101 protein-coding genes, 2 tRNA genes, 3 rRNA genes, 1 other RNA gene and 2 pseudogenes (1 of these 109 running past the window's edge) are annotated in these 115,343 nt (G+C 56.3%); 31 read left to right on the top strand and 78 right to left on the bottom strand.

What is annotated here, in order from left to right; all coding sequences use genetic code 11:
* Both GRX64_RS15210 and GRX64_RS15205 read left to right on the top strand, forming a co-directional pair.
* Positions 1–23: the final stretch of an imelysin family protein gene (locus GRX64_RS15210; protein WP_166268593.1), read on the top strand. Its footprint begins 1,012 nt before the window's first position; only the last 23 of its 1,035 coding nucleotides appear in the window; the start codon falls outside the window, past its left edge; its stop codon occupies positions 21–23.
* 13 nt (positions 24–36) lie between these two features.
* On the top strand, positions 37–1,131 hold the full coding sequence (locus GRX64_RS15205; RefSeq protein ID WP_166268592.1) for a DUF1513 domain-containing protein: 1,095 nt from the start codon (positions 37–39) through the stop codon (positions 1,129–1,131).
* 838 nt (positions 1,132–1,969) lie between these two features.
* Here the strand turns inward: GRX64_RS15205 and GRX64_RS15200 are convergent.
* The 4 genes from GRX64_RS15200 to mpl form a co-directional block, all read right to left on the bottom strand.
* Complete coding sequence (locus GRX64_RS15200; RefSeq protein ID WP_166268591.1) at positions 1,970–3,784, bottom strand: hypothetical protein; 1,815 nt, start codon at positions 3,782–3,784, stop codon at positions 1,970–1,972.
* A 146-nt stretch (positions 3,785–3,930) separates the two neighbouring features.
* The gene (locus GRX64_RS15195) at positions 3,931–5,070 is read right to left on the bottom strand and encodes an acyl-CoA dehydrogenase family protein (RefSeq protein ID WP_166268590.1); all 1,140 of its coding nucleotides are present in this window, start codon (positions 5,068–5,070) and stop codon (positions 3,931–3,933) included.
* A gap of 115 nt (positions 5,071–5,185) precedes the next feature.
* Positions 5,186–5,842, bottom strand: coding sequence for a flavin prenyltransferase UbiX (locus GRX64_RS15190; protein ID WP_427901667.1), 657 nt, complete (start codon positions 5,840–5,842; stop codon positions 5,186–5,188).
* Positions 5,835–7,220: a UDP-N-acetylmuramate:L-alanyl-gamma-D-glutamyl-meso-diaminopimelate ligase gene (gene mpl, locus GRX64_RS15185; RefSeq protein ID WP_166268589.1), complete on the bottom strand. Its 1,386-nt coding sequence runs from the start codon at positions 7,218–7,220 to the stop codon at positions 5,835–5,837. The genes GRX64_RS15190 and mpl overlap by 8 nt, the downstream gene beginning before the upstream one ends.
* 154 nt (positions 7,221–7,374) lie before the next feature.
* Between mpl and GRX64_RS15180 the strand changes: the two genes are divergently transcribed.
* Positions 7,375–8,637, top strand: coding sequence for a 6-phosphofructokinase (locus GRX64_RS15180; RefSeq protein ID WP_166268588.1), 1,263 nt, complete (start codon positions 7,375–7,377; stop codon positions 8,635–8,637).
* Positions 8,638–8,746: 109 nt separating this feature from the next.
* On the opposite strand, the gene GRX64_RS15175 is transcribed toward GRX64_RS15180, so the two are convergent.
* On the bottom strand, positions 8,747–9,001 hold the full coding sequence (locus GRX64_RS15175) for a GrxA family glutaredoxin (protein ID WP_166268587.1): 255 nt from the start codon (positions 8,999–9,001) through the stop codon (positions 8,747–8,749).
* Positions 9,002–9,159: 158 nt separating this feature from the next.
* Positions 9,160–11,286 (bottom strand): methyl-accepting chemotaxis protein, encoded by a 2,127-nt coding sequence (locus tag GRX64_RS15170; RefSeq protein WP_166268586.1) that lies wholly within the window; start codon positions 11,284–11,286, stop codon positions 9,160–9,162.
* A gap of 90 nt (positions 11,287–11,376) precedes the next feature.
* Between GRX64_RS15170 and GRX64_RS15165 the strand changes: the two genes are divergently transcribed.
* A complete protein-coding gene (locus GRX64_RS15165) occupies positions 11,377–11,811 on the top strand; it encodes a YqaA family protein (RefSeq protein WP_166268585.1) in 435 nt (144 codons plus the stop codon).
* Between the two features lie 11 nt (positions 11,812–11,822).
* Here the strand turns inward: GRX64_RS15165 and GRX64_RS15160 are convergent, their stop codons facing one another.
* The 12 genes from GRX64_RS15160 to GRX64_RS15105 all read right to left on the bottom strand — a co-directional run bounded on the left by GRX64_RS15160 (position 11,823) and on the right by GRX64_RS15105 (position 24,075).
* Complete coding sequence (locus GRX64_RS15160) at positions 11,823–13,241, bottom strand: ABC1 kinase family protein (protein WP_166268584.1); 1,419 nt, start codon at positions 13,239–13,241, stop codon at positions 11,823–11,825.
* Between the two features lie 629 nt (positions 13,242–13,870).
* Positions 13,871–14,536 carry a lipoyl(octanoyl) transferase LipB gene (gene lipB / locus GRX64_RS15155; RefSeq protein WP_166268583.1) on the bottom strand — a complete coding sequence of 222 codons (666 nt, stop codon included), beginning with the start codon at positions 14,534–14,536 and terminating at the stop codon, positions 13,871–13,873.
* A gap of 5 nt (positions 14,537–14,541) precedes the next feature.
* Positions 14,542–14,811: an HP0495 family protein gene (locus GRX64_RS15150; protein WP_166268602.1), complete on the bottom strand. Its 270-nt coding sequence runs from the start codon at positions 14,809–14,811 to the stop codon at positions 14,542–14,544.
* Positions 14,812–14,841: 30 nt separating this feature from the next.
* Positions 14,842–16,002 (bottom strand): D-alanyl-D-alanine carboxypeptidase family protein, encoded by a 1,161-nt coding sequence (locus tag GRX64_RS15145; RefSeq protein ID WP_166268582.1) that lies wholly within the window; start codon positions 16,000–16,002, stop codon positions 14,842–14,844.
* A gap of 74 nt (positions 16,003–16,076) precedes the next feature.
* Positions 16,077–16,901, bottom strand: coding sequence for a septal ring lytic transglycosylase RlpA family protein (locus GRX64_RS15140; protein ID WP_166268601.1), 825 nt, complete (start codon positions 16,899–16,901; stop codon positions 16,077–16,079).
* A 73-nt stretch (positions 16,902–16,974) separates the two neighbouring features.
* Positions 16,975–17,994, bottom strand: coding sequence for a lytic murein transglycosylase B (gene mltB, locus GRX64_RS15135; RefSeq protein ID WP_166268581.1), 1,020 nt, complete (start codon positions 17,992–17,994; stop codon positions 16,975–16,977).
* 186 nt (positions 17,995–18,180) lie between these two features.
* Positions 18,181–19,323, bottom strand: coding sequence for a rod shape-determining protein RodA (gene rodA, locus GRX64_RS15130; RefSeq protein WP_166268580.1), 1,143 nt, complete (start codon positions 19,321–19,323; stop codon positions 18,181–18,183).
* Positions 19,323–21,215: a penicillin-binding protein 2 gene (gene mrdA, locus GRX64_RS15125; RefSeq protein ID WP_166268579.1), complete on the bottom strand. Its 1,893-nt coding sequence runs from the start codon at positions 21,213–21,215 to the stop codon at positions 19,323–19,325. The genes rodA and mrdA overlap by 1 nt, the downstream gene beginning before the upstream one ends.
* 9 nt (positions 21,216–21,224) lie before the next feature.
* Positions 21,225–21,695 carry a 23S rRNA (pseudouridine(1915)-N(3))-methyltransferase RlmH gene (gene rlmH, locus GRX64_RS15120; RefSeq protein WP_166268578.1) on the bottom strand — a complete coding sequence of 157 codons (471 nt, stop codon included), beginning with the start codon at positions 21,693–21,695 and terminating at the stop codon, positions 21,225–21,227.
* A gap of 2 nt (positions 21,696–21,697) precedes the next feature.
* On the bottom strand, positions 21,698–22,048 hold the full coding sequence (gene rsfS / locus GRX64_RS15115) for a ribosome silencing factor (protein ID WP_166268577.1): 351 nt from the start codon (positions 22,046–22,048) through the stop codon (positions 21,698–21,700).
* A 128-nt stretch (positions 22,049–22,176) separates the two neighbouring features.
* Positions 22,177–22,812 (bottom strand): nicotinate-nucleotide adenylyltransferase, encoded by a 636-nt coding sequence (nadD, locus tag GRX64_RS15110; RefSeq protein WP_166268576.1) that lies wholly within the window; start codon positions 22,810–22,812, stop codon positions 22,177–22,179.
* A gap of 6 nt (positions 22,813–22,818) precedes the next feature.
* The gene (locus GRX64_RS15105; protein ID WP_166268575.1) at positions 22,819–24,075 is read right to left on the bottom strand and encodes a glutamate-5-semialdehyde dehydrogenase; all 1,257 of its coding nucleotides are present in this window, start codon (positions 24,073–24,075) and stop codon (positions 22,819–22,821) included.
* Between the two features lie 174 nt (positions 24,076–24,249).
* Between GRX64_RS15105 and GRX64_RS15100 the strand changes: the two genes are divergently transcribed.
* The 3 genes from GRX64_RS15100 to GRX64_RS15090 are packed head-to-tail and all read left to right on the top strand — an operon-like array spanning position 24,250 to position 27,702.
* Positions 24,250–25,260: a GGDEF domain-containing protein gene (locus GRX64_RS15100; RefSeq protein ID WP_166268574.1), complete on the top strand. Its 1,011-nt coding sequence runs from the start codon at positions 24,250–24,252 to the stop codon at positions 25,258–25,260.
* Entirely contained in the window at positions 25,253–26,245 is a 993-nt protein-coding gene (locus GRX64_RS15095) for a GGDEF domain-containing protein (protein ID WP_166268573.1), read from the top strand. The genes GRX64_RS15100 and GRX64_RS15095 overlap by 8 nt, the downstream gene beginning before the upstream one ends.
* A gap of 2 nt (positions 26,246–26,247) precedes the next feature.
* Complete coding sequence (locus GRX64_RS15090; protein WP_166268572.1) at positions 26,248–27,702, top strand: bifunctional DedA family/phosphatase PAP2 family protein; 1,455 nt, start codon at positions 26,248–26,250, stop codon at positions 27,700–27,702.
* Between the two features lie 29 nt (positions 27,703–27,731).
* On the opposite strand, the gene GRX64_RS15085 is transcribed toward GRX64_RS15090, so the two are convergent.
* A complete protein-coding gene (locus tag GRX64_RS15085) occupies positions 27,732–28,304 on the bottom strand; it encodes an LON peptidase substrate-binding domain-containing protein (protein ID WP_166268600.1) in 573 nt (190 codons plus the stop codon).
* 34 nt (positions 28,305–28,338) lie between these two features.
* Complete coding sequence (locus tag GRX64_RS15080) at positions 28,339–29,595, bottom strand: HDOD domain-containing protein (protein WP_166268571.1); 1,257 nt, start codon at positions 29,593–29,595, stop codon at positions 28,339–28,341.
* A 183-nt stretch (positions 29,596–29,778) separates the two neighbouring features.
* Here GRX64_RS15080 and ilvD point away from each other — a divergent pair, with 183 nt between their 5' ends.
* Positions 29,779–31,614, top strand: coding sequence for a dihydroxy-acid dehydratase (gene ilvD / locus GRX64_RS15075; protein WP_166268570.1), 1,836 nt, complete (start codon positions 29,779–29,781; stop codon positions 31,612–31,614).
* Positions 31,615–31,686: 72 nt separating this feature from the next.
* On the opposite strand, the gene GRX64_RS15070 is transcribed toward ilvD, so the two are convergent.
* Together GRX64_RS15070 and GRX64_RS15065 are read right to left on the bottom strand one after the other, a co-directional pair.
* Complete coding sequence (locus tag GRX64_RS15070) at positions 31,687–32,097, bottom strand: peptidoglycan-binding domain-containing protein (protein WP_166268569.1); 411 nt, start codon at positions 32,095–32,097, stop codon at positions 31,687–31,689.
* A gap of 97 nt (positions 32,098–32,194) precedes the next feature.
* Positions 32,195–33,301: an AI-2E family transporter gene (locus GRX64_RS15065; RefSeq protein ID WP_166268568.1), complete on the bottom strand. Its 1,107-nt coding sequence runs from the start codon at positions 33,299–33,301 to the stop codon at positions 32,195–32,197.
* A 153-nt stretch (positions 33,302–33,454) separates the two neighbouring features.
* On the opposite strand from GRX64_RS15065, the gene GRX64_RS15060 reads away from it, so the two are divergent.
* From GRX64_RS15060 to GRX64_RS15050, 3 genes are all read left to right on the top strand, one after another.
* Complete coding sequence (locus tag GRX64_RS15060) at positions 33,455–33,814, top strand: hypothetical protein (RefSeq protein ID WP_166268567.1); 360 nt, start codon at positions 33,455–33,457, stop codon at positions 33,812–33,814.
* Between the two features lie 80 nt (positions 33,815–33,894).
* Positions 33,895–34,143, top strand: a complete 249-nt coding sequence (locus GRX64_RS15055; protein WP_166268566.1) for a hypothetical protein — start codon at positions 33,895–33,897, stop codon at positions 34,141–34,143.
* Between the two features lie 120 nt (positions 34,144–34,263).
* Positions 34,264–35,163: a haloalkane dehalogenase gene (locus GRX64_RS15050; protein ID WP_166268565.1), complete on the top strand. Its 900-nt coding sequence runs from the start codon at positions 34,264–34,266 to the stop codon at positions 35,161–35,163.
* A gap of 36 nt (positions 35,164–35,199) precedes the next feature.
* On the opposite strand, the gene GRX64_RS15045 is transcribed toward GRX64_RS15050, so the two are convergent.
* A complete protein-coding gene (locus GRX64_RS15045) occupies positions 35,200–35,793 on the bottom strand; it encodes a phenylacetic acid degradation protein PaaY (protein WP_166268564.1) in 594 nt (197 codons plus the stop codon).
* Between the two features lie 385 nt (positions 35,794–36,178).
* Here GRX64_RS15045 and paaG point away from each other — a divergent pair, with 385 nt between their 5' ends.
* The 9 genes from paaG to paaZ all read left to right on the top strand — a co-directional run bounded on the left by paaG (position 36,179) and on the right by paaZ (position 45,013).
* On the top strand, positions 36,179–36,970 hold the full coding sequence (gene paaG, locus GRX64_RS15040) for a 2-(1,2-epoxy-1,2-dihydrophenyl)acetyl-CoA isomerase PaaG (RefSeq protein WP_166268563.1): 792 nt from the start codon (positions 36,179–36,181) through the stop codon (positions 36,968–36,970).
* A 31-nt stretch (positions 36,971–37,001) separates the two neighbouring features.
* Positions 37,002–37,448 (top strand): hydroxyphenylacetyl-CoA thioesterase PaaI, encoded by a 447-nt coding sequence (gene paaI / locus GRX64_RS15035; RefSeq protein ID WP_166268562.1) that lies wholly within the window; start codon positions 37,002–37,004, stop codon positions 37,446–37,448.
* A gap of 61 nt (positions 37,449–37,509) precedes the next feature.
* The gene (gene paaK, locus GRX64_RS15030) at positions 37,510–38,817 is read left to right on the top strand and encodes a phenylacetate--CoA ligase PaaK (protein WP_166268561.1); all 1,308 of its coding nucleotides are present in this window, start codon (positions 37,510–37,512) and stop codon (positions 38,815–38,817) included.
* A gap of 348 nt (positions 38,818–39,165) precedes the next feature.
* Positions 39,166–40,158 (top strand): 1,2-phenylacetyl-CoA epoxidase subunit PaaA, encoded by a 993-nt coding sequence (gene paaA / locus GRX64_RS15025; RefSeq protein ID WP_166268560.1) that lies wholly within the window; start codon positions 39,166–39,168, stop codon positions 40,156–40,158.
* Between the two features lie 17 nt (positions 40,159–40,175).
* Positions 40,176–40,457, top strand: coding sequence for a 1,2-phenylacetyl-CoA epoxidase subunit PaaB (gene paaB, locus GRX64_RS15020; protein WP_166268559.1), 282 nt, complete (start codon positions 40,176–40,178; stop codon positions 40,455–40,457).
* Between the two features lie 10 nt (positions 40,458–40,467).
* Positions 40,468–41,232 (top strand): 1,2-phenylacetyl-CoA epoxidase subunit PaaC, encoded by a 765-nt coding sequence (paaC, locus tag GRX64_RS15015; RefSeq protein WP_166268558.1) that lies wholly within the window; start codon positions 40,468–40,470, stop codon positions 41,230–41,232.
* On the top strand, positions 41,216–41,785 hold the full coding sequence (gene paaD / locus GRX64_RS15010) for a 1,2-phenylacetyl-CoA epoxidase subunit PaaD (protein WP_166268557.1): 570 nt from the start codon (positions 41,216–41,218) through the stop codon (positions 41,783–41,785). Before paaC ends, paaD begins: the two co-directional genes overlap by 17 nt.
* Positions 41,786–41,798: 13 nt before the next feature.
* A complete protein-coding gene (paaE, locus tag GRX64_RS15005; RefSeq protein WP_166268556.1) occupies positions 41,799–42,878 on the top strand; it encodes a 1,2-phenylacetyl-CoA epoxidase subunit PaaE in 1,080 nt (359 codons plus the stop codon).
* 89 nt (positions 42,879–42,967) lie between these two features.
* The gene (gene paaZ / locus GRX64_RS15000; protein WP_166268555.1) at positions 42,968–45,013 is read left to right on the top strand and encodes a phenylacetic acid degradation bifunctional protein PaaZ; all 2,046 of its coding nucleotides are present in this window, start codon (positions 42,968–42,970) and stop codon (positions 45,011–45,013) included.
* A 65-nt stretch (positions 45,014–45,078) separates the two neighbouring features.
* On the opposite strand, the gene GRX64_RS14995 is transcribed toward paaZ, so the two are convergent.
* Positions 45,079–45,558 (bottom strand): Lrp/AsnC family transcriptional regulator, encoded by a 480-nt coding sequence (locus tag GRX64_RS14995; RefSeq protein WP_166268554.1) that lies wholly within the window; start codon positions 45,556–45,558, stop codon positions 45,079–45,081.
* A gap of 156 nt (positions 45,559–45,714) precedes the next feature.
* On the opposite strand from GRX64_RS14995, the gene GRX64_RS14990 reads away from it, so the two are divergent.
* Complete coding sequence (locus tag GRX64_RS14990; protein WP_166268553.1) at positions 45,715–49,233, top strand: indolepyruvate ferredoxin oxidoreductase family protein; 3,519 nt, start codon at positions 45,715–45,717, stop codon at positions 49,231–49,233.
* 39 nt (positions 49,234–49,272) lie between these two features.
* Here the strand turns inward: GRX64_RS14990 and GRX64_RS19645 are convergent, their stop codons facing one another.
* The 6 genes and pseudogenes from GRX64_RS19645 to GRX64_RS14965 form a co-directional block, all read right to left on the bottom strand.
* Positions 49,273–49,977, bottom strand: coding sequence for an ABC transporter ATP-binding protein (locus GRX64_RS19645; RefSeq protein WP_235937708.1), 705 nt, complete (start codon positions 49,975–49,977; stop codon positions 49,273–49,275).
* A 210-nt stretch (positions 49,978–50,187) separates the two neighbouring features.
* Positions 50,188–50,616 (bottom strand): annotated as a pseudogene (locus GRX64_RS19640) (hemerythrin domain-containing protein); the annotation flags it as partial.
* A 38-nt stretch (positions 50,617–50,654) separates the two neighbouring features.
* Complete coding sequence (locus GRX64_RS14980; protein WP_166268551.1) at positions 50,655–51,413, bottom strand: ABC transporter ATP-binding protein; 759 nt, start codon at positions 51,411–51,413, stop codon at positions 50,655–50,657.
* On the bottom strand, positions 51,410–52,417 hold the full coding sequence (locus tag GRX64_RS14975) for a branched-chain amino acid ABC transporter permease (protein WP_166268550.1): 1,008 nt from the start codon (positions 52,415–52,417) through the stop codon (positions 51,410–51,412). The genes GRX64_RS14980 and GRX64_RS14975 overlap by 4 nt, the downstream gene beginning before the upstream one ends.
* Positions 52,417–53,292 carry a branched-chain amino acid ABC transporter permease gene (locus tag GRX64_RS14970; RefSeq protein ID WP_166268549.1) on the bottom strand — a complete coding sequence of 292 codons (876 nt, stop codon included), beginning with the start codon at positions 53,290–53,292 and terminating at the stop codon, positions 52,417–52,419. Before GRX64_RS14970 ends, GRX64_RS14975 begins: the two co-directional genes overlap by 1 nt.
* A gap of 79 nt (positions 53,293–53,371) precedes the next feature.
* Positions 53,372–54,529 (bottom strand): ABC transporter substrate-binding protein, encoded by a 1,158-nt coding sequence (locus GRX64_RS14965; protein ID WP_166268548.1) that lies wholly within the window; start codon positions 54,527–54,529, stop codon positions 53,372–53,374.
* A 396-nt stretch (positions 54,530–54,925) separates the two neighbouring features.
* Here GRX64_RS14965 and paaX point away from each other — a divergent pair, with 396 nt between their 5' ends.
* Positions 54,926–55,888 (top strand): phenylacetic acid degradation operon negative regulatory protein PaaX, encoded by a 963-nt coding sequence (gene paaX, locus GRX64_RS14960; protein ID WP_166268547.1) that lies wholly within the window; start codon positions 54,926–54,928, stop codon positions 55,886–55,888.
* A 28-nt stretch (positions 55,889–55,916) separates the two neighbouring features.
* Here paaX and GRX64_RS14955 read toward each other — a convergent pair whose 3' ends face one another.
* A complete protein-coding gene (locus tag GRX64_RS14955; protein WP_235937704.1) occupies positions 55,917–57,098 on the bottom strand; it encodes a YbfB/YjiJ family MFS transporter in 1,182 nt (393 codons plus the stop codon).
* 300 nt (positions 57,099–57,398) lie between these two features.
* On the opposite strand from GRX64_RS14955, the gene GRX64_RS14950 reads away from it, so the two are divergent.
* A complete protein-coding gene (locus GRX64_RS14950; protein ID WP_166268545.1) occupies positions 57,399–58,910 on the top strand; it encodes a DEAD/DEAH box helicase in 1,512 nt (503 codons plus the stop codon).
* Here the strand turns inward: GRX64_RS14950 and GRX64_RS14945 are convergent.
* From GRX64_RS14945 to GRX64_RS14930, 4 genes are read right to left on the bottom strand one after another with little or no spacing between them, the layout of a single operon-like run.
* Complete coding sequence (locus GRX64_RS14945; RefSeq protein WP_166268544.1) at positions 58,889–59,404, bottom strand: dihydrofolate reductase; 516 nt, start codon at positions 59,402–59,404, stop codon at positions 58,889–58,891. The genes GRX64_RS14950 and GRX64_RS14945 overlap by 22 nt on opposite strands.
* 46 nt (positions 59,405–59,450) lie before the next feature.
* Positions 59,451–60,290, bottom strand: a complete 840-nt coding sequence (locus GRX64_RS14940; protein WP_166268543.1) for a thymidylate synthase — start codon at positions 60,288–60,290, stop codon at positions 59,451–59,453.
* A complete protein-coding gene (gene lgt, locus GRX64_RS14935; RefSeq protein ID WP_166268542.1) occupies positions 60,274–61,074 on the bottom strand; it encodes a prolipoprotein diacylglyceryl transferase in 801 nt (266 codons plus the stop codon). Before lgt ends, GRX64_RS14940 begins: the two co-directional genes overlap by 17 nt.
* Before the next feature lie 15 nt (positions 61,075–61,089).
* Positions 61,090–61,884 carry a sulfite exporter TauE/SafE family protein gene (locus GRX64_RS14930; RefSeq protein WP_166268541.1) on the bottom strand — a complete coding sequence of 265 codons (795 nt, stop codon included), beginning with the start codon at positions 61,882–61,884 and terminating at the stop codon, positions 61,090–61,092.
* 142 nt (positions 61,885–62,026) lie between these two features.
* Here GRX64_RS14930 and GRX64_RS14925 point away from each other — a divergent pair, with 142 nt between their 5' ends.
* On the top strand, positions 62,027–62,806 hold the full coding sequence (locus GRX64_RS14925) for an NRDE family protein (RefSeq protein ID WP_166268540.1): 780 nt from the start codon (positions 62,027–62,029) through the stop codon (positions 62,804–62,806).
* A gap of 80 nt (positions 62,807–62,886) precedes the next feature.
* Here GRX64_RS14925 and GRX64_RS14920 read toward each other — a convergent pair whose 3' ends face one another.
* On the bottom strand, positions 62,887–63,465 hold the full coding sequence (locus GRX64_RS14920) for a PilZ domain-containing protein (protein ID WP_166268539.1): 579 nt from the start codon (positions 63,463–63,465) through the stop codon (positions 62,887–62,889).
* A 151-nt stretch (positions 63,466–63,616) separates the two neighbouring features.
* On the opposite strand from GRX64_RS14920, the gene GRX64_RS14915 reads away from it, so the two are divergent.
* The 3 genes from GRX64_RS14915 (at position 63,617) to dxs (ending at position 66,829) form a co-directional block, all read left to right on the top strand.
* Entirely contained in the window at positions 63,617–63,871 is a 255-nt protein-coding gene (locus GRX64_RS14915) for an exodeoxyribonuclease VII small subunit (protein WP_166268538.1), read from the top strand.
* Positions 63,871–64,770: a polyprenyl synthetase family protein gene (locus tag GRX64_RS14910; protein ID WP_166268537.1), complete on the top strand. Its 900-nt coding sequence runs from the start codon at positions 63,871–63,873 to the stop codon at positions 64,768–64,770. The genes GRX64_RS14915 and GRX64_RS14910 overlap by 1 nt, the downstream gene beginning before the upstream one ends.
* A 124-nt stretch (positions 64,771–64,894) precedes the next feature.
* Positions 64,895–66,829 (top strand): 1-deoxy-D-xylulose-5-phosphate synthase, encoded by a 1,935-nt coding sequence (gene dxs / locus GRX64_RS14905; RefSeq protein WP_166268536.1) that lies wholly within the window; start codon positions 64,895–64,897, stop codon positions 66,827–66,829.
* A gap of 54 nt (positions 66,830–66,883) precedes the next feature.
* Here dxs and ribA read toward each other — a convergent pair whose 3' ends face one another.
* From ribA to GRX64_RS14870, 7 genes are all read right to left on the bottom strand, one after another.
* Positions 66,884–67,498 carry a GTP cyclohydrolase II gene (gene ribA / locus GRX64_RS14900; protein ID WP_166268535.1) on the bottom strand — a complete coding sequence of 205 codons (615 nt, stop codon included), beginning with the start codon at positions 67,496–67,498 and terminating at the stop codon, positions 66,884–66,886.
* A 203-nt stretch (positions 67,499–67,701) separates the two neighbouring features.
* Positions 67,702–68,712: a GTP 3',8-cyclase MoaA gene (moaA, locus tag GRX64_RS14895; protein WP_166268534.1), complete on the bottom strand. Its 1,011-nt coding sequence runs from the start codon at positions 68,710–68,712 to the stop codon at positions 67,702–67,704.
* Complete coding sequence (gene moaC, locus GRX64_RS14890; protein WP_166268533.1) at positions 68,713–69,189, bottom strand: cyclic pyranopterin monophosphate synthase MoaC; 477 nt, start codon at positions 69,187–69,189, stop codon at positions 68,713–68,715.
* A gap of 47 nt (positions 69,190–69,236) precedes the next feature.
* On the bottom strand, positions 69,237–70,175 hold the full coding sequence (locus tag GRX64_RS14885) for a Nudix family hydrolase (RefSeq protein WP_166268532.1): 939 nt from the start codon (positions 70,173–70,175) through the stop codon (positions 69,237–69,239).
* Positions 70,176–70,179: 4 nt separating this feature from the next.
* Positions 70,180–71,394, bottom strand: coding sequence for a bifunctional glutamate N-acetyltransferase/amino-acid acetyltransferase ArgJ (argJ, locus tag GRX64_RS14880; protein WP_166268531.1), 1,215 nt, complete (start codon positions 71,392–71,394; stop codon positions 70,180–70,182).
* Positions 71,395–71,503: 109 nt separating this feature from the next.
* Positions 71,504–74,248 carry a preprotein translocase subunit SecA gene (gene secA / locus GRX64_RS14875; protein WP_166268530.1) on the bottom strand — a complete coding sequence of 915 codons (2,745 nt, stop codon included), beginning with the start codon at positions 74,246–74,248 and terminating at the stop codon, positions 71,504–71,506.
* Between the two features lie 217 nt (positions 74,249–74,465).
* A complete protein-coding gene (locus GRX64_RS14870; protein WP_166268529.1) occupies positions 74,466–75,404 on the bottom strand; it encodes a M23 family metallopeptidase in 939 nt (312 codons plus the stop codon).
* A 294-nt stretch (positions 75,405–75,698) separates the two neighbouring features.
* Here GRX64_RS14870 and GRX64_RS14865 point away from each other — a divergent pair, with 294 nt between their 5' ends.
* The gene (locus tag GRX64_RS14865; protein WP_166268528.1) at positions 75,699–76,145 is read left to right on the top strand and encodes a DciA family protein; all 447 of its coding nucleotides are present in this window, start codon (positions 75,699–75,701) and stop codon (positions 76,143–76,145) included.
* A gap of 11 nt (positions 76,146–76,156) precedes the next feature.
* Here the strand turns inward: GRX64_RS14865 and lpxC are convergent, their stop codons facing one another.
* The 18 genes and pseudogenes from lpxC to rsmI all read right to left on the bottom strand — a co-directional run bounded on the left by lpxC (position 76,157) and on the right by rsmI (position 95,896).
* Entirely contained in the window at positions 76,157–77,074 is a 918-nt protein-coding gene (gene lpxC / locus GRX64_RS14860) for a UDP-3-O-acyl-N-acetylglucosamine deacetylase (RefSeq protein ID WP_166268527.1), read from the bottom strand.
* 197 nt (positions 77,075–77,271) lie between these two features.
* Entirely contained in the window at positions 77,272–78,429 is a 1,158-nt protein-coding gene (gene ftsZ, locus GRX64_RS14855) for a cell division protein FtsZ (RefSeq protein WP_166268526.1), read from the bottom strand.
* Positions 78,430–78,634: 205 nt separating this feature from the next.
* A pseudogene (gene ftsA, locus GRX64_RS14850) lies at positions 78,635–79,772 on the bottom strand (cell division protein FtsA); the annotation flags it as partial.
* A 35-nt stretch (positions 79,773–79,807) separates the two neighbouring features.
* On the bottom strand, positions 79,808–80,647 hold the full coding sequence (locus GRX64_RS14845) for a cell division protein FtsQ/DivIB (RefSeq protein WP_166268524.1): 840 nt from the start codon (positions 80,645–80,647) through the stop codon (positions 79,808–79,810).
* The gene (locus GRX64_RS14840; RefSeq protein WP_166268523.1) at positions 80,640–81,605 is read right to left on the bottom strand and encodes a D-alanine--D-alanine ligase; all 966 of its coding nucleotides are present in this window, start codon (positions 81,603–81,605) and stop codon (positions 80,640–80,642) included. Before GRX64_RS14840 ends, GRX64_RS14845 begins: the two co-directional genes overlap by 8 nt.
* On the bottom strand, positions 81,598–83,043 hold the full coding sequence (murC, locus tag GRX64_RS14835) for a UDP-N-acetylmuramate--L-alanine ligase (RefSeq protein ID WP_166268522.1): 1,446 nt from the start codon (positions 83,041–83,043) through the stop codon (positions 81,598–81,600). The genes GRX64_RS14840 and murC overlap by 8 nt, the downstream gene beginning before the upstream one ends.
* Positions 83,036–84,118: an undecaprenyldiphospho-muramoylpentapeptide beta-N-acetylglucosaminyltransferase gene (gene murG / locus GRX64_RS14830; RefSeq protein ID WP_166268521.1), complete on the bottom strand. Its 1,083-nt coding sequence runs from the start codon at positions 84,116–84,118 to the stop codon at positions 83,036–83,038. The genes murC and murG overlap by 8 nt, the downstream gene beginning before the upstream one ends.
* The gene (ftsW, locus tag GRX64_RS14825) at positions 84,111–85,325 is read right to left on the bottom strand and encodes a putative lipid II flippase FtsW (protein WP_207308816.1); all 1,215 of its coding nucleotides are present in this window, start codon (positions 85,323–85,325) and stop codon (positions 84,111–84,113) included. The genes murG and ftsW overlap by 8 nt, the downstream gene beginning before the upstream one ends.
* Positions 85,322–86,662, bottom strand: coding sequence for a UDP-N-acetylmuramoyl-L-alanine--D-glutamate ligase (gene murD, locus GRX64_RS14820; protein WP_166268520.1), 1,341 nt, complete (start codon positions 86,660–86,662; stop codon positions 85,322–85,324). The genes ftsW and murD overlap by 4 nt, the downstream gene beginning before the upstream one ends.
* 16 nt (positions 86,663–86,678) lie before the next feature.
* Positions 86,679–87,764, bottom strand: coding sequence for a phospho-N-acetylmuramoyl-pentapeptide-transferase (gene mraY / locus GRX64_RS14815; RefSeq protein ID WP_166268519.1), 1,086 nt, complete (start codon positions 87,762–87,764; stop codon positions 86,679–86,681).
* Positions 87,764–89,143 (bottom strand): UDP-N-acetylmuramoyl-tripeptide--D-alanyl-D-alanine ligase, encoded by a 1,380-nt coding sequence (locus tag GRX64_RS14810; protein WP_166268518.1) that lies wholly within the window; start codon positions 89,141–89,143, stop codon positions 87,764–87,766. Before GRX64_RS14810 ends, mraY begins: the two co-directional genes overlap by 1 nt.
* Entirely contained in the window at positions 89,140–90,624 is a 1,485-nt protein-coding gene (locus GRX64_RS14805) for a UDP-N-acetylmuramoyl-L-alanyl-D-glutamate--2,6-diaminopimelate ligase (protein WP_166268517.1), read from the bottom strand. Before GRX64_RS14805 ends, GRX64_RS14810 begins: the two co-directional genes overlap by 4 nt.
* A 4-nt stretch (positions 90,625–90,628) precedes the next feature.
* On the bottom strand, positions 90,629–92,380 hold the full coding sequence (locus GRX64_RS14800) for a peptidoglycan D,D-transpeptidase FtsI family protein (protein WP_166268516.1): 1,752 nt from the start codon (positions 92,378–92,380) through the stop codon (positions 90,629–90,631).
* A 6-nt stretch (positions 92,381–92,386) separates the two neighbouring features.
* Entirely contained in the window at positions 92,387–92,809 is a 423-nt protein-coding gene (gene ftsL / locus GRX64_RS14795) for a cell division protein FtsL (protein ID WP_166268515.1), read from the bottom strand.
* Positions 92,806–93,801 (bottom strand): 16S rRNA (cytosine(1402)-N(4))-methyltransferase RsmH, encoded by a 996-nt coding sequence (gene rsmH, locus GRX64_RS14790; RefSeq protein WP_166268514.1) that lies wholly within the window; start codon positions 93,799–93,801, stop codon positions 92,806–92,808. The genes ftsL and rsmH overlap by 4 nt, the downstream gene beginning before the upstream one ends.
* Positions 93,798–94,259 carry a division/cell wall cluster transcriptional repressor MraZ gene (gene mraZ / locus GRX64_RS14785; protein ID WP_166268513.1) on the bottom strand — a complete coding sequence of 154 codons (462 nt, stop codon included), beginning with the start codon at positions 94,257–94,259 and terminating at the stop codon, positions 93,798–93,800. Before mraZ ends, rsmH begins: the two co-directional genes overlap by 4 nt.
* Positions 94,260–94,662: 403 nt before the next feature.
* Positions 94,663–95,012, bottom strand: an RNA gene (gene rnpB / locus GRX64_RS14780) — RNase P RNA component class A.
* Between the two features lie 44 nt (positions 95,013–95,056).
* On the bottom strand, positions 95,057–95,896 hold the full coding sequence (gene rsmI, locus GRX64_RS14775) for a 16S rRNA (cytidine(1402)-2'-O)-methyltransferase (RefSeq protein ID WP_166268598.1): 840 nt from the start codon (positions 95,894–95,896) through the stop codon (positions 95,057–95,059).
* A gap of 171 nt (positions 95,897–96,067) precedes the next feature.
* On the opposite strand from rsmI, the gene GRX64_RS14770 reads away from it, so the two are divergent.
* The 3 genes from GRX64_RS14770 to GRX64_RS14760 are packed head-to-tail and all read left to right on the top strand — an operon-like array spanning position 96,068 to position 98,942.
* Positions 96,068–97,963, top strand: coding sequence for a penicillin-binding protein activator (locus tag GRX64_RS14770; protein WP_166268512.1), 1,896 nt, complete (start codon positions 96,068–96,070; stop codon positions 97,961–97,963).
* Between the two features lie 14 nt (positions 97,964–97,977).
* The gene (locus GRX64_RS14765) at positions 97,978–98,355 is read left to right on the top strand and encodes a YraN family protein (protein WP_166268511.1); all 378 of its coding nucleotides are present in this window, start codon (positions 97,978–97,980) and stop codon (positions 98,353–98,355) included.
* The gene (locus tag GRX64_RS14760; protein WP_166268510.1) at positions 98,352–98,942 is read left to right on the top strand and encodes a D-sedoheptulose-7-phosphate isomerase; all 591 of its coding nucleotides are present in this window, start codon (positions 98,352–98,354) and stop codon (positions 98,940–98,942) included. The genes GRX64_RS14765 and GRX64_RS14760 overlap by 4 nt, the downstream gene beginning before the upstream one ends.
* Before the next feature lie 57 nt (positions 98,943–98,999).
* Here the strand turns inward: GRX64_RS14760 and GRX64_RS14755 are convergent, their stop codons facing one another.
* From GRX64_RS14755 to GRX64_RS14675, 17 genes are all read right to left on the bottom strand, one after another.
* Positions 99,000–99,410 carry a ClpXP protease specificity-enhancing factor gene (locus tag GRX64_RS14755; protein ID WP_166268509.1) on the bottom strand — a complete coding sequence of 137 codons (411 nt, stop codon included), beginning with the start codon at positions 99,408–99,410 and terminating at the stop codon, positions 99,000–99,002.
* Between the two features lie 55 nt (positions 99,411–99,465).
* Positions 99,466–100,095 (bottom strand): glutathione S-transferase N-terminal domain-containing protein, encoded by a 630-nt coding sequence (locus GRX64_RS14750; RefSeq protein WP_166268508.1) that lies wholly within the window; start codon positions 100,093–100,095, stop codon positions 99,466–99,468.
* A 109-nt stretch (positions 100,096–100,204) separates the two neighbouring features.
* A complete protein-coding gene (locus tag GRX64_RS14745) occupies positions 100,205–100,960 on the bottom strand; it encodes a cytochrome c1 (RefSeq protein WP_166268597.1) in 756 nt (251 codons plus the stop codon).
* Positions 100,960–102,192 (bottom strand): cytochrome b, encoded by a 1,233-nt coding sequence (locus GRX64_RS14740; protein WP_166268507.1) that lies wholly within the window; start codon positions 102,190–102,192, stop codon positions 100,960–100,962. The genes GRX64_RS14745 and GRX64_RS14740 overlap by 1 nt, the downstream gene beginning before the upstream one ends.
* Entirely contained in the window at positions 102,192–102,785 is a 594-nt protein-coding gene (gene petA, locus GRX64_RS14735) for a ubiquinol-cytochrome c reductase iron-sulfur subunit (RefSeq protein WP_166268506.1), read from the bottom strand. The genes GRX64_RS14740 and petA overlap by 1 nt, the downstream gene beginning before the upstream one ends.
* Positions 102,786–103,023: 238 nt before the next feature.
* Positions 103,024–103,416, bottom strand: a complete 393-nt coding sequence (rpsI, locus tag GRX64_RS14730) for a 30S ribosomal protein S9 (RefSeq protein WP_166268505.1) — start codon at positions 103,414–103,416, stop codon at positions 103,024–103,026.
* A gap of 12 nt (positions 103,417–103,428) precedes the next feature.
* A complete protein-coding gene (gene rplM, locus GRX64_RS14725; protein ID WP_166268504.1) occupies positions 103,429–103,857 on the bottom strand; it encodes a 50S ribosomal protein L13 in 429 nt (142 codons plus the stop codon).
* Positions 103,858–104,066: 209 nt separating this feature from the next.
* The gene (locus GRX64_RS14720) at positions 104,067–104,831 is read right to left on the bottom strand and encodes a TatD family hydrolase (protein ID WP_166268503.1); all 765 of its coding nucleotides are present in this window, start codon (positions 104,829–104,831) and stop codon (positions 104,067–104,069) included.
* Between the two features lie 13 nt (positions 104,832–104,844).
* Complete coding sequence (gene prfC / locus GRX64_RS14715) at positions 104,845–106,425, bottom strand: peptide chain release factor 3 (protein ID WP_166268502.1); 1,581 nt, start codon at positions 106,423–106,425, stop codon at positions 104,845–104,847.
* 70 nt (positions 106,426–106,495) lie between these two features.
* Positions 106,496–106,897: a ribosomal protein S18-alanine N-acetyltransferase gene (gene rimI, locus GRX64_RS14710; RefSeq protein WP_235937703.1), complete on the bottom strand. Its 402-nt coding sequence runs from the start codon at positions 106,895–106,897 to the stop codon at positions 106,496–106,498.
* 74 nt (positions 106,898–106,971) lie between these two features.
* Complete coding sequence (locus GRX64_RS14705; RefSeq protein ID WP_166268501.1) at positions 106,972–107,793, bottom strand: hypothetical protein; 822 nt, start codon at positions 107,791–107,793, stop codon at positions 106,972–106,974.
* Positions 107,794–107,850: 57 nt separating this feature from the next.
* Positions 107,851–109,401, bottom strand: coding sequence for a 2-isopropylmalate synthase (locus tag GRX64_RS14700; protein ID WP_166268500.1), 1,551 nt, complete (start codon positions 109,399–109,401; stop codon positions 107,851–107,853).
* A gap of 175 nt (positions 109,402–109,576) precedes the next feature.
* Positions 109,577–109,691: ribosomal RNA gene (rrf, locus tag GRX64_RS14695) — 5S ribosomal RNA — on the bottom strand.
* An 82-nt stretch (positions 109,692–109,773) separates the two neighbouring features.
* Positions 109,774–112,668, bottom strand: a 23S ribosomal RNA gene (locus tag GRX64_RS14690).
* A gap of 338 nt (positions 112,669–113,006) precedes the next feature.
* Positions 113,007–113,082: transfer RNA gene (locus GRX64_RS14685), tRNA-Ala, on the bottom strand.
* Positions 113,083–113,319: 237 nt separating this feature from the next.
* A tRNA-Ile gene (locus GRX64_RS14680) sits at positions 113,320–113,396 on the bottom strand.
* 108 nt (positions 113,397–113,504) lie between these two features.
* Positions 113,505–115,045 (bottom strand): 16S ribosomal RNA (locus GRX64_RS14675).
* Together the 16S, 23S and 5S rRNA genes with 2 tRNA genes alongside form the textbook arrangement of a ribosomal RNA operon.
* Positions 115,046–115,343: the final 298 nt, after the last annotated feature.

Below are 115,343 nucleotides of genomic sequence, written 5' to 3'. Positions count from 1 at the left end.
TCAACTCAAGCGATGGCGACTAAGGAGGCTGATCGTATGCGCTTGAATCGCAGGGCCCTTCTCAAAGCGTCCCTTGCCGGCGGTCTCGCCGTGGGCCTGACCGGCTGTTCTCTGCTTCCCAGAAAAGCCTCGGGCCAACCTGACAGCTATGTCGGCGCTGTTGGCTTACCCGACGGCAGTTTTGGAGTCAGCGCCTTCGACCGCAGCGGCAGCATCCTCTGGCAGACGCCGATCAAAACTCGCTGCCACAGTGGATGCAACCGGCCTGGCATGGGTGAAACCGTCTTCTTCGAGCGTCGCCCCGGATGGTCATTTTACGTGTTCGATACAACCTCCGGAATCGAAAAACACCGCGTAGACGCAAAAGCCGGCGAACACTTTGTCGGCCACGGTGTGTTCTCGACCGATGGCCGCTGGCTCTACGTCACCGCTAACCGTTACCAACAGAGCGATGGCATTATTGCGGTCTATGACGCCGAGTTGGATTACCAACGAACCGATACCTTTGATCTGAATGGCATCGGCCCCCATGAGCTGACCCTGCACCCGGACGGCGAAACCCTGGTAATCGGGCTTGGCGGCATCCTGACCCACCCGGATTACGACCGCATGAAACTAAATCTGGAGACCATGGATCCCGCCCTGCTACTGATGGATCGGCATGCCGGCAACATCGTTGGCCGTTTCAAGCCGCCCCATCATCAGCAAAGCGCCCGACATGTAAGCGTCAGCAACAGTGGACGCGTGTATGTGGCCCACCAGTACCAGGGGCCTCTTTATGAAACGCCGCCCCTGTTGGCGCGCCTTGAGAAGGGAACACTGCGCGAATACCGGTTTGACGAAGACACCCAGAAAGCCTTGGCCAACTATATTGCCAGCGTGGTTGCCCACCCGGAAAACGACCTCGTCGCTGCTGCCTCGCCTGTTGGTGGCACGGCCATTATCTTCAGGGGCAGTACCGGTGAACTGGTCAACCGCGTCTCCATCGCCGACTGCGCCGGCATCCAGGCCCTTGCCGGAGGCGACTTTCTGGTTTCCTCTGGGCGAGGCAAACTGGTTCAGCTGGGCGCGGCCACACCCGCCAGGGAACTTGCAGATCTCCCCGTTCAATGGGACCACCATCTGGTCTAATTGTCCCCAAATGGATCCATTGTAGCTTCGGCGGGTCGCAACTAAGCCGGTATTGCTCGTTATCGAGAACCTGGAACGGTTGCATCGAAGGCGAGAGACAAAAATGATTGTGCACCACTTTGGATAGCACTTTATAAGCTGATCGCTTCACAGGTGAGACGCAGAGGCAAAAGCTCGCCACTTGTAGAGGGTATCTGGCGAGATCTTCATGCAGTGCGAATGTCCACTTTTGTTTAACCGGGAGCGACTGGGCTATTCGGAAGTTAGGTGGGCTAACCGTAAGACGACAAAAAGGCCGACGTAAGTCGCATGATACGAACGTGCCGGTAAATCTGTGTGAGCCAACACAAAACAGAAGATAGCGGAAATTTTATGCTTCAAAATTTGGAAAGGTTATGGGTAAAACCACAAGTTCACACTCATATAATCACTGTCTCTGGCCAGCGGCCCAGCCTCTATGTCGTTTCACCCGTAACGCTTCCGATCGGGTAAAGATATTCTTCCAATGTCACCTCATTGCACGTCTGCTCAGCCCACCCAAATGCCTGCCTTGAACCCAAAGACTACTCATATCAGTGCGTTGCGAGTCGGCAAAGGCGCAAAGGCCCGAACAACATTAATGCCGTCCACCCTGGCCGGATCGCTGCGGGATCATGTCGATAAAACTCGAAAAGCCTGGCTGCAGAAGGACGAGGAGTTCGTTCAGCGCGCTAGCCTTCCTTTCGCTTTTGCCCGCAAATATCCCCGGGCAGTTATTCGCTGGAACGACAGTGAGTGTTTTTATCGCGCAGCCTCAGCCCAGGCCGACCTCTCCATACCATCCGATCCCGCCCTTACACTACTTGAGCTGGTCAGCCAGGTACCTCGACAGGGTTGAATAGCTGTAATCAACCACGGCATAGACTTCGGACTGGGAGATACGGGTCGCGTCATACCCGCACGGCGCCGTTCCGCTGTATCGCGACAATGTCGCGTTTGAAACCAGGTTGGGCTGGCCCTCGGCAATGTCATTGGGCGACGCGCCATAGACAAACTCCCACTCCAGACCTTGACCGTCCTGATCGATGGCCGGATCAAGCAACGGTCGTCGCAGCAGTTGCTGGTTCCCGTCACGGACATCCCAATCAAGCATGAGGCCGTCAAACCCGATTGGCTGAGGCGCGTAACCGCTGAAGGTAAAGGATTGCTGGCCAGCGATGATTCGACTTTTTAGCAAGTCTTCATCAGGAGTCGCTTCAAGACAGGCGACGATGGAATCGGTCAGCGCCACTGCCTCAATCTGTCCCTCCGTGTCGCTCAACGTGTACCCAAAAAATGTGTCGGTAGAATGGGTGTAGTTTGGCACCAGCGTGTGCTCGCCATCGGTAATGGACGCCACCCGCCCATCGACCATTTGCCACGAATAGATCCGTTCAGGCTCACCGCCCAATTCCGAAGCATCTGCGAGACCGCTTTGACAGCTAGTCCGGGTTTCAAACTCGGCCCGGCGAGCCCGCCAGTCGAAACTCAACCGCTCATCCACACCGGCCTCGTCATAGAACGACAAACTCACAGGCGATAAGGAAACCGCTGGCAATGCCTGGGTATCGGTTGCACTGATCCGGCCGTCCGCGTTGGCCAGCCGGGCGATTTCCTGCAACGACGGCACGACGCAGCCGTCGACCTCAATTTCCAGCAGTTGCCCGGCCGGGTTGTATTCAAAATTCAATGCCGCCGACAGCGTCAACCGGCTTGAGCTGGTCGGCAGGCCGTCTTCCGAAAACGCTTTAATGCTCTGCTTTCTCAAGACCTTGGGGTCTTCCAGGTCCAAAGGCACATCCGGCAATATCAGCGAAGCCACGTCCACATTGCCATAGCCGACTCCGGCTGCGGCGTCATCAACGACCGCGATGACAGCAGCGGCATTGCTGACATAGGACAACCGCATAATATTAATCGCCTCGCGGGACAGCACACGCTCGGTACCGTCACGGATTGCCTCGCTGGCAAAATCCGGGAACTGGGTCATCATGAAGCGCACCAAAGCGCGTGCATAGGCGTGGGCGCGCGCATCCCCCGCCAAGACATAGTCCCCATGCACGTTGATATTATTCAGTATCTGCGAAAACATCGCGCCCGCTCCGAACAGAAAAGCGCTCTGATTCAAGCCAATATCGGACAACGTCGTTAACGGCGTTACATATCGGACACCCGGGGGCGCCGACATGGCATAGGCATGGCTCAACAAGACATTGCCGGAGCGGGTCTCTTCTTCAGTCAGCCCTGGAATGGCGACGGCAACCAATGGGTAATCGGTCGGGTTCAGGTCGGCGGATTCCAGTGGATCACGAAGGAACTCAGAAGTATCGAGACTGAACCGGCCACCCACACCGGTCAGGGCGGTAGGTTCGCCGTTGAGCAACGTCACAGTGGTGCCGGACGCCAGCTCAACGTCCAAAGGACCCGGTGTGTATTGCAGGTCACCGTCCACATCCAGCCAGACTCGGGCGCTGACCAGATAACCATCAATGACCGTGCCCTCGTAGCGACCGGGAAGGTTATTGCTGACACTGCCAACATCTCGGCCATCGACTGCGTACTCAGTCGATTCACCACCGCAACCGGTCAGCGTTGTGATCAGGGCTGTAAACACTAAAACGAAAAGGCGAGTCATCGTAGCAACCGTTATCCTTATGAGTGGTTGTGACGACACTGTAGGGGATGAGCGCTTGTGGAACCTTGATAGGCTTGGCAATTTGTAAATTTAAGTAACCGGCCAGCACGTTTATTTGTGCTGGCCTCCGCTACCGTGGATTGATCTCAGAACGAACGCGCGACAATTTCTTTCATGATTTCATTGGTGCCCGCGTAGATCCGCTGAACACGTGAGTCAGCCCACGCCCGGGCGATGGGGTATTCCCACATGTAGCCATAGCCGCCGTGCAACTGGACACATTCATCCATCACTTTGCACTGCAGGTCGGTGGTCAATTGTTTCAGCATGGCGGCAGTGGGAATGTCGAGCTGCTTGTCCAGATGCAACTCCAGGCAGCGATCGGTAAACACCCGCGCGGCGGTAATTTCGGCTTTCATTTCCGCCATCTTGAACCGGGTATTCTGGAAAGCAATGACCGGCTTGCCAAACGCCTTGCGGTCTTTCACGTAAGTCAGTGTCCACTCCCACGCGGCTTCCGCTGCGGCGACGGCAGTCAAAGCCACCTGGAGGCGCTCGGCCGGCAGTTCCTGCATCAATTGGAAGAACCCCTGACCTTCCCGGCCACCGATCAGGTGCGTCTCCGGGATTTTAACGTCCTGAAAGAACAATTCCGAGGTGTCCTGAGCCTTCATCCCCACCTTGTTGAGGTTCTGGCCTTTTTCGAAGCCTTCCCACGCGCTTTCCACCAGAAACAGGCTGGTGCCTTTGGCGCCATTGCTGGGATCGGTTTTGGCCACCACAATCACCAGGTCGGCCATTTGGCCATTGGTAATGAAGGTTTTGGAGCCATTGAGGACGTAGTGGTCGCCCTGTTTCACCGCGTTGGATTTGACGCCTTGCAAATCAGAGCCGGCGCCCGGCTCTGTCATGGCGATGGCGCCAATCATTTCACCGGTGGCGAGTTTGGGCAGGTAGTGTTGCTTCTGCTCCTCGGAGCCATAATTGAGAATGTACGGGGCGACAATATCCGAGTGCAGCGTCCAGCCAATGCCCGATAAACCTGCTCTCGAGACTTCTTCCATGATGACGGCGCTGTACCTGAAATCCGCGCCAACGCCACCATACTCCTCGGGCATGGTCGGGCACAGAAACCCGAGTTCGCCTGCTTTTTGCCAGATTTCCCGGCTCACCTGTCCGTCTTTCTCCCACTGGGCGTGGTGTGGCGCCGCCTCCTGTTCCAGAAACTTCCGCACCGAATCCCGGAAACCTTCCAGATCGGCGTCAAACAGTGTGCGTGGAATCATGATGAACCTCTGTAATGACTGATTGTCGATGTCGTTTACAGAGTCTCGTTGGCTAGCGGTTTCTGCTCAATGGTGAAAAACATCAATCACAGTGACCAAAACCGCCGACATGCCATCAACGGGTTTTGCGGGCGACTCTCGCCTCACCCCAACGCGGCATCAGGTCCTGCGGCAAGCCCAGGTGATCCAGTAACCGCGCCACAATAAAATCGATCAGGTCTTCCACCCGTTCGGGGCGATGATAGAACCCGGGACTGGCTGGGATGATGGTGGCGCCCATTCGCGTCAGCCGCAGCATGTTGTCCAAATGGATTTCCGAGTATGGCGCCTCACGCGGGACGACGATGAGCGGCCGCCGCTCCTTCAGGGCCACGTCTCCGGCCCGCTCGATGAGGTTGTTACTGGCGCCACTGGCCAGTGCCGAGAGTGTCCCGGTGCTGCAGGGGCAAATGACCAGGGGCGCTTTCGCACCAGAGCCCGACGCCGGCGGAGCAAACCAGTCTTCGCGACCAAACACCAGAATCTGCCCGGGTTTTGCCTGATAGCGCTCGGTCAATGTGGCTTGCATGGCGGCCGGGGCCCCGGGCAGCTTCACATCGGTTTCGGTGGCGATCACCACCTGAGCGGCACGGCTGACCATGACGTGAACCCGGCAATCGGCGGCCACCAGACATTCCAGCAGTCGCAATCCGTACTGGGCGCCAGAGGCTCCGGTAATGGCCAAATTGATGGTCCGTTCGAACGGCTCTGACACTGCGTCGTGATCAGCCAATAGTAAGCTCCAGTTCGGCAATCAGTTTTTGATGGATACCGCCAAAACCACCGTTGCTCATGATCACAATGTGACAGGGCTGGGTCAATTCTTCCAGGGTCCGGGTTACCAGACGGTCAACAGAGGACTCCAACAGATTACGCTCGCGATCAGAATCGGATTGCCGCGCCAGCAATTGCGGCAGCCAGTCCAGCTTGTTCAGATTGGCCCAGATCACCAGGTCCGCCTGGCCAGCGCTGGGAAGCAAAGCGTCCTGATGAACCCCCTGCTGCATGGTGTTGGAGCGAGGCTCGATCAGAGCGATGATGGTTTCATTGCCCACCTTGTTGCGTAGCCCATCCAGGGTGGTGGCAATCGCGGTCGGGTGATGGGCGAAATCGTCATACACCTTCACCCCGGCAATATCGGCAAGCAGCTCCATCCTGCGTTTCACGCCCGAAAATCGGCATAACGCCGCCACCGCATGATCCGGCGTCACGCCAACATGACGGGCGGCGGCGATGGCCGCCAAGGCATTACGCACACTGTGCAGCCCGGTCTGGCCCCATTTAACCGTTGCCACCGGTTGCTCGTGGTGGATCACCACAAATTGGCTGCCGTCATCGCTCAACAGCTCCGCCCGCCAATCAGTCGCCTCCGATTCGCTGGCGATGGCCGTCGATTGCACCGGGCTCCAGCAACCCAGCTCGAGAGCGCGGTCCAAGTGCGGGTCTTTGGCCGGACGGATGATCAAGCCATTGGACGGCACGGTCCGAACCAAATGGTGGAACTGGCGCTCAATGGCTTCGACATTCTCAAAAATGTCGGCGTGATCGAATTCCAGGTTGTTGAGAATCAACGTGTTCGGTCGGTAGTGAACGAATTTCGAGCGTTTATCGAAGAACGCGCTGTCGTATTCGTCCGCCTCGATCACGAAGAAGTCGCTGGACCCCAGCCGTGCCGACACCGGAAAATCACTGGGCACGCCCCCCACCAGATAGCCGGGATCAAATCCGGCCTGGTCCAGAATCCAAAGCAACATGGATGTTGTGGTGGTTTTGCCATGGGTTCCCGCCACCGCCAACACCCAGCGTTTGCGGAGAATTTCGCGGGTTAACCACTCGGGGCCAGACATGTAATCAATCTTTCGGTTCAGCACCGCTTCCACTTCCGGGTTGCCCCGGGACATGGCGTTGCCGATCAGCACCAGGTCTGGCACCGGGTCAAGGTGCGCCGAGTCAAAGCCTTCCATCAGGGCGATGCCTTGAGACTCCAGCTGTGTGCTCATGGGTGGATACACGCCCTGGTCGGAGCCGGTGACCTGATGCCCGAGTTGGCGGGCGAGGACGGCCAAACTGCCCATGAAGGTGCCACAAATTCCCAGTATATGAATACGCATTCTTACTCTGTCCCGCTGTCTGTTGGTGCCAAGCGTCGGTTAAACAAGGAATCCCGTCAAGCCTATTTTTGGCTGCACCCGGGCCATGAAAAAGTCCAACAATTGACGTATCATGCCGGGCACGAGTTCAACCTGCAGGAGACGTCGACCAAAGATGGCCATCAAGAATGCGTTCTATGCCCAATCCGGCGGTGTGACCGCCGTTATCAATGCCAGTGCCGCCGGCGTGATCCAAACCGCACGCAAGCACCCGGACAAGATCGGCAAAGTCTACGCCGGTCGCAATGGCATCATCGGCGCTCTGCGAGAAGAATTGATAGATACCAGCAAGGAGTCCAATGAAACCATTGAGGCCCTGATGCACACCCCCGGCGGTGCTTTCGGGTCCTGTCGTCACAAACTCAAGAATTTCACTGAGAATAAGCGCGAATATGAACGCCTGATTGAAGTCTTCCAGGCGCACGACATTGGGTACTTTTTCTATAACGGTGGGGGGGACTCTCAGGACACCGCCTACAAAGTGTCGCAGTTGGCCGATCGCATGGGCTACCCCATTACCTGCATCGGGGTGCCCAAAACGGTCGACAATGATTTGCCATTCACCGACTGCTGCCCGGGCTTCGGGTCGGTCGCCAAATACGTGGCCACGTCGGTGCTTGAAGCCAGCCTGGACATTCGCTCGATGTGCGAGTCGTCAACCAAGGTGTTCATCATGGAGGTCATGGGACGTCATGCCGGCTGGATTGCGGCATCCGGCGGTCTGGCAGGGCAAAAGGAAGGCGATGCGCCACACATCATCCTGTTCCCGGAAATTCCGTTTGATCGCGACGCCTTCCTCAAACGAGTGGAACATTGCGTCACAGAGTATGGCTATTGCGTGGTGGTGGCGTCCGAGGGCGCACAATATGAAGACGGTCGCTTCCTCGCCGATGCAGGCAATAAAGATGCCTTTGGTCACACCCAGCTCGGCGGCGTTGCACCGGCGCTGGCCAACATGGTCAAGCAGGCGCTGGGTTACAAGTACCATTGGGCGGTCGCGGATTATCTGCAGCGCTCCGCCCGCCACATTGCCTCCGCCACCGATGTTGAGCAAGCCTACGCGGTCGGCAAAGCCGCCGTTGAGATGGCAATCGCAGGCAAACAGGCGGTCATGCCGATTATTGTGCGCGAACAGTCACGCCCCTACCGCTGGCACATTGGCGAGGCGCCGCTCAGTGAAGTGGCCAATCAGGAAAAGAAAATGCCGATTCACTTCATCAGCGATGACGGCTTTGGCATCACCCAGGATTGCCGGGATTACCTTGAGCCTCTCATTGCCGGCGAAAGTTTCCCACCGTTCGATAACGGGCTGCCAAGGGTAGCGCACCTGGAAGCGGTGTTGGCGGAGAAAAAACTGAAAACTCCGTTTCAGATCTGACCCGATCGCCGGACCAACCGGTGGTGCCGTTGTGTTAAGGCTCCGAAAACAAAAAAGGCGCTTCGAAAGAAGCGCCTTTTTTGCTGCATACCCTGTGCTTACCGCCTGTTTACCGTACGGAAGCTGGTGCATGCTGGTCGATGTAAGTCGAGAACTGATCAAATCCACCGATATGCTCTTGCCCGACAAATATCTGCGGTACCGTTGCCACCGGTTTGCCAATGGTTTTCTCCAGATCCGCCTTGCTGATGCCTTCTTCGACAATATCAATGTACCGGAACGGAATGTCTTTGATCTCGCACAGTTCCTTGGCTCGCGTACAAAAGCCACAGCTTGACCGACCGAAAATAGTGACGCGTTCCATAATGCTAGCCTCCGGGCCAATAACAATTCACGTGTATCACCGCCGTGACACCGCTTGAAATGAGTACCCGGCCGATGATGACAGAGCAGCACTTCGATTAAAACTTAATGGTTTGAATGGCTCCGATAGCCAAAGCTGATTGAAATGGGCGGCTTCGTTCAGGTTTTCAGGCGGCCCAGTTCCTGATCCAGCGTTTCAACCTGATTGTCAAGCGCCTGGCCGCTGTTGCGCACCCGTTCGGCCAGTCCTCGCAGATCGCTGGCGGCATCGCCGATGTTGGTAAGATTGCGGTTGATTTCCTCACTGACCGAACTTTGCTCTTCCGCCGCCGTGGCCACCTGAGTGACGTGCTCGACGATGACCGCGATGCGTTCAACGACGTCCGCCAGGGACAGATCCGCCTCCTTTGTACCCTCAACCGCAGTCGTGGCCCGGTCGACCCCATCCCGGATCACGGTGACGGTTTGACTCACTTCCTGCTGCAGGCCGTCGATCATCTGGCTGATTTCATCGGTGGACTCACGAGTCTTGGAGGCCAGCGTCCTGACTTCATCCGCAACGACGGCAAAGCCACGACCCTGATCCCCCGCCCTGGCCGCTTCAATCGCCGCGTTTAGGGCCAGCAAATTGGTCTGCTCGGCAATGCCGCGAATCACCTCAATAATGCGGTTGATGTCGTCACTGCGGCTGGCCACGTGGCCAATGGCCGCACTGGCGTTCTCCATGTCGCCGGCTAAGGCACTGACGCCGGTCACCGCCGTCGACAGTGTGTGTTGCGTTGCCCGAACACCGTCGCTGGCCTCCCGGGCATTGGCTGCTGCATCGCCCGCAAACGTTGCCACCTCACTGGCGGCCGCAGACATTTCGTTCATGGCGGTGACGACGCTGTCGATTTCCTGATTCTGACGCTCGGTGTTGGTCTCCGTTTCTTGCGCGATTATGCGAACGTCACTGGCCTGCTCCCGGACCCGGACATTCACTGACTTCAAATCATTGATCATGTCCCGGAGTCGAGACAGGAAGTCGTTAAAACCACCCGCCAGCGCAATGAGCTCGGCATGAGTATCAATCGATAATTCGTGGGTCAGGTCGCCCTCGGAACTGGCCAGACTTTGCATCCGGTCACGAATCAGGTCCAGCGGCCGGGTCACTGAGCGCACCAACACGATCAAACCAACAACGGCAATGATGGACACCACCATACCGACTAAAAGCTGACGCTCGGCCGTTGCTGCCACTTCATCTGACAGCAGTGCCGTGACTGCTTTCAAGTCCGCCAGGGCAACCGTCCGGGGCAACTCGATCAATAGCGACCATTCGGCGCCGGGGAGGTCAATTTCAATGGGGTAGGACACCGCCAACGTCTCACCCGTGTCGAAGGTCCGTGTCCCCCGGTGCAGTTCAGCAAACACATCCGCATACTCTGGGACCGCCTCTGACAGCGGTCGGCCCAAGGCTTCGGTGTAATGGCTGGAACCGGCGATCAGACCGTCCTGACTCAACAGTGTGATTCGGGATTGGCCGTCATACAGCTCATCGCTCACTGATTTGATGATTTTCTGGAAGGTGGACAGGTTGATGTCCACACCCACCACCCCCGCAAAGCTCTGATCATCCAGGATGGGCATGACCAGACTGGTCATCAGCTCGCGGTAGCCTTCCTCAATCTCATACTCGTAGGGCTCCATAATACACGGCGTTTTCGAGTCCATGGAGCACAGATACCACTCGGCCTCCCGGATACCAAATTCGTTCCGGGTATCCAGATATTTTTGCGCGGGGTCTTCTGTCCGATTGAACACCACTTCACCGCTGGGCGCCCGGTAATAATAGATTTCCAACGTCCCTTCGTCACTGCTGTGATCCTCAACACCCCCGGTGAAATAACGGTCCTGGCCGTCGTAGGCGTCAGGTTCAAACTGGGCGTATAACGAACTCAATGCCTGCTGCTCGGCCAGCACCGAGCCAATGGTTTCCTGCAAGTCCCGCCGACTGATACGTCCGGAACTACCGGACTGGATATTACGGAGAATGACGCCCCTGATAATTTCCGGGATTTTATACGCTGAATTGAACACACCACTGACCAGCTCACCGTATTGACCTGCCGTTGCATCCAGACGCTCAATCACAATAGTCTGTACCATCTCACGAGTTTCACCGGTCAAACGCCCTTCCATGTCGCTCAATGAAAGCTGGGCGGTGATTATCATGCTCAGACCCATCAGCGATAACAGTGCGACGACCAAGGCATAAAGTTTTACTTTAAGAGAGAGTTTTTTCATACGATGCACAGCCTGCTGGGTTGAGGAGCTCGAATTGATGGCAGTTTTCACACACCCTTACCCCCAGAAATGGCTTCCCGGGAGTTGTCATTGGCGTACTTAAGCCTTTTTCTGGCGGCCTTTGCGGCGGCAACCCTGTTGCCGGCCTATTCGGAGGTCTTGCTGGGAGGTCTCTTCACCCAGGGTTATGCCGTTGAATGGCTGTGGTTTTGGGCCACCCTCGGCAACACCCTGGGCTCGGTTGTTAATGGTGTTATCGGCCGACAAGTAGAACGCTTTAAGGAAAAACGGTGGTTTCCTGTCACGGACAAGCAACTGGCCTATGCTCAAAAACACTTTAACCGGTATGGCCAGTGGTCGCTGTTGATGGGCTGGCTGCCCGTCGGGGGCGATGCATTAACGCTGATCGGTGGCATTATGCGAGTGCCATGGCTCAACTTTGTCGTGCTTGTGGCCATTGGTAAAGGCGCCCGTTATGCCGTCGTGTTGTGGCTCGTGGCCGAGGCTTCAACAGCCACAATCTGAGTGGCACCAGATCATTCCGGCGCGGTAACCGGGGCTTTCTCGTACAGATAGTCCAGCAGCAGGTCTTCCCCATTGAACTCGGCATTCAATACGGCAATAAACGTGTAAACACCGATCAGCTTCCGGTTCAAAAACACGAACTCTTTCGGTGGAATGCGAAAGTACCGACTGATAGCGGACCGCGCGGCCTGGTGCGCAACCCGGGACGGTAGATCGCTCTGTTTCCAGCGGTACTGCCCATGGGCATTGACGGCGTTTGACGGCCACTGACCCGAGCTTTTAGCCAACGGTTCCAGCACCGACATACACACCTCACCAAAGCGCCTGAGAACTTCCTCCGGCCACTCACGGCTCATAAAGTTCAGTTCGATACCGCCTTCAATCACGGCTTCCAGCTCCCCTTCGTAGGACGCCCGAATCATCCGGATGACCGGCTCCAGGAAGCTCTCCGGGTACTTTTGCACGGCACCGAAATCCAGCAGTACGATCTGGTCGTGACCGTCCTCATCATCGCTCTCTTCCGCAATGCGAATCCGGTAATTGCCAAAGTTGGGGTCCGTCTGGATTTCGCCCCAGACAAACAACTCTCGGAAAAACAGCTCCAAGGCAGCGCGACCCAGCTCACTGCGCCGTTCTAAAGGCAAGTCATGGACCACCAACGAGCTCACCGAGTGGCCAGGCTCATACGTGGACGCAATGACATGCTCTGTGGAGTATTCTTCCAATACCCGCGGTACCACAAAGCGCGGATCGTCTTTGAGCATTTGCCGGAAGCGCTCGGTGGTGCGTGCTTCAAGGTGGTAATCCACTTCCCGGTGCATCATCACCCGAACCTCCTCCAGCCAGTCGCTGAATTCCGGACCGAACGACACCAGCCTGGCCACCCGAAGCAAGTGCGCAACGGCGTTCAGGTCGCTGTCGACGGCATCGGCCACACCGGGATACTGCACTTTCAGCACCAGTTCCAGGCCATCACTCCGACGCTGGGCCCGGTGCACCTGGCCCAGCGACGCCGCCCCGATGGGCTCAGGGTCAATACTCAACTCGGCGTAACGCCTGTCGCCAAGTTCCTCCATCAGCACCCGCTCAATCGCGGGCCATGCCAGCGAAGTGGTCTGATCCTCCAGCGTGTGCAACGCCTCAGTCACCTCATCGGGCAGGAAGTGCTCACCATAGAGTGCCATCACCTGACCAATCTTGACCACGCTGCCCTTGAGCTTACCCAGTTCATCCACCAGAAATTCAGCCTGGCTGGACAACATGGCGCGATGACGGGCCTCACGCTTGTCCTTGCTGCTGAACCAGTTGGTGGCCATGTGTGATGCCATGCGCGTACCGGCAAACAGACCCGCGCGCGTCAACGACAGACGGCGTTCGAAACTGCCAGTCTTGATTCGGGATACGGAATTTCCTGGTCGCTTGGAAGCCATTAACACCTATCCAGGTTCAGAAGACGGGGCCATCGCACACTTGGACCAACACCCCCATAAAATTGCAACCGCATCGGGTCTTCACCGGTGCCGCCAACGTACGTTCCATGGTCCAGTCTGTCGATGCCTCTGCCTCGACAGCATAACCTGACCTGATTATACGGGTACAGAGCGCTGCGTGGGTCACTGCGACGCCGCAATCTGGCGGGCGTTCGAGCCAATGACCTGATCCACCCAACACGCTTTCTTGCCTGCGGGACGGATCGTTCACATGGCGAAATGCGATGATGCCTTTAAACCGACCCTTCAGATGAGCGACGCAAGGCTGATGGCTATTTCGTGTTTCCAGGGCGGCACAATGGGGTGGCGAGGAATGCCTGACTATGTTGTCCGGGCGGACTCGGCAGAAGTCCATCTGATTGGCAATCGCGTAGACAAGACCATGCGGCCCAAGCGGTCGAATAGGAAGGTCACATTTTGTCAGCAACGATCAATAGTGGCACTGAAGCCGCTCAGGGTGTTGACCTCTTCGATCGCTTATTACAACGGGCGGATGAGACGCTCTATCCGGCCAAGGTAGGGGCGCATTGCCGTCTACGCGATGACCAACACCGGCTTCAGACAACCGACTATCGCACGGGCGACAGCTCTGCCTGGTGCAGCAGTTCCCGGTTTTCGGAGGCGTAGCCGAGGCGGCCGGCAAGCTCTGTGGCCAATGGCTGAATCAAATCGGCAACCGTGACGCCGGGTGTAAAATCGGTGACCTGACACATCGCCAGGCCGGCATAACCACAGGGGTTAATGCGGCTGAACGGCGTCATATCCATCGCAACATTGAGCGCCAATCCGTGAAAGGCGCAGCCACGACGCACTCTCAGACCCAACGATGCGATCTTGGCGTCATCAACGTAGACCCCCGGGGCATCCGGCCGTGGGGCCGCGGTAATGCCGTACTGCGCCAACACGCTGACCAGTGATTGCTCAATCAAATCAACCAGGGCTCGAATACCCGTTTTGGCACGACTCAGGTCAACCATCAAGTACACCACTAACTGACCTGGGCCGTGATAGGTCACCTGGCCGCCGCGATCAACCTGGACGACCGGGATCGTGCCCGGAGCCAGAATGTGTTCCGGCTTCCCGGCCTGGCCCTGGGTGTAAACCGGCGGGTGCTCCAGGAACCACAGTTCGTCGGGCGTGTCGCCGTTACGGGTAGCCGTTAGCTCCTTCATCGCCTGCCAGGTTTCCTCGTAAGGCTGCTGCGCCTCCAGCACCCGCATCAACAGCTTTGGCATCGTGATTAAAGCACCATGTGAACACGGCCGCTGGCTTTGAGCTCTTCAAACAGCGCTTTGAGTTGCGGCTCACCGGTCGCGACGATGGTGATCTGAACCGACGAAAAACGGCCCTTGCTGCTGTCATTGACGGAAATATTGGCGTCCGTGAGGCCAGGCGAATAGCGCTCAACGACTTCAACCACAAACTCAGTGAAGTCGGGCGCCGCATTCCCGATGACTTTAATGACGTAGTCACAGGGAAATTCAATTTTTGGCGGTGTTGACTCGTTCATCATACTCTCCCACAGAGTCGTCAATCAGGATCAGAACAGCTGGATGAAAAATAACTTAATCGCGTCCCACAGGCGCTTAAAGAAACCACCTTCTGGCACGCCCTTTAGTGCCAGCACAGGCTCGTCCACTATAGTCTCGCCGTCCAGCGTCACTTTCACGCGACCCAATTCCTGACCAATGTTGATGGGTGCCTTGATCACGTTGTCGACATCCACCACGGATTCCAGTGATGACTTGGAGCCACGCGGGATGGTGACAAACACATCGCCTTTAACACCGATATCCACCTGATCGAACTGTCCACCCCAGACCCGGCCTTCCAAAAGCTTCTGGCCTGCACTGAACAACCGCTCACTACTATAATACCGAAAACCGTAGTTCAGCATTTTCTGAACTTCCTGCGCCCGGGCATTAGGGCTGTCGGTGCCCATGACCACCGAAATAAACCGAGTGTCGTCGCGCTTGGCTGAGGCCACCAGGCAATAACCTGCTTCTTCGGTATGGCCCGTTTTCAGCCCATCCACCGTCGGATCTCGCCACAGCAGCGAGTTGCGGTTAGGCTGCCGAATGTCATTGTAAGTGAAATGCTTTTCGGCGTAGATCGGGTAGTTTTCTGGGTAATCCGTGATAATGGCGCGGGCCAGCAGCGCCAGGTCGTGAGCCGTAGAAAACTGTTCGGGCGAGGGCAGACCGGTGGCATTGACGAAGTGAGTTTCGTTCATGCCCAGTATCTGCGCTTGCTGATTCATGATGTCGGCGAAGGCGCCCTCACTGCCGGCAACAAATTCGGCCAACGCAACGGTGGCATCATTACCCGACTGAATAACCACGCCCCTTAAAAGGTCTTCCACCTTGACCTGGCTGCCTTCTTTGATGAACGTTCGCGATCCCCCTGTGCGCCACGCATTCACGCTGACTGGCACCATATCCGTCATGGAAATCCGCCCCTCGTCCAGCTCTCGCTCGACGATGTAGGCCGTCATCATCTTGGTCAGGCTGGCCGGGGGCAAACGCTCATGGCTGTTGCCTTCGATCAGAATCTTGCCACTGAGTGGGTCCATCAATATATAAGAGCTGGCGCCGATAGAGGGCGGTGATGGAATCAGTGCCGATTGCGCGCTGGCAAGCGTAGCCATGCACGAGAAAAGTACGATCGTGAGAAGGGATTTGAACATAGAAGTAGTTGCCATGGGTTTATTCATATTCAATGAGTGATATTCAACACCTAACCATCATACCGGGATGATGCATCCAATGAAGTACCTTAGCGGGTATCCGTCAGAACAATCGCCTGACCAAACCCTCTGCTTGCCAGTGCCTGCTGTTCCCGTCGCGCTTCCTCGGCCGACACAAACGGCCCGACCTGGACACGATGAAATGCGCCATCGGCGGTATCTATCCGGCGAACCCGGACGGACCGCTCGGTCTGCTGTTTCGCCTGCCGTGATAAGCCGTCAGCCGGGCTGCGCTGACTGAACGAGCCGAGTTGCACAAACAACGCCTGTCCCGATGCCATGCTTTGGTCCGACACCGCAATCGGCGCTTCGGCATTGGGGTATGGCGCGCCCGCGATCATCATGCTGCCATCCGGCCGGACGGTGATGGCGGCAACCTCAACTCGGGCTGTGCCGCTTGATTGATACCCCAGTTTCTTGGCCGCCGCGTAAGACAAATCGATCAGCCGATCACCATGAAATGGACCGCGATCGTTGACCCGCACCACTACGGAGCGTCCATTATCCAGATTCGTCACGCGGGCGAAACCCGGCAGCGGGAACGATTTGTGGGCCGCGGACATGGTGTACATGTCAAAGGTTTCACCGTTTGAGGTTTTGTGGCCGTGAAATTTCTCCCCGTACCAACTGGCGATGCCCCGCTCAACGTAGCCGTCCGCTGACGGCATGACCCAGTATTTCTTGCCCCACACCGTGTAGGGTGACTTATTGCCCGCCTTGCGGGGCGCTTCGTACCGTGGCCGGGCATCCTCCAGACCACTGATATCAAAGTCATTGGATGGCGCCCGATCCTGACTGATGGAATACCGGGACGGCGTATCCGGGGCGGACGCGCAACCGGCGAGAACGACCATCACCCCAATTGCTGTCCAGAGACCCAGTCTGCTCCTGGCGCTGAACGGAGGCGCGCTGTCGGCCCGGGATTGACTAAACATCATCGCCTCCGAGCGCACGCGAGAGCTGGAATACCGCCATGCCGTACAAATGGCTGTGGTTATACCGGGTAATCACATAAAAATTATGGTAGGTCAGCCACAGTTCGGCGCCGTTGGCGCCCATTAGTCTGAGAGCCCGGGCCCGGGCGCTGTCGTCAACCGCGGCGGTCACTGGCACGCCAGCTTGCCGATAGTCCGCCACCGTTTTTGTCGGCTTCAACCCACGCGTCAACAGTGGCGAGCCTTGCGGCAATCGCTGCGAATCCGCCACGGGTTCGGCCACTGCGTCGCCCCGGCGCCAGTCGTGTGCGCTGAAATAATGAGCAACGCTGCCAATGGCATCGACCGGATTGGTCAAAATATCGGCGACAGAATCGCCATCAAAATCGATCGCATAGTGTCGATAACTGCTCGATATGAACTGCCCGAATCCCATAGCACCGGCGTACGACCCCTTCACCGTCAGGGGATCAAAGCCCTGCTCCCGGGTCATGAGCAAAAACTCGCCTAACTCCCGGCGGAAAAAAGCGCTTCTGGGCGGGTAATCAAAGGCCAGAGTGGCCAGCGCGTCCAGTACCCGGTATTTACCGGTGAAGCGTCCATAACGGGTTTCCACGCCGATAATCGCGGCGATGATGTACCTTGACACGCCGTATTCCGCCTCAGCCCGATCGAATGCCTCGCGATACTGCGCCAAAAATGCCCGGCCGCCATCCACTTGTTCCGATCGAATGAACAGCCGACGGTAATCATGCCACTCCATGGTTTTTTCAGCGGGTTTGCTGATCGCGTTAATAATGACTTGCTTGCGCTCGGCCTGATTCAGCCACGTCTCAAGAACCTCAGCGCTGAAACCGTGCTGAGTCGCCATTTCACGAATGAAAGCCTGGCCATCTTCTCGGGCCGCATAACCGGCTTCAGTCTCATTACTGGCCTGAGCTCCGCCTTGCAAAATGACTAAAACAGCCGCCCCAAGCCATACTCGGCACCGGCTCGCAACCTGTGTCTTCATGAATACCCTTGTTTTACCAACAACCCGGTTCGCCGGTGCCGCACAACACCCAAAATACCAATCAACACGGACAATACCGTTGCCCATAACGACCGCCAACCCCCGCCTTTATAAGCCCGGAGACTAGCACGGGGGCTTAAGATTTCACCATGAGTTCATGGTGATTCTAACCAAAAGGTAACGCCATCAGGCGGTGATCATTCTTCGATGTGTGTGTATTGACATCAGCACACCAAAGGCCGCCATCAACGTTACGATGGATGTGCCCCCATAGCTGATCAATGGCAAAGGCACACCAACCACCGGCAATAAACCGCTCACCATGCCCACATTGACGAACACATACACAAAAAATGTCATGGTGAGCGCCCCGGCCAGCAAACGACTGAATGAATCCTGCGCATTGGCGGCGATATACAAACACCGCGTCAGTATCAAAAGGTACACCGACATCAGCGCCAGCATGCCAACAAACCCGAACTCTTCCGCCAGCACCGCGACAATGAAATCGGTATGGCTCTCCGGCAGAAATTCCAGGTGAGACTGTGTCCCCTGCATCCAGCCCTTGCCGCTCCAGCCGCCAGAGCCAATGGCGGTTTTCGATTGCATAATGTTCCAGCCGGCGCCCAGGGGATCACTTTCCGGATCCAGCAGCGTCAACACCCGCTGCTTCTGGTAATCCCGCATGCCAAAAAACCACATCAGGGGCGCGGCGATGGACACCAGGGCGAAAAAAGCACTAATGACCCGCCAACGGATGCCCGCAAAAAACACCACGAACAAGCCCGCGGAACCAACCAACAGCGAGGTGCCCAGATCCGGTTGTTTAATAATCAGACCCATGGGCAACAGCACCAGAATCAGCGCCACCCCGACTTTTGACAACCTTGGCGGCAGCATGTGGCGGGAGAGGTACCAGGCGACCATCATCGGCACCACAATCTTCATCAACTCAGAGGGCTGAAAGCGGGGCAACCCCGGCAATGCCAGCCAACGCTGGGCACCCTTGGCGCCTATGCCCACCAGCAAGACCGCCAATAGCGCAATCAAGCCAACGCCATACAGCCAAGGCGTCCATCGTCGGTAAACCGATGGGTCCAGCTGGGCAAAGACAAACATCACAAAAAAGGCCAGACCGATCCGAATGCCTTGCGCCTTAACCAACTCAATCCGTCCGTCGCCACCGCTAAACAGGACAAAAAGCCCGAATGCCACCAGACCCACCAGCAGCACCAGGAGAATAGGGTCGATATGCAGTGCTGACCAGAAGCTACGGGGTCCTGACAACGATTGGTGAGACAGTGGCCGTGAAAAGTCACGCAATGCCATTAGCGGTCCTCCTCATTGGTTTGCCCGACCACCATGGCTTCGCCTTCGTTTGGAAATTCCATTAACCAGGCATCGAATAACGCACGCGCCACTGGTGCGGCAGTGCCACTGCCGCTGCCGCCGTTTTCGACAATAACGGCGACCGCAATCTTGGGGTCTTCAATCGGCGCAAACCCTATAAACAACGCGTGATCGCGCAGCCGCTCACGAATTTCATCGGCGTCGTACTCTTCATCCTGAGCCAGACTGAACACCTGCGCGGTACCGGTTTTTCCGGCCATCTCATAGGGCGCCCCAAACGCCGCTCGGCGGGCAGTGCCTTTGGCACTGTGCATCACCGCTTTCATGGCATTCACGCCAAAATTCCAGTCATCCTGATTCTTCAGGATGATGTCGTCTTTGCTGGGTGGCGGCAGCCGGCCCTCGAGCGAGTGATCGCCCAATACATCGTTGAGCAACCGCGGCTGCTGCCATTGCCCACGGTTTGCCATCACCGTGGTTGCCGTTGCAAGCTGCAACGGCGTGGCCAGATTGAAGCCCTGGCCAATGCCCATATTGACGGAGTCCCCCGGGTACCAGGGCGCATTGCGTGCCGCACGCTTCCAGTCACTGGATGGCAGCAGTCCGGGTAAGGCACCGCTAATGTCCAGCGATGTTTCTTCGCCAAAACCGAATTGGGCCAAGTAATGGTGCATGGTGTCCACCCCCATTCGGACTGCCGCATCGTAAAAATAAATGTCACACGATTCCGCCACGGCAGCGGTCAGATCGACCCAGCCGTGGCCACCACGCTTCCAGTCCCGATAACGACGGCCACTGGGTTTCAGCTGAAAATAACCGGGGTCCCAGATCAACCGATCCCGCGTGGTCACACCGCTGTCCAGAGCCGCAATCGCCAGCATGGGCTTTATGGTGGATCCGGGCGGGTATTGCCCCCGTAACGCACGGTTAAACAACGGCTTATCCAGTGATCTATTGAGCTCCTGATAGGCCTGAACCCCAATGCCAGTCACAAACAAATTGGCATCAAATCCGGGCACACTCGCCAGCGCCAGCACGCCGCCGGTTTTCGGTTCGATCGCTACGATGGCCCCACGACGTTCCGCCAGCAGTTCAAAGGCCAGCTTTTGCAGACGAATGTCCAGGTGCAAACGAATATCCTCACCCGGTACCGGGCTTTCTCGCTCAAGCACCCGCAATGTCCGGCCCCGGGCATTGGTCTCCACATGTTGGTAGCCCACCTTGCCATGCAGAAGCTCTTCGTAGAAACGCTCAATACCCGACTTGCCTATGTAGTTGGTGCCGGCGTAGTTGACCGGATCAATGCGTTGAAGTTCATCACGATTGATCCGCCCCACGTAGCCAAGGGCATGAGAGGTTATTTCACCAAAAGGGTAATAGCGCACCAGCTCAGCATTGACTTCCACTCCGGGGAGTTCGTGTCGGTGCACCGCCATGCTGGCGATTTCGATCTCAGTGAGATCGTACCTTAAGGGAATTTCCTGGAAGGGTCGGCGTGGTTCCTGGAGGCGGCGCTGAAATCGCACGAGGTCCTCCTCCGATATCGCCAGGATGCGCTGTAAATCCGCCAATGTCTGATCAATGTCGCCGACGCGCTCAGGCACAATGGTGACACTGAACACCGGCCGGTTTTCCGCCAGCAACACATCGTTCCGGTCGTAAACCAATCCTCGCGGAGGTGCCACAGACTGAACCTGAACGCGATTTTTATCCGAAAGTGTTGTGTAGGTATCGTGTTGGATAATCTGCAGATGGTACATGCGGGCGATCAGTACACCCATCATTACCCACAATAAAAGAAGGGCAACCAGCGTCCGACGCTGGAAGATACGCCGTTCAGCGGCAGTGTCTTTGAACTCGCCCCACGGCATGTCGTGTTCCTAAGCGCGGTGGTATGGGTGATTCCGGGTAATGGACCAGGCCCGATAAAGCTGCTCTGCCAGCAGGATCCGCACCAGTGGGTGCGGAAGCGTCAGAGGTGACAACGACCATAACTGGTCGGCCTGGGCACGACACTCGGGTGCCAGACCGTCGGGGCCACCCACCATGAAACTGACATCGCGACCGTCCTGTTGCCAGTTTTCCAACTTCGCCGCCAGTTGCTCCGTTGACCAGGGCCGCCCGCCCACTTCAAGTGCAACCAACCGGTCACCCTTACCCGCAGCAGATAGAATGGCCTCGCCTTCGCGCTGCATTAACCGGGTAATGTCCGGATTCTTGCCTCGATGAGACAACGCAATTTCCGATAACTCCAACGGCAGCTCCGGTGGCATACGCCGGGCGTATTCGTTGTAGCCCCGGCTGACCCAGTCCGGCATTTTCTGACCGACGCAGATCAACCGTAACTTCATTGTTACTCGCTACCTGCGGCGCCTACATCCGGCGCATCCCGCCACAACCGCTCCAGATCGTAAAACTCTCGGGTCGCGGGCATCATCACGTGAACCACAATGTCGCCCAGGTCCACTAGAATCCAGTCACTGACATTGGCGCCTTCGATGTTGGCGGCGCGCACGCCATTCTCTTTGGCTTCGGTGACGACCGAGTCCGCAAGCGACCGGCAGTGACGATTGGAGGTGCCAGAGGCCAGGATCATGTAATCCGTTACGCTGGTTCTTTCACGGACATCAATAATACTGACGTCCTTCGCTTTCACGTCTTCCAGTGCGTGAACCACAACATCTTTTAATTGCTCTGCCTGCATAATCACCCTGTAACGAGGCCCGTAACAAATGTTACCACCCGACAAATAAGATTCAGGGGCGATTGTAACACTAAAACATTCACGCAGGGCAGGCCGAAATAAGCCCGACATCGAGAACCCGGGCAGCGTCAAGACCCAAGGTAAAGCCCCAGCGCCTGAATCTCCGCCCAGACCCTGTCAGGCAATAAATACCGGGGTGACCGACCGGCCTGTATGGCCTCGCGAATACCCGTTGCCGAAATCGCCAACAATGGCAAGTCCACCGTCAGGGTCAACCCTCCGGGTCGTGCATGGAGTTGTTCTGGCGAATCAGCCTGCCGGGCGAGAAGTAGTTCAGCCGGCAGGCCATCCGACGTCAGCTCGGCACCCGGGCGGTTGACCACTATGATGTGGGCTAGTTCAGGGATCACCTGCCAATCGTGCCAACGGTCGAATGCGGCAAACGCGTCGGTACCCACCACCATGGCGATAGGCTCGTCTGCGCCCAGCTCAGCCCGCAGCTGTCGCAGAGTATCCACCGTGTAGGACACGCCGTCGCGACCGAGCTCGCGGTCGTCCACCGTCAGACCCGGCTCGCCCTCAATGGCCAACCGCAGCAGTGCCAGTCGGTTATGACTGTCGGCGCCCGGCTGAGCCCTGTGGGGTGGGACATGACAAGGCACCAACACAACTTGCTCAATGTTCAGGCGCTCTTTCAGTTCAATCGCCAATCGCAGATGGCCATGGTGTACCGGATCAAACGTGCCGCCGTAGATCAGATGCATGACGTGTCAGGTCCGAACATGACCATCGCCAAAGACAACGTATTTCTGGGACGTCAACCCCTCCAGCCCAACCGGACCTCGAGCGTGGATTTTATCGGTCGAGATGCCAATCTCGGCACCAAGACCATACTCAAAACCATCTGCAAAACGGGTCGACGCGTTGACCATGACGGACGCAGAGTCAACCTCCGTAATGAACCGACGGGCGCGCGTATAGTTTTCCGTGATGATGGCATCGGTATGCTGGGAACTGTATGTATTGATATGGGCAATGGCGGCGTCGAGCCCGTCCACTACTCGAACGGCCAGAATCGGCGCCAAGTATTCCGTGCTCCAGTCTTCGTCTGATGCGACCGTGACGTCGGGCAGCACCGCTCTCGTGCGATCGCAGCCTCGCAGTTCGACCTCCATGCGACCAAACGCCTGCGCCAGCAAAGGCAAAATATCGTCCGCGATCTCGCTGTCGACCAGCAGGGTTTCCATCGTGTTACAGGTGCCGTATCGCTGCGTCTTGGCATTAACGGCCACGTTGATTGCCTTCTCCGGGTCTGCGTGGCTGTCGATATACACATGGCAAATACCATCCAGGTGTTTGATCACCGGCACCCGAGCCTCACGGCTGATCCGCTCAATCAACCCCTTGCCGCCCCTGGGCACGATCACATCAACGTACTCAGGCATGGTGATGAGCGCCCCCACGGCGGCCCGGTCAGTGGTTTTGACGACCTGCACCGCTGTTTCCGGCAAGCCTGCCTCTGCCAGGCCCTTGGCCAGACACGCGGCAATGGCCTGATTGGAATGAATCGACTCGGAGCCGCCTCGAAGGATCGTGGCATTGCCGGATTTCAGGCACAAACTGGCCGCCTCGACAGTGACGTTGGGCCGGGATTCGTAAATGATGCCAATGACCCCGAGTGGCACTCGCATTTTACCCACTTGAATGCCCGAGGGGCGGTAGGCCAGGTTGGTGATCTCGCCAATCGGGTCTCCCAGAGCTGCCACCTGACGCAACCCCTCAATCATGCTGTCAATCCGTGCAGGCGTCAGTTCAAGGCGATCCAGCATGGCGGCATCCAACCCGCTTGCACGGCCTTTCTCAAGGTCTTTGGCATTGGCCAATGCCAGCTCATGGCGGGCCTCGTCCAGTGCGGCCGCAGTCGCAAGCAACGCCCGATTACGGACGGCTGTCGTAGAACGCGCTACCAGCGTCGACGCCTGTCGTGCATGCTGGCCAACTTCAGTCATGTAACTCGCAATATCCATCCCAACACCTTTACTGAAACCATCGACATCAAAAATAAAGCGCCCACTTTACCTTTCCGCATTCAAGTACGCACCTCAAGTGTTTATTATACCGCTGCGGACAGCTCTCTCGTCACAGGCTACCTGATTTTCGGGTACCCTGTGTCAATACGGAATTTTATAAGGACGAACAGCATGGCCCAGATGGCCGACAAATTCTTGCTCAGCCGTTTCGCCAGGCTTGGTTGCCTGCTATTGCTGGGCCTGGCTGCCTATGCAGCGGTTATTTCCAGCTGGCTTTCTGTTTCAGCGGCGCTCACCGGCGCGGCATTGATCTGGACAACGCCGGCCAATAACCCCGATCACGCCCGACCGGTCTGGGTTAATATCAGTCGGGTGATGGCGGTGGCCCTGACCGGCTTTCTGATCACCAGCCTCTGGACCGGACCGGTGAGCCTGACGCACTGGCTCTATGTCGTTCCCCTGGTGGCTTTCGCACTCTTTCCGATAGCCTGGGCTGCGATGCTGATTGTCGCCTGCATGGTGGCGGTCATGGTCACCGCCTTAATGCCTGAGGCCGGACCCGGCCGCCATCAACTGGTCAGTTCGTTGCTACTCACCATTGCATTGACAGGGCTTTTGGTCTTCCTGCGAGAGTATAAAACCCGACAACTGGCCCCACTGCGCAGAACCGATGAACTGACCCAGGCTGCCAGCCGAGACTATTTGTCCGCGGACCTGCACAAAGAGATTCAGCGCAGCGAACGCGAAGGCACTGACATGGCCATCATTATGGTCGGTCTCGATACCCACCTGAGCGATTCCGACCCCGACGCCGATATTAAGGCAATTCTTCCACGTATCGGACGTTTCCTGCATTCTCAGCTCAGGGACTTTGACAGTTATTACCGGGTCGCCGACCTCCAGTTTCTTATTATTCTACCGGGTAACACCACCGCCGAATCGGCTGCCAAAGCAGAACAGATACGCAAGGGCCTTAAAGCCCTGCTGGTCTCACACGAATTGGACTTGACCGTGAGCGCCGGCATCGCTGGGCTGAATATCGGCGATGATGCCGACAGTCTGCAACAATCCGCTGCCAACGCCCTGCGACGAGCCCAGCAACAAGGGGGCAATCGGGTCCAGTCCTACAGTGCCTGGTCTGATCGCTCGGGGACTAAAACGGGGGAGCCACGCCTTGACTGAGACCCGACTCCGCACCTTTACCCACTTGGCCGGCTACGGCCTGGCGACGCTGTTTATTATTACCCTGGCTTCGCAAAATCTGCGCTACGGGTTTTATGAGCTCTTCTACCTTGCCGTTGGGCTCGCGCTTTTGACCACCATTGGGGGCGTTTACACCCTGATTTCAAGGCGCCAGCAATTACGGGCGCCGGGCCACGTGATTATCTTGGCGCTGGTGAATGCCGCTGTGGTGGCTGCCCTGTTTTCACTGGACCGTCCAGACATCAGTTACTGGTGCCTTCCGGCGCTATTGCTGAACATGCTGATTCTGCCCCTGCGCCAGGGTCTGGTGCTGTCGCTTTGCCTGTCGGCATCGCTGACCGTGTACTTGCTGTCCACGCTGCCGCTCGCCGAAGCCTTGCTCACCGTCATGGCGGCATTACTTATACTGAGCGCGGCATCTCTGTACATCTGGCATTACAACCACATGGCGCAGTCGGCGGAAGACCTCGCCATTACCGATCCGGTGACTGGCGCCCACAATGCACGTTTTCTCGATGAAACCCTGCAAAAAGAAATCAGTCGTGCCAATGTGACAGGGCATTCCCTGTCAGTGATCCTGCTCGGCATCGATTACGTCAGTGAAGCCGAGGACCTTCATGGTGAAGCCGGTATGCAGAACCTGTTCAAACAGGTCACTGAGCAGCTGTTTGACGTCATCCGCGCCGGCGACACGCTGTATGCCCTTGGCAACGGCGAGTTTTTCCTGATTCTGCCGTTTACACCGGAAGAAGGCGTGCGCGTGATTGCGGAACGGGTGCGCCGGACGTTGGGCGAACATCGCTGGCCCATTGTCAGCCGAATGACTGTCAGCCTGGGTTGTACGACCCGAGGTGCCAGTGACACCCGAAGCGACACCCTCCGGGGGCGCACACTGCACGCACTCAATGAAGCTCGCAAGCGCGGCCACGACACCATCTGGTACAGTCGTGGTGACGGCCGCTAACCATGATCTCGGACTGGTTGGAGACACTCACGGCCTGGCTTGCCGGCCACCCCGGCTGGCTTGCCGCCGCACTGCTGCTCACGGCCCTCACCGAATCGCTGGCAATTGCCGGCCTGATTGTACCGGGGGTGGCCATTCTGTTTGCGATGGCTGCACTGGCGGGCAAAACCGGCATGCCCGTGGTGGAGGCTTTGGTTTGGGCCGGCGCCGGCGCAGTATTGGGTGATGGCATCAGTTTCTGGCTGGGCCGGCACTTCAAGGGCCGACTGCACACCCTCTGGCCCCTCAGCCGCTACCAGGGTTTGCTGACCCGGGGCGAGCAGTTTTTTCGTCATCACGGTGGCAAAAGTGTCGTGATTGGCCGTTTCCTGGGTCCGGTCCGCCCAGTGGTTCCGCTGATCGCGGGTGCCTTTAACATGCCTTGGCGGCGTTTCCTGTTGTTCAATATTGTCTCCGCCATCGGCTGGGCGCCGGTCTATATCCTGCCGGGCTTTCTGGTCGGCAGTGCCCTCGCCTACCAGATATCCCTGCCACCCCACCTCTACGCTATACTGGGCTTCACAACCGCCGTGCTGGCCGCACTCTATTGGCTGATCTTCCGGCTCCAATGGGGCTTGGATAGCGGCAGTCGTACCTACGAAACTGTAAAGTCCTGGATGGCACAGTACGACAGTACCCATTGGTTCTGGCGTACTTTTTCCAGCACCCGCCCGGCCAGCGGTGGCGAATTTCCGCTCGGCTCGCTGAGCCTGGGCGTGGCCGCCGGGGTCCTGTTTCTGACCCTGGCGTCCGTCAGCCTGTCCACCCATTTGCATGAAGGCCTGGACCAGCAAGCCAAAGTCTTTTTTGTCGAGTTGCGCCACCCCCTGTTCGACCCCTTTGCCCTTGCAATGACGTCACTTGGCGACATCTGGCCACTGGTTGCGGGTGCGGCTCTTGCTATTGCTACATTCTTGTTCCGAGGCTATTACGCCGCAGCGCTCCATATTGCATTGGGACTGGCACTGACGGCGCTGATGGTGACCGGTCTTAAGGAAGGGTTTGCCATAGCCCGGCCAGATCTGGTTGCCATCAAACCGGCTTCCTGGTCCTTCCCCAGTGGCCACGCCACCGGCATAACCGTTTTTATGGCGCTGACCGCCAGTTTCGTTGCACGCGAGTTCCACAATCGCCTGCGGTGGCGGTTCTACCTGCTGTTCAGCCTGCCCGTATTGCTGGTGGCCATCAGCCGGATGTATCTGGGGGTGCACTGGCTCAGCGATGTCGTGGGTGGCATTCTGCTGGGACTGTCGATCAGCGGCTTTATTCGTGCCAGCTACAGTCGCTATGACCAGACCCCAATCCATCTGGACCTGGTTAGCCTACTGGCCATGCTGCTCTGGCTGGCATTGATGGTTGGCTACATTGTACTGCATTGGCCAGAGGCCGTAAGGATGTATGCGGCGCCGGTCACCTGAGGTTTAAGCATGCCCTTGTTCCAACTCCCTTATTCGAGGGCCTCCAGTAATGCGTGCAAGCGTTCAAGCCGTTCAAGGGGGTCTTGCAGTTCGACCAGCCGCTGTTTTTCCTGCTTATCCAACGGCAACAACTCTGTCAGGCGCCAGCCCACATCCCGGGCGTCCGAAAAGGACACGTTCATGTCGAGGTCATTGACCACTGGGTGCTTGAGCAACGCCTTAAGTACCACCGGCAATTCCGAAAATGCTTCTGGTATGGCCAACTCGGCTTCTTCCACCAGATACTCAGCATCGCCCATATTGAGGCCATCCGGCGCCCGCCAGGTTTTAACCACGGCCACCTTGGACTGCCCTTCCACGGTGATGCCCAGCATGCCATTTTCGAGCTGCTGAAAATCGATGATGCGAACGTAGGTGCCAATATCATAGAACGCCGCCGTGCTGTTGGTTTCCAGCCCATCCCGCAGAAGCACGACGACGAACCCACGGTCTTCCTTGAGGCAACGCGTCAGCATATCGATGTAACGCGGTTCGAACAGCTGCAGCGGGATACGCCCACGCGGTAAAACGATCGAGTTTAAAGGGAAAATCGGTACATGCATAAGAGGTTCAGCCACCTGGGATTTGACTCCGGAATCAGTGAATGGATAACAACCGATGAACTTCATCGACGCGCGCTCGGGCTTCCGTCAATAGCTTTAAACTTCTGGAGGCATTGAGCTCAAGGCCACCCAGACGCCGGTATGCAGGCACATCTTCGAAACGCGGCAGGTCAGCATTCTGACTGCCGCCGATCATCGCGTGAAGTTGCGCCACAATGACGATATCCACCAGTTGCGGCAGGTCCTGATTGCTTTCATGCATCCAGTCTTCGGCATGACGCGCAGCGCCCACAAACGTTGCCGGAAATCCCCACGTCTCCAGAATTGCGGCACCCACATCCGGGCGCAGCTCCGTAACGGCATGGTCGAGCAAGGCCGGATTCTGATGAAGATTGGCATGGTGCTCGGCATGAACGAGAACCGGAATAGCGCCAATATCATGAAGCAGTCCGGCGAGCAGCGCCTCCTCGGGATTTACTCGGGTGGCATTGTCCGCCAGCACCCAACACAGGGACGCGACATCCCGGGAATGCCGCCACAACTCATCCATCGATTTTTGCAACGCTGGCTGCTTGGATTTAAACACCTCGCGCATTGAAAAGACTGTTACCAACTGCCTCGTGGTGCGGGTACCCAACCTGACGACTGCCTCGCGGACATTACGAACATCATTAAAGCCTCGGTACAACGGGCTATTGCAGGCCCTGACCAACTTTGCCGCAATGGAGGGGTCGGCCGTCACCGCACTGGCTATCTCCTCGGCGGTGGTATCTTCCCGGTCCGCCGCCCGCCGCACCTTCCAGGCCACATCCGGCACACTGGGCAGCGACACCTGATTGGAGCGTAATTCCGCATAAAACTCCATCAATAGCCGATGCTCTTCCGAGTCATCGGGACGGTCGTCCACCATACCGTCGAGATCCGCCTCCAGCACCGGTGCGGACCGAAGCATCTGGTTGAGAATGTCCTGCTCAATCACTAAAAATTCGCAGGCTTCGACAGCAATAACGTCATACATACGGGGCTGCAAACGCGCAATCGCGTTGAGCGCCTTATCACTGTCGGCCACAATTCGGTTCGTCCGGCCGTCACCGGATTTCAGCTCCACGGCGCCGCCGACCAGATAATAGTCCAATCCATCTCTCACGCCGCGCTCAAGCACACGTTGGCCGGGGGAATGGCGTCGACGCTCGGCACGATTGGCCAGCAAAACGAGCTGATCGTCCGTCAGCCGGTTTAACGGCTGAAATAACTTCAGGCGTTTCAGCGGTAGGCTTTCCCGGCCAGTCATAGGCAATCTCCTCGTACCGAATTTTCGGCATTGTTGTCACACACCCAACCGCGCCGCGGCGACGGGATAGCGTTCATGATGCGCATCTAATTGTAACTGCGGTCCGGTAAAACAACCATGCGCAACAAGGTTTATCTGGTATCCTTTGGCGTTTGTTGGACTGCCCACAAGAGATTAAAAACCATGCCCCAGTATCGTTCGCGGACATCCACCGCCGGTCGAAACATGGCCGGAGCTCGCGCCCTTTGGCGCGCCACCGGCATGAAAGACGATGATTTTGGCAAGCCTATTATTGCCGTCTCCAACTCGTTTACCCAGTTTGTGCCCGGCCATGTCCACCTGAAGGATTTGGGCCAACTGGTCTGCCGCGAAATTGAGGCTGCCGGCGGTGTGGCCAAGGAATTCAACACCATTGCCGTGGACGATGGCATCGCCATGGGGCACGACGGCATGCTGTATTCGTTGCCGTCTCGTGAAATCATCGCTGACTCAGTGGAGTACATGGTCAACGCCCACTGCGCTGATGCGCTGGTCTGCATCTCCAACTGCGACAAAATTACTCCGGGCATGCTGATGGCTGCTTTGCGGCTGAACATCCCCGTTATTTTTGTGTCTGGCGGCCCCATGGAAGCTGGCAAAACCAAGCTGTCAGAGCACAAGCTGGACCTGGTAGACGCCATGGTGATTGCGGCCGACGCCTCGGCCAGCGCTGAGATGGTTGAAGAATACGAGCGCAGTGCCTGCCCCACCTGTGGTTCCTGCTCCGGCATGTTCACGGCGAATTCCATGAACTGCCTGACTGAGGCCATTGGCTTGTCGCTACCAGGCAATGGTTCGATGCTGGCCACGCACGCCGATCGCGAGCAGCTTTTTCTCAAGGCGGGACGCCAGATTGTGGAGAATGCCAAGCGCTATTACGAACAGGATGATGCCAGTGTATTGCCGCTGAGCATTGCGTCCATGACCGCCTTCAAGAATGCCATGGTGCTGGATGTCGCAATGGGCGGCTCAACCAACACCATCCTGCACCTTCTCGCCGCGGCGCAGGAAGCGGGCGTGCCGTTTACCCTGAACGAAATCGATCAACTGTCCAGGCAGGTGCCACAGCTGTGCAAAGTCGCTCCAAATTCGCCCAAGTACCACATGGAGGACGTGCATCGCGCCGGCGGTATTATGGGTATTCTTGGGGAACTGGACCGTGCCGGCCTGATCGACACCAGCCTGCCGACCGTGCACAGCAAGACCATGGCCGAGGCACTGGAAACCTGGGACATCATGCAAAAGCCCACACCAGAGGTGATTGAGTTTTACAAAGCCGGCCCCGCGGGCATACCAACCCAGCAAGCCTTCAGTCAAAGCACGCGCTGGCCGTCACTGGACGGCGACCGCGAGTCCGGCTGCATCCGGGCGGCGCAACATGCCTACTCAGCAGAAGGTGGCCTCGCCGTTCTGTACGGCAACATCGCGCTGAACGGCTGCGTGGTCAAAACCGCTGGCGTTGACGAGAACATTTTTGTGTTCGAGGGCCCTGCCCGTGTGTTTGAAAGCCAGGAGTCAGCGGTCGCTGGCATTCTCGACGATCAGGTCAAAGCGGGCGAGGTGGTCATTATCCGGTATGAAGGCCCCAAGGGTGGCCCCGGCATGCAGGAAATGCTCTACCCAACCAGTTATCTCAAATCCAAAGGTCTGGGCAAGTCTTGTGCCCTGCTGACCGATGGGCGTTTTTCAGGTGGCACGTCCGGATTGTCCATTGGCCATGCATCCCCGGAGGCGGCCGCAGGCGGCGCGATTGGCCTGATTGAAAATGGGGATACTGTGCGCATCGATATTCCGAACCGTACCATTAATGTCGAACTGAGCCAGCACGACCTGGATCGGCGTCGGGAAAACCGCGACAAGATTGGCTGGCACCCTGCCGAATCACGACCGCGCAAAGTCTCAGCGGCGCTAAAGGCATACGCGCTGCTGGCAACCAGCGCCGATAAAGGTGCAGTGAGGGATCCCGAGAAGCTAGGCTGAGGGACAAAAACCCGGGGCGTCTTTCTGGGCAGCCCCGGGTTCTGGATCATCGGCTGACGCCTGGATTACGTCTTAGAAAAACGACCAACCACCGTCGTCATCTTCTTCCACCACATCGTCTTTTGCCGCTGCCTGCTCTTTTTTCGTGGTCGATGCGGCCTTGGCCGGCGCGGCGGCCTTCGATGCCGGGGCCGCTGAAGCCGCCAGCTGAACGCTCACCATTCCCAAAGCCTTCTTGGTGCTATTGTCCAGCTCCCCGGAAGCTTGCAGATCAGAACGATCCTTCTGGAAGGCTTTCAGGGCGGCGCGCGTTTCCGCATCCATGCTGCCATTCACATTCGCAATGGTATACCCGGCACCGTAGAGCGCGTTTTTAAGAGCAACGGTATCGTTGGCTGTGGCCGTAGAGGCTACACTTGAAAGCGCGATGGCCAGAATCGCGGCAGCCGCGAGCTTCGCTTTTCCACAGAATAATTGAGTCATTGGGTTCTCCTGCACTTTTTTATTGTATTTTTGAACATGCTGCTTAGGTTTTGCGCACGCACGCAGAAGACTAGCACACTCTCCTTCCTCGTGGCTGTCAGCCTTCCGAGTGATTCGACGATGGAGGTACTGACTTACCGGCACCCACCCTGTGATGGGACGTGGTGTCGCTGAATTCACGAATAAAAATACCCCAAAATGCCATGAACAGGGCCGCCACCAAAGGCCCCATGACAAACCCGTTGATGCCAAACATGACAATCCCGCCCAGCGTCGAAAGCAAGACAATGTAGTCCGGTAGTTTGGTATCGCGGCCGACAAAGATCGGCCGCAGTATGTTATCCGCCAGACCGATGACAATCACACCAAAAGCCGTCAGTACCAGTGCGGAGACAGTGTTGCCCACCGCCGCCAGATACAATGCGGCTGGCACCCAGACAATCGCTGCGCCGACCGCCGGCAGAAGCGAAACGATCGCCATCACCACACCCCAGAGCACCGCCCCCTTGATGCCCAGCACCCAGAAGATGATGCCCCCCAAAGCACCCTGGATAATGGCGATCAGTAAATTGCCCTTGACGGTGGCCCGCGTCACTTCGGCGAATTTCGCAAACAACAGTCGCTCACGCTCGTCCCCCAATGGCAACGCCCGAATCAGCAGGTCCACCAACTGAGTCCCATCACGCAGCAAAAAGAACGCCAGATACACCATCAATGCCAATCCTAAAAAGAATTGGAACGTATTCTGGCCAAACCCCAGTGCTTGTTTCGCCATAAATTGACTGCCGCCGACAAAGGCATTCACGGCGCGGTCCCGCAGTTGCGCAAAATCAATGTCAAACTGGGCAAAAAAGCCCTCAATGGCAGGAAACGAGCTGCTTACCCGGTCAATGTATTCCCCGGGTCGTATCTCGCCCGCCTGAATCTGTTGATAAAGACTGACGCCTTCGGCCACCAGCGAAGACACCAGCACCATCACTGGGATCACCACAATGACCATACAAATCAGCAGGGTCAGCAGCGCCACACCGTTAGGTCGAGGTCCCAGTTTTAGCGTCAGCCACTGCTGGATCGGGTGAAAAATCAATGCGATGGCGACCGCCCAGAATATCGGGCCGAAAAACGGCTTCATGAGAAATATGAAGGCCAGCGACACTAAAACCAGCATCGCGAGAAAAGAGCGGCGTTCCAGAGCTTCGTACATAGCGGGCATCCATCCGGTCGGTGCTTACATGCAAAAACGGGTTATACCCTACCACGGCAACCGTGGCCACCATGATCACTGTCGAGTTATAGTGTGATGTCGAGTGCTCGATATTGATCAGGGCAAGTGACAGGGGCAAAACAGGTCAATCGATTGGAAATCGTAACGTTCACAGAGGAAACGGCATTGCAGGCCGCTTCGGCTTTGCAGTACATCCTGGCAAAACGAACACACCGAAAAAAAGTGCTCGGCCAGGAGGTTATTGTCCCGGGTCAACTTGGCGAGGCCTTGCGACTGCCGCTGATAATCAAACGTTTGCAAAGCCGGCAGATACGCCAGCGGGAACAGGGCGTTGATGATTTTTCCGCGCTGTGGCTCACCTTGTCGGTGACCACTCAAAAGCGTGTCCGGCAGGTCCTGGACTGGTATGACCCACAAGATCTTGACTGGGACGACAAACGCTCCAACCGGAATCCGCTCCCCGGCAATGATGATCCCTCCCCCGACCACTGAGGTTGCATACGGGACACTGCCTCTAACGACCTTTAATTGTCATGTTTCGCCCCTAATATTAAATTTATGAGGGAAAAAACATGACAACACGGGATCTCTACATTGCCACGCTGGCCCCCGGTCGGGCTGTTCCCACATTGCTGTGCGGCCACTGTAATTCCATTCTGTCGCGCACCCGCATGTTCCGCAACGATAACCAGGACCGTTACGATGTTGGGTGCCAAACTATCGCCCTTTGTTCCGCCGATGATTGTGGGGCCGTTAACAGCTGTGACGCAGCAATAGCAGCCCTTGACAGCCCCGACGAAATGAAAGAGATCGCATCCTGAATCAATAGGGCAACGCACTGTTACGCAAACCAAACACACCGCGTCGCCATCTGCTTTATGCTGTGCGGATATGGCCAAGAATGTCGGCCGCGCACCCAATCAGTCAGGACAGTCGATGGTATGCGTATACTGAGAACCGATGAGACCCGCTTTGGTGGGTTGCCGGATTATCCTTTCGCACCCAATTACCTTGAGGTTCAGCCCGGACTCCGGATGCATTATGTGGACGAAGGTCCACAACAGTGTGATCCGGTGGTTATGCTGCATGGCGAACCATCGTGGTCGTATCTTTATCGACACATGATTCCCCGCGTTGCTGAGGCCGGTCACCGCGTTCTTGCACCCGATTTGATCGGCTTTGGCAAGTCGGACAAACCCGCCAGCGTCGCCGACTACAGTTATGACAGCCACATGGCTTGGTTAACGCACTGGCTGGAGGCGCTGGATCTCAACAATATAACGTTGGTGTGCCAGAACTGGGGGTCATTACTGGGCCTCCGGCTCGTCGCCGAACATCCGCAGCGGTTCCGGCGCATCATTGTCGGCAACGGCATGCTGCCCACCGGTGATGCTCCCGTACCGACCGCATTTACCCTGTGGAAAGCGTTTGCCATGTACAGCCCGTGGTTCCCAATCAGCCGAATTGTGCAGCTGGGAACCGGTCGCACTCTGTCGAAAGCAGAAATGGCAGCCTATGAAGCCCCCTTCCCGGGCGATGCCTACAAAGCCGGGGCGCGGGCCTTCCCAAAACTGGTGCCGCTCTCGCCAAACGACCCGGCCAGCCTGGCCAATAAAGCCGCCTGGCAGATATTGGAAAACTGGAAAAAACCCTTTATTACGTGTTTTAGTAGCGGCGACCCCATCACACGCGGCGGCGACCGCAGCATGCAAAGACGCATTCCCGGTGCGCATGGCCAGCCCCATATCACTCTGAGGGGCGGGCATTTCCTGCAAGAAGATTCCCCTGAAGATTTTGCCCGCATTATCAATGATGCCCTGAAATCAGAGGCGGCGGCCTGACACACGCCATGACGGTGTGAGACGCCCCAACCCCTATCAACTCTGATGTTTGGGCTGGTAACTCCCTGCATCAACCCTGGGCCGATCAGACTCCGCCTTCGCGAGTGGCTGGCATTCCTCCAGGCTCGCAAGGGAGCGACGGGTTAGTCTCTGGTACTCTTCGGTGCCCTTCGCTTTCCACGCTATCTCGTTATCGTTCAGCGTACGCAGCACCTTTGCGGGCGCACCCACGATGAGTGACGCAGGCTCACACCTAAAACCGGCTTTGACCAAGGCACCGGCGCCAACGATGGAACGGGGTGCGATTAAAGCCTCGTCCATGACCACTGCGTTCATGCCAACCATTGCGTCCTCGCCGACAACGCACCCGTGAAGGATCGCGCCGTGCCCCACATGGCCGTTTTTCTCAATCACCGTATCCATACCCGGGAAAGCATGCATGACGCAGTTATCCTGAATATTCGAGCCGTCCTTAAGCACGACCCGGCCAAAATCACCTCGCAGCGAAGCCGCCGGCCCCACATAACACTCCGCACCGATCCAGACGTCCCCGATCAGCACGGCCGTCGGGTGAACATAGGCGGATGGGTGAACGACGGGGACAACGCCTTCTATACTGTAACTGGGCATAACGCTCTCCTAAGCTAACAGGCACCGCAACAGTCTCGGACCTGCGTCACACTAAAAACATGGGACCTTAAAAGTTATTTTTACTCAATTTCTGTATCACATTATCGTGTTTTGAAGGAATTATCATAACAAAAACGTCGTTAACCATACTCAAACTGCGACTAAAACCGAAGGCCCGGTAAAGATTATAAAATATTTTTTATTATTTTCATGAACATATAAAAATTTTCCCATCACACAGAGCAAAAGCGATACATAAAATGAACTCTACAATCATTGACGGGTATCAATACTAAGATATACTCATTTTCATAATTGATAGTGTCGTACCGGTCCAAGACGCCTTTCAAGCTATCTTCCAAATGAACAACAGGACAACAAAGCCATGACTCAGCCGAGCATTCTTCTCGAAATCAATCAGGGTGTGGCGCTGCTAATCCTGAACCGTCCAGACAGCCTGAACAGTTTCAATGTCGAAATGCACGAACGCATGCGCGATGCTATCGGCACTGTGCGCAAGGATGAATCTGTCCGTGTCCTGGTTATTACCGGCTCTGGTCGGGGTTTTTGCGCCGGGCAGGACCTTTCAGACCGCAGCGTTTCCCCGGACCAGGAAACACCAGATCTGGGTGCCTCGCTGGAAAACTATTACAACCCCTTAGTGCGGAGCTTGAGGGATCTGCCGATGCCAGTCCTCTGTGCCGTTAATGGTGTCGCTGCCGGCGCCGGCGCCAACATCGCCCTGGCCTGCGACATCACGCTGGCAGCCCGCTCTGCCAGTTTTGTGCAAGCGTTCTGCAAACTCGGCCTGGTGCCCGATTCTGGCGGCACCTGGTCCCTGCCCCGTGTGGCCGGGATGGCCCGAGCCAAAGGGATGGCCCTGCTCGGGGAGAAGATCAGTGCTGAGCAGGCCGAGAACTGGGGCATGATTTGGCGGTGCGTGGATGATGGTCAGATCATGGAAGAAACCATGAAACTGGCCCGGCATTTCGCCATTCAGCCCACCAAGGGCCTGGCCTTGATCAAGCGCGCCCTCCATGCCAGCAGCAATAATACCTTTGAAGAACAGATCAACCTTGAAAGGGACCTCCAGCGCATGGCGGGGCAAACCGAAGACTACCGCGAAGGCGTTGCCGCTTTCATGAATAAACGCACGCCTGCCTTTAAGGGGAAGTAAGCTATGCAGGCGCTGAGACGGGGTTTTCTTAATGAGTGATATAGACCCGCAAACACTCGCCGAGGAATGCGCAAAGGCCATGTTTGCCCGAGACCGGGCCAGCCAGAACCTGGGCATGAGCATTGAGTCCGTAGGCCCCGGCAAAGCGGTACTCACCATGACCGTCACCGACGACATGATTCAGGGCCACGGCTCCTGCCACGGCGGCTACCTGTTTACCCTGGCCGATTCCGCTTTTGCTTTCGCTTGCAACAGTTATGACCGGGCCACCGTCGCCTCCGGCTGTAGCATCGATTACATGTACGGCGCCAAAAAAGGCGACCGGCTGATCGCCACGGCCGAAGAGCAGGCCCGAGGTGGCCGCACTGGCGTTTACGACATCACACTGACCAATCAGGACGGGCGCAAGGTCGCCCTGTTCCGGGGCCGTTCCTACGAAGTTCGCGGCACGGTACGCGGTTCGGAAGAAAATGCATGAGCGCCGACAGTCTTACCAGAACACCGACCATTACCCTATAAGAACAAAGCAGGACAGGATCATGAGCCTACCCCTCCAGAAAATTGGCAAACTCGACCGAATGGAGACCGCCAGCATTGACGAGCTCCGCCACGAGCAGCTTCAGCGCCTTCGCTGGAGCCTTATTCACGCGTACACCAATGTGCCTTTTTACCGTAAGGCTTTTGACGATATCGATCTCAAACCGATGGACATCAACTCCCTGGAAGACCTCGCCAGGGTACCGTTTACCACCAAGGCAGACTTGCGGGACAACTACCCGTTCGGCATGTTTGCCACGCCGATGTCCGACGTGGTTCGGGTGCATGCTTCCAGCGGAACCACCGGCAAACCAACCGTAGTCGGCTACACCCAGAGTGACATCGACACTTGGGCAGACGTTGTAGCACGCTCTATTCGCGCTGGTGGCGGCCATGCCGGTGACAAGGTGCATGTTGCCTATGGTTATGGCCTCTTCACAGGCGGTCTTGGCGCCCACTACGGTGCCGAGCGTCTCGGCTGTACGGTCATCCCAATGTCTGGCGGCCAGACCGAGAAACAGGTACAGCTGATCAAAGATTTCGAACCCGACATCATCATGGTGACACCGTCCTACATGCTGAACATTGCCGACGAGATGGATCGCCAGGGCCTTGACCCACACAAACTGCCTCTGCGGCTGGGCATTTTCGGGGCAGAGCCCTGGACCAACGCAATGCGCGCCAAAATTGAGCAACGACTGGGCATCCAGGCCCTCGATATCTATGGTCTTTCCGAGGTGATGGGGCCCGGCGTCGGTATGGAATGTATTGAAACCAAAGATGGGCCCACCATCTGGGAAGATCATTTCTATCCGGAAATCATCAACCCGGAAACCGGTGAAGTCCTGCCTGATGGGGAATACGGTGAGCTGGTCTTCACTTCACTGACCAAGGTGGCCCTGCCGATCCTGCGTTATCGCACCCGGGATCTCACCCGCCTACTACCGGGAACCGCCAGACCCATGCGCCGGATTGACAAAATTACCGGACGCAGTGATGACATGTTGATTATCCGCGGCGTGAACATGTTCCCGAGCCAGATCGAGGAACAGGTGCTGAAATGCGAGGCACTGGCCCCGCATTACGAGATTGAGGTTTACAAGGAAGGCAACCTGGACTGCGTGACTGTCCGGGCTGAACTCAAACCAAGCGTTTCCGGCGATGACGTGCGGGCCAAGACAGCCAAGGAACTTGCTCATCACATCAAGTCCTACGTCGGCATCAGCACCCGTGTCGAGGTGGTGGAAACCAACCGCCTTGCCCGCTCGGAAGGCAAGGCCAAGCGTGTATTTGACCGCCGCAACGACTAAATCTTCCAGACTTGTCTGGCGGGGGCCCGCCCACCTTCCTGTTGGCTGGCTCCCCGGTAGCTTCTTGCCCTCTCGACTGCCAGGCCATCTTTGCAGCGAATTACCGATTTAAATTTACTTTTTCGGCACCAGCCTCAATGGAATTTTATTGCGTATCACATTTTTTACCATATAAATCATAAATATAAACGTCACCAAGAAGAATTCAAAACAAAACATGACACACAAAAGCACTTCTTGATATTTATTAAGTATCATATAATATGGAGTCAATGGCCGTTCAGTCGCTCCTGAAGGCATCACTGTTCACAAGCAATTGAACAAAACACTCGATCCGGAGGTATTTTTATGTACGCCCAGCTCGTTGAAACCGGTGCCAAGCGCCTGAAAACCAAAGAAGAAATGTCACCTGAAGAGCTTGAATTTCAGGAAAAGGTCGACGCCGAAATCAAGATCGAACCCAAGAACTGGATGCCTGAAGGCTACCGCAAGACCCTGATTCGCCAAATCTCCCAGCATGCTCACTCAGAAGTGGTTGGCATGCTGCCGGAAGGCAACTGGGTTACCCGGGCACCTAACCTTAAGCGCAAGCTTCAGCTGATGGCCAAGATCCAGGATGAAGCAGGCCATGGCCTATACCTATACAGCTCCATGGAAACCCTCGGTGCAGACCGCGATGAAGAAATCGAGAAGCTGCATCAGGGCAAAGCCAAGTACTCCAGTATCTTCAATTACCCGACTCTGAACTGGGCAGATATGGGTGCCGTTGGCTGGCTGGTGGATGGCGCTGCAATTGTGAACCAGGTTGTACTCCAGCGGACCTCCTATGGTCCCTACTCCCGCGCTATGGTCCGTATCTGTAAGGAAGAGAGCTTCCACCAGCGCCAGGGTTACCAGATTCTGTTGGACATGATGCGCGAAGGCACCGATGAGCAGAAAGCCATGGTCCAGGACGCCATTAACCGGATCTGGTGGCCGGCCCTGATGATGTTCGGCCCGCACGATGATGAGTCACCGAACTCGCAGCAATCCTTGGCCTGGAAGATCAAACGCAAGAGCAACGACGAACTGCGCCAGATGTTCATTGATCAGACCATACCGCAGCTTGAGTTTCTGGGATGCACCGCGCCGGACCCGGATCTGAAATGGAACGAGGAAACCGGTCATTACGATTTCGGCGAAATCAACTGGCAGGAATTCTACGACGTGCTCAAGGGTAACGGTCCCTGCAACCGCGAACGCATCACCACGCGCAAGAAAGCCATTGACGAGGGCGCATGGGTTCGTCAGGCAGCAGTCGCCTATGCCGAGAAACAGAAACAGCGCGCAAATGCCGCTTGATACCGGAGGAATACCGCATGTCTGAATGGCGCCTTTACGAAGTTTTTGTGCGATCCAAGCACGGCCTGAACCACAAACATGTGGGCAGTGTGCACGCCGCTGACGCAGAGATGGCCATGGAAAACGCCCGCGACCTCTACACCCGCCGTAGCGAGGGCGTGAGTATCTGGGTAGTCCCCTCCGACACCATCACGGCCTCCGCATCTGACGAAAAAGAAGTTCTTTTCGATCCGTCGGAAGACAAGATTTACCGGCATGCTTCGTTTTACAAGCTGCCCGATGAAGTCGGACACATGTAAGGAGCGATTCATGACACAAACAGAAGCATTAAGAGAATATCTGCTGCGGTTGGCAGATTCCGACATGATCCTGGGCCAGCGCCTGTGTGAGCTGTGCGGCAAGGCCCCGGCACTTGAGGAAGAAATGGCAGTGATGAACGTTGCCCTCGACCTTATCGGCCAGGCCCGCAACTGGTACGAGTACGCAGCCGAGCTGATTGATGATGGCCGGGATGCCGACAAACTGGCGTTTCTTCGCGATGCCCACGATTACCGCAACCTGCTGCTCACCGAACAGCCCAATGAAGACTATGCGGTCACCATGGGTCGACAGTTTTTCTTCGATGTGTGGCATTACTTCACCCTGACGAGCCTGACCGAATCCAGCGATGAGCGCATTGCTGGCATCGCCTCCAAAGCGGTGAAAGAAGCCACCTATCACCTGCGTCGGTCATCCGAGTGGGTCAAGCGTCTCGGCGATGGCACTGAAGAGAGCCACCAACGCATGCAGGATGCCGTGGATATTCTCTGGCGCTTCACCGGCGAACTGATCACCCCGGACGACACTGATCGTGTTCTGGCCGAGGCCGGCATTGGCCCGGAGCCTGACCAGCTCGCCCAAGACTGGCGCGGTATGGCCAACGAGGTGCTAACCCAGGCAACCCTGACACCCGGTGCAGAAGACGCCTGGATGTATATGGGTGGCAAGCACGGCGAACACACCGAACACCTCGGTTTCATTCTGGCGGAAATGCAGTTCCTGCAGAGGGCCTATCCCGATGCCACAACCTGGTGATTCCGTCAGTCGGTCAGCCGTCGATATCCTGATTGCCAGCGATCGGGTACCGGCAAACGCCCGCCCCGATCTGTTGACAGAGGACGACATCTGGGCACTTCTTGAGGAGGTCAAAGACCCCGAAGTGCCGGCAGTCAGCGTCGTGGAACTCGGCATTGTTCGCGCCTTGCGTTGGGACGGAAATGAATTGTCCGTTGACGTAACCCCGACTTACTCCGGCTGCCCGGCCACTGAGTTGATTGAGGAGTTGATCACCGAAGCCTTGCGCGCCGTGGGCTTTCGGAATCCGAAAATTAACCGGGTGCTGACCCCTGCCTGGACTACCGACTGGATCACAGCCGAAGGTAAAGACAAGCTTCGGGCGTTCGGAATCGCCCCGCCCGAGGGCAGTTCCAGCAAGATGAGCCTGCTCGGCGAACCGGAAATCATTGCCTGTCCTCTCTGCGGCAGCGAGGACACCGAACGGGTCAGTGAATTCGGATCCACCGCCTGCAAAGCCTTATACCGTTGCAAGGAATGCCTCGAGCCCTTCGACTACTTCAAATGCATCTAGAGCCGATACGATCATGAATAAATTCTATCCGCTGACCCTCAAAGAGGTCAGGCCTGAAACTAGAAACGCCGTATCACTGGCGTTTGACCTGCCGGAGGATCTGGCGGACAAGTTCAGCTACAAGCAGGGCCAGCACCTGATTGTCAGAACCCGACTGGATGGCGAGGAAGTCCGTCGCTCTTACTCAATCTGTCGCAGTGTGAAAGACCAGGAACTGCGCATTGCGGTCAAGAAAGTATCCGGTGGCCTCTTCTCAACCTTTGCCAATGAGCAACTGAAACCCGGTGAAACGCTTGAAGTCATGCCACCCCAGGGCCACTTTTCCATCGATCTCGATCCCGAGCGTCAGGGCCATTACCTGGCGGTGGCCGCCGGCAGTGGTATCACCCCGATCCTGTCAATTGTCAAGACCACCTTGGAAACCGAGCCCAAGAGCGAGGTCACGCTGTTCTATGGCAACAAGGCCACCAGCAGCACCATGTTCCGGGATGAACTCCAGGACCTGAAAAACGAATACATGGCCCGCTTAAACCTGGTGTACATTTTTACCCGCGAAGAGCAGGACATTGACCTGTACAACGGGCGGATTGACCACGACAAGTGCGATGCCCTGTTCGACCACTGGATCAATGCCAAGGATCTCACCGCGGCCTTCATCTGCGGCCCCCAGCTGATGACCGAGACCGTGCGCGACTCACTGATTCGTCATGGCATGGACAAAAGCAAGATCCATTTTGAGCTGTTTACGCCCGCCGGTGGCGTGCCCCAAGCCCGCAAGGACCGCGCTCCGTCCAATGTGGACCCGCAGTCGGTGAGCGAAGTCACCGTCATCGCCGATGGCCGCTCCCTGACCTTCCCACTGGTTCGTGATACCAAAAGCATCCTGGAAGCTGGCAACGAGGAAGGCGCTGACCTGCCTTATTCCTGCAAGGCCGGCGTTTGTTCCACTTGCCGGGCGAAGGTCGTGGAAGGCGAAGTGGAAATGGACCAGAACTTTGCCCTGGAAGATTATGAGGTGGCAGCCGGCTACGTACTCTCCTGCCAGTGCTATCCGGTCAGCGACAAGGTGGTTCTGGACTACGACGAGATGTAGCCCCACCGATTCAAAATCAAGATAGCAGCAAGGCGAGTCCCGAGTTAAAGATACTTGCCCTGGCGTTTCAGAAACGATTGGAGTTACCCATGTCAGTCCTCAAAAGTTACATCGCCGGCCAATGGGTCGGTGAAAAGCCTGCCAAAGCCCTGCCCAGTGCCATCAACGGCGACATCGTGGCACACACCCATGACGACACGCTCAATTTCAAAAAGGCCGTGGAATACGGCCGTAAAGTTGGCGGCAAGAATCTGCTGGCAATGGATTTCCAGGAGCGAGCTCTCGCCTTGAAAGCCATGGCCCTCTACCTGCAGGACCACAAGAAAGAACTGTACGCGCTTTCGATGCACACGGGGTCCAGCAAAGGCGACAACGGCATCGATATCGACGGCGGCTTCGGTACTCTGTTTGCCTATGCCAGCATGGGCCGGCGCGAACTGCCGTCCGGCAACGTCGTCCACGAAGGACCGGTAACGCCGCTGGGCAAGAACAACCACTTCGCGGGCACCCATATCCTGGTCCCCCGAGGCGGTGTCGCCGTCCACATTGACGCCTACAACTTCCCGGTGTGGGGCATGCTGGAGAAATTCGCGCCGACCTTCCTGGCGGGCATGCCCTCCATTGTGAAGCCAGCGACCTCGACCTGTTATGTCACCGAGCTGGCCGTTCGCCTGATGCAGGAATCCGGTGCCCTGCCCGAAGGCAGTCTGCAGCTGATCATCGGCAGCACCGGCGATCTGTTCGACCACCTCGAAGAGCAGGACGTGGTGACCTTCACCGGTTCCGCTGCGACTGCTCGCAAACTCAAGAATCATCCAAACATCATCAACCGTTCCATTCCGTTCAATGCTGAGGCCGACTCACTGAACAGTGCCATACTGGCCCCGGACGTGACGCCGGAGCACGAAGAATTCGATATCTTCGTGAAGGAAGTCGGGCGTGAGATGACCGCCAAAGCCGGCCAGAAATGTACTGCAATCCGTCGGGTCCTGGTACCGGAGAACCAAGTGGACGCTGTCTGCGAAAAGCTCAAAGAGCGGTTGTCGAAGATCACTGTCGGTGACCCTTCTATCGAAGGCGTTCGCATGGGTGCCCTGGCCTCCGTTGACCAGCTTGAGGACGTCAAAGCCAACATTCAGGAATTGCTGAAAACCAGTGAACTGATTATCGGTGGTAACGGCGATTTCAAGCCGACTGGTGAAGGCACCGAGAAAGGCGCGTTCATCGAACCGCATGTACTGCTGTGCCGCAACCCGGAAAGTGGCTGTGGTGCCCACGATATTGAAGCTTTTGGGCCGGTGGCAACCGTGATTCCCTACAACACCATCGAGGACGCGATCGCTCTGTGTGCCAAGGGCCGCGGCTCACTTGTCACCACTCTGACCACTCGTGATCCGGCCATCGCCGCCAAGATTGTTCCCGCTCTGGCGGCCTACCATGGGCGCCTGCACCTGCTGAACGCAGAAGCTGCCAAAGAATCAACAGGCCATGGTTCACCCCTGCCCATGCTCAAGCATGGCGGCCCCGGCCGTGCCGGAGGCGGTGAAGAACTCGGCGGTATCCGGGCGGTCCATCACTACCTGCAAAGAACGGCGATTCAGGGTTCCCCGACCATGCTGGCCGCGGTCACCCGCGAGTATGTGCGCGGTGCCGATCTGATCGAAACCGAGGTGCATCCGTTCCGTCACCATTTTGAAGATCTTCAGATCAACGAATCCCTGCTGACTCACCGGCGCACGGTCACCGAGGCCGACATCGTCAACTTCGGCTGCCTGTCCGGCGATCACTTCTATATGCATTTTGATGAAATTGCGGCGCGGGACTCCCAGTTCGGCAAGCGCATTGCCCATGGCTATTTCGTGCTTTCCGCGGCGGCGGGCCTGTTCGTTTATCCGGGCGAAGGTCCGGTGCTGGCGAACTACGGCCTGGACACCCTGCGCTTTATCGAGCCGGTTGCCCCGGGGGACACGATCCGGGCTCGGCTGACCTGCAAGCGCAAGATCGATCAGGGTCGGACATCTCCGGATGGACACCCTCAGGGTGTGGTGGTCTGGGATGTTCAGGTTCAGAACCAGAATGATGAGCTGGTTGCGAGCTACGACATCCTGACACTGGTTGCCAAAAAGCCTGAGTAAAACCGGGTTGTCAGGGCGTGATTCCAGTCCTGGGAACACAACCGCAGCTTCACCTCACCGAAGTCTTATGCCAGACCATCCACCGGGATGGTCTCGGTATTCTTGATCTCCCGCAAAGTAAAGTTTGAATTCACCTGCGCAATGCCCTGCAAGGTGAAGATCTTTTCGTTCAGGAATCGGTCGTAACTGGCCATATCAGGCACGATTACGCGCAACACAAAATCGGCATCCCCCGTCACCGCAAAACACTGAAGCACCTCCGGGTAACTGCTGACCAGATGTTCGATCTCTGTCGTGCTATCGATGTTGTGTCTTTGCAACGACAGGTTAACCAACACGCATAGCCCCTGCCCCATGCGCTCTGGATCCACTCTGGCGCAGTATCCCTTAATCACGCCACTTTCCTCAAGATTCCTTACCCGCCGCCAGCAAGCCGCCGGCGATAACCCCACCTGTTCGGCCAGCAACTGATTACTGATGCGCCCATCCTCCTGAAGCACCGACAGGATTCGCCGATCCAGCTTATCCAGATCAATCTTTTTCATTTAGCATCACCTGTTATTTTTAAAATTTTCTTTCACAACTTTGTATTTTATTGAATATTCTTTCGCATACTCCAGTAGCGTTCACCTAATATGCAAGCACCTTTGGCGAACTTCCCTCTATACTTTTGGTCATAAAACAAACAAAAGGGAAGCCCCATGCCCGCCAATACTCCACAACTCGACAATTACACTCTGGACGACCGTTACCTGCGGGAATCCGGACGGGTTTTCCTGACCGGAACACAGGCTCTGGTTCGCATACCTCTGATGCAGGCCGCCCTGGATCGTAAACAGGGGCTGAACACGGCGGGTATGGTCAGCGGTTACCGGGGCTCTCCCCTGGGTGCATACGATCAGGCGCTCTGGCAGGCCCAAGCCCTGCTCGATGAAAACCGCATCGACTTCGTACCCGCTATTAACGAGGATCTCGCCGCCACCATCATGCTCGGTACCCAGCAGGTGGAAACCGACGATGACCGCCAGGTGGATGGCGTATTCGGCCTCTGGTACGGCAAGGGCCCCGGTGTCGACCGTGCCGGCGATGCTCTCAAGCACGGCACTACCTATGGCTCGTCACCTCATGGCGGCGTTCTGGTCGTTGCCGGCGATGACCATGGCTGTGTGTCTTCCTCTATGCCCCATCAATCCGATGTGGCGTTTATGAGTTTCTTCATCCCCACCATCAACCCGGCCAACATCGCCGAGTATCTGGAATTCGGCCTCTGGGGCTATGCTCTGTCCCGATACAGTGGCTGCTGGGTCGGATTCAAGGCCATCTCCGAGACGGTTGAAAGCGCGGCGTCCGTGGAGCTGCCACCCCAGCCGGAATTCGTAACTCCCGATGACTTCACTCCCCCCGAAAGCGGTCTCCATTACCGGTGGCCAGACCTGCCCGGCCCCCAACTCGAAACCCGGATCGAACACAAGCTCGCCGCCGTGCAGGCGTTTGCCAGGGCCAACCCTATTGACCGTTGCCTGTTCAACCACCCGGAAGCCCGCTTCGGCATTGTGACCACCGGCAAAGGCCACCTGGACCTGCTCGAAGCCCTGGACCTGTTGGGCATTGGTGAAGACAAGGCCCGGAAGATGGGGCTGGATATCTACAAAATCGGCATGGTCTGGCCTCTGGAGCGCCGCGGGATCCTGAACTTCGTTCATGGCAAGGAAGAAGTGTTAGTGATCGAAGAGAAACGGGGCATTATCGAAAGCCAGATCAAGGAAACCATGTCGGAGCCGGACCGCCCTGGTGAAGTTCTCATCACCGGCAAACAGGACGAACTGGGGCGCCCGCTGATTCCCTATGTGGGTGAGCTGAGCCCGAAGCTGGTTGCGGGTTACCTGGCCGCCCGGCTTGGCCGATTCTTCTCCCTGGACTTCAGTGAACGTATTGCCGAGATCAGCGTTATTTCGAATGCTCTGGATCCAGGCGGAGTCAGGCGCCTGCCGTATTTCTGCTCCGGCTGCCCTCACAATACTTCCACCAAGGTGCCTGAAGGTAGCAAGGCTCTGGCTGGCATTGGTTGCCACTTCATGGCCTCCTGGATGGGCCGGAAAACGGAGTCTCTCATCCAGATGGGTGGTGAAGGGGTCAACTGGATTGGCAAGAGCCGTTATATCGGAAACCCCCACGTGTTTCAGAATCTGGGCGAGGGCACCTATTTCCACTCCGGGTCCATGGCCATTCGCCAGTCGGTGGCTGCGGGCACTAACATTACCTACAAGATTCTGTTCAACGATGCCGTAGCCATGACCGGAGGCCAACCGGTGGATGGCAAGATCAGCGTCCCAATGATTGCCCAGCAGGTCACTTCCGAGGGCGTTCGCCGGGTCGCGGTGCTCAGTGACGAACCGGAAAAGTACGACAAGCAGAAGGACCTGTTCCCGAAGGGTGTCTCCTTTCACGACCGCTCCAAGCTGGATACTGTTCAGCGAGAGTTGCGAGATATTCCCGGGTGTACCGTGCTGATCTACGACCAGACCTGTGCCGCTGAAAAGCGCCGGCGACGCAAGCGGAACCAGTTCCCGGATCCAGCCAAGCGAGTGTTTATCAACCACCACGTATGCGAGGGTTGCGGCGATTGCTCGGTGCAATCCAACTGTCTTTCGGTCGTACCTCGCAAAACCGAGTTGGGTCGTAAACGCAAGATCGACCAATTCTCGTGCAACAAGGACTATTCTTGCCTCAACGGTTTCTGCCCAAGTTTTGTGACTATTGAAGGCGGGCAGTTGCGTAAGTCCCGGGGTCTGGACACCGGGTCGGTACTGACCAGCAAATTGGCTGGCCTGCCGACACCCGAACTGCCGGAGCTGGCTGGCTCCTATGACCTTCTCGTGGGTGGTGTGGGCGGTACCGGCGTCGTCACCGTGGGCCAGTTGATCACCATGGCCGCGCATCTGGAATCCCGCGGCACTTCGGTGCTGGATTTCATGGGCTTCGCCCAGAAGGGCGGCACCGTGCTGAGCTATGTGCGCATGGCACCGTCCCCGGACAAATTGCATCAGGTGCGAATCAGCAATGGCCAGGCCGATGCGGTTATCGCCTGTGACCTGGTGGTAGCATCGTCCCAAAAAGCCCTGAGTGTGCTCAGGCCGAATCACACCCGAATTGTGGCCAACGAAGCGGAACTGCCCACCGCCGATTACGTGCTCTACCGCGATGCTGACATGAAGGCCGACAAGCGACTGAGCCTGCTGCGGGATGCCGTTGGCGACGACCATTTTGACCAGCTCGACGCTAATGGCATCGCCGAGAAACTGATGGGCGACACTGTGTTCTCCAACGTGATGATGCTCGGCTTTGCCTGGCAGAAAGGGCTTCTGCCGCTGTCCGAGTCTGCTTTGATGAGGGCCATCGAGCTCAATGGCGTCGCCATCGATCGCAACAAGGAAGCCTTCGGCTGGGGCCGTCTGGCCGCGGTTGATCTGAGCGTGGTAACAGACCTTCTGGACACCGATAATGCGCAGACTGTCGATATCAAAGCCGAGCCAACCCTGGATGGGCTCATAGAGACCCGCTACCGGCATCTGATTAACTATCAGAACCGACAGTGGGCCGACCAGTACCGGACCAGTGTTGCCACAGTGCGGAACGCCGAGGAAACCCTGGGACAGACGAACCTGCTCCTGACCCGGGCCGCAGCGCAGCAACTGTATCGCTTAATGGCCTTCAAGGATGAATACGAAGTGGCCCGGCTGTTCGCGGAAACTGACTTCATGAAAGAAGTGCATGAAAACTTCGAAGGTGACTTCAAGGTCCATTTCCACCTGGCCCCGCCACTGCTGAATGGCAAAACCGATGCGCAGGGGCGGCCGAAAAAACGCCGGTTCGGCCCCCGGATGTTTCGGGCCTTCCGACTGCTGGCAAAATTTCGCAGCCTGCGCGGAACCGTGGCGGATCCGTTCCGTTACTCAGCAGATCGGAAGCTCGACCGCGCTATGCTGAAAGACTATCAGAACCTGGTGGCCCGAATTGGCCGGGAGCTCAACGCCGGCAACTACGAAACCTTCCTACAACTGGCAGAACTACCAGCCGACGTGCGGGGTTTTGGACCCGTGCGGGAGCAGGCGGTCGAAGGCATCCGGGGAAAACAGGCCGAACTGATCAAGGCGCTGGATACTGGCCGTCCTACCCTCATTCGCGCCCAATTGGCCGGTAAGGAGATAAACCATGTTTGAAGCCCTGAGGCCCCTGCTTCCGGACCTCATTCTGGAACATCACATGCCAAGGTACGCCTCACGAACTTTTTCATTGCTGAGTAGTTCCCGGCCAGTCCCTTCAATCACCACCAGCCCGGTTTCAAGGACATAACCGCGATCTGCCAATGCCAGTGCCTGGGAAGCATTCTGCTCTACCAGAAAGATGGTAATACCCTCTTCCTTCAGCTCCTTTACGATGTTGAAGATCTCTTCAATAATCAACGGCGCAAGGCCCATGCTGGGTTCATCCAGTAGCAGCAGTCTGGGCTTGGCCATCAGCGCCCGTCCAATGGCAAGCATCTGTTGCTGGCCTCCGGAAAGCTCACCGGCTAGGTTATGGCGTTTCTGTCGAAGTATGGGGAACTTGGTGTACATGCGCTCCAGATCATCCATAACTTCGGGCGTCTTGCCCCGGGTATACGCACCCAGCAGGAGGTTGTCGTGGACACTGAGATCTTTGAAAACCTGCCGACCCTCAGGCACCTGCACAATGCCTTCGGCCACTCGCTGATCGGTACTGACTTTCGCCAGATCTCTGCCTCTGAAGGTTATGGAGCCCCGTTCGGTCGGCTGTAGCCCGGAAATGGTCATCAACAATGTTGATTTGCCGGCACCGTTGGCGCCTACCAGAGATACGATCTCGCCACTGTTGATCTGGATATCCACCTCGTGCAGAACCTCAATCTGGCCGTAGGAGGTAACAAGCCCCTTAATGGACAGCAGCTCCTGCCTTGCGTGAGGCGCCGTTACTCGCTCCGCGTGCTTGAGACCGAGCCCTCCGAACTGTTCCGGGGTGTAGCTGACAATCCGGTGGCGTAATTCCCGGAACTCTTCCCGGACCCGTTCGCCAAACAACGGATCATTCTCTACATCCCGGAATTCAACAATGTGCTGCCAGTCTTCCTCGGTCAGCAATTTCCGGGCTCGGGGAATGACCACACCCTCTTCCTTGCGAATGTGCTTGCGCAAGGCTTCGGTAAAACGGGCCAGGGCATGGCTGAACTCCTCGCGCCCTTCCGGCCAGCACTCCACGCAGTTTGCCAGCAGCTTGCGCAATTCCTGCAGTTTTTCATGCCCGATCAGGTAGCCCTTGGCCAGTTTCTCCAGCAGGGGTGCCGTCTCGGGGGATTTCTCACTGAGCCGCTTGTAAAGTTCGATGTCCGTAGGCGTGCTATGGACCCGCTGCGAGAAGTGCTGAATGTAGTCAAAAATGCTATTGAACACCCGCTCGTCCGGACGCTGTTCGTTGACATTCATATCGCTGAGAATCTGGTCCAGCAGATCCAGTATCCGCCAAAGCGCCTGATGCTCCCGGACGATAATGTGAACGGCCTGCTCGCTGTGTGGCTGGGCAGGCGCCATTTCAGTGTGTTGCTCGCTCATGTGAAATGTTTCCTTGCTCAGCCACCCAGATAGGCGGCAATAACATCAGGGTTCTGACGGATTTCCTCTGGTGTACCCTCGGCCAGAACGCGACCATAGTTAAGCACCAGCAACCGGTCGGATATTCCCATAACCAGTTTCATATCGTGCTCAACCAGCATCACGGTTATGCCCTGCTCCGCAATTTTCCGGATCAATTCTTCCAGTGCCGCGGTTTCTGTGGCGTTCAGGCCGGCCGCTGGCTCGTCCAGAAGAATGACCTTGGGTTCGGCTGCCAGGGCCCGGGCAATTTCAAGCCGCTTGAGCCCCCCATAGGACATCGCCGGGGCTTCCGCTGCCAGGTAGTCTCCACACCCGACGTACTCCATCAACTCAGCCGCGCGATTCCGGGCGACAGTCTCGTTGCGCCGCAAGGACGGCAGCCGGAACAGCGTGGTGAACAGACTGCTCTTGAGCTGAAGGTGCCGGCCAAGCATCACGTTCTCGATGGCGGTCATGTTCATGCAGATCTGCATCTGCTGAAAGGTCCGGCACATGCCCCGTTCTGCGAGCTGGTTCGGCGCCAGCCTGACAGTACTCTCGCCGTTGAGCAGAATCTCACCCTTCGACGGGGTATAGAGGCCTGTGATCAGATTGAACAACGTGGTCTTGCCGGCACCATTCGGGCCGATGACTGAATAGACCTGCCCGGCGTTTACCGCGAAGCTGACCCCTTCAACCGCATGAACGCCACCAAAAGCTTTATCCAGCTCTTTCACTTCAATCAGCGCTGTCATGCCGTACCTCCCGCTTTCCTTCGCCTTCTTTTGTATACCACTGCGGTCAGGGTCGGGAGCAGCCCTTTGGGCATGAAAATCATGGTGAGCATCAGGATGAGGCCGAACATCACTGTTTCCAGTTCCTGAAAATCCGCCAGAACCTGCGGCAGAAGTTTCAGTACGACGGCACCCAGAATCACGCCAAAAGTGGATCCCATGCCCCCAAGGACAACCATAGTGATAAAGAGAATGGAGAATTCGAAGCTTGCCACCGCCGGGGTAATAAATCCCTGAAAGTGAGCGTAGAGGCTGCCCATCACGCTTGCATAGATGGCGGAAATCACGAACACGAGGCTTTTGTACTTTGCTGTATTCACTCCCACCACGCTGGCAGCCACTTCCGAGCCGTGCACGGAACGTAAAGCCCGGCCGATGGGTGATTCAATAAGGTTCAGGGCAAACCACACCGCCACTAGAAGAACCACACTGGCAAACATATACCAGGCTTGAACTCCCGAAATATCAAGCCCGAACAGCGAATACCGGCCAAAAGAACTGAGCTCCCACCCGAATATTTCAAAAGCCGGGACCGACATGCCGTCGGGACCGCCGGTAATGGCCCGCTCATTGTTCAGGATGATGGCAATAATGAATCCTACCGCGAGGGTTGCCATGGACAGGTAATGGCCCTTCAGGCGCAGGATCGGACGGCCCACTATCCAGGCAACAATGCCGACTGCAATTGCGCCGGCCATGAGCGCGGGGACAGAAGACCAGCCGTAAGTCCCGGTCGCAATGCCCGTAAAGTAGGCGCCAAGACCGAAGAACCCGGCATGACCGAGACTGATCTGGCCGGCAAAGCCGACCAGAAGGTTCAGGCCGACAACGGTAGCGGCAATAATCGCTACCTGGGTGGCCAGCTCATAGTGGAATGGATTACCAAAAAAAACAGGTAAAACCATCAAGATAAGCGCCAGGATAATCAGTCCCCGGAGGCGCGACTGCATAACACCGTTCAACATCACACGCGCTCCACTATCTTGGCGCCAAACAATCCCCGCGGCATAAAGAAGAGCACCAGCAGTATCATGGAAAACGCCACCGCGTCCTTGTAATCGGATGAGATATAGCCTGCCGACATAGCTTCAACAATTCCGAGCAACAGGCCACCGACGACAGCACCAACCCCACTGCCCAGGCCACCAATGGCGGCGGCCACGAAGCCCTTGAGTCCTAGAATGATACCGATGTCGTAAGACGTGAAGGTGATAGGTGCCACCACAATCCCAGCCACGGAACCCAGCAGAGCCGACAACATAAAGGCCAGCATTAGCACCATCTGAGTACGTATACCAACCAGGCGTGCGGCCTCCTTGTTCATGGATGTTGCCAGAATGGCTTTGCCAATCAGGGTCTTGGTAAAGAACAACACCAGAGCAACGACCAGCACCGCACCGACACCCAAAACCCAGAGACTTTGGCTGTTCAGCACGGCACCAAACACCTCGATCGGCTCATTGGTACTGAAATTCGGCATCACGTGGTATTCCTTGCCCCAGACCAACTGGGCAATTCCGCGAATAAAGATGGACGCACCAATGGTAATAATAATCAGGGTAACTACGTCGGCCTGTTTGGCCGGTGCGATGGCGAAGCGCTGAAGGGCAATCCCCAGCACGCCCGCCAGAATGATCGCCAACACGATCGCCAGCACCATGGGGACACCCATGGCCGCCATAGACACCGTCGCCATACCTCCAATCATCAGAAATTCGCCTTGGGCGAAGTTGATGACATGGCTGGAGTTGTAAATCAGGGTGAAGCCCAGGGCTATCAGGGCGTAGGTTGCGCCGATAGTGATCCCAGTGAATAGATACTGTAAGAATTCTGAGAGCATAGCGGTGGTTCCAGCCGAACATCGGCTAGCGACCTACCCACCGGGGCAGCCGCCAGCCGTGAGACAGGTGAAAGGGATATCAGTTAATCAGCTTCCACTCGCCATTCTGCACTTCCAGAATGCGGAAGGAATCTGCGCTGAGGCCATTGTGGTCGTTCGGAGACATGTTGAACTCCCCAGTGACCCCAACATAGCCCTTGATATTTTCCAGAGCCTCCCGAACAGCTTCGGGTTCGGTAGAACCGGCCGTTTCAATCGCCCGTACCGCCAGCATAAGACCGTCGTAGGCATAGGCACCAAAGGTTGAAACCTTGGAACCCCAGCGCGCCTCGTACTCAGATTTATAGTTCTGAACCACGGCTTTCTGTGGATCGCTATCAGGCAGCGAGTCCGGAACCAGCAGCGGTGACGCTGGCAGACGAAGGCCTTCCGCAGAAGAACCGGCCAGCTCAAGGAAGCTGTCAGACGCTACCCCATGAGACTGATAGAATGGAAGCCCCATGCCCAATTGAGCGTAGTTGCGGGTCACAATAGCCGGGCCCTGACCAAAACCGAAATTCAGAACCGCTTCAATGCCCTTTGTGTTACGGATATTGGTCAGTTGGGCGGTCATGTCTGTATCAGATCCGCTGTAGGTCACATCGGCGAGTACTTCAATGCCAAGCAGCCCTGCCACTTCCAGAGTTTGGGTCCGGCCGGAACTACCAAACCCGCCCGTTCCCGAAATCAGACCGATTTTGGTGATGCCGCGATCTTTCATGTCGGACAGAATGCGCTCAGCGGCCATACGGTCAGACTGCGGCGTTTTGAACACCCATTTCTTCACCGGTGTGGTAATTACCACCGCACCCGCCAGCGATATAAAGGGAACCTGCGCCTGCTCGATCAAAGGCGCCGCTGCCATGGTGGCACCGGTGGTGCTGCCGCCAACAATGATATCAACCTGGTCCGAGCGAATCAGACGGCTGGCGAAGTTACGGGCAGAAGAGGCATTGCCGACGTCGTCATAATGGATCAGCTCCAACTGACGCCCCAGAACACCGCCCTCTTCATTGATTTTTTCGATGTACATCTCAAGCGTTTTAAGTTCGGGGTCGCCAAGGAAGGATGCCGGGCCAGTAACCGACAGGAACGACCCGATCTTGATTGGCTCAGCCGCCTGAACACTCATCATCATGAGAGCGGCAGCAGCAACTGCTGCGCATTTTCCTGCGCGACGCATCATTGTCTTAAGCATTGTTTTTATTCTCCCGAATTGTGCGGGGCCTGAGTTACCCCCATCATGTCTCAGAAGCAAAACAACGTTTGAAAGCTTTTCAGGACCTTCGCGCCATATGATTCAGACTTTCGCCCGTTGTCTGGTTGTTTTTTATTACTTCATCCGTGATTTCATCAAACTTGATTATTCGCCCTCAGTATAATTCGATACCGATGAAGAATACAAAACGAAGTTATTGTATCATAACTTCCATGTCAACCGATTTAGGGGCACCCACCCAAAGCTCTTTAAGTAAAGCTGACGCCTGTCAAAGGCGCCAGCACAGTGATCAGAGAGACAAGCCTTTACCTGACACGCAAGAACCGCATAATACGGACAACGTGTTTCACTGAACCTATTTGCGAACCCTAGGCCATGACTGCAAAAAGCCAACTAGAACTACTCGTCCACAACTTTCAGAAGAAGCGGCCCCTCCGGGCTGGCTCTCTCATCATTACCATCTATGGCGACGCTATCGTTCCACGTGGCGGCAATGTCTGGCTTGGCAGCTTGATGAAACTGGTAGAACCCATGGGCATTAGCCAACGGCTGGTGCGTACTTCGGTGTATCGCCTGGCGCAGGAGTCCTGGCTGCAAACGGAAAAGGTGGGGCGCCGCAGTTATTACAGCCTCACTGGTCCCGGACTGCGCCGCTTTGAGCAGGCGTTCCAACATGTTTACAATCTCGATACAGAAGAGTGGAGCGGCAGCTGGTGTTTGGTGTACCTGAATCAGTTGTCTCCGGAGCTTCGCCAGAAAGTCCGGGAGGAATTGAAGTGGCTCAGCTTTGGCAGCATGGCCCCGGGCCTGATGGAGCATCCACGATATACCCGCAGCGAACTGATCCCCATGCTGCAGGAATGGGGCGCCCTGGAAGACACCATCGTGATGCAGACCCTGCCCATGGAGCAGAAAAGCCCACGGGCACTCCGCCTGCAGGTTCGCGAGAGCTGGAATCTGGATGAGCTCGGGGGCCGCTACCGGCGCTTCCTGAGTCAGTTCCGCCCGCTGTGGCGCGAGTTGCAGTCGGAAGATACACTCAACCCGGAGCAGTGCTTGATTCTTCGAATCCTGCTCATTCACGAGTACCGCAAGATTCTGCTGCGGGATCCGCTACTGCCCGATGAATTGTTACCAGGAGACTGGGAAGGCCGTAGCGCCAAGCAGCTTTGCCGCAATCTTTACCGTAAAATCTATGCGCGGGCCGAGCAGTGGCTGGACGACATCCTGGAGAATGCTTCCGGCCCTCTGCCAGGTCCAGGAGAGAAGTTCTACAAACGTTTCGGAGGACTGCGGGGGTCGAGCGCTGTCAGCGATGCCGTAAGCGAAATAGAATAAACGCGCCCGAACACCCGCTTCCCAATCGCTATCCTGAGCCCAGCGCGGGTGCTCCCTGGGCTCGCTGCTCGGCTTTGCGCGCCAGATGCAACACCACGACACCGAGCGCCATCACAACCAGCGTTAGCCAGAGGCCGTTGGTGTAATTGCCTTCCACGTCGGCCAGATAACCCACCACGGCGGGCGCCAGCATCTGGGCGGTACCATAGCTGAACGTCAGCCGGCTCATGGGCCGGGACGGGTTTTCAGGAAACACCCGCCCGACCATGGCCAACATCATACTGACAATACCGATGAAGCTGGCGCCATAAATCACGGCGCTGAGCATCACACTGGCCATACTAGTGTTGAGGATCAGCATCAGGATACTCACGGCATTAAGGGTATAAGCCAGATACAGTGCCAGCCACTGCCCCCAACGGCGCGAGAACACATCCCAGAGCCAGCAGGCCGGCGTAGCCGCGAGACCGGCAATGAGCCAGATGAGCCAGCCGTGGCCGCTGAGCGCCGGCATAGACTCGGCGATGGCGACCAAAAACGTGGCCGTCACAACATAACCCACGCCAGCACAAAAATAGGCCAGCTGCAGAATGCGAATGAAGCGGCTCCGCTCCTCTGGCGCATCTTTGCCCCCGGTTCGCGGCAAAGTGCAGGCGCGGTAATCCGGCATCCAGCGCCAGGCTGGTACCAGCAGCACCAATGCCACAAGCCCATAAACCACCCATTGCTGATCCCAGGTGAAAGCGTCCTTGATCAGCTGTGCCACCACTGCCGTCAGGACAATCCCGAGCCCGATGCCGGAAAAGAACACTCCAAGTTCAGCTTTTTGATTATTCTTAATCAGCCAGCTCATCAGCAGCCCGGCGCCTAGGAGCATGCCCGCTGAAGTGCTCAGCCCGGAAACAAAGCGCAAGACAAACCACAACCACACGTCCGTGGTGTAACCCATAAGCACCGTCGAAACCACTGCGACCACAAGCCCGAGTTGGTAAAGCTTTACCTTGAGATCAAGACTGCTGATCCGGGTGATCAGCAGTGCACCGGTGAGGTAACCGGCGTAATTCACCGTCGCCAGCATGCCCACCACGGATTTGCTCAGCCCCAGTGCCTCAACCATCTCGGGGATCATGGGTGTGTAAGAGAACCGGGCCACACCCACCATCACCACCACCGAGATTACGCTGGCGACCAGCACTTTTATTGTATCCATTGCTTTCACGGAGTTTCCTCAATTCGTCATCGTTTTATACCTGGCCCCAATAAAGCTTTATAAGTGCCCGCCTCGCAAACGCCATTGGCCCGTGCAAACTATACACCTTCGGTCAGCGGTCAGGTGCAGTGTCGGTGATCTCACCTTCCGAGCGGATAGGTGGCTCATCCCGGGTCAGAGCAAGTGCGTACACACTAACCGCAAATATTGCCTATCAAATATCGGCCAAATCAACTACCATACCCGTCACTAACGCATTGCCTTGCGATGCTCCTCCTCCCCAGAATTCCGAGTACATTAATGTCTGAATTGTCTTTTGCCGATCTCGGCCTTGATCCGGCCGTACTTGAAGCCGTGGTCGCGGTAGGTTACGAAAAGCCGTCCCCCATCCAGGCGCAGTCGATTCCGCTGCTACTGAACGGTGATAATCTACTGGGCACCGCGCAGACTGGCACGGGTAAAACCGCCGCCTTTGCACTACCGCTGCTCAGCCGCATTGATCACAAAGCCAAAGAAGCACAAATTCTGGTGCTGACACCGACGCGGGAGCTTGCCATCCAGGTGGCCGAAGCCTTTAGCACCTACGCCAGCAAGATTCGTGGTTTTCAGGTACTGCCTATTTACGGCGGCCAGGACTTTTACCCACAATTGAAAGCGCTCAAGCGCGGCGCCCAGGTAATTGTTGGCACACCAGGGCGAACGCTTGACCACTTGCGTCGCGGTACCCTGAAGCTGGACACCCTGAAGTCGCTGGTGTTGGACGAAGCTGATGAGATGCTTCGCATGGGTTTCATTGACGATGTGGAAGCCATTCTTGCTGCCACACCCGCAAATTGCCAGCGCGCGCTATTCTCTGCGACGATGCCGGGCCCCATTCGCAAGGTGGCGCAGACCTACCTGAGCAATGCCGTCGAAGTAAAAATCGAGAATCAGACCAAAACCGTCGCTCGTACCACCCAGTATGTGCTGCCGATCTATGCCGAGCGCAAATTGGATGCCCTCACCCGCATTCTTGAAGTCGAACCTTTTGATGCAACCATTATTTTTGTGCGCACGAAAGCCGAAACGACCTTGCTGGCCGAGAAACTGTCAGCCCGGGGGCACTCCGTTGCGCCCCTGAATGGCGATCTGAATCAGCGTCAACGGGAACAGACCGTTGAAGATCTGAAGCGTGGCAAGAAAGACATCGTTGTGGCCACTGACGTAGCGGCCAGAGGCCTCGATGTGCCCCGCATCACGCACGTCATCAACTACGACGTGCCGTACGACACCGAAGCCTACATCCACCGTATTGGCCGAACCGGCCGTGCCGGACGCGAAGGCAAAGCCATTCTGTTGGTGACACCGCGGGAGCGTAGCTGGCTGAGAACCCTTGAACGGGCGACCAACTCCCCTATGGAGTCCTATCAATTGCCTTCGCCGGTCGACCTGCAGAAAATGCGGGAAGAGCAGTTTGAAGCTCAGCTGATGACCTTTGCCGAGGACGGCAAGCAGCCAAAAGCAGTGGAATTACTGAACGGCATTGCCGAACGCAATAACGTTGATATTGCAGTTCTGGCTGGCGCCCTGGCCTGTTGGATGGAAACCGCCCAACCAGGCGCGCTGCCACTTGAACAGCCGGCGGCCTTGCCAATTCCGTCCCCGGAACGTCGCGGCCGCGATAACAACGATGGTCGTCGCCCCAACCGTCCGGGTGGCCACAAGCCCGGCTTCAAGAAAGGTCCGGGCAAGGGCGGCCCCAGGCCTGGCGGTCGTGGCAAGCCACCTGCAGGCGGCAAGCGCCCACCACGTCAGACTGACGCCAAGCGCTGATAGATCACAAAACTGTAGTCGTATGGATTGTTATCGGACGCGGAGAAATTTTCCCGTCCGATTTCTTCCCACTCATCCCAGTTGATTTCCGGGAAGTAAGCATCGCCTTCCACCTCCGCGTGCACCTGAGTCAGGTACATACGGTCGATTTGCGACAGTGCTTCGGCGTATATCTGCCCGCCACCAATCACCATCACTTCGTCGCCACCTTCTATCTCGGCCTGCGCTTCCGCTCGAACGAATGCCTGTTGCAGCGTGAGCTCACGGACTGCACCTGCGGGTGCCTGCCAATCCGGGTCTCTGGTAACGACAATGTTGAGCCGCCCCGGCAACGGCCGACCGATGGAATCCCAGGTTTTTCGCCCCATGATAATGGGCTTGCCCATGGTTGCCTGCTTGAAGTAACGCAGATCACCGGGTAAATACCAGGGCAATGCGTTGTTCCGGCCGATGACCCGGTTACGGGCCATGGCCACAATCAGTGCCTTTCGCATTCGACCTCTCTCTTTCGTTAGGACTGGGGTAGCCGGTGCACTGCCTTCAAATGGCGATCGGTGCCTTAATCGCCAGATACGGCTCATACCCCTCAAATACAAAGTCTTCCAGGGTGTAGTCGAATATCGACTCCGGTTTGCGTTGAATCGCCAATTTAGGCAAGGCCCGCGGGCTGCGGTTTAATTGCTCAAACACGATGTCATCGGTCAGGTGGTTTTGATAGAGATGGCAGTCCCCGAACGTGTGGACAAACTCACCGACCTCAAGATCGCACTGCTGGGCAATCATATGGGTCAGGAGACTGTAAGAGGCAATGTTGAACGGCACACCAAGAAACAGATCGGCACTGCGCTGATATAGCTGACAGGACAGCCGACCCTTGGCAACGTAGAACTGAAACAGGCAGTGGCAGGGCGCCAGAGCCATCTTGCCATTTTCGACGTTGGCCTGTGGACTCATTGATTCATCGGGCAGTTCGGCCGGGTTCCAGGCGGACACGATCAGTCGTCGTGACATCGGTTTGGTGCGGATCTGGCGGATCACTTCACTTATCTGGTCGACCACGTCTCCATTCGGGCACTGCCAACTGCGCCACTGCTTACCATAGATCGGACCGAGGTCGCCGTCCTCCAGAGCCCACTCATTCCAGATCTTGACCTTACGCTCCTGCAACCAGCGGTTGTCGGTTGAGCCGTTGAGAAACCAGAGCAGTTCATAAATAATGCTGCGAACATGCACTTTCTTGGTAGTCACCAGAGGGAAGCCGTCGGCGAGATTAAACCGAATTTGTCGCCCGAACACAGATCGGGTACCTACACCCGTGCGATCACCCCGGTCGGTGCCGTTATCGACCACGTCCCGCATCAAATCAAGATAGGCTTTCATTTTTCGCTCCCCTGTAAGCGACCATCATCATAACTATCCCGGCCAGAATCATCGGGAAAGACAATACCTGGCCCATGGTGAGCCAATTGAAGGCCAGATACCCCAATTGCGGGTCCGGCTGCCGCACGAATTCAACGGCAAACCGGAAAATGCCGTACAGCAACAGGAAACAACCACTGACCGCCATTCTCGGCCGCGGCTTGGACGAAAACCACCACAACAGGATGAAGAACAGCACACCTTCAAGCGCAAATTGATACAACTGAGAAGGGTGCCGAGCCAGTGCATCCGGCGCCTGGGGAAACACCATTCCCCAAGGCACATCCGTGGGCTTGCCCCACAGTTCGCCGTTTATGAAATTGCCAATTCGACCCGCCCCGAGACCAACCGGTACCAACGGCGCCACAAAATCGGCAATCTGGAAAAAAGTCCGGCCAACCTTGCGACCAAACCACCAGATTGCCAACATCACACCGATAAGCCCACCGTGGAAGGACATTCCGCCTTCCCACACCCGCAAGAGCCATAAGGGGTCGGCCAGAAACTGCTCAAAATTGTAAAAAATCACATACCCGAAACGGCCGCCCAAAATTACGCCAAGCGCAATATAGAACAAAAGATCGCCCATTTGTATTTCGGTGATTGGCGACCAGGGCTTGCGTGTTCGAAGTCGTCCCAACCACCAACCCACCAGGAAACCCACCAGATAGGTGAGGCCGTACCAGTGGATTTTTAGCGGTCCTAGCGACAGCGCAACGGGGTCAAACTGGGGGTGACGAAGCATCAATACACTCTCTGTTCAGGTCAGGAAACGAATGCCGATAATAACCAATAGCACCGCAAAGATCCGTTTCAGCAGGCGAGCATCCAGACGATGGGCAAGCGCCGCGCCAAAACGTGCAAAAATTACACTGGTAATTGCCACGCCAACAAGGGCGGGCACATAAACAAACCCCAGACTGTACTCCGGCAAGGTCGTTGCCTGCCACCCAGTTGCCACATTGGTCAACGAACCGGCCAATGCAATCGGCAACCCGCAGGCCGCTGACGTACCCACGGCGTGCTGCATGCGCACGTTGCACCAACTGAGGAACGGCACGGTCAGAGTGCCACCGCCAATACCAAAAATCGCCGAAACCCAGCCAACGCTGGCACCCGCGGCGCCCAGCCCCATGCTGCCAGGGACGGCGCGACCGGGCGGCGGATTCACATCCAGCAGCATTTTTATCGCCACCAGCAGCACAAACACACCAATGATCAGTTCCAACGCGGCGCCGCTGAGCAATGACGCCGTCCATGCCCCCAGCGCAGCGCCAAGCACAATGCCCATCATCATGGGCCTGAAAATATCCCAGCGCACTGCATGCCGTGCGTGATGAGACAGAATGGAGCTGATCGAGGTGAAAATAATGGTGGCCAGCGAGGTTCCCACCGCCAGGTGGGCGGCAATTTCCGGACTCACACCCTGCATATCAAAACTGAAGATCAACACCGGCACAATCACCAGGCCACCGCCGATACCGAGCATCCCGGCCAACACACCAGCAACGGCGCCCAGGGAAAGGTAGACGGCAAGCAACAACAGCAGAGACATGACCGATCCTGGCAACCAAATTTGAGCCGCTATGATACACAAGCGCACGGCAGATTATTACCGGCAACGACCGATACGCTCTTGCCCTCAAGCCCTTAAAAACGCCAGAATCGCCCCACCAACCTTCGATAGGCGCCATGGTATGTGTCTGATTCTATTTGCCGTTGCCCGGCACCCCCAGTTTCCATTAGTGGTGGCCGCCAACCGCGATGAATTCTTTGCCCGCCCGACCACGGCCATGCACTGGTGGCGCGAACCCGACGTACTGGCCGGTCAAGACCAATTGTCGGGGGGCACCTGGCTTGCGGTGTCCCGAGAGGGTGCCGTCGCGGCGGTAACCAACGTCCGGGGCGGCGGCGAGATAACATCGGGACCGTCCCGCGGTGCCTTGCCCCTGCTGGCGCTCACCGAATCACAGCCAGAGCTGAACCGGCAGCTACGAGAGAATGCCGGTCGCTATGCGGGTTTTAACCTGGTTGCACTGTCGCCGGAGGCAGGCTGGTATTTCAGCAATCGCGATGCCCATCCGGGCCGAAACCTTCATCGGGGGCTGTACGGCCTGAGCAACCATTTGCTGCAAAGCCCCTGGCCAAAACTACTGAAACTCAGAGATTCGGTAGGTCGGACACTGGCGCAGACGCGCCGGCACCAGACTGAGACGCTTCACGCCACTTTGGTCGCGCAATTGCAGGATGACACGCCGGCACCGGACCACTGTTTGCCCGACACCGGCGTCGGCCTGGCGATGGAACGGTTTCTGTCGTCGCCATTCATTCGTGGGCGCGACTATGGCACCCGCGCCACCACGATTGTGACGGTCGATACTCAAGGCCAGATTGTGGTGACGGAGCAAAACTGGCTGCCGGAGGGGCAACCGGGGCAACACCAACAATTCAGCTGGAGGCGCCCATCAAGCCGGTGAGCATCGCTCTCATCGGTCCCGGGGCAAGGCCTCGATGCTCATCCGCAAGCCGCTATCGGGGTAATGCGTTGGCCCGGCTCCTAAGCTTCGCTCGGGCCACCCTGGCCGGAAACGCCCCGTAGTTCCCGGATACGGCGGGATTGCACAGTCAGAATATGTCGTACCAAACGCTCACGATCATGCTCCGGCAAGCGTTCAAAATCCGTTCGCAAACGATAGCCATCGCCGGTGGTATCGGAATCGATGACCCGGACAATGGCGCTAAAGTGTTCTCCTTCAGGATAAAACACCACATCCACCAGCAACCGCTCGCCGGTTTTAACCCACTCGTCCACGTCAAACGCCAGACCGCTGGCACTCAGGTTGATCGCGGTCTGCTTCAGTGCCGATTCGTCGGGGTAGCCTTTCATCGTGAGTGCGCTCATCCCCAGCGTCAGTTTTTCGTTCAGCAGCTGAGCGATGTGATGAATACGCGGAGACTGCTCGGCAAGCACTGACAATTCATGCTCCAACTCCTGATTTAACGCCATGATACGGTTGTGCAGGGATAGCCGAGCGAGCTCCGAGGACACCGACTGATCATCGTGCAACCGGGTAAAACGCAGCGCGACACGGTCCTCCACCCGGTAAAACTGCCGCCGCTCCTTACCCTGCCACATGGTCGTACCTCCCCTGATGATTCATACCCGGGAACGCATTTGCACCCGTGCCCGGATACAGAATAGCTGAATCCACGCCGGACGGTCTGTTTACCCGACCTGCTCTGGTATACTCCGGCAAAACCCGTGCAACCACCGGAGGCCCGTCACCATGGCCGATCAACCAAGCTCAACTTCCACCGCAGACTTTGAGAAATCGCTCAACGAGCTCGAAGCACTGGTACGCGATCTCGAACAGGGCGAATTGTCCCTGGAACAGTCCCTGACCGCATTTGAGCGTGGCGTCAGACTCACACGGGAATGCCAGCAGGCGCTTAAATCCGCGGAGCAACGCGTTGAGCAGCTAACAGAACGCAGCGATGGCACCCTGGAAGCTCGCCCCTTCAATCCGGACGAGCCGGCCTGATGTCTGACGCAACGATGGTGGATTCAACCTTCATCACCCATTGTCGAGCCCAGACCGATGCCGAACTGACCCGGCGTCTGTCTTTTCATGACATACAACCGTCCTTGCTGGGTGAGTCCATGCGTTACAGTGTTCTCGGCGGTGGTAAGCGTATCCGCCCTGCACTGTGCATGGGTGCGGCGCTTGCCGTTGGTCAGATAGAGCAGGCGGCGCTGATACCCGCCTGCGCCATTGAGCTGATCCACGCCTATTCACTGGTTCACGACGACTTGCCGGCAATGGACGATGACGATCTGCGCCGGGGACGACCAACCACACACATCGCCTTCAATGAAGCCACCGCCATACTTGCCGGTGATGCCCTGCAGGCGCTCGCTTTCGAATGGCTGGCCGACGCAGAGGACCTTCCCCAGCGCATGCGCCTCACGATGATTCGTGAATTGGCAATTGCCAGTGGCCATCAGGGCATGGTCGGCGGACAAGCCATCGATTTGGCAGCAGTGGGTCAGACACTGACGTTGGAGCATTTGGAAACCATGCACCGCCGTAAAACCGGTGCGTTGATAGAGGCCAGTGTTCGACTCGGGGCGCTGACCGCGGTCCCGCTCGACAGCGATCTTCTGGCATCGCTAACGGACTACGCGCGCGCGTTGGGACTGGCCTTCCAGGTTCAGGATGACCTCCTGGACATCGAGGGGGAGACAGACGTCATTGGCAAGCCTCAAGGCTCCGACGTGGCGCGTGCCAAGCCCACCTACCCCGCACTGCTCGGGGTCGATGGCACCCGAACCCATCTCAACCAGCTGCTTGACGCAGCCCTTAGCAGCCTGACACGGTTTGGTTCGGAGGCGGATGCATTGCGGGCCATGGCCGGCTTTGTGGTGGCCCGTACTTATTAACACACCCACTGACACACCGCCTATGCTTCATTCATTGGCATTCGGTGTGAAAGTGGGCACCGTGATCCCGTATAATACGAGTTTGTGACAATACAGCAGAACCACCTGGAAAAGACCCAAGCGGATGCAGGATACATACCTCTTTAAGGAAATCCCGTCTCAACGGCCCAACACGCCGTTGCTCGACCGGGTAGAAACACCGGATCAGCTGCGTCTGCTATCGGAGCAGCAGCTACCTCAGCTGGCGCGCGAGTTGCGCGCATTTTTATTGTGGTCAGTTGGCCAAACCGGAGGCCATTTTGGTGCTGGACTGGGCGTACTCGAGCTCACCGTGGCCCTGCATTATGTCTTTAATACCCCGGAAGACCGATTGGTATGGGACGTCGGCCACCAAGCCTATCCGCACAAAATACTGACCGGCCGTCGTGACCGAATGGGCTCGATCCGTAAAAAAACTGGCCTGGCAGGTTTTCCCAAACGCGCAGAAAGCCCTTACGACACGTTTGGCGTCGGGCATTCCAGCACCTCCATCAGCGCCGCACTGGGCATGGCTATTTCAGCCCAAATGCAGCGGATCGCCCGCAAAAGCATTGCCGTCATAGGCGACGGTGCAATGACAGCGGGCATGGCATTTGAGGCGCTCAATCACGCCGGTCATATTCGGGCCGATTTACTGGTCATCCTCAATGACAACGACATGTCGATTTCGCACAACGTCGGCGGTCTGTCCAATTATTTTGCCAAACTCCTGGCCAGCCGGACTTACAATCAGGTTCGCGATGGCAGCAAGCGCGTGCTGCAGGCAACCCCCAATCTGATGGCACTGGCCCGAAAAACCGAAGAGCACTTCAAGGGCATGATCTCGCCAGGCACCCTGTTCGAGGAGCTCGGCTTTAACTACATTGGCCCCATCGACGGTCATGACCTGCCGTTGCTGGTGGAAACCCTGGAAAACATCCGCGAACTGGATGGCCCTCAGTTTTTGCACGTCGTCACCAAAAAAGGCAAAGGGTTCGCCCAGGCGGAAGCCGATCCGATTGGCTACCACGCCATTAACAAGATTGAGCCGGTGCCGGCCAACAAACCGGCACCCGTGGTCAGCACTCCCAAACAACCCAAGTACGCCAATGTGTTTGGCCAGTGGCTGTGCGATAGCGCTGAACAGGACACCCGGGTGGTCGGGATTACGCCCGCCATGTGCGAAGGTTCTGATTTGGTGGCGTTCGCCGCACGTTTCCCAGATCGCTACTACGACGTTGCAATTGCCGAGCAGCACGCGGTTACGCTGGCGGCCGGGCTGGCTTGCGATGGCAGCAAACCGGTCGTGGCGATCTACTCGACATTTTTGCAGCGGGCCTATGACCAACTCATCCACGACGTGGCAATACAGAATCTCGATGTATTGTTTGCCATTGATCGCGCCGGACTGGTGGGCGAAGACGGCCCAACCCATGCGGGTGCTTTTGATCTCAGTTACTTACGCTGCATCCCAAATTTATTGGTGATGGCGCCCTCCGATGAGAATGAAACTCGCCAGCTACTCCAGACCGGACTGTCCTTCGAGGGTCCGGCGGCGGTTCGTTACCCGCGCGGCACCGGACCGGGCGCCACCATTGAACAGCAACTCACACCTCTGGCCATAGGCAAAGGCCGCCGAATTCGTGAAGGTTCCAGCATTGCCATTCTGAACTTCGGCACCCTTCTGACACCGGCACTGGAAGTCGCCAACAGATTGGACGCCACGGTGGCTGACATGCGATTTGTGAAACCGCTTGATGAAGCACTCATCCGCGAGCTGGCGGCACAACACAATCTGCTGGTGACGCTGGAAGAGAACGCGATTGCAGGTGGGGCCGGGAGCGCTGTGGCGGAGTACTTGAATGCCGAGGGCATTACACAGCCAATATTAAACCTGGGCTTGCCGGACCGCTTCGTCGATCACGGCAAACACAGCGAGCTTCTGGCTGAATGCGGGCTCGACGCCAATGGCATTCAGACATCGATTGAACAGCGGCTGGAGCGGATGAAGCGCCACCTGACGCTCAAAGCGGTGCCCTAGCCTCAGGTCTGGCTGAGTCGTTGACCTACAGAGCACTGAGGGCACTGTCCGGCATTAAACGGTGGGATCGTCGTCCTGGTGGGTGTCCATCCAGTGCCCGAGCTTGCTTTGCTTGGTATCAAGATAATGTTCATTGTGCGGGTTTCTGCCAACGTGTAAGGGCACCCGCTCGGCGATGTCGATACCCAACGCCGTCAACGCATCCACTTTGCGCGGATTGTTGGTCATTAACCGCAGGCGCTTGATACCCAGATGCGCGAGCATGTCGCGACACATGCTGTAATCCCGCAAATCGGCGGCAAAGCCCAGACGTTCATTGGCTTCAACGGTATCCGCGCCTTGATCCTGCAAGTGATAGGCACGAATTTTATTGAGCAGGCCAATACCCCGACCCTCCTGCCGAAGGTACATCAGCAAGCCTCGCCCTTCCCGGGCAATGCTGCGCAGCGCCTCTTCCAACTGATAACCGCAATCACACCGCATGCTGTATAGCACATCACCGGTAAGGCACTCCGAATGCGTCCGCGCCAACATAGGCTCATCGCTGTCCAATTCGCCCAGCGTCAGCGCAATGTGTTCCTTACCGGTGTCCGGCTCTTCAAAGCCGTGCATATCAAAGACACCGAAAGGCGTCGGTAGTCGGCAGGTCTCGACATAACGAACGACCACAGCATTACCTCGTATCAAATCAATAGGCGGCGAATTTTAGCAGAAGCGACGGCTCGGGCGTAGCGCGATCAACGTTTTCGCAGCCCTGCACTGCCCAATGTCATACTCAGCGGCCGGACCTTCCGGTTTGAGTCGGCATTGACGGCGTTTATGCCAGCATCAACTCGATAAACCGGTTAGGCATTGGTGGTCGGGTGCCGGAGTCAGCCCCCGGTAACACTCATGAATCTCAGAATTTGAGGTTCATCGTCAAGATTAAAATGGTGCTTCTCAGGTTTGATCGCCATTGAGTCTCGTAACGCTTGCTGAACTCGGGCATCCACCGATGCCGACTCTTGCGAACCTTGTCTTAGTACCGCACGCAAATCGACTGAGTGCTCATTACCAAGACACAACAACAACTGCCCCTCGGTGGTGACGCGCACCCGATTACAGTCACCGCAAAAGTTGTGGCTGTGAGGGGAGATAAAGCCTATTCGGCTGTCGTAGCCGGGCACTCGATAATAACGCGATGGCCCACCAGTGGCATCGGCGGCCGACTCCAGGACGTACTGGCTGCGAATGACCGTCCTGATTTCGTCGCTGGAGAAAAACGCTTCGCCACGATCATGTTCGGTGATTACCCCAAGTGGCATTTCCTCGATAAAGCTGAGGTCCAGGTCTTGCGCCAGAGCATACTCAACCAGCGGCAGAATCTCATCATCGTTCCGGCCTCGCATCACCACGGCATTGAGCTTGGTGTGCTCGAACCCGGCGTTTTGCGCCGCGTTGATGCCGGCCAGCACTTTGCCTAGCCGGCCGGTGCGGGTGAGCTCATGAAAACGGCCTTCGTCAAGGCTGTCCAGGCTGACGTTCAAACGATCAAGCCCAGCTTTTTTCAGCGGTTCCGCCAAGTCCTGCAACCGACCACCATTGGTGGTCATACACAGCTCCCGCAGTCCTGGCAGAGTGCGAATTTTCTGAACCAGACCGACTACTCCCGGCCTCACCAGAGGCTCACCACCGGTGAGTCGGACTTTAGTAACACCGCACGCCACCAGGTTGCGGACCAGCACTTCCAACTCTTCCAGTGAAAGCACTTCCGACTTGGGCAAAAAGGTCATCTCTTCCGACATGCAATAGACACAACGAAAGTCACAGCGATCCGTGACCGAAACGCGGACATATGTAACCTGACGACCGAAATTATCAATCAACGGCTCTGGTGTATCCATCTACGCCACCTGCCAATGGCCGCTACGGCCACCCTTTTTTTCGATCACCCTGACCGAATCTATTACCATGCCGCGATCGACCGCCTTACACATATCGTAGAGTGTCAGGGCGGCGATGCTGGCCGCTGTCAGTGCCTCCATTTCCACCCCGGTTTGACCCGTCAGTCGGCAGAATGTCTGTATATGCATGGCCGACGACTCTGCGTCGGAGGTGATTTCAACCTTGACCGACGTCAGATTCAGCGCATGACAAAGCGGAATCAGGTCATGGGTCTTCTTGGCAGCCATAATGCCGGCAACGCGGGCCACAGCAATAACATCGCCCTTCGGGTGCTCCCCCGCCATGATCATGGTCAAGGTTTCAGGCATCATACGCACCCAGGCTTCCGCCCGGGCTTCACGCTCAGTGGCCGCCTTGCTGGTCACATCCACCATTCGAGCGGAGCCCTTGTCATCCAGATGCGTCAGTTTGCTCACTCAACCTCCCGTTTATTGTCTTTCGTCCAGCATAGCAGAAACCCAACTCACCACCAGTTGCTAATGCCAGCGATGCCTTGGGCTCCATGGACCAGCGCTTGCTCCAAGTCATCGTCGATCATACCACCGAGCGCGAATACCGGCAGAGGCGCCGCGTCAACCAGAGTCTGAAACTCAGGCCAGGTTAATGCCGGGCGCCCAGGGTGGGACGCCGTCGGCTTCACCGCACCCAGCGTAATGAAATCCGCACTCAGATCGGCCGCATGAGCCACTTCCGCTGCGTTATGACACGACACCGAAAACCAGCACTTCGATGACACCGGCCGACACTGCAGCGTTTCTGCCAAGCGCCAGGGAAGGTGGATGCCGGCGGCTGACACATGGGCCAACATCGCCGGATCACCATGCAGTATCAGCGCCACGCCGGCTTCCCGACACATGACCAACGCGTCGCGTGCAAACGACTCATAGGCTGAGGTACTCAGCCAGGGTGCGCGCAGCAACACCAGGTCGGGGCAATGCAAATCCAACTGCCGCTGCAATCGCGCCAAGCCCTCAGAAGTCGAACCAAAAGGACCGGTTATGGCGTAACGACGGGGCAATCGGAGCGCCCGGATTATGGGCCGATTGGCTGCGGGAAACTCATCATCTTGCAGGGCGTCTATTGCCTGCCACATTATGTCCTGACCTTCGCGCCCCTGCGGTTGCCCCGACGCCTCATCAGTACCCCAGACGTCCAAAAAAACACGTTTGTCGCCATAATCGTGACGGACACCAATCACCGGCCACAACGAAGCAGCCGGAACGGTCAAGCCGGTCTCCTCGGCGATTTCACGAACCAATGCGCACTGGACGGATTCACCGGGCTCTACCTTGCCTCCGGGAAATTCCAGCAAGCCGCCCTGGTGGGTGTGATCCGGCCGACGGGCAATCAGGACCTGGCCCTGACGCCGAATGACAGCAACCGCGACATGCACTTCTGTCATGTCGTCAGGTCCGATATTCCGCATTAATGGTCACGTAGTCGTGAGAGAAGTCACAGGTCCATACTCGCTCGCGCACGTTGCCGCGCTTGAGGTCAATATGAATTGTGATCTCGGGCCGACTCATAACGGCTTGGCCACGGGACTCGCTGTAATCTTCCGCTCGCCCGCCATGTCGGACCAGGCACACATCACCGAGATAAATTTCAAGGGCGCCCAAATCCAGTTCCGGTACGCCCGCGCGGCCTACCGCCGCCAAAATACGCCCCCAATTGGGATCGGATGCGAACAGCGCTGTCTTAACCAACGGCGAATGGGCCACGGTGTACGCGACATCCAGCGCTTCCTGTTGATTGCCCGCACCCGCCACATCAATGGTGACAAACTTGGTGGCGCCCTCGCCGTCACGAACGATGGCGTGAGCCAGGGTCATGAAGACGTCTTGCAAGGCGGCACGAAACACTGACAACCAAGGACTGTCGACGCCAATTTCCGGGCCCGTTTGGCCGGTTGCCATCAGCATGCAGGCGTCGTTGGTCGAGGTGTCACCGTCAATGGTAATCCGGTTGAACGATGCATCGCCGAGCTCAGTAGTCAGGGACTGCATCAAGGCCGGTTCGAGTCGTGCGTCGGTGGCAATAAACCCGAGCATGGTGGCCATGTTGGGGCGAATCATGCCCGCACCTTTACTGATACCGGAGATCGTGACGGTGTGTTCGCCCAGTTGTACTTGGCGAGTCGCACCTTTGGGCAAGGTGTCTGTGGTCATAATGCCCTCGGCGGCGTCGGCCCAGCGTGACTCACTGAGGTTTGCCAGCGCGCCCGGCAGTGCCTGCACAATTTTATCCACTGGCAAGGGCTCGCCAATAACTCCCGTGGAAAACGGCAATACCTCGGAGCCAGTCACCCCCGCTACCGATGCCAGCGCCTGACAGCAGGCTTTGGCATCAAGCAAGCCCTGGCGTCCGGTGCCGGCATTGGCGTTACCGGTGTTGATCAGAAGGTAACGGGGCTGGTTCTCACTCAAATGACGCCGGGTCACAGTCACTGGCGCCGCGCAAAACTGATTGCGGGTGAATATTCCGGCCACCTGACTGCCCTGCACCAGCTCGAAGACCACAATGTCTTTGCGCCCGCGTTTTTTGACACCCGCACTGCTGACGCCCAGTTTGACCCCGGGCACAGGAAAAAAGTCAGGTAATGGCCCCAGTCCTACCGCCATGATGAGTCTCCTTCAGAGTGTAATTTCACCGACCGGGTCGGAAGAAAAAACCCGCAGCCTGACGTATCAGGGTGCGGGCTGTTGAGTCCGTATTTAACTGAATCAGAACTCAGTTCACCTTGCCACAACACTGTTTGTATTTTTTCCCGGATCCACACGGACAGGGCTCGTTACGACCGACCTTACGGTCCTGTCGCACGAACGTTTCCGGACCCGCAGCGCCCTCACGATCGCCGCTATTGTCGCCCGTTTGCGGTTTGTCGCTCGCGGCACTGGTTTCGTCGTGTCGCATTTTGGCAGCTGCCAACTGCCGGTCAAGCTCTGCCTTCCGACGCTGCTCTACTTCGGCCATTTCTTCCTGGGTCTGAACCTTCACATGACAAAGCACCCGAGTGAAGTCGCGCTTCATGGTGTCCAGCATGGATTCAAACAGGTTGAAGGCTTCGCGCTTGTATTCCTGTTTCGGATTCTTTTGGGCGTAACCACGCAAATGAATGCCACGACGCAAATGGTCCATATTCGACAGGTGCTCTTTCCAGAGCGTGTCCATGACCTGCAAAAACACCTGTTTCTCGAAGTTGCGCATGGGTTCTGGGCCGACAACTTGCTCTTTCACCTCATAGGCCGACACAACCTCGTCCAGAATACGCTGGCGAAGATTCTCCTCAAACAGCTTTTCGTCTTCGTCCAACCATGTCTGGATGGGCAAATCGATGGCCAGTTCCGACTGCAGTTGGGCTTCCAGTCCTGGCACATCCCACTGTTCAGGCATGCTTTGCGGGGGAATAAATTCGCTGATCAGCTCGTCGACCACGTCTTCCCGAATGGATTTGACCATATCGGAGATGTCTTCGGACGACATGACTTCGTTCCGCTGCTCATAAATAACGGTTCGCTGATCGTTGGCGACATCGTCGTATTCAAGCAGTGTCTTACGCATATCAAAGTTTCGACCTTCGACCTTGCGCTGGGATTTCTCAATGGCATTGGTCACCATGCGGTGCTCGATGGCCTCGCCTTTTTTCATCCCCATGGCTTGCATGATGTTCTTCACCCGATCCGGAGCGAAAATACGCATCAAGTTATCTTCCAGCGACAAGAAGAAGCGCGACGAACCCGGGTCGCCCTGACGGCCAGCACGGCCACGGAGCTGGTTATCAATACGACGGGACTCATGACGCTCGGTGCCGACGATATGCAGGCCGCCGGCATCCAGCACCTGATTGTGGCGCTCCGTCCAGGCCGCCTTGAGCTTGGCGACATCCTGCTCTGAGGGGTTTTCGAGGCTGGCCGCTTCGTGCTCCCAATTGCCGCCAAGTACGATATCCGTACCCCGACCGGCCATGTTGGTCGCAATAGTTACCGCACCCGGCTGACCGGCCTGGGCGATGATATAGGCTTCACTTTCGTGCTGTTTGGCGTTCAGTATTTTGTGATCGATCTTGGCCTTCTTCAGCAACATCGACAGCAATTCCGATGCCTCAATCGATGCAGTACCCACCAGTATGGGCCGTCGTTCTGCCGTGACGTCTTTAATCTCATCAATGATGGCGTGGAATTTCTCTTCCTGTGTCAGATAGATCAGGTCATTGTAATCAGTACGCTGGATCGGTTTGTTGGGCGGAATCACCACCACATCCAGACCATAAATCTGGCGGAATTCGAACGCTTCGGTATCGGCGGTGCCTGTCATCCCAGCCAGCTTGTTGTATAGCCGGAAATAATTCTGGAACGTGGTTGAGGCCAGTGTCTGGCTTTCGGCCTGAATGTTAACCTTTTCTTTCGCTTCTATAGCCTGGTGAAGCCCTTCACTCCAGCGGCGACCCGGCATGGTCCGGCCGGTATGCTCATCAACAATGACGACCTGGTCACTCTGGACAATGTAATCCACGTCTTTCTGGAACAGATGGTGTGCCCGTAGCGCCGAGTGCACGTGGTGCAGGAGACTGAGATTGGTCGCTGAATAGAGGCTTTCACCTTCCTTCAGCAACCCTCGCTGGGCCAGCAGCTCCTCGACTTTTTCGTGGCCGGCTTCGGTCAGGTCAACCTGGCGCGTCTTCTCATCAATCGTGAAGTCCCCGGTCGGCTCGCCCTCTTCAAGCGTTTCACCTTTCTCAAGGTTGGGAACCAGCTCATTGATTTCACGATACATTCTGGAGCTGTCTTCTGCAGCACCAGAGATGATCAGAGGCGTACGCGCCTCATCGATCAATATCGAGTCCACTTCATCGACAATCGCGTAATTCAGGCCACGCTGCACTTTTTCAGCGGTGCTGAAGGCCATATTGTCGCGAAGATAATCAAATCCAAATTCGTTATTGGTGCCGTAGGTGATGTCGGCGCCATAGGCGGCCCGTTTTTCTTCCGTTGACTGTCCCGCAACAATGACCCCAACCTGCATGCCGAGGAATCGGTACAATTTACCCATCCACTCTGCGTCCCGGCGGGCCAGGTAATCATTCACCGTGACAACGTGCACACCGGCACCCGACAAAGCGTTCAGATAAACCGACGCGGTCGCAACCAGGGTTTTGCCTTCACCGGTTTTCATCTCCGCGATGTGACCCTCATGCAGAGTGATGCCACCAATGAGCTGAACATCGAAATGCCGCATTCCCATAGCGCGACGGCCAGCTTCGCGGACAGTGGCAAACGCCTCCGGCAGCAGCTTATCGAGGGTTTCACCCTCATCCAGACGCCGCCTGAACTCGGCGGTTTTCCCTTGCAATTCAGAGTCCGACAGTGCGCTAAACGCTTCTTCAAGCTCATTAATTTGCGTGACGACTTTACGCATGCGCTTAATCTCGCGCGCGTTTTTACTGCCGAACATCTTGGTTGCAAGCTTCGTGAACATAGACCACTGCTTCTTTGGTTGTAAGGAGAGCGTCTCGCTATTCAGAACGAACGCACAGTCTCGGGCAGGTTAGGTAACAGTAACTTACTGACTCGCACTAAAACACCGATCACCTGCTCCAGTGAAGACGGCATTCTAACCTTATTTAACGAAAGGACAAAAGGCAGAGGCGCACAGGTCGATGATTCTGCTACGCCTGATTCGGTCAGCCGGTTGATTACCGGCTGGCGCGTTGAATGTATTCTTCTGGATTTTGGCTCTTGCCGTTGCGCAATACTTCAAAGTGCACATGCGGTCCGGTTGATCGCCCCGTGCTGCCCATCAAGGCCAGCACCTCACCCTTTTCAACTACGTCACCGGTTTTGACCTTTATCAACTTGCAGTGTCCGTAACGGGTGACCAAGCCATCGCCGTGATCGACTTCAACCAGGTTACCATAACCATGCCGATCACTTGCATAGGTTACAACCCCGGCCGCAACAGCAATAATGTCACTGCCATCTTTACCCGCCAGGTCCACGCCATCGTGCCAGGTTCGACGCCCATTGAAGGGATCCGACCGATAGCCATAACGTGATGACAGCCAGCCCCACGTGATCGGCCGACCGGCCACAAAGCGATCGTCTTCAATCTTTTTGCGGGACATAAGGCTGTCGAGCAGTCGCAATTGTTGTTCCCGATCTGCCAGCCGGGTGTCCAACTGCTCAATCATTTTACTGAGTTCGGGTGTCGAATAAGGTTCACTATCCATGGCGCCCTCAGGGCCGCCCACCGCCGCGGGCTGGTCAAAATTGAACTCTTCGCTGCCGACCAGGCCGGATTCGACAAATCTTTGTCCCAGCGCATCCAGGCGTAACAGTCGACCTTGGATTTCACCCAGCCTCAACGTCAGTGCATCAACCTGCTGGAGGGTTTTCTCGTTGACGCGGTCGAGTTCACTGCGCTGATCCTGGATTCGAGCCTGCCACTCGCTGACAACCGGAGACGACACGACGGCCTGCTGGGTAGCTGGCTTGGCATCGGCAAAGGAATAGCCCAGCCACGCTGCACTGCCCGCAAATGCCGATACAATCATCACAAGACCGATCGTTACGGGCGTGTTGATTGGAAGGACACGAGATTTACCGTGCCGTTTTCCCATTAAAATGATATTCATAGGGCATTCTATATTCACACAAAAGCCGCCACGTCGTCCTGTAACCGTGCGTCTCTTGCAAGCTAACTGGTCTGCCAAGCATCCTTTGCCTGATTGCGGGGGTTCTCCCCCGACAACTCAATCATGGGCAGCATAAACGGAGTGCACACTTGGATAAGGCGGCGACAACGATGACTCTGCGCCCGTGGACAGCACTCCCACACAATGTTAAAAGAGTGTAATACAGGCACTAATCATAAACCGTGCCGAAGTGTAACTAATAGTAACCGTATTCGTCGAGCCATTCGATAAACTATGAACAAAATGTCAACAATAGCGCTGAACTCTGATAACCAGCGCCAGTCCCCCAACTTGCGGAACCTGCTGGCCAAGGCGGAACTGCATCTTACGGTCGAGCAGCAAGTGATTGCGGCCCTTCCAGAGGCCCTCAGATCCGGAGTTCGTTTTGTCAGCAGCTATGACGGCGACATTACCCTGAGCGCAGAGTCCTCCATGATCGCCAGCCGTCTGCGCCTGCAGCAGCATGAGATTATGGGAAAGTTGCGGGAAAATGATCAATTTCGATTCGTCTGGCGCTTTCGGGTCAAGGTGGTCCCACCTCGTTTTGTTGATCAAAAACGACCAGAAAAACAACCTCTCAGTCATGAAAATGCCCAGCTTCTAAAAGAAGAAGCCGGGCACACGAAGGATACTGCTTTGCGCGAGGTTCTCGAAAAACTCGCAAGTCACGTTCGGACTTAAGGCTTCCCGCCTCAGGTCTGAGCCGCCAGCACAGGCTTAAGGTAGGAGATGGGCGCTGTGGATTCATCGTCGAATGTAACCACTTCCCACGCATCCTCTTCAGCACGAAGCTTACGGAGTAGCTTGTTATTCAAATCATGACCGGATTTCACCCCGCGAAATTCACCAATCAGGCTATTGCCCAACAGATAAAGATCTCCGATGGCGTCCAACACCTTGTGTTTGACGAATTCATCTTCGTAACGCAATCCGTCTTCGTTAAGGATTTTGTAGTCGTCCACGACGATGGCGTTATCGACACTGCCACCCAGGGCCAGATTCATCGCCCGAAGCTTCTCAATGTCACGCATGAAACCGAACGTACGGGCGCGACTGACTTCTTTCACAAACGAAGTGCTTGAGAAGTCCACCGTTGCGGTTTGAGCGCGACCCTTGAACACCGGATGGTCAAAATCGATGCCGAAACTGACTTTGAAGCCCTCGAACGGCAGGAAAGTGGCCTTCTTGTCACCTTCCTCCAGCGAGACTTCACGCTTGATGCGAATAAACTTTTTCGCAGCGTTTTGCTCAGCAATGCCAGCCGACTGCAGCAGGAACACAAAGGGTCCCGCACTGCCGTCCATGATGGGCACTTCGGCTGCGCTCAACTCTACGAAACAGTTATCAATGCCAAGCCCCGCCATAGCGGACAAGAGGTGCTCCACGGTCGCCACACGCACCGAGTCTTTCACCAGTGTCGTCGACAGCATGGTTTCGCCGACATTCTCGGCGCATGCTTTAATCTCGACAGCTGGGTCCAGGTCCGTACGTCTGAACACAATTCCCGAATCGATCGGGGCCGGTTTGAGCGTCAGGTATACTTTCTCACCCGAGTGCAAACCGACACCGGTCGCACGGATGGTGTTTTTAAGCGTCCGTTGTCTGATCATCGGTCAATAAATCCGTCACAAAAGTAAGATATCATTTGGGCACAAAACTGCCGGGATGATATCAAAAGACGATCCTGAATACCATTTAACCAATTCTATTATTCCGAATCAATATTCAGTTCGCCGCCCGTTCTCCAGTCGCCTGAGGCCCGACACGCTGCCGCAGACTCGCGCTCAGTTGAGCAGAGTTAAGCTTATCAATCGGCCTGACGGCGAAGGAATGCGGGAATATCGAGATAGTCGACACCCTGCTCCTCGGCTTCTTTACGCTGATCAAGCGCGGCATTACCTTGTGCCACCGCCCGCCGACGCAACACTGCAGGTCGATCCAGTTGCTTGTAGTCTGTTTTCCCGTCCAGGGAGCGGGTGTTATCAACCACCTTGGTTGGCTTTTCCTGGCCTCCGCCAAGCCCGGTTGCCACCACTGTGACCTTGAGTTCGTCGGTCATTTCAGGATCAATGACCGTGCCCACTACAACCGTGGCAGTGTCCGATGCAAACTCCCGAATAATGTCACCAACTTCGGAAAACTCACCAAGGTTCAAATCCATACCCGCGGTGATGTTGACCAGAATACCCTTGGCACCTTGCAAGTTGATATCGTCCAACAACGGGCTGCGAACAGCGGCCTCGGCGGCTTCGCGAGCACGATTTTCGCCGGTTGCGCGGGCAGTCCCCATCATCGCATTGCCCATTTCGGACATCACTGTTTTTACGTCGGCAAAGTCGACGTTGATCATGCCGTTACGGGTAATCAGATCGGCAATGCCTTGCACTGCGCCCAACAACACGTTGTTGGCTTCTGCGAAGGCGTCAAGCAGGCTGGTCTTCTTGCCCATGACAGCCAGTAATTTTTCATTGGGAATGGTGATCAGGGAATCAACGGAGTCCTCCAGGTCTTTTAACCCGGATTCGGCCACACTCATTCGCTTGCCACCCTCAAACTGGAACGGCTTGGTGACCACCGCTACCGTCAGGATACCCATTTCACGAGCAACTTCGGCTACCACCGGTGCTGCACCGGTTCCGGTTCCACCGCCCATACCGGCGGTTATAAAGACCATATCAGCGCCTTTAAGAGCTTCAGCGATACGATCCCGGTCTTCCATGGCGGATTGCCGGCCCACTTCCGGGTTGGCGCCGGCGCCAAGGCCTTTGGTGATATTGCCGCCAAGTTGAATCACTTGCTTGGCGCCCATGTCGGTCAGTGCCTGCGCATCGGTGTTGGCGCAGATAAAATCCACACCTTCGATGTCGCTATTCAGCATGTGACGAACGGCATTGCCGCCACCACCACCAACACCAATTACCTTGATCACAGCATTTTGCTGGACATTATCGACGAGTTCGAACATTCCCCTACTCCTTCGTGCTTGTTGTCAGCCTTTATTGGCAGGCTGATTATTTTTCGAGATACCTTCGTTTTAAGCCGTTTCCGACTGTTCACTGCCCTGGGCTACCCTCAAAAATGACCGGTAAACCAGGCTTTCATGCGCTCAAGTAGCGAAGGCGCACCGTCACCCCTGAGCACCGGCCCTCGACCAATATCCATTTGGCGAAAGCCATAGATCAGCAACCCCACGCCCGTGGCGTATATCGGATTGTTGACCACCTCCGTCATGCCGGAAACCGCTTGCGGTGACGCAAGCCGAACCGGCATGTGGAAGATTTCCTCAGCCAGCTCCACCACACCTTCCATGGTGGAAGAGCCACCCGTAATCACGATGCCTGCCGGGATCATGTCCTCAAAACCCGAGCGACGAAGCTCCGACTGCACCAGCGTAAACAATTCCTCATAACGGGGTTCGACCACCTCTGCCAGCGCCTGACGGGACAAATCCCGAGGCGCTCGATCGCCCACACTGGGCACCTTGATGGTCTCGTCCGCGCCGGCAAGCTGAGTGAGCGCACAGGCGTATTTGATCTTGATTTCCTCGGCGTTCTGGGTCGGCGTGCGCAGCGCCATCGCAATGTCGTTGGTCACCTGATCGCCGGCGATCGGAATGACCGCGGTATGCCGAATGGCCCCGCCGGTGAAGACTGCGATGTCGGTGGTGCCACCACCGATGTCAACCACACACACTCCCAGTTCTTTTTCATCTTCTGTCAATACGGCGTAACTCGACGCCAATTGCTCCAGAATGATGTCATCCACTTCCAACCCGCATCGACGGACACATTTCTCGATGTTCTGAGCCGCATTCACCGCGCAAGTCACCAGATGGACTTTGGCTTCCAGGCGAACCCCGGACATGCCCATCGGCTCCTTGATGCCCTCCTGGTTATCAATCACGAATTCCTGCGGCAGGATGTGCAGCACTTTCTGATCCGCAGGAATTGCCACGGCTTGCGCCGCATCAATGACACGGTCAATGTCCGCTTGCGTCACCTCGCGGTCCCGAATTGCAACAATGCCATGGGAATTCAGACTCTTGATGTGGCTGCCGGCAATACCGGCATACACCGAATGAATCCGGCAACCAGCCATCAGTTCGGCCTCCTCCACCGCACGCTGAATGGCTTGCACCGTGGTCTCGATATTGACCACCACACCCCGCTTCAGTCCGCGGGAAGGATGCGAGCCAATACCCACCACTTCGATCGTGCCGTCCATTTTGCGTTTGCCGACGATGGCAACCACCTTGGAGGTGCCAATGTCGAGACCGACAATCATGTTTTCCGTTTCACCCGATGACATGTAATTCACCAAACTGTAGGTCCATAAAAATGGGTCTAAGTATTTTTCCCAGATGCCTTATCCAGCGGCTTCCACTGGACCGCCACACCGTTGGTGTAGCGGGCATCAATGCGTTTAACCTCGTCTGCGCGAGCCGCCAATTGGCTCTCGTAAACTGTCATAAATCGTTCAAACCGCTGCTCCACCTGATCCCGACCAAGTACAACGTCGATGCCATTGGCGAGACGCAGCGTCCAGGCACCCCGTTTTTCAAGCGCCAACCCGGCAAAGCCCAGTCCTTGCGCGGTTAAGGTGTCTACCATCATGCGTGCCGTGGCGATCACATCCGGCAACCGATCATCCGGGCCCGACAGCCGGGGCAACGGTCCCGCCACCTCTCGGTTTGGCGGTGTAAACAGGACTCCCGATCGGCTGATCAGCTGATCGTCGTTCCAGTACGCCAAGGGTTTTTTCTCCCGGATCTCGATCATCAGTCCGTCTGGCCAAACGCGCCTGATCGCCGCGGTTTCAACCCACGGCCGTTGTTCGAGTGCGGCCTTGACCTCGGCCAGATCGGTGGCAAAAAAACTGCGACCTATCCACTGGCCCGCCCTGGATTCGAGGGCGGCCTGATTCTCACCGACTAACGTTCCGACCACTTTGACGGTCGTGATCTGCCGATCAAGCGCCGTCAACACTTCGCCTGCTCCCCACGGTACGAGTCCTGCGACAACCAACACCAACGCCCCCAAGCCCGTTTGTTGCCATGGAATGGCCGCTAGCAGGGCTTTCAGCGGCCCCAAGATATTGCGCTGTGGCCCATCGGATGTTGCACCGCGACGCCGTGGTGGGTCGGGCGGTATTGATCGACTGCGAACGTGCATGAGGTCAAGCATGGTCATCCTCCAGGGTGTCCCGCAGAATCCGCACAACCAGTTCTTCAAAACTGATACCGGCGGCTTTCGCTGCCATGGGAACCAGGCTGTGATCGGTCATCCCGGGCACAGTATTGACTTCCAGCAACCAGAACCCACCTTGTGAATCCTGCATGATGTCGACCCGACCCCAGCTTTTGCAGCCCACCACTCGGAAGGCTTCGACCGCCAAGGCTTGCAGTTCGAGTTCCTGATCTGCCGGCAGGCCACAGGGAATCTGGTAACGGGTGTCATTACTCAAATATTTGGCGTCGTAATCGTAGAACTCATGGTCGGTGCTCAAACCGATCGCAGGCAGCGCTTGGTCTTGCAGCACACTGACCGTAAACTCAGGCCCTTCAATCCAGTCCTCAACCAACACCAGTGGGTCGTGCTCGCTCGCGATCCGGTAAGCTTCTGCCAACTCGTCAACCGTGCTGACCTTGCGAATACCAATACTCGACCCCTCCCGGGACGGTTTGACGCTGAGCGGCGGCGTCAGCGCGGCCAAAATATCAGCCGCTTGCCCATCATCCGACATCAGTCGAAAAGCCGGCGTCGGCAGGCCACAGCCCTCGAACACGTACTTGGTTCGAAGCTTGTCCATCGCCAGAGCCGACGCCAACACTTCGCTCCCGGTGAACGGAATACCTGCCTGAGACAGAATGGCCTGCACCGTGCCATCCTCACCACCACGGCCGTGCAGGGCGATAAAAACCCGATCAAACTGGGGGTCGTCAAGGACCCGCAACAGACTTCCGGTCACATCCATACCGAAGGCATCGACGCCCGCGGACTGCAGCGCATTGAGCACGGCATGGCCACTTTTCAGCGATACCTCACGCTCGGCGGAGTCACCCCCCATAAAAACGGCGACTCGACCAAAGGCTCGCCTTAGTCCTGCGTCGATTTGATAGCCCTGCAGCGTCACATCAGTCATTTGCAATCACCCCTGCTGCTGCCAGGCGAGCGGCAACGCCGCCAATATCGCCTGCACCCTGAGTAATCAGCAGGTCACCGTCCTGCAACGTGGTTGCCAGCAGTTGCTCTATTTCGCGATTTTCTTCGACAAAAATGGGTTCCACTTGGCCACGCTGGCGAATGCTGCGGCACAGGGCACGACCATCGGCACCCGGGATCGCCGACTCGCCGGCGGAATAGACTTCCATCAGCAGCAGGCCATCCACTTCGGAGAGAACCCGCACGAAATCTTCGTAAAGGTCGCGGGTCCGGCTGAACCGGTGGGGCTGGTACAGCATCACAATGCGCCGCCCAGGCCAGGCTTCCCGGGCAGCCCGAATAACCGCCTCGACTTCGGTGGGGTGGTGACCGTAATCGTCCACCAGGGTGATGTTGCCTTTTTGGGTGGCGTAGTCGCCATACACCTGAAAACGACGCCCAACCCCAGCAAAGCCTGCCAATCCGGCACATATCGCCGAGTCGTCCACACCTTCATCCGTGGCAACCGCGATAGCAGCCAGGGCGTTGAGGACGTTATGACGCCCCGGCATCTTGAGCTCCACCGTCAAATCCGGGCGCCCACCGGGACGGCGGACCACAAAGTGGGTGCGCAGACAATCCGAAACAATGGCCTCCGCACGGTAGTCGGCGTCTGGATTGTCAATACCGTAGGTAATGATCGCCCGTGAAATCCGTGGGATAATTTCGTTGACATAGTCGTCGTCCACACACATGACGGCAACGCCATAGAACGGCAGGTTGTGCAGGAAATCCACAAACGTCTGTTTGAGCTTCCCCACGTCACCACCGTAAGTGTCCATGTGGTCGGCTTCGATATTGGTGACCACAGAAATCACGGGAGTCAGGTGCAAGAACGAGGCATCGCTTTCGTCAGCCTCGGCCACCAGGTAGCGTGATCCTCCCAATTGCGCATTGGTGCCGGCACTATTGAGCTTGCCACCAATGACAAACGTCGGGTCCAATCCGGCCTCACCCAACACCGACGCGATCAGACTGGTGGTAGTGGTTTTACCGTGGGTCCCCGCCACGGCAATACCGTGACGGTAGCGCATGATTTCTGCCAGCATTTCCGCGCGAGGCACAATGGGCACCCGGCGGCTTCTGGCCGACACGACTTCCGGGTTGTCCGACGACACTGCGGATGACACCACCACGACGTCCGCCAACTCCGTGTTTTCCTCGCGATGACCGATCTGAACGGTTATGGCCATGCCACGAAGACGGTCGGTTACCGTGCTCTCACGAATATCCGAACCCGACACTTCATAGCCTTGGTTCTTCAGCACTTCGGCGATGCCACTCATCCCGGCGCCACCAATTCCAACAAAATGGATGTGGCGTATACGGCGCATTTCGGGCACCTGAAAGACTAGGGGGGGATTTGTTTGTTCAGGCATGAGCAGCCTCCAGACAGTAATTCACTACTCGCTCCGTCGCGTCAGGGCGCGCCAGCGACCGGGCCGACGTCGCCATAGCCAGGACCCGGTCGCGATCAGCCACCAGGTCGGTTAGGGTTTCCGCCAGCACAGCCGCGGTTAATTTGTCTTGTGGGATCAACATGGCCGCCTTTGTTTGGACCATGTGTTCGGCATTTCGAGTCTGGTGATCGTCGACCGCATGAGGAAACGGCACCAGTATGGCCCCCAGTCCAGCCGCGCACAGCTCGGCAATGGTCAGGGCGCCGGCTCGGCAAAGGACAATATCCGCCCAGCCATAGGCTTCCGCCATGTCATTGATGAAGGGCTTGACTTGAGCTTCGATTCCAGCAGCGTCGTAAGCGGCGCAAGTTGCATCCAGATTTTTTTCACCACATTGATGAATCACCATCGGCCGAGTTTCAGGGCTCATTTCAGCCAAGGCAGCCGGCACGCATTGGTTGATTGCCTGCGCGCCCAGGCTTCCGCCCACAACCAGTAATTTGAGAGCGCCCTGCCGGCCAGCCATACGCTCATTTGGTGCAGCCAGGGCGGCCAAATCTTCCCGTACCGGATTGCCCGTGCAACGGGTCACCACCGGTGCCCCAAAACTGTTGGGGAACGCTTCCATAACGGTTTCTGCGAAGCGCGCCAAGACACGGTTGGTCATGCCGGCGACCGCATTTTGTTCATGTACCAGCAAAGGTGTACGGGTCAACCATGCAGCGACTCCACCTGGCCCCGTCACGAAGCCGCCCATACCAATCACGCAGTCGGGCTTGACCGAGCGCACGACACGCAGCGCCTGCAACAGGCCTTTGAGCAGCTTGTATGGCGCCGCCAACAAGGCCAGTTTACCTTTACCCCGCAGTCCCGAAACCGCAATCAGCGACAACGGAATGTCTGTATCGCTGATCAGCCTCGCCTCCATGCCACCGGCCGAACCCAGCCAATGCACCGAATGGCCGAGAGATTGCAGCATCCGGGCAGTTGCGAGCGCGGGGAATACATGCCCCCCGGTTCCGCCGGCCATGATCAGGAAGCGCTTGCTACTCATAGACTGCACCTCCCTTGGGCTTTCTCGGGGACGCGGATTGCTGGGCGCCGGTGTCAGACGAGCGAGCCATTGCCGTGCGCTCCATCTCCACCCGAGCCAGTATGCCAATGCAAATACAGGTCATTAACAAACTGCTGCCGCCGTAACTCATCAGTGGCAGTGTCAGGCCTTTGGTCGGCAGCAAACCGGTTGCGACTGCCATATTAATGGTGGCCTGCAAGCCAATTAGCAGGGTAATGCCATAGCCAAAACAGGCCGCAAATGGCATCTCTGCTTTTTCAGCACGACGCGCGATGGTAAATCCTGCGACCACCAGAATGGTGAACAGCAACAGAGTCCCCAGAGACCCCACCAAACCGAACTCTTCGGCTGTAATGGCAAAAATAAAATCGGTGTGCGCCTCCGGCAGATAAAACAATTTTTGCACGGAGTTACCAAGGCCGACGCCGGCCCAATCACCCCGACCGAACGCTATCAGGGACTGGGTCAGCTGATAGCCGCTGTCGAACTGGTCTTTCCAGGGGTCCAGATAACTCACCACCCGCTTAAGGCGGTAAGGCTGAGTAAGGATGAGCACCGTACCAATGAATACGCAGGAGGCTATCAAGGGCAGAAACCGGCTCAGCCGGACCCCGCTGAGGAAAATCATGCCCATTGCGGCTGTCATCAATACCACGGTGGCACCAAAATCCGGCTCGATGACAAGCAGTATCGAAGCGACCGTCAACACGACCACCGGTTTCAGAAAGCCGGCCCAGGTATTGACCAGCTCTTCCCGCCGGCGCACCACGTAACCGGCAAGGTAGGCAATCAAACACACTTTCGCGATTTCAGACACCTGAACATTGAACAGGCCAAACGGGATCCAGCGGGTAGAGCCATTGACCGTCCGCCCGATTGGCGTAAGCACCAACAACAACACAAATAGGCCCACACCCAGCAGCAACCACCCGCTGCGTTCCCACCAAGCGAGCGGAACATTAGCCGCGATCAGTGCCAGGGCGCATCCAAGGCAAACGAAAATCAGCTGGCGGATCACAAAGTGGTAGCTGTTTCCCATAACCTCACCCGCCATATCCATTGAGGCTGATGAGATCATCACAATACCCATGACCAATAAAGCAATGGCACTCATTAACAGCCAAGGCAGTGGATTTACGCCTTCACGGATGGACAGGTTGGTCAACGTCAGGTCAGGCCGGATCATAGTAGCTCCACCTGTTGCCTGAATTGCTCGCCGCGATCTTCGTAACTACGGAACATATCGAAACTGGCGCAAGCCGGCGATAATAGTACGCGGTCCCCCGGCACCGACATTTCCGACGCCAACGCAACGGCTTCGGCCAGACTGCTGACAGATTCCGTGACCACATCGGCGCCCAGTGTCCCGGCCAAGAGCGGAGCGTCCCGCCCGATCAGAATAACCAACCGGCAATGGTGAGCGACCGGCTCTCGCAAAGGAGAGAAATCAGCGCCCTTGCCATCACCACCGGCAATTAACACAACTTTTCCATTGTGGGGTGCCAGGCTTCTGATGGCCGCAACCGTTGCCCCCACATTGGTACCCTTGGAATCATTGATGTAGTCGACACCGGCCACCGTGCGCACAAATTCGCACCGGTGTGGCAGACCTCGAAACGCCCGTGCGGTATCGAGCATGACCGCCATAGGCAAGCCTGCGGCCTGACCCAGTGCCAGAGCGGCCATAATATTGCTGAGATTGTGTCCCCCCAGTAACGACAGCTCCGTGTCCCGGATTAGGTTGTCGAAACCATAAGTCACCCAAGTGCCACCATCATCGTCGCGGGTACTGAAGGTATCGGGGTTGATCCGGTGGCGACCGAAACAGATGAAACGGAGGTTATCGCGGGCCATCGGTGTGCTTAGCGGGTCGTCCAGATTAACGATGGCATTTTGAGCACCATTGAATATTCTCTGCTTGGCCTGGAAATAAGCCAATTTTGAGGGGTAGCGATCCATATGGTCATCACTGACATTGAGCACGGTGGCGGCCAGCGCACCCAACGCCTGGGTAGTTTCGAGCTGAAAGCTCGACAACTCCAGAATATAAAGTTCGGCGTCCTGGTCCAGCAAATCCAATGCCGGTGTCCCAATGTTGCCGCCAATGGCCACCCGCTTGCCCGCCGCTCGTGCCATCTCGCCCAGTAACGTTGTGACGGTGGTCTTGCCGTTTGAGCCGGTAATGGCAATGATCGGTGCCGTAGCGGCGTCGCTGAACAGATCGATGTCACCCCGCACTCGGGCGCCACGCTCAACCGCCGCCTGAATGGCCGGTTCCTTGATGCTCAGCCCCGGACTGACAACCAGCTCATTAAAACCGGCAAACAGGTCGGCATCAAAGGCCCCCAAATGCACCGGAACCTCTGGCCATTGCGCGCTTAATGTCTGCAACCCCGGCGGCGATAGGCGATTGTCAGCCACGGCAACATCTCGTCCCTGCGCCAGCAGGTAACGCACGCAGGAGAGCCCGGTTTTACCGAGTCCTACCACCAATGTGCGACGATCTGAAACTATGACACTCATGTCTTGCCCGCTTCGCCTATCGAATTTTCAGTGTGGCCAGTCCAACCAACACCAGAACAACCGTGACTACCCAAAAACGCACAATAACCCGCGGCTCTGGCCAGCCTTTCAATTCAAAATGATGGTGTAGCGGCGCCATACGAAATATGCGCCGACCAGTCAACCGGAACGATGCCACCTGCAAGATCACCGAGACCGTCTCCATCACAAACACACCGCCCATAACGAACAGCACGATCTCCTGGCGCACGATCACCGCGACAACCCCCAGCGCCGCGCCCAGAGCCAGAGCGCCCACATCTCCCATGAAGACTTGTGCCGGGTAGGTGTTGAACCAGAGGAAGCCCAGCCCAGCGCCCACCAGTGCGCCGCAAAACACGATCAATTCGCCGGTTCCCGGCAAATGGGGAATCAGCAGATAGTTGGCAAACTGCGCGTGCCCCGAGAGGTACGCAAAAATACCCAGCGCGGCGGCGACCATGACCGTTGGCATGATGGCCAGCCCATCCAGACCGTCGGTCAGGTTGACGGCATTGCTACTGCCCACAACCACGAAGTAGGTCAGCAAAACGAAAAGCACTGGCCCTAGTGTCAACGAGACTTCCTTGAACACTGGCACGAAGAGAGACGTTTCCTGCGGCAGTGTCGCGCTGTAATACAACCAGAAAGCGGCGATCGCCCCGATAATCGACTGCCAGAAATACTTCCAGCGACCCGGCAGACCACGCGGATTACGCTCCACCACTTTGCGATAGTCGTCGACCCAACCGATCACGCCAAAAAACATGGTGACCAACAGACTGACCCACACATACCGGTTACTCAGGTCCGCCCACAATAATGTGCTGACCGTGATGGCGACCAGGATCAGTGCTCCGCCCATTGTGGGGGTGCCGGCCTTGCTCAGGTGGGTCTGCGGGCCATCGTCCCGAACCGATTGCCCGATTTGGTATTGACTCAATTTGCGGATCATTACCGGGCCAATCAGCAGGGAGATCATCAATGCGGTCAGAATGCCGCAGATGCCACGAAGCGTCAGATACTGAAACACTGCCAGTGACGTGAAGTATTCTGAAAGTATCTCTGTCAGCCAGAGCAGCATTAGCGTGTCACCTTGTGTTGAATTCCCTCTACCACGACATTCATGGCGGAACTACGAGATCCTTTCACCAGCACCGTAACCGGTGCGGCGAGCTGCTGTTTCAAAAACTCAATCGCTTCGCCATGGTCATGACAAGCACGGCCGCCTTCACCAAATCCGGCAAGGTAGCCTTTCGCGCCGTCACCCACCGCAAGCAGTTGCACAATGCCCAATGCCTTTGCGAACGCACCGACTTCCCGGTGCAATCTGTCAGCGTCGGGACCCAGTTCCGCCATGGCACCCAGAACCACAATCCGGTTGCCCGGCCGCGAAGCAAGCACAGAAAGCGCTGCTCTCATTGACGCCGGGTTGGCATTGTAGCTGTCATCGATCACAACCACGTCCGGACTCAGGACTATCGGCTGAAGGCGCCCTGGCACCGGCTGAATAGCCGCCAAGCCGGCCTGAATGGCCTGATTATCGACACCCAGTTCACGCGCAGCCGCAATGGCAAGCAAGGCATTAAGCCTGTTGTGATCACCCAGCAGTGAAAGGCTCACATTGCAACTCCATCGATCCGGACCCTGCACACGCATCCGCTGTTCGGCATCGACGATTGACCAATCATCACAACGGTAGTCCACCGACTGGCCGGATTGACCGTCGGTGTGGCCGGTCACCGTCACAACCTTTCGGTTGCCAGCGCGCTGGCGCCATTGATCAAAGGCGGCGTCATCGTGATTGAGAATTACCGATCCCAGTGCCGGTACCCCATCGATGATTTCGCCTTTCGCTTGCACCACATTCCCATAGCTGCCAAAGCCCTCAAGATGCGCTTCGGCTGCGTTGGTAATAATCGCCACATCCGGACGCACGATGGCGACAGTGTGAGCAATTTCCCCCAAGCCACTGGCACCCAGTTCAATCACTGCAAAACGATGCGTTGGCGTCAGTCGAAACAACGTCAGGGGTACGCCAATGTGATTGTTCAGGTTGCCTTGGGTCGCCAGCGTGCTATCCACCTGTTGAAGGATGGATGCCACCATTTCTTTGACCGTTGTCTTGCCGCTGCTGCCGGTGATGGCCACAACCCGCGCTCGACTCTCACGACGATTGCCCTGCGCCAAATCCGCCAAGGCGGCGGTCGTGTCTGCCACCTGCAATTGCGGCAAGGTACAGGTCGTGTTGCACTCGTCAACCACAGCGGCTACAGCGCCAGCTTGCTCCGCCATCTCAATAAAACGGTGGCCGTCAAAATTCTCGCCGCGCAGGGCCACAAACAGGTCGCCAGACTGCAGCGACCGGGTATCCGTAGACACACCACTGAAATACCCGTCTTTGACCCCACCGCTTGCGCCCATCCAGCCGGCGGCTTCAAGCAATGAAAACTGGCGCATCATGCAACACCTCCGGTCAGTGACAGCGCTGAGCGTACATGCTCGGAATCACTGAAAGGCACCCGCTGGCCAGCTGTTTCCTGCCAGGTCTCGTGGCCCTTACCGGCAATCAGTACGACGTCACCGGACCGGGCTTGCTCAATCGCAGTGCGAATAGCGAGCGCGCGATCATGAATAAGCTGAGCGTGATCAGGCGCCTCAAAACCGCTGAAAATCTCCCGCGCAATCGCATCCGGGTGTTCTGACCGAGGGTTATCGTCTGTCACAATGACTCGGTCGGCGCCCTTTTCGGCTTCCCTGGCCATTTCCGGGCGCTTGCCCGCGTCACGATCACCACCGCAACCGAATACACAGATCAGGTCGCCATCGGCATGGGGCCTCAACGCGGCCAACGCGTTGCTGAGCGCATCCGGGGTGTGGGCATAATCAACGATCACTCTGACCCCGCCGAGTCCGGCGTAGGATTCCAGTCGCCCGGGGGGCGGCGCAAGACGACCAGCCGCAGCTACCACTCGGTCCAGCGGAACACCGAGACTCAGAACTGCCGCCATGGCGGCCATGACGTTGCTGACATTGAAGCTGCCCAACAGCGAGGTGGTTATGTTAAAGGGCCCCCAGAGCCCATCAAGGGACGCCGAAAAACCATCGGCATCGGGCTGGTAGTCTGTTAACCAAAGTTCGGTTTGGGGTTCGTGCAAGCTATAGCGGACACGGTCACATTGCCCCTCCAACTGCTCATAAAGCTGACGGCCAAACGGGTCATCAAAGTTAATAACTGAGAAATGCAGCCCCTCGCGCAAAAACAACTTGGCCTTGGCGTTGCCGTAGGCGGCCATCGACCCGTGATAGTCAAGGTGATCACGGGTCAGATTGGTGAACACAGCCCCGGTGATACTCACACCATCGACCCGACCTTGTTCAAGCGCATGCGAGGAAACTTCCATTGCGGCTGCGCGACCACCCTGCGAAAGGATATAGGACAGGTTCGCATTTACGTGCACGACATCCGGCGTCGTATGGTTCGTCGATTGCAGTCGCCCTGGCATGCCGCAACCCAGCGTACCGATCATTCCACACGGGGTTCCGGTGTCGCTCAGAAGCTGCGATAAGAAATGTGCGACGGACGTCTTTCCATTTGTACCCGTAACGCCCAGAACTCTCAGGCGCTGGGAGGGATGCTCATAGAACCGGTCGGCGATCGTGCCCAGTTTCGACTTAAGGTCTTTGACCGGAACCACAAGCGCACCGTGGCGCTCCGAGCACTCACCTTCCTGATCTGACTCAAGCAAGATAACCGTGGCTCCGGCGTTAATCGCCGGCTCCAAGTAGTGGTCTGCCGGCGTCAGAGCGCCCGACAAGGCGATGAAGGCATCGCCGGGGCGCACTTCCCGGCTGTCCGTCTTCAAGCCATGAATGGTGACATCGAATACGGAAGGCAACGGCGCAATACCCTGCAGCAATGTACTTAGCGATGTGATGCACATAGGTTTACCCCCGCTCACCAGTTTTCGGCGCGTGCCTCCGCAACGGCGCCTCACCAATTTCCAGCTCAGGCTTCACATTGAGCAACCGCAAGGCATCGCCCATAACGCGGGCAAAGACCGGAGCGGCTACCTCACCTCCATAATACTCCCCACCTTGCGGGGCATCGACGGCCACGACGGTCACAATACGTGGATGGTCGATCGGCGCCATACCGGCAAAAATGGCTTTGTACTGGCTCTTCTCATAACCGTTTTCACCGACCAGATGCACCGTGCCGGTTTTTCCGCCTGCGGAATAAAAACTCAACTGAGCACGCTTCCCAGTTCCATCCTCAACAGCGGAACGCAACATTTTGCGCACCTCGGCGGTGACCCGTTCAGACAACACTCGCTCGCCCCGCGGGGCTTCGTCCTGGCGCAGCAAACTCAGCGGGTAACGAATGCCGCCATTGGCCAACACCATATAGGCTTGGGCCAACTGAAGCGCATTGACACTGAGACCGTAGCCATACGACAGCGTGGCCTCCTCAACCGGACGCCAGCGAGGCGGACTTGGCAACACACCCACTGCTTCGCCGGGAAAACCAATGCCCGTTGCCTGCCCCAACCCCATCCGATAGTACAGATCTCGGATTGCATCGCCACCCAACTCTGTGGCGATGCGGCTGATGCCGACGTTGCTGGATTTTACGATAATGCCGGCAAGATCCAGGACTCGGTGGTTGCTGGTATCGCGGATCGTAAAGCGGCCAAATCGACGATAGCCAGGCGATGTATCAACGGTGGATGACGGTGTGTACTTACCACTTTCGAGCGCCGCTGCCACGGTAACGGGCTTCATGGTTGAGCCTGGTTCAAAGAGGTCCGTGATCGCCTTGTTGCGCATCCCGTCAGGGCTCATCTGCTGGCGGTCATTTGGGTTGTAGGAATCCTGGTTTACCATGGCCAGTACTTCACCGGTGGCCACATCGAGCATCACCAGCGTGCCACCGTGAGCGTTATGTGCCTGCACGACGGCCTTCAATTCACGATAAGCCAAATACTGCAATCGAAGATCAATGCTCAAAGCAATCTGCTGGCCGGGCTTGGCATCCCGAATCAGTGACAAATCCTTGATCACCCGCCCGCGATTATCCTTCAGTACTCGCTTGCTACCTACTTCGCCGCTGAGCCACTCGTTGTAGGAGAGCTCCAGCCCTTCCTGACCGCGCTCATCAATATTGGTAAATCCCACCACATGCGATGTCACTTCGCCCGCTGGGTAGTATCGGCGGTACTCGCGCCGGGTATAGAGTCCCGGCACTTCAACAGCAACAACCTCGCGGGCCAATGTGGGTTGAACTTTGCGTTTGATGTAAATAAATTCACGCTGTTCGTGCTGGCGCAGACGCGCCCTGAGCCGGGCTTCATTCACGCCAAGCAAGCGCGCAACACTGCTCAGCCGGGGATCCCCAGCGTCCATTTCGCCTGGATTCGCCCAAATGGTCATCATCGGGGTGCTGACCGCCAGTGATTCGCCGTGACGGTCAGTGATCATGCCGCGGTGGGCATCGATGGTCTCAACTCGAATGGTTCGCACATCACCCTGATTGCTGAGGAAGGCCTGATCCACGACATGGAGGTCAACGAGACGCCACGCCAATGCCCCGACCACCACCAGAAAGACACCCAGCACCGTACCGTACCGCCAGGCTTTGAAGCTGGCTGCTAGGCGCTGAATTCTGGTCTGTGCTTGTCCTTCCTGGGGCAAAGCCATCACCTGCTATTGTTGGACCTGTTCATGGGCCAGTATGTAGGGCATTGCTACTGGCACGAGCACTATCGATTCTTTTCCCGGAACGGTCATAACCAGCTTCTCTGCAGCGCTTCGCTCAATGCGTCCGTGGGCGCTCAACGCGCTCTGCTCGAGCAACAACTGACTCCACTCACGTTGATAGCCATCCCTTTCGGCGTGCAGTTCCGACAGCGCATTAAACAGCTGACGATTCTCATGCGCACTGATGACCACACCGATAGCGGAGACAATCAACACCAACACCAGCGCAAAGGACACCAGCATGTTTTTCTGGCACAGCGTCTGAAAGATCTGCTTTGACAGACCAATGGTGCTTGAAACACTTTCTCGTACGGCTTGCTTGTTAAAGGTCGCGGTCTTGGCCGGACGCTCGATGGTAACGGCACTCATGCTTCATCTCCCTTATATCGCGGCTCGCCGTTCGGCCCACCACGTCGTTCCAGCACGCGCATCACTGCGCTTCGCGCCCGGACGTTATCGCTGATCTCGCCGACTTCCGCCTTCAAGGCTTTAGTCACCAGCCGAAACTCCGATTCCGTATCCACGGCTTTCACGGGCAAGCCGCGGGGAAGCTGTGGCCCGCGAGCCAAATCCCGCATAAAGCGCTTTACAATACGGTCTTCCAGCGAGTGAAAACTGATCACGACCAGGCGCCCACCGGGCGCCAACTGATCAACGGCGGCCTGCAGCCCTGTTTCCAGATCTTCCAGTTCGCGATTGATAAAAATCCGGATGGCCTGAAAGGTCCGGGTCGCCGGATGTTTGTGTTTGTCTTTGCGGGGTACGGCACTGCTCACCAGCTCCGCGAGCTGACGAGTCGTCTCCAGAGGTTCTTCAATACGCTTGGCCACCACCGCACGGGCGATACGGCGAGAAAAACGCTCTTCACCGTAACGGTAAATAACGTTGGCAATGTCTTGCTCATCGGCGCTGTTGAGCCATTGAGCCGCACTGGGCGCTTGCAGCGGATTCATTCGCATATCCAGTGGGCCGTCTCTCATGAAACTGAATCCACGGCTGGCGTCATCCAATTGCGGGGAGGACACCCCCAAATCAAGCAGCACGCCGTCAACCTCAGGCCACCCGAAGTCATTCGTCAGCGCCGCCAGGTCTGCGAACGAGCCGTGACGAATCTGAAAACGCTCATCGTCTTGCGCCAGCACTTCGCCATACCCAACCGCCTCCGGGTCTTTATCGATCCCCAGCAAGCGACCTTCACTATCCAGTTGCTGCAAAATGAGCCTGCTGTGCCCACCACGGCCAAACGTGCCATCAACATAGCGGCCACCCGGGCGACCGATTAAATGCTGGACAGCCAAATCCAATAACACGGATTGGTGCAAAGACTGATTTCCGGTGGCTGGCGCATTCCGACGCTTCATAGCGACAGCGCTTCCATCTCAGGCGGCATGTCATCATCCGCCGAAGCTTCATCAAGCCAGGCAAACCAACGCTCTTCGTTCCAGAGCTCAAGCTTTTTGCCTTGACCAATCACCATCAGTTTTTTCTCAAAACGGGCATAGTCCCTCAGCGTGGGGGGCACCAACACTCGACCAACCGAGTCCAGCTCCAGAGGCGTCGCGTAGCCGAGCATCAATCGTTGCAGGCGCCGGGCCCTGCGATTCATATTGGGTAGCGCTTCTATTTCGGGACGCAGTGCCTCCCATTGGGGCTCCGGGTAGATCAACAGACAGCGTTCTTCTTCGGTATCCGGCGCGTTGGCAGTCAATACAATGCGACCGCTACAGGCTTGCGCGAGTTCCTCACGCACCCGTGCGGGGATCGCCAAACGACCCTTCGCATCCATATTGATGGCATGACTGCCGAGAAACTTGCTCATTTGCGATAACTCTGCCGTTGTCGGTACCGGTTCTAACGGATTTTTCGGTCAGCCCGGAATGGATATTTCCCATTCCCTGCCACTTCACCCCTTGAGATGACACCAAAAACCACTTAAAACCACTTTTTCCCACTCCTGCACACTATAGAAACACGCCGAACACAATGCAAGCACCGCCATAAGCGCCGCACAGGGAAAAGTTTCTTTAATGACAAGGAGTTACAGGCGAAGAGTTAACAAAACGCTGACATTACGAAAAAGAAAAATAAATAAATCAATCACCTGCAGCAAATACTGGAGACGACAAGTGAAGTTTAAGATTATTTGGATATAAAAGGCTGGACGTGAGAACAATCCGGTTCACACTTTCGCCAGGAATGCGTGAACCGGAGAGCAAAGAGAAAAGGTGAGTTCGCCGATAAGCCGGGTTTTGTCTTGGACAGCCATTCATCTAGGGCCTGCGTCACCACAGGCCTCAAGCAACCTACCCGAGTCCAGCGCGGGCCACGCCATAGGACTCCTATTTGGTCTTGCTCCAGGTGGGGTTTTCCATCGCCGTGAACTGTTACCAGTCACGCGGTGCGCTCTTACCGCACCATTTCAACCTTACCGGCGCCCGAAGGCACTTAGGCGGTATACTTTCTGTTGCACTTTCCATCGGCTCACGCCGCCCAGGCGTTACCTGGCACCTTGCCCTGCGGAGCCCGGACTTTCCTCCCCCAGCGAACTGGCGGCGACTGTCTGGCGAACTCAGCCGAGACGATACCGACCGCACCCAGGCGGCGCAAGCAAAACCGTCACGCCCCCTTAATTTCCAGTGCACGCTGGTACAGGTCATTTTTCGACACGCCGGTCAACTCAGCACCAATACGCGCAGCCTTTTTCACTGGCAGCTCGGCAATGAGCAAGCGTAGCAACTTATCCACCTCGAACCCGCCACCATCATCATCCCTTTTGTCAGCGCCATGCACCATCACCACGAACTCGCCTTTGACCGCGTAGGGGTCGGCTTTCAGGGACGCCGCTACCACCGCTGCAGGTCCGGCGTAGAACGTTTCAAACGCTTTCGTCATCTCCCGAGCAAACACCACCTCACGGTCTGGCCCAAACGCTTGTGCAATTTCTTCCGCAGTTTCGAGAATTCGGTGAGGTGATTCATAAAATACCAGCGTCGCCACTTCCTCGGCCAGCGCGGCCAACGCCGCCTGGCGGGCGCCGCGTTTCGTTGGTAAAAATCCCTCGAAGCGAAAACGATCCGTCGGCAACCCCGCCGCACTGAGCGCCGCCACCAAGGCACACGCTCCCGGTATTGGCGTAACAACCAAGCCGTGCTGGCGAGCTTCCCGCACCAATACAAAGCCGGGATCGGATATCAGCGGTGTACCCGCGTCGGATATCAGCGCAATACTTGACCCTTTGCGCAGCAGGTCCAGAACGCCTTCCGTTCGATCCCGCTCATTGTGATCGTGAAGGGCCAGCATTGTTTTCTGGAGACCCAGGTGCTGAAGCAACCGACGACTGTGGCGCGTGTCCTCCGCTGCCACTAGGTCCACCTTCTTCAGCACCTCGACCGCACGCAAGGAAAGATCGTCAAGATTGCCTATGGGGGTGGCAACAATATATAACACACCCGCCATTTGACGGGGCTGACTCGAATCAGAAGCCACTCAATACCCTCTTTTATTACTCAGGATGACATCAACGTCATGAGAATTGCGCCACGAGCTGGTAAACTGCCCGTTTTAAGCATGATGCCGCCGATTAAACGGCGTCACAAGCGTAACGCCCGGGAGCTGTGTGAACCAGACATGATAACCAATCATCTGAACGCCCGTTACATTGTTGCCATTTTGGCACTTTTGTTCACCCTTGGGGGCTGCGCCCCGATCAATTTGCAGTCTGGTGAACCGCAAACCGCGGATGTCGCCCTCGCCCTTGCGGACGAGGCTGAAAGTGAAGAAGCGGCCCAACGTTATCTATTGCAAACAGCCGACCGCTTTCAAGCCGCGGGGGCTCACAAGGAAGCTCGCACAATTCTGCAGAACCGGCGATTTGACACCACCGTCGAAAGCCTGAAAAACCAGTACCTGCTGCTGGCCATGTCTGGCGTGGCCGCCCTGGAAGATCGGCTGTGGGCACAGCAGTTATCTGAAACTTTAAGTAGCAGTCAGTTTCAGCAGTATCGGGCAGATCTGGTCGAGCAGGCGCTTGAACTCCAGCTGGCAACGTTCGACCTGGCTCAACAGCCCATGAAAGTGGCCCAGACGTTGATCGTTCTCAAGGCCCAACCCCTAAACACCGACACCAAAGATCTGAATGATCGTATCTGGCAAGCACTCAAACGGACCTCCAGCCAGGTGCTAAATGACGAAAGCCAACGCGCCATTGGGTACGACACCCAAGGCTGGCTGGAGCTTGCCATTATACTGCGCTCGCCGGGGATGCGACTGGAAGCTCAAAGTAAGGCGATTCGGGACTGGCAGTACAATTGGGCAGGGCACCCCGCAGCCCGTGAATTGCCAAGTGAATTGTCGTTGATCACCCTGCTAGCCCAGGAGCGGCCCGAGAAGATCACCTTGGCGGTTCCATTGACCGGCCCCTTAGCCAGTGCAGGTGCGGCCGTACGGGACGGATTCATGGCGGCATTCTATACAGACACAACCGCCAAAGATTTCAATATTGAGATCTCGGTGACCGACACCCACGGCAAACCCTTCGACACGCTCTACGAAGAACTATTGAAGACAAGCCCGGATCTGATCGTAGGGCCTCTGAACAAAGAGGCGCTGGCGGCTATCGCAGGACGCAATGCCATGCCAATTCCACTGCTGGCCCTGAACTACGACGACAGCGGCAACGAGCCCCCTGCCCGCCTTTACCAGTTTGGCCTGTCCGCCGAAGATGAGGCCCGCCAGATTGCCGAGCGACTTCACGCTGAGGGACTCAAACAGGTGCTTGCCCTCATTCCGGGGGGAGACTGGGGAGATCGTTTTGAACAGGCCCTGCTTGCCGGACTGGATGAAAATGAAGGCACAGCCCTGCAGATTCAACGGTTTTTCCGAACCGATAACCTGCGCGCGGTCAGCGCCGACTTGCTTGGCGTTAACGTCAGCCGCCAACGAGCGATCGAAGTAGAGCAAACGATTGGCCAGAACGTCGAGTTCGAACCCCGCCGGCGCCAGGACGTCGACGCCATTATCATGGTTGCGCAGCCAACTGTCGCTCGCCAATTCAAACCTCTGTTTGCGTTCTATTTTGCCGGCGACCTTCCGGTGTACTCGCCGTCACTGATCTATGAAGGACGCCCCGATCCCGCTCGCGACCGCGACCTGGATCAGGTGGTGTTTACCGACATCCCTTGGGTTCTCGACGAACAAAACCCATTGCGCTCATCCGTCCGATCGGCCTTCCCTAATATGGGCGGCCAACTTGGACGGCTGTTTGCCATGGGGGCCGACGCTTTTCAACTCAGCGCTCGACTGCCGCTTCTCGAACAGGTTCAAGGCAGTACGCTGGACGGACATACCGGCGTGCTGACCATGTCGGAGCAAGGCAAGATCCATCGTAAACAGCGTTGGGCCCGCTTTGAGCAAGGCGCGCCAAAACCGCTGCCGGAATTGGTTGAGGAAGAAAGCGGCGACAATTTAGAACAAATGACCAACCCAACACCCCAAAATGCTGCCGGTACGCCGAATCGAGAATAACAGGAAACCACAGGATGACTGCCAAGGAAGGCAAGAAAACATCCGGTCAACAGGCCGAAGAAGCCGCCGCCCGGTATCTGGAACGCCGGGGCGTACGCATTACCGATCGCAATGTCTTCAGCCGCGGAGGTGAACTCGACCTGATCGGCATGGATGATGGCGTTCTGGTGTTTTTTGAGGTGCGTTACCGCGGCAATGGCAGCTACAGTACTAGCGCTGAATCGATCAGTTATCGCAAACAACAGCGCCTGCTGAAAGCGGCTGCCCTATACTTGCAACGACACGGTTTGTGGAATGCTCCCACACGAATTGACGTGATTGCAATGGCCCCGGGATTTGTAAAACAATACCGAATACAATGGATAAAAAATGCGATCCAGGCTAACTCATGACTGACACCGACGACTTGATTAACGGGTGGTTCGCCAATCACATGGAGCAAACCGCACAGGCAGCGAGCCATGCAGGGCCGGACATTGCCAGGGCGGCCGACACGATTGTCGAATCATTATTACTGGACGGCAAAGTCATCGCCTGCGCCAACGGTAACGCAAACATCCTGGCCCAGTATTTTTGTACGGCACTGCTCAATCGCTATGACCAGGATCGCCCCGCGCTGCCCGCAATCAACCTGGGCGCCGACGCAACAACCTATTCAGCCATATGTCGGGACAATCGCTTCAACGATACGTTTTCTAGACAGGTTCGAGCGATAGGAAAAGCAAACGACTTGCTGCTGGTAATTGTCGACGATGGGCATAAAGCGAACCTGATTCAAGCAATCCAAGCCGCCCACGATCGTGAAATGAGAGTTGTGGTACTGAGCGCAAAAGAGAAAACCGATATCACGTCATTGCTGCAACCGGAAGACCATGAAGTCGCACTCAACAATCTTGAACCAAATCAAGCGACACCGCTTATGCTGGTGATTATCAACGCGGTCTGCGCACTCATAGACAGGAAGTTGTTCGGAGGCTGACAAGCATCAGAAATAGGGCCAGCCAGATTGACTGGCCCGTATCAGGCCACGAAGTGCCTATTTCACCACCTTCAGGCTTGGCTTTCCAGAGGGCCGCTGAGCCGACTGACTCGACGAGCGGTCAGCTTCAGGGCTACCACCCTCGGGGTCAGGCGACCCTGGCTCACTGCCAAAAACCATCCCTTCCCCGTTCTCACGGGCGTAAATCGCCATTACCGCTTGCAGCGGAATGAACACCTGCATTGGCACGCCACCGAAACGGGCACTGAACTCCAATGCACCATTCCCGATGACCAGCGCTTTAACCGCGCCAGGGCTGATATTCAGCACAATTTGCCCGTTCGCCACGTGCTCTGTTGGCACTTGCACACCCTGAACACCTGCATCTACAACAATGTAAGGCGTGCAATTATTGTCGAGAATCCATTCGTTAAATGCCCGCACCAGGTATGGTCGACTGGACGTCATTTTCACGGTCTTTTCAGACACTCAATCCCCCAAGCCCAACACCATGTCGAGCGAATCAGTTACGGATGTCTTCTTCAAGATCGGACAAGCTAGCCTTGAAGCCTTCGCGGCTAAAAATCCGATCCATGTATTTCTGTATCGGTTTACCCTGCTTATCGCTCAAATCGACTCCAAGCGCCGGCAAACGCCAAAGAATGGGGGCGATACAGCAGTCCACAATAGTGAACTCCTCCGACAGGAAAAATGGCATTTCGCCAAATAGTGGTGCTGCCGCCAACAGACCTTCGCGCAACTCCTTACGCGCCGCCTCAGACGCCTTGTGATTCGGCTGGGCCAGAATCTGATCAACCAGCCCGCACCAGTCTTTCTGAATCCGATGGATCATGAGCCTGCTATTGGCACGCGCTACAGGGTATACCGGCAACAACGGCGGGTGCGGAAAACGCTCGTCCAAGTACTCCATCATGATATTGGGCTCATATAGCACAAGATCACGATCCACCAACGTTGGCAGGGCGTTGTACGGATTAAGGTCGGCAAGCTCCCCAGGAGGGCTGTCAGGGTCAACATCTACCACGTCGACAGTAACACCCTTTTCAGCAAGCACGATTCGGACACGATGGCTGTAATGGCTGGCCGGGTCCGAGAAAAACGTCATTGATGACCGCTTGGTCACAACGCCCATAAAACTACCCCACGATTGGACACATCAAAATGAAACCGCATAACGCAAAAAACCAGCGAGCCATCAATGGCCCGCTGGACACAATGCGATCTGTATTATACCCGAATCCTCAGTGCACGTCTTTCCAGTACTCACGGTTCAGCAGGAACGCGAACACGAAGAAGATTGCAATAAAGATCAATACGAAAACACCCAGGCGCTCACGTTCAACTTTGACCGGATCACCCATGTAGGACAAGAAGTTGGTCAGATCGTACATTGCACGGTCAAATTCTACCGGCGTCATAGATCCCTCACTCTCCCACTCAGGACAAGTGCCATCGTTCTTAACATTGCCACTGAGCGGATCTATGCTGGCCGTATGACCGATTTCAGGCTTAACGGCGCACAAGCCCTGGAGATCAATCATTACATGCGGCATACCCACATTTTCAAAGACGGCATTATTCACACCAAATGGTCGAGACTCGTCTTTATAAAAGGCTCTCAGGTAGGAAAAGATCCAATCCTCGCCCCGTAACCGCGACTCCAGTGTTAAGTCCGGCGGCGGACTACCAAACCAGTTGGCCGATTGGTCCTTGTCCATCGCAATGGTCATCAATTCACCAATTTTGGCGCTGGTGAATAGCAGGTTCTCTTCGTAGAGCTCAACCGGTATTTCCAGATCGTCCGCTACGCGCTTGTACCGAGCGTACTCCATGGAATGACACCCCATGCAGTAGTTCGTGAACAGAGCGACACCGCGCTGCAGTGATGCCTTGTTGGTATGATCAGGTGTCATGTTATCAAGTGCGACACCGCCACCTGCAGCTGACGCAAAAACCGGAAGAACAGTTATCAACAATCCCAGAATTAGCTTCTTGATCATCCTGTCACCCTCTCTGGTACTGGCTTAGTCTGCTCCATTCGCGTGTAAAACGGCATCAGAATGAAATACAGGAAGTAGAGCGTTGTCAGTATCTGAGCCAACGTTGTGCGCCCCTCAGTCGCCGGCACAATCCCCAGATAACCCAGAATTATGAAACTGACTACGAGGCAGGCCAGTGCAATTTTGCTCAGGCGGCCCTTGTAGCGAATCGAGCGCACCGGACTCTTGTCCAGCCATGGCAACACAAACAGAATGGCTATTGCGCCGCCCATGACCACAACACCCCAGAACTTGGCTGGCAACCCAAACAAGTCGACCGTAACGGCTCGAAGCATCGCGTAGAATGGCGTGAAATACCAAACTGGCGCAATGTGCTCTGGCGTTTTCAACGAATTGGCCGGCTCAAAATTGGGTTTTTCCAGGAACAGCCCGCCCATTTCTGGGAAGAAGAAAACCACCACACAGAAGACAAAGAGAAATACACCAACACCTATGAGGTCGTGAACGGTGTAGTAAGGATGAAACGGAATACCGTCTTTTGGAATGCCGTGCTCATCTTTATTCTTTTTGATGTCAATGCCATCCGGGTTGTTTGAACCCACCTCGTGCAACGCCAGGATGTGAAGGACTACCAGACCCAAAAGCACAATCGGCAACGCAACCACATGCAGAGCGAAAAAGCGGTTAAGAGTAATGCCGGATATCAGGTAATCGCCCCGAATCCACAGTGACAAGTCTTCACCAATAACTGGAATCGCACCAAACAGGTTCACGATGACCTGCGCACCCCAATAGGACATCTGTCCCCACGGCAGCAGGTAGCCCATGAAGGCTTCCGCCATCAGCATGAGATAAATCAGCATCCCGAAGATCCAGATCAACTCGCGTGGCTTCTGATAGGAGCCGTACATCAGGCCCCGGAACATGTGCAGATACACCACGACAAAGAACGCAGAAGCGCCGGTCGAGTGCATATAGCGCAACAACCAGCCCCACTGGACATCGCGCATAATGTATTCAACGGATGCGAACGCCGACTCAGCACTCGGGTTGTAACTCATGGTTAGCCAAATCCCGGTCACCAATTGGTTGACCAGCACCAACAATGCCAATGAGCCGAAAAAGTACCACATATTGAAATTCTTGGGCGCATAGTACTGGCCCAAGTGCTTGTTGTACGCCTCAACGATCGGTAGTCGCTGATCTATCCAGGAAATTAATTTTTGCATTACGCAGCCTCCGGATCCAGACCAACGACAATGACATTGTCGTCTTCGTACTTATAGGGAGGAACCTCCAGGTTAAGAGGTGCCGGCTGACTTTGGTACACGCGACCCGCCATGTCGTATCGTGAACCGTGGCAGGGGCAGTAGAATCCGCCCAGCCAGTCTTCGCCCAAATCAGCGGGAGAGACCTCAGGCCGATAAGAGGGAACGCAGCCCAGGTGTGTACAAATACCCACAAGTACCGCGTAGTCTTTTTTCAAAGACCGGTAAATGCCTTCGATGTAAGCTGGCTGCGGCGCCTCTTTTGACTGAGGATCTTTGACACTGTCATTCAGCTTTTCGATGTTTTCAAGCATCTCCTCGGTGCGGCGAACAATCCACACAGGTTTGCCTCGCCACTCGACGGTAATCTGCTGACCCGGTTCTATCTTGCTGACATTGACTGTAACCGGCGCACCCGCTGCTTCCGCTTTGGCACTGGGATTCCAGGATGCCACAAAAGGAACTGCCGCAGCACCGGCGCCGACTGCACCCACCGCCGATGTTGCGCCGATCAGAAACCGGCGTCGGCTCTGGCTCACGTCGCCATTATTCATTATGGTTCTCTCCCATCTGGCGAGGCGCAACAAGCCACATTGGCCGCCACGCATCGAAAAGGACTTCATAACCCAAAAAGATAAACGGCCCAAATGGTAATGAAATTACCGTTGCCTTACAAGTCAGAAAGGCGCCATAAGCGTCTTAGAGATCTCACTGTACTCGCCGTCACATGCACTATCAGGGCACAAAAAAACCCGGCATTGTGCCGGGTTTCGGATCTGACTCAACCGTAAATTAACGCTTGGAGTACTGAGGACGCTTACGCGCCTTGCGCAGACCCACTTTCTTACGCTCTACTTCACGCGCGTCACGAGTCACATAACCCGCCTTACGCATCGCTGGACGCAGAGTTTCGTCGTAATCCATCAGGGCACGAGTCAAACCGTGGCGAATTGCGCCGGCCTGACCACTGATGCCACCACCTTCAACGGTGATTTTGATGTCGAAACGATCGGCAGACTCAGCAACAACCAATGGCTGACGCACAATCATGCGCAACGTCTCGCGACCAAAGAAATCTTCAATGGTACGACCATTGATAGAAATGTTGCCGCTTCCAGGCTTGATAAAAACTCGAGCCGTGGATGTCTTGCGGCGACCGGTACCGTAATTTTGTGCTACAGACATATCCGCCTTCCGTTAAATGTCGAGTTCTTTGGGCTGCTGGGCTGCATGAGGATGCTCTGCACCGGCATAGATTTTCAGCTTTTTAAACATGGCGCGGCCGAGTGGGCCTTTGGGCATCATGCCTTTAACCGAATGCTCGATGACCTGCTCAGGCGCCTTGTCGACCAGCTTCTCGAAGCTAATGGACTTGATTCCACCAGGAAAGCCGGTATGACTGTAATACATCTTGTCAGATGATTTTTTGCCTGTAACCCTTACCTGACCGGCATTGATAACAACAATATAATCGCCAGTGTCGACATGAGGGGTGAACTCAGGCTTATGCTTGCCCCGCAGACGACGGGCGATCTCGGTTGACAGACGACCCAGCGTCTTGCCGGCTGCGTCTACAACGTACCAGTCACGTTTTACTGTTTCTGGTTTCGCACTCAGAGTCTTCATTGATTCCGCCTTGAACGCTATATAAGAAACGTTAAAAGCCTCCACCGACAGGCGCATTACGCTCAGTGGGGACTTTTGACCTGTTTAGTTAGTCGGCAATGACATCAATCGGGGCTGGGTTGATGACAACGCCTTGAAAAGCCAGGGCGCGAAGTATATCCGAACTAAATAATAATGCCAACCCCGTGAGAAGGAGTTTTATCGCCCTTTCACCACCGATAAAGCGAACACGCATTATCCCATAATGACGCTTTCAGTTCATCCACTGACTCGGGTCGTAAACCGGACAGTGCTTGCAAAATAGTGCCCAGGAACTCAGGCGAATTACCACCCTTCATCACTCCTGCGGGCGCCATGTCCGGCGCATCCGTTTCGAGCACCAGTGCCGCTAGCGGTAGGGCTGCAATGGTCTCACGAGTCTTACGTGCCCGTTCATGCGTAATTACCCCACCGACTCCGATAAAACAGCCGAGATCAATCAGCTTTTTTGCCTGCTGCAGACTGCCAGAATAGCCGTGAATCAACACCGGGTGAGAAAACTGCTTTCGCCTTAAGACACTGGCAACCTCATCATGGGCTCTAACGGAGTGGACAACCAGTGGCATAACTGCGTCACGGGCAATGTCAACCTGGGCCTCGAACCAGGGCATCTGACGCTCCAGTTGTCCGTGGAGCCGATCAAGACCGCACTCCCCCAATGCAACGCAGCGGCTGGGGCGTGACATCAGCGTCGCTTTAAGGGCATCCAGGTCAGCGCTGCCATGCTCGTCAACAAACCAGGGGTGGATACCCAAACAGTAATAACCGCCTGCCAGTGCCTGGGCGGTCTCCGAGACCCGAAACCAGTCGGGACGCCTGACCCCTGGAATCACGATCCTGGTCACACCCAGCGCTGCTGCTCGCCGCCGAATAGCTTCGCGCTGGCCATCAAACACCGGAAAGTCAAAATGACAGTGTGCGTCGACAAGCTCCATCACAGTATTCGGCTCAGTGCTCCCGGGTTTTATGGAACTGAATGTCAGGATGACGTTCCTGCGCCAGCTGCAGATTCACCATAGTCGGCGCGATATAGGCCAACTGATCGCTGCCATCCAGAGCAACAAACTCGTTCGCTTTGCGCTGGAACTCATCAAGCTTGCGAGCATCCGCGCTCGTAACCCAGCGGGCGGTGGCAACGTTGATCGGTTCATACACGGCCTCGACCTTGTACTCGCTTTTTAGACGGCTGACCACCACGTCGAACTGCAAAACACCGACCGCACCGACAATCAGATCGTTGTTCTTCAGAGGGCGAAAAACCTGCACTGCGCCCTCCTCCGAAAGCTGAACCAAGCCCTTTTGCAACTGCTTGGCCTTTAACGGATCTTTCAGGCGGATGCGGCGGAACAACTCCGGCGCAAAGTTGGGAATGCCGGTAAATTTCATGTCTTCGCCAGAGGTGAACGTATCCCCCAGCTGAATGGTGCCATGATTGTGCAGGCCAATTATGTCACCGGCATAGGCTTCCTCGGCGTGCTCGCGATCTCCGGCCATGAAGGTTAACGCATCGGAGAACCGAACCTCTTTGCCTATGCGAACGTGACGGGACTTCATGCCTTGCGAGTAGCGCCCTGATACTATGCGCATAAACGCGACCCGGTCCCGGTGCTGCGGGTCCATATTGGCCTGGATTTTGAACACAAATCCGGAAAAGGCCTCGTCGGTTGGCTGCACCACACGCTGATCGGTCTCCCGGGGCTGCGGCGGTGGCGCCCATTCGATCAAGCCATCCAACATGTGGTCAACGCCAAAATTACCCAGTGCCGTGCCAAAAAAGACAGGGGTCAGTCGGCCCGCTAAAAACTCCGCCTGATCAAATTCGTGAGAGGCCCCTTTTACCAGCTCAATTTCTTCCCTTAACTCATCGGCGTAGGGGCCCAACACAGAGTCCAGCTCGGCGTTATCCAACCCTTTGAAAACTCGTGCCTCCTGAATTGTGTGGCCTTGGCCCGAGCGATAGAGAATGATTTCGTCCCGCAGTAGATGATAGACACCTTTAAAATTCTTACCCATGCCAATTGGCCATGTGATCGGGGCACAGGCGATTTTCAAAACGTCCTCGACCTCATCCATCAATTCCACCGGATCTCGCGTTTCCCGATCCAGCTTGTTCATGAAGGTCAGGATCGGCGTATCTCGCAGCCGGGTGACTTCCATCAGTTTGATGGTTCGTTCTTCAACACCTTTGGCACTGTCGATGACCATCAAACAGGAATCGACCGCCGTTAGCGTCCGATAGGTATCCTCAGAAAAATCCTCGTGACCTGGCGTATCCAAAAGATTTACCAGACAACCACCGTAAGGGAACTGCATAACCGAAGTGGTGACGGAAATACCCCGCTCCTTCTCCATCTCCATCCAATCGGATTTGGCGTGCTGGCCGGATTTTTTACCTTTGACTGTACCCGCCTTCTGAATAGCCTGCCCGAACAACAAGACTTTCTCGGTAATCGTTGTTTTACCGGCATCGGGGTGTGAAATAATGGCGAAAGTCCGGCGCTGGCCGACTTCCTGGGCTAAGGTGGACATAATTGCAAGTGGCCTGAACTGAGAAATTAAGAAGGCGCCCATTATAGAATTTGCGGGCCCGATACGCGAATCAAGACGTTAACGAAAGCGCCATGACGCAGGCATTTTCACGGCCGCCCACATTGGGATAGTAGCCCGGCCGCTCACCAATCACCTGAAAGCCCTCGTCGCCATAAAGCGCAATAGCTCGATGGTTACTTTCACGCACTTCGAGAATAACCTGATGCATGGCGTCATGGGCCGCAGCCGCAATCAAGTGGCGAAGCAACTGGCGCCCAGCCCCGGAACGCTGGTGTGGCGGTGCAACGCAAATATTCAGCAAATGCGCCTCATCAAACATGTAAGCGACTACAGCGTAGCCGGCCAGTGTTTTCACATGATCAAGCGCCCAGAGACGGTAGTTTTCTCGGAAACAGTCAATGAAAACTGCCTTCGTCCAGGGATAGGAATAGCCCAGATGCTCGATCTCCATTACTTGCCCCAGATCTGACCGGGCGAGGGGACGAATCGATCGTGCCGAGTTCATACTGGCTTGATAGGAAACGCTCAACGACGAGACACCAGAAGCGGTTTAATATTCTCCCACAACTGGCGTTTACGGGCCGGGGCGGTGGCGAGGCTGGCCAGGCCAAAGGGCAAATCCACACTTAGGCTGCCCAAGGACTGAGACAGCCAGGTCAAGCGGGCTTCGGCAGGCTCATCGGGCATCAGCCCCAAGGCAATAACCTGTTTGCCTGCGAATGAACGCGATTGCTCCTGAAGAAGCCCGTGGAAGCCTCTGTTGTCATTGCCTGGCACGTTGACGTTGTTAAATACGGGCCATTGAATGATCCCGGTCGACTGAATGCGATCACCCATCGCTTTGACTATGTTCGCCGCCAAGGCGCTTTGAAGTTGGTCGCTAGTGTCACTTGAGAGCGTGCTTATCAGCACGAAGGACTCGCCAAACCAAATCCCCCAGTGCGCGGACAGCGAAGCGGACACAACCGGTAACGCCGGCGTGAGTTGCTCACTCTTTGCGGGGTCAAGGATTGGCCCCATCTCCGCCTGAGTTTTAGCAACGGATGGCGCCACCGGTCTGGCAGCCGAGTCGGTGCTGCGACCAGAGTCTTCGGGATTAGCGCCCGAAACCGGCGCAGGAGTGGCGATCAGACCCTTAACCCGCTCGAGCTGCTGAGGAACAATTTTTCTCTCTGTTGCGGGTTCAACCACAGGCTCAGCCGGCGTCTCATGCGCGATGGCGTCGGTACTGCCAAAATCGAACTCGGGGCTTGGCGCCGCGCCAGGCTGTGGCTGTCTGGCATACCAGAGCTGCACCCCGGCGAGGCCAAGATAAAACTGTCGATGCTCTTCGGTGCCAAACTGCATAATCACAACCTGTGCTTAACTACCATTCGATCGATGCCGCCCTGGTGTCGGCCAGCGTTATACGTCCGCGCCCTGAGGGTGTTGTCGAACGCCACTGACTGTAATCAGATTCAGCGCCTGAATATACGCTTTGGCCGACGCTATGATGATATCCGTATCGGCTCCGAGACCATTGACGATTCTGCCGCCGCGTTCCAGACGCACGGTGACTTCGCCCTGAGCGTCGGTGCCACTGGTGATGTTATTCACGGAGTAAAGCTGCAGATTGCAGCCGGAATCAACCAATGACTCGATGGCTTTGAAGGTGGCATCGACGGGCCCGCTGCCTTCGGCATCAACCGTGAGCTCCTTGCCATCCATCATTAACGTTACAGCCGCCCTCGGGATAACTCCTGTCTCAGAACACACCTGCATACAGACCAGAGAGAATCGACCGTCTTTCTCCGTTTTCCGGGTATCGCTGGCAATGGCCTGAAGATCTTCGTCAAAAATCTCATGTTTGAGATCCGCCAGGGCCTTGAATCGGGCGAACGCTTCGTTGAGCTCGGTTTCAGTTTCAAACTGGATTCCCAGCTCCAACAAACGTGTCCGGAATGCATTGCGACCAGAATGCTTGCCCAGGACCAAACTGTTTGTATGCCACCCCACATCCTGGGCGCGCATAATCTCGTAGGTTTCCCTGTGCTTCAGCACGCCATCCTGGTGAATCCCGGACTCATGGGCAAAAGCGTTTGCGCCAACGATTGCCTTGTTTGGTTGAACCGGAAAGCCTGTCACCGTTGATACCAGCCGCGACGCCGGCACGATGTGCTGGGTATCAATACGGGTATCAATCTGGAACAGGTCCTGACGGGTTCGCACCGCCATGACCACTTCCTCCAATGAGGCATTCCCGGCCCGCTCACCCAGGCCGTTAATCGTACATTCGACTTGCCGCGCACCCTGCACCACAGCGGCCAGAGAATTGGCGACGGCGAGGCCCAAGTCGTTGTGGCAATGTACCGAGAATATGGCCTTATCGGCGTTCGGAATACGGTTCAACAACTGCTTGATGGTTTCGCCGAATTGCTCGGGGATGGCATATCCCACCGTGTCGGGGATATTGATCGTAGTCGCGCCTGCGTCAATGGCCGCCTCTATGATCCGGCACAGAAAGTCCAACTCCGAGCGCCCAGCATCCTCACAGGAAAATTCAACATCATCAACGTGATTGCGAGCCCTTTTGACCGCTCTCACGGCTTGCTCCACCACCTCGTCCGGCCCCAATTGAAGCTTATGCTTCATGTGTATGGGCGAGGTCGCTATGAAGGTATGAATCCGGCCTCGCTGGGCAGGTTGAATCGCTTCGGCCGCACGATCAATGTCTTTATCCAGGGCCCGAGACAGACTGCATATGGTCGACTCTTTAATGGTTTCAGCGATGTTCTTAATCGCCTCAAAATCCCCTTGGCTGGCAATTGCGAAACCTGCTTCGATGACGTCAACCCGAAGCTTTTCCAACACCTTTGCAATGCGTAGCTTTTCCGCTTTGGTCATCGTTGCCCCAGGGCTCTGCTCGCCATCTCTCAGGGTGGTATCAAATATGACAAGATGATCGGTTGCGGACATGAGGCTCTCCATCAGGCAGTTTCGGGAATTATTGTGAGGCCAAGTATAACATTGAATGAGATATTGAAATGCCAGCCTGCACCGCGGATCAGTCAGGCTGCCGTCACTGCCGGCCTTTTGGCGGGCCATAAAAAAACCCCAGCAGGGTAAGCTGCTGGGGTTTTGGGTATTAAGAGTCTGACGATGACCTACTCTCACATGGGCAATGCCACACTACCATCGGCGCTGATCTGTTTCACTGCTGAGTTCGGTATGGGATCAGGTGGTTCCAAATCGCTATAGTCGTCAGACAAAACGTTTGATCACTGGTTGGGACAAGATTGAATTCTTGATAACGACCGTTGCGGTATCCGCAATTGTCTTGGGTGTTATATAGTCAAGCCGCACGAGCAATTAGTATCGGTTAGCTCAACGCCTCGCAGCGCTTACACACCCGACCTATCAACGTCCTGGTCTTGAACGGCTCTTCAGGGACCTCAAGGGTCCAGGGAGATCTCATCTTGGAAGGGGCTTCCCGCTTAGATGCTTTCAGCGGTTATCCTATCCGAACATAGCTACCGGGCAATGCCACTGGCGTGACAACCCGAACACCAGAGGTTCGTCCACTCCGGTCCTCTCGTACTAGGAGCAGCTTTCCTCAAATCTCCAACGTCCACGGCAGATAGGGACCGAACTGTCTCACGACGTTCTAAACCCAGCTCGCGTACCACTTTAAATGGCGAACAGCCATACCCTTGGGACCGGCTTCAGCCCCAGGATGTGATGAGCCGACATCGAGGTGCCAAACACCGCCGTCGATGTGAACTCTTGGGCGGTATCAGCCTGTTATCCCCGGAGTACCTTTTATCCGTTGAGCGATGGCCCTTCCATACAGAACCACCGGATCACTATGACCTACTTTCGTACCTGCTCGACGTGTCTGTCTCGCAGTCAAGCGGGCTTGTGCCATTACACTAACCGCACGATGTCCGACCGTGCTTAGCCCACCTTTGTGCTCCTCCGTTACGCTTTAGGAGGAGACCGCCCCAGTCAAACTACCCACCACACAGTGTCCTTATCCCCGATAAGGGGACGAAGTTAGAACCTCAAACATGTCAGGCTGGTATTTCAAGGTTGGCTCCACGATGACTGGCGTCACCGCTTCAAAGCCTCCCAGCTATCCTACACAAACATGCTCAAAGTTCACTGTGAAGCTATAGTAAAGGTTCACGGGGTCTTTCCGTCTAGCCGCGGATACACCGCATCTTCACGGCGATTTCAATTTCACTGAGTCTCGGGTAGAGACAGCGCCCCCATCGTTACGCCATTCGTGCAGGTCGGAACTTACCCGACAAGGAATTTCGCTACCTTAGGACCGTTATAGTTACGGCCGCCGTTTACCGGGGCTTCGATCAAGAGCTTCGCGCAAGCGCTAACCCCATCAATTAACCTTCCGGCACCGGGCAGGCGTCACACCGTATACGTCCACTTTCGTGTTTGCACAGTGCTGTGTTTTTAATAAACAGTCGCAGGGGCCTGGTATCTTCGACCGGCGTCCGCTCCACCCGCAGGGGTTTCACGTAATACCGGCGTGCCTTCTCCCGAAGTTACGGCACCATTTTGCCTAGTTCCTTTACCCGAGTTCTCTCAAGCGCCTTGGTATTCTCTACCTGACCACCTGTGTCGGTTTGGGGTACGGTCTCTCGTGACCTGAAGCTTAGAAGATTTTCCTGGAAGCATGGCATCAATAACTTCCCGCTCTAAAAGAGCAGTCGTCATCGTGTCTCGACATTAAGGACCCGGATTTGCCTAAGTCCTCTGCCTACACACTTAAACCGGGACAACCGTCGCCCGGCTTACCTAGCCTTCTCCGTCTCTCCATCGCAGTCACGCGAGGTACGGGAATATTAACCCGTTTCCCATCGACTACACCTTTCGGTCTCGCCTTAGGGGCCGACTCACCCTGCGCCGATTAGCGTTGCGCAGGAAACCTTGGTCTTCCGGCGTGGGAGTTTTTCACTCCCATTGTCGTTACTCATGTCAGCATTCGCACTTCTGATACCTCCAGCATGCTTCTCAACACACCTTCGCAGGCTTACAGAACGCTCCCCTACCCCGTACACTTACGTGCACAGCCGCAGCTTCGGTATCCAGTTTGAGCCCCGTTACATCTTCCGCGCAGGCCGACTCGACTAGTGAGCTATTACGCTTTCTTTAAAGGATGGCTGCTTCTAAGCCAACCTCCTAGCTGTCTGAGCCTTCCCACATCGTTTCCCACTTAACTGGAATTTGGGGACCTTAGCTGGCGGTCTGGGTTGTTTCCCTCTTCACGACGGACGTTAGCACCCGCCGTGTGTCTCCCGGATAGTACTCACTGGTATTCGGAGTTTGCATCGGGTTGGTAAGTCGGGATGACCCCCTAGCCGAAACAGTGCTCTACCCCCAGTGGTATTCGTCCGAGGCGCTACCTAAATAGCTTTCGGGGAGAACCAGCTATCTCCGAGCTTGATTAGCCTTTCACTCCGATCCACAAGTCATCCCCTGGCTTTTCAACGACAGTGGGTTCGGTCCTCCAGTGCATGTTACTGCACCTTCAACCTGCTCATGGATAGATCGCTCGGTTTCGGGTCTATGTCCAGCGACTAAATCGCCCTATTCAGACTCGGTTTCCCTACGGCTCCCCTATACGGTTAACCTCGCCACTGAACATAAGTCGCTGACCCATTATACAAAAGGTACGCCGTCACAGAACAAGTCTGCTCCGACTGCTTGTACGCATACGGTTTCAGGATCTATTTCACTCCCCTCACAGGGGTTCTTTTCGCCTTTCCCTCACGGTACTGGTTCACTATCGGTCAGTCAGGAGTATTTAGCCTTGGAGGATGGTCCCCCCATGTTCAGACAGGATATCACGTGTCCCGTCCTACTCGATTTCACTAGACTCAGGTTTCGGATACGGGGCTATCACCCACTATGGCGGCACTTTCCAGAGCCTTCTCCTACCAGTTGTCCAGCTTAAGGGCTAGTCCCCGTTCGCTCGCCGCTACTTAGGGAATCTCGGTTGATTTCTTTTCCTCGGGGTACTTAGATGTTTCAGTTCCCCCGGTTCGCCCCTTACACCTATGTATTCAGTGCAAGGTACCCGACCGAAGTCGGGTGGGTTTCCCCATTCAGAGATGCCCGGATCATAGCTTGTTTGCCAGCTCCCCGAGCCTTATCGCAGGCTTCAACGTCTTTCATCGCCTCTGACTGCCAAGGCATCCACCGTATGCGCTTAGTTGCTTGACTATATAACCCCAAGACAACTGTTCTCTCATCCACCTACCCGAAGGCGCAGCAAATTCAAGATCAGTCGCAGGTGTTATACACAACACTTCAACGACAACACCGGATAACGCTTGATCGTTATCAATTGAGATGAATCCATTTCGGAGATAATGAAATGAATCCTCTCGGATGTTTCAATCTTGTCCACATTGTTAAAGAGCATGTCTGACCAGTGATCAGAAAGAAGGCCTTCAGCGGTAACAATTCACTCTGTCACACTACTGAAAATCTTGTTTCTGTACACTGACACTTCCCAGGGGGAACGTGTTCAGGTATTCGCTTGGGTGTTTCAGGCGTTTTGGTGGAGCTAAGCGGGATCGAACCGCTGACCTCCTGCGTGCAAGGCAGGCGCTCTCCCAGCTGAGCTATAGCCCCGTCTGCTTGCACAGTGCCTGTTACTCGTCGTTGCAGCGTTCGTTCGCTTCCGTCATGATCCCTCGAGGATCACGCCTTCTCTCACTCTCACTGCGCCTAGATTAACAAACCCTGTTCGGCGCATCCGCGTTCGTCTGTCAACCAGAATCGAACCCGGAAATCGTTCAGATCAAGACATCGGATGGTGCCGCATAGCCTGCTATGCAAGTCATTCGATAACGCCGAGCTGGACGATTTTGGTGGGTCTGGGTGGACTTGAACCACCGACCTCACCCTTATCAGGGGTGCGCTCTAACCACCTGAGCTACAGACCCGGTTTTGCTTGCGCAAGACAAGCCAAGTCGGGCCTGAAAGACCCTTTGCTCTCTTTTCCGCTGATCAAGTAATTCGTGTGGGCTCTGACCGAAATATTCGGCTTCGTTTAAGGAGGTGATCCAGCCGCAGGTTCCCCTACGGCTACCTTGTTACGACTTCACCCCAGTCATGAACCACACCGTGGTGATCGTCCTCCCGAAGGTTAGACTAACCACTTCTGGTGCAATCCACTCCCATGGTGTGACGGGCGGTGTGTACAAGGCCCGGGAACGTATTCACCGTGACATTCTGATTCACGATTACTAGCGATTCCGACTTCACGCAGTCGAGTTGCAGACTGCGATCCGGACTACGATGCGTTTTGTGAGATTGGCTCCCCCTCGCGGGTTTGCAGCCCTCTGTGCGCACCATTGTAGCACGTGTGTAGCCCTGGCCGTAAGGGCCATGATGACCTGACGTCATCCCCACCTTCCTCCGGTTTGTCACCGGCAGTCTCCCTAGAGTTCCCACCATTACGTGCTGGCAACTAAGGATAGGGGTTGCGCTCGTTACGGGACTTAACCCAACATCTCACGACACGAGCTGACGACGGCCATGCAGCACCTGTGTCTGAGTTCCCGAAGGCACCAATCCATCTCTGGAAAGTTCTCAGCATGTCAAGGCCAGGTAAGGTTCTTCGCGTTGCGTCGAATTAAACCACATGCTCCACCGCTTGTGCGGGCCCCCGTCAATTCATTTGAGTTTTAACCTTGCGGCCGTACTCCCCAGGCGGTCTACTTAGTGCGTTAGCTGCGCCACTAAAGATTCAAGATCTCCAACGGCTAGTAGACATCGTTTACAGCGTGGACTACCAGGGTATCTAATCCTGTTTGCTCCCCACGCTTTCGCACCTCAGTGTCAGTGTTGGTCCAGGTAGCCGCCTTCGCCACTGGTGTTCCTTCCTATATCTACGCATTTCACCGCTACACAGGAAATTCCACTACCCTCTACCACACTCTAGCCTGACAGTTCGAAATGCCGTTCCCAGGTTAAGCCCGGGGCTTTCACATCTCGCTTATCAAACCACCTACGCGCGCTTTACGCCCAGTAATTCCGATTAACGCTTGCACCCTCCGTATTACCGCGGCTGCTGGCACGGAGTTAGCCGGTGCTTCTTCTGTGAGTAACGTCAGGGCTAGCCCGTATTAAAGACTAACTTTTCCTCCTCACTGAAAGTGCTTTACAACCCGAAAGCCTTCTTCACACACGCGGCATGGCTGGATCAGGGTTGCCCCCATTGTCCAATATTCCCCACTGCTGCCTCCCGTAGGAGTTCGGGCCGTGTCTCAGTCCCGATGTGGCTGATCATCCTCTCAGACCAGCTACGGATCGTCGCCTTGGTAGGCCTTTACCCCACCAACTAGCTAATCCGACATAGGCACATCCAATAGCGCAAGGTCCGAAGATCCCCTGCTTTCCCCCGAAGGGCGTACGCGGTATTAATCCGGGTTTCCCCGGGCTATCCCCCACTACTGGGCAGTTTCCTATGCATTACTCACCCGTCCGCCGCTCGACGCCTGGGAGCAAGCTCCCATCGTTTCCGCTCGACTTGCATGTGTTAAGCCTGCCGCCAGCGTTCAATCTGAGCCATGATCAAACTCTTCAGTTTAAATCATACTGCAATCCGAAGATCGCGATTCTTGCTCAAGACAAAACTCAATGTTCGACGAGTCGCTGTCTTGATATTTCTTGCCGAAATACCTCAGCCAGCGCCCACACGAATTACTTGATCAACTTTTTAAAGAGCGGGGCGTTTGCCCAATCGAGGTGCGCATTCTACAGCGTTTCCCGACCTTGTCAACCGCTAATTTGAATCTCTTAAACATCAATCAATTCAAGCGGTTAAACATCCCCTGAGGCCGGCCCGCTGGCCCTGTCCCTCAAGCGAGATGCGCATTCTACAGACC

This window comes from Marinobacter caseinilyticus (assembly GCF_011074955.1).
GTDB classification, from domain to species: Bacteria; Pseudomonadota; Gammaproteobacteria; order Pseudomonadales; family Oleiphilaceae; genus Marinobacter; species Marinobacter caseinilyticus.
The sequence above is the reverse complement of the archived record's forward strand: the minus strand, read 5'-3'. Positions and strand labels throughout refer to the sequence as shown.

Coding starts and splice junctions, on each gene's coding strand:
- ftsW (WP_207308816.1), bottom strand. CDS start 85,325: ATGATCCGGCCTGACCTGACGTTGACCAACCTGTCCATCCGTGAAGGC.
- GRX64_RS14980 (WP_166268551.1), bottom strand. CDS start 51,413: ATGACAGCGCTGATTGAAGTGAAAGAGCTGGATAAAGCTTTTGGTGGC.
- rplM (WP_166268504.1), bottom strand. CDS start 103,857: ATGAAGACTCTGAGTGCGAAACCAGAAACAGTAAAACGTGACTGGTAC.
- murC (WP_166268522.1), bottom strand. CDS start 83,043: ATGCCTGAACAAACAAATCCCCCCCTAGTCTTTCAGGTGCCCGAAATG.
- ftsL (WP_166268515.1), bottom strand. CDS start 92,809: ATGAGTGCCGTTACCATCGAGCGTCCGGCCAAGACCGCGACCTTTAAC.
- mltB (WP_166268581.1), bottom strand. CDS start 17,994: ATGAAGACACAGGTTGCGAGCCGGTGCCGAGTATGGCTTGGGGCGGCT.
- dxs (WP_166268536.1), top strand. CDS start 64,895: ATGCAGGATACATACCTCTTTAAGGAAATCCCGTCTCAACGGCCCAAC.
- GRX64_RS14965 (WP_166268548.1), bottom strand. CDS start 54,529: ATGCTTAAGACAATGATGCGTCGCGCAGGAAAATGCGCAGCAGTTGCT.
- GRX64_RS15205 (WP_166268592.1), top strand. CDS start 37: ATGCGCTTGAATCGCAGGGCCCTTCTCAAAGCGTCCCTTGCCGGCGGT.
- petA (WP_166268506.1), bottom strand. CDS start 102,785: ATGAATAATGGCGACGTGAGCCAGAGCCGACGCCGGTTTCTGATCGGC.
- GRX64_RS14945 (WP_166268544.1), bottom strand. CDS start 59,404: ATGCGAAAGGCACTGATTGTGGCCATGGCCCGTAACCGGGTCATCGGC.
- GRX64_RS14955 (WP_235937704.1), bottom strand. CDS start 57,098: ATGGATACAATAAAAGTGCTGGTCGCCAGCGTAATCTCGGTGGTGGTG.
- prfC (WP_166268502.1), bottom strand. CDS start 106,425: ATGTCCACCTTAGCCCAGGAAGTCGGCCAGCGCCGGACTTTCGCCATT.
- lgt (WP_166268542.1), bottom strand. CDS start 61,074: ATGCTTCGTCACCCCCAGTTTGACCCCGTTGCGCTGTCGCTAGGACCG.
- GRX64_RS15090 (WP_166268572.1), top strand. CDS start 26,248: ATGATCTCGGACTGGTTGGAGACACTCACGGCCTGGCTTGCCGGCCAC.
- GRX64_RS14915 (WP_166268538.1), top strand. CDS start 63,617: ATGGCCGATCAACCAAGCTCAACTTCCACCGCAGACTTTGAGAAATCG.
- paaG (WP_166268563.1), top strand. CDS start 36,179: ATGACTCAGCCGAGCATTCTTCTCGAAATCAATCAGGGTGTGGCGCTG.
- GRX64_RS14760 (WP_166268510.1), top strand. CDS start 98,352: ATGACTGACACCGACGACTTGATTAACGGGTGGTTCGCCAATCACATG.
- GRX64_RS14810 (WP_166268518.1), bottom strand. CDS start 89,143: ATGATGCGCCAGTTTTCATTGCTTGAAGCCGCCGGCTGGATGGGCGCA.
- nadD (WP_166268576.1), bottom strand. CDS start 22,812: ATGCATCTGATCTACGGCGGCACGTTTGATCCGGTACACCATGGCCAT.
- GRX64_RS14865 (WP_166268528.1), top strand. CDS start 75,699: ATGAACAAAATGTCAACAATAGCGCTGAACTCTGATAACCAGCGCCAG.
- GRX64_RS15175 (WP_166268587.1), bottom strand. CDS start 9,001: ATGGAACGCGTCACTATTTTCGGTCGGTCAAGCTGTGGCTTTTGTACG.
- argJ (WP_166268531.1), bottom strand. CDS start 71,394: ATGGCGGTAGGACTGGGGCCATTACCTGACTTTTTTCCTGTGCCCGGG.
- GRX64_RS15100 (WP_166268574.1), top strand. CDS start 24,250: ATGGCCCAGATGGCCGACAAATTCTTGCTCAGCCGTTTCGCCAGGCTT.
- GRX64_RS14770 (WP_166268512.1), top strand. CDS start 96,068: ATGATAACCAATCATCTGAACGCCCGTTACATTGTTGCCATTTTGGCA.
- rpsI (WP_166268505.1), bottom strand. CDS start 103,416: ATGTCTGTAGCACAAAATTACGGTACCGGTCGCCGCAAGACATCCACG.
- lipB (WP_166268583.1), bottom strand. CDS start 14,536: ATGCCAAAGCTGTTGATGCGGGTGCTGGAGGCGCAGCAGCCTTACGAG.
- GRX64_RS15065 (WP_166268568.1), bottom strand. CDS start 33,301: ATGTACGAAGCTCTGGAACGCCGCTCTTTTCTCGCGATGCTGGTTTTA.
- GRX64_RS14845 (WP_166268524.1), bottom strand. CDS start 80,647: ATGCTTGACCTCATGCACGTTCGCAGTCGATCAATACCGCCCGACCCA.
- GRX64_RS14840 (WP_166268523.1), bottom strand. CDS start 81,605: ATGACTGATGTGACGCTGCAGGGCTATCAAATCGACGCAGGACTAAGG.
- mpl (WP_166268589.1), bottom strand. CDS start 7,220: ATGCGTATTCATATACTGGGAATTTGTGGCACCTTCATGGGCAGTTTG.
- murD (WP_166268520.1), bottom strand. CDS start 86,662: ATGAGTGTCATAGTTTCAGATCGTCGCACATTGGTGGTAGGACTCGGT.
- GRX64_RS15050 (WP_166268565.1), top strand. CDS start 34,264: ATGCGTATACTGAGAACCGATGAGACCCGCTTTGGTGGGTTGCCGGAT.
- moaA (WP_166268534.1), bottom strand. CDS start 68,712: ATGGATACACCAGAGCCGTTGATTGATAATTTCGGTCGTCAGGTTACA.
- rlmH (WP_166268578.1), bottom strand. CDS start 21,695: ATGAAGTTACGGTTGATCTGCGTCGGTCAGAAAATGCCGGACTGGGTC.
- rsfS (WP_166268577.1), bottom strand. CDS start 22,048: ATGCAGGCAGAGCAATTAAAAGATGTTGTGGTTCACGCACTGGAAGAC.
- GRX64_RS15045 (WP_166268564.1), bottom strand. CDS start 35,793: ATGCCCAGTTACAGTATAGAAGGCGTTGTCCCCGTCGTTCACCCATCC.
- GRX64_RS15070 (WP_166268569.1), bottom strand. CDS start 32,097: ATGACTCAATTATTCTGTGGAAAAGCGAAGCTCGCGGCTGCCGCGATT.
- GRX64_RS14885 (WP_166268532.1), bottom strand. CDS start 70,175: ATGACAGAAGTGCATGTCGCGGTTGCTGTCATTCGGCGTCAGGGCCAG.
- GRX64_RS14990 (WP_166268553.1), top strand. CDS start 45,715: ATGCCCGCCAATACTCCACAACTCGACAATTACACTCTGGACGACCGT.
- mraY (WP_166268519.1), bottom strand. CDS start 87,764: ATGCTGCTCTGGCTGACAGAGATACTTTCAGAATACTTCACGTCACTG.
- GRX64_RS14950 (WP_166268545.1), top strand. CDS start 57,399: ATGTCTGAATTGTCTTTTGCCGATCTCGGCCTTGATCCGGCCGTACTT.
- GRX64_RS14920 (WP_166268539.1), bottom strand. CDS start 63,465: ATGTGGCAGGGTAAGGAGCGGCGGCAGTTTTACCGGGTGGAGGACCGT.
- paaX (WP_166268547.1), top strand. CDS start 54,926: ATGACTGCAAAAAGCCAACTAGAACTACTCGTCCACAACTTTCAGAAG.
- paaA (WP_166268560.1), top strand. CDS start 39,166: ATGTACGCCCAGCTCGTTGAAACCGGTGCCAAGCGCCTGAAAACCAAA.
- GRX64_RS14705 (WP_166268501.1), bottom strand. CDS start 107,793: ATGCAGTTTGGCACCGAAGAGCATCGACAGTTTTATCTTGGCCTCGCC.
- GRX64_RS14805 (WP_166268517.1), bottom strand. CDS start 90,624: ATGTGCATCACATCGCTAAGTACATTGCTGCAGGGTATTGCGCCGTTG.
- GRX64_RS14930 (WP_166268541.1), bottom strand. CDS start 61,884: ATGTCTCTGCTGTTGTTGCTTGCCGTCTACCTTTCCCTGGGCGCCGTT.
- GRX64_RS14870 (WP_166268529.1), bottom strand. CDS start 75,404: ATGAATATCATTTTAATGGGAAAACGGCACGGTAAATCTCGTGTCCTT.
- GRX64_RS14740 (WP_166268507.1), bottom strand. CDS start 102,192: ATGCAAAAATTAATTTCCTGGATAGATCAGCGACTACCGATCGTTGAG.
- GRX64_RS14750 (WP_166268508.1), bottom strand. CDS start 100,095: ATGGGCGTTGTGACCAAGCGGTCATCAATGACGTTTTTCTCGGACCCG.
- GRX64_RS15200 (WP_166268591.1), bottom strand. CDS start 3,784: ATGACTCGCCTTTTCGTTTTAGTGTTTACAGCCCTGATCACAACGCTG.
- GRX64_RS15055 (WP_166268566.1), top strand. CDS start 33,895: ATGACAACACGGGATCTCTACATTGCCACGCTGGCCCCCGGTCGGGCT.
- lpxC (WP_166268527.1), bottom strand. CDS start 77,074: ATGATCAGACAACGGACGCTTAAAAACACCATCCGTGCGACCGGTGTC.
- mraZ (WP_166268513.1), bottom strand. CDS start 94,259: ATGAGCAAGTTTCTCGGCAGTCATGCCATCAATATGGATGCGAAGGGT.
- paaB (WP_166268559.1), top strand. CDS start 40,176: ATGTCTGAATGGCGCCTTTACGAAGTTTTTGTGCGATCCAAGCACGGC.
- GRX64_RS15145 (WP_166268582.1), bottom strand. CDS start 16,002: ATGGCAACTACTTCTATGTTCAAATCCCTTCTCACGATCGTACTTTTC.
- rsmI (WP_166268598.1), bottom strand. CDS start 95,896: ATGGCGGGTGTGTTATATATTGTTGCCACCCCCATAGGCAATCTTGAC.
- rimI (WP_235937703.1), bottom strand. CDS start 106,897: ATGGAGATCGAGCATCTGGGCTATTCCTATCCCTGGACGAAGGCAGTT.
- GRX64_RS15105 (WP_166268575.1), bottom strand. CDS start 24,075: ATGGATATTGCGAGTTACATGACTGAAGTTGGCCAGCATGCACGACAG.
- paaZ (WP_166268555.1), top strand. CDS start 42,968: ATGTCAGTCCTCAAAAGTTACATCGCCGGCCAATGGGTCGGTGAAAAG.
- GRX64_RS14765 (WP_166268511.1), top strand. CDS start 97,978: ATGACTGCCAAGGAAGGCAAGAAAACATCCGGTCAACAGGCCGAAGAA.
- GRX64_RS14975 (WP_166268550.1), bottom strand. CDS start 52,417: ATGTTGAACGGTGTTATGCAGTCGCGCCTCCGGGGACTGATTATCCTG.
- GRX64_RS15180 (WP_166268588.1), top strand. CDS start 7,375: ATGGCCATCAAGAATGCGTTCTATGCCCAATCCGGCGGTGTGACCGCC.
- GRX64_RS14995 (WP_166268554.1), bottom strand. CDS start 45,558: ATGAAAAAGATTGATCTGGATAAGCTGGATCGGCGAATCCTGTCGGTG.
- GRX64_RS15140 (WP_166268601.1), bottom strand. CDS start 16,901: ATGGTCGTTCTCGCCGGTTGCGCGTCCGCCCCGGATACGCCGTCCCGG.
- paaK (WP_166268561.1), top strand. CDS start 37,510: ATGAGCCTACCCCTCCAGAAAATTGGCAAACTCGACCGAATGGAGACC.
- GRX64_RS14910 (WP_166268537.1), top strand. CDS start 63,871: ATGTCTGACGCAACGATGGTGGATTCAACCTTCATCACCCATTGTCGA.
- murG (WP_166268521.1), bottom strand. CDS start 84,118: ATGAGTAGCAAGCGCTTCCTGATCATGGCCGGCGGAACCGGGGGGCAT.
- GRX64_RS14970 (WP_166268549.1), bottom strand. CDS start 53,292: ATGCTCTCAGAATTCTTACAGTATCTATTCACTGGGATCACTATCGGC.
- rsmH (WP_166268514.1), bottom strand. CDS start 93,801: ATGAAGCGTCGGAATGCGCCAGCCACCGGAAATCAGTCTTTGCACCAA.
- paaD (WP_166268557.1), top strand. CDS start 41,216: ATGCCACAACCTGGTGATTCCGTCAGTCGGTCAGCCGTCGATATCCTG.
- GRX64_RS15170 (WP_166268586.1), bottom strand. CDS start 11,286: ATGAAAAAACTCTCTCTTAAAGTAAAACTTTATGCCTTGGTCGTCGCA.
- ilvD (WP_166268570.1), top strand. CDS start 29,779: ATGCCCCAGTATCGTTCGCGGACATCCACCGCCGGTCGAAACATGGCC.
- ftsZ (WP_166268526.1), bottom strand. CDS start 78,429: ATGTTCGAACTCGTCGATAATGTCCAGCAAAATGCTGTGATCAAGGTA.
- secA (WP_166268530.1), bottom strand. CDS start 74,248: ATGTTCACGAAGCTTGCAACCAAGATGTTCGGCAGTAAAAACGCGCGC.
- GRX64_RS14700 (WP_166268500.1), bottom strand. CDS start 109,401: ATGTCCGCAACCGATCATCTTGTCATATTTGATACCACCCTGAGAGAT.
- paaE (WP_166268556.1), top strand. CDS start 41,799: ATGAATAAATTCTATCCGCTGACCCTCAAAGAGGTCAGGCCTGAAACT.
- GRX64_RS14940 (WP_166268543.1), bottom strand. CDS start 60,290: ATGAAAGCCTATCTTGATTTGATGCGGGACGTGGTCGATAACGGCACC.
- GRX64_RS15080 (WP_166268571.1), bottom strand. CDS start 29,595: ATGACTGGCCGGGAAAGCCTACCGCTGAAACGCCTGAAGTTATTTCAG.
- rodA (WP_166268580.1), bottom strand. CDS start 19,323: ATGGCATTGCGTGACTTTTCACGGCCACTGTCTCACCAATCGTTGTCA.
- GRX64_RS14800 (WP_166268516.1), bottom strand. CDS start 92,380: ATGGCTTTGCCCCAGGAAGGACAAGCACAGACCAGAATTCAGCGCCTA.
- GRX64_RS14755 (WP_166268509.1), bottom strand. CDS start 99,410: ATGACGTCCAGTCGACCATACCTGGTGCGGGCATTTAACGAATGGATT.
- GRX64_RS15160 (WP_166268584.1), bottom strand. CDS start 13,241: ATGGCTTCCAAGCGACCAGGAAATTCCGTATCCCGAATCAAGACTGGC.
- GRX64_RS15195 (WP_166268590.1), bottom strand. CDS start 5,070: ATGATTCCACGCACACTGTTTGACGCCGATCTGGAAGGTTTCCGGGAT.
- GRX64_RS15085 (WP_166268600.1), bottom strand. CDS start 28,304: ATGCATGTACCGATTTTCCCTTTAAACTCGATCGTTTTACCGCGTGGG.
- GRX64_RS15150 (WP_166268602.1), bottom strand. CDS start 14,811: ATGAACGAGTCAACACCGCCAAAAATTGAATTTCCCTGTGACTACGTC.
- paaI (WP_166268562.1), top strand. CDS start 37,002: ATGAGTGATATAGACCCGCAAACACTCGCCGAGGAATGCGCAAAGGCC.
- mrdA (WP_166268579.1), bottom strand. CDS start 21,215: ATGCCGTGGGGCGAGTTCAAAGACACTGCCGCTGAACGGCGTATCTTC.
- GRX64_RS14720 (WP_166268503.1), bottom strand. CDS start 104,831: ATGGAGCTTGTCGACGCACACTGTCATTTTGACTTTCCGGTGTTTGAT.
- GRX64_RS14925 (WP_166268540.1), top strand. CDS start 62,027: ATGTGTCTGATTCTATTTGCCGTTGCCCGGCACCCCCAGTTTCCATTA.
- paaC (WP_166268558.1), top strand. CDS start 40,468: ATGACACAAACAGAAGCATTAAGAGAATATCTGCTGCGGTTGGCAGAT.